General features: G+C 64.5%; 112 protein-coding genes, 3 tRNA genes and 1 pseudogene (1 of these 116 only partly in view). 59 read left to right on the top strand and 57 right to left on the bottom strand.

All coding sequences use genetic code 11. The features are described 5' to 3' along the window. From ASC75_RS04045 to ASC75_RS04030, 4 genes are all read right to left on the bottom strand, one after another. A protein-coding gene (locus ASC75_RS04045; protein WP_055970760.1) for a TolC family outer membrane protein crosses the window boundary here: on the bottom strand, window positions 1-988 show its 5' portion. 395 nt of this gene lie to the left of the window's left edge; only the first 988 of its 1383 coding nucleotides appear in the window; its start codon is at window positions 986-988; the stop codon falls past the left edge of the window. Window positions 989-1155: 167 nt separating this feature from the next. Continuing rightward, window positions 1156-1830, bottom strand: a complete 675-nt coding sequence (locus ASC75_RS04040; RefSeq protein ID WP_055970757.1) for a protein-L-isoaspartate O-methyltransferase — start codon at window positions 1828-1830, stop codon at window positions 1156-1158. Window positions 1831-1909: 79 nt separating this feature from the next. Next, window positions 1910-1983 (bottom strand) — tRNA-Cys (locus ASC75_RS04035). A gap of 147 nt (window positions 1984-2130) precedes the next feature. Beyond that, complete coding sequence (locus ASC75_RS04030) at window positions 2131-2394, bottom strand: hypothetical protein (protein WP_055970755.1); 264 nt, start codon at window positions 2392-2394, stop codon at window positions 2131-2133. A 198-nt stretch (window positions 2395-2592) separates the two neighbouring features. On the opposite strand from ASC75_RS04030, the gene ASC75_RS04025 reads away from it, so the two are divergent. The 6 genes from ASC75_RS04025 (at window position 2593) to ASC75_RS04000 (ending at window position 10077) form a co-directional block, all read left to right on the top strand. After that, window positions 2593-2667: transfer RNA gene (locus tag ASC75_RS04025), tRNA-Asn, on the top strand. A gap of 460 nt (window positions 2668-3127) precedes the next feature. Continuing rightward, window positions 3128-4732, top strand: coding sequence for an amidohydrolase (locus ASC75_RS04020; protein WP_055970754.1), 1605 nt, complete (start codon window positions 3128-3130; stop codon window positions 4730-4732). Window positions 4733-5003: 271 nt separating this feature from the next. After that, on the top strand, window positions 5004-5144 hold the full coding sequence (locus ASC75_RS04015; protein ID WP_244487749.1) for a hypothetical protein: 141 nt from the start codon (window positions 5004-5006) through the stop codon (window positions 5142-5144). A gap of 436 nt (window positions 5145-5580) precedes the next feature. Continuing rightward, the gene (locus ASC75_RS04010) at window positions 5581-7365 is read left to right on the top strand and encodes a hypothetical protein (protein ID WP_055970751.1); all 1785 of its coding nucleotides are present in this window, start codon (window positions 5581-5583) and stop codon (window positions 7363-7365) included. A 214-nt stretch (window positions 7366-7579) separates the two neighbouring features. Then, window positions 7580-8392: a phospholipid phosphatase gene (locus ASC75_RS04005; protein ID WP_244487754.1), complete on the top strand. Its 813-nt coding sequence runs from the start codon at window positions 7580-7582 to the stop codon at window positions 8390-8392. 11 nt (window positions 8393-8403) lie between these two features. Further along, window positions 8404-10077, top strand: a complete 1674-nt coding sequence (locus ASC75_RS04000; protein ID WP_055970960.1) for a S8 family serine peptidase — start codon at window positions 8404-8406, stop codon at window positions 10075-10077. Between the two features lie 223 nt (window positions 10078-10300). On the opposite strand, the gene ASC75_RS03995 is transcribed toward ASC75_RS04000, so the two are convergent. Then, window positions 10301-11449: an aminotransferase class I/II-fold pyridoxal phosphate-dependent enzyme gene (locus tag ASC75_RS03995; RefSeq protein ID WP_055970747.1), complete on the bottom strand. Its 1149-nt coding sequence runs from the start codon at window positions 11447-11449 to the stop codon at window positions 10301-10303. 136 nt (window positions 11450-11585) lie between these two features. Between ASC75_RS03995 and ASC75_RS03990 the strand changes: the two genes are divergently transcribed. The 6 genes from ASC75_RS03990 (at window position 11586) to aat (ending at window position 16909) form a co-directional block, all read left to right on the top strand. Next, window positions 11586-12989 carry a M48 family metalloprotease gene (locus ASC75_RS03990; protein ID WP_055970958.1) on the top strand — a complete coding sequence of 468 codons (1404 nt, stop codon included), beginning with the start codon at window positions 11586-11588 and terminating at the stop codon, window positions 12987-12989. A 53-nt stretch (window positions 12990-13042) separates the two neighbouring features. Continuing rightward, a complete protein-coding gene (locus ASC75_RS03985) occupies window positions 13043-13855 on the top strand; it encodes a DsbA family protein (RefSeq protein ID WP_055970745.1) in 813 nt (270 codons plus the stop codon). A 130-nt stretch (window positions 13856-13985) separates the two neighbouring features. After that, window positions 13986-14420 carry a type II 3-dehydroquinate dehydratase gene (gene aroQ / locus ASC75_RS03980; protein WP_055970743.1) on the top strand — a complete coding sequence of 145 codons (435 nt, stop codon included), beginning with the start codon at window positions 13986-13988 and terminating at the stop codon, window positions 14418-14420. A gap of 27 nt (window positions 14421-14447) precedes the next feature. Then, window positions 14448-14918: an acetyl-CoA carboxylase biotin carboxyl carrier protein gene (gene accB, locus ASC75_RS03975; RefSeq protein WP_055970742.1), complete on the top strand. Its 471-nt coding sequence runs from the start codon at window positions 14448-14450 to the stop codon at window positions 14916-14918. A 17-nt stretch (window positions 14919-14935) separates the two neighbouring features. After that, on the top strand, window positions 14936-16279 hold the full coding sequence (gene accC, locus ASC75_RS03970; RefSeq protein WP_055970741.1) for an acetyl-CoA carboxylase biotin carboxylase subunit: 1344 nt from the start codon (window positions 14936-14938) through the stop codon (window positions 16277-16279). A 12-nt stretch (window positions 16280-16291) separates the two neighbouring features. Next, window positions 16292-16909, top strand: a complete 618-nt coding sequence (gene aat / locus ASC75_RS03965) for a leucyl/phenylalanyl-tRNA--protein transferase (protein WP_055970738.1) — start codon at window positions 16292-16294, stop codon at window positions 16907-16909. Window positions 16910-16915: 6 nt separating this feature from the next. Here aat and ASC75_RS03960 read toward each other — a convergent pair whose 3' ends face one another. The 3 genes from ASC75_RS03960 to ASC75_RS03950 form a co-directional block, all read right to left on the bottom strand. Further along, window positions 16916-17293 (bottom strand): hypothetical protein, encoded by a 378-nt coding sequence (locus tag ASC75_RS03960; RefSeq protein WP_055970736.1) that lies wholly within the window; start codon window positions 17291-17293, stop codon window positions 16916-16918. 68 nt (window positions 17294-17361) lie between these two features. Beyond that, window positions 17362-17772, bottom strand: coding sequence for a DUF2155 domain-containing protein (locus tag ASC75_RS03955; RefSeq protein WP_244487753.1), 411 nt, complete (start codon window positions 17770-17772; stop codon window positions 17362-17364). Between the two features lie 316 nt (window positions 17773-18088). Then, window positions 18089-18487: an NADH:ubiquinone oxidoreductase subunit NDUFA12 gene (locus tag ASC75_RS03950; protein ID WP_055970734.1), complete on the bottom strand. Its 399-nt coding sequence runs from the start codon at window positions 18485-18487 to the stop codon at window positions 18089-18091. A gap of 157 nt (window positions 18488-18644) precedes the next feature. Between ASC75_RS03950 and ASC75_RS03945 the strand changes: the two genes are divergently transcribed. From ASC75_RS03945 to panC, 3 genes are all read left to right on the top strand, one after another. After that, window positions 18645-19127: a hypothetical protein gene (locus ASC75_RS03945; protein ID WP_055970733.1), complete on the top strand. Its 483-nt coding sequence runs from the start codon at window positions 18645-18647 to the stop codon at window positions 19125-19127. 134 nt (window positions 19128-19261) lie between these two features. After that, window positions 19262-20098, top strand: a complete 837-nt coding sequence (gene panB, locus ASC75_RS03940) for a 3-methyl-2-oxobutanoate hydroxymethyltransferase (RefSeq protein ID WP_055970731.1) — start codon at window positions 19262-19264, stop codon at window positions 20096-20098. Beyond that, entirely contained in the window at window positions 20095-20940 is an 846-nt protein-coding gene (gene panC, locus ASC75_RS03935) for a pantoate--beta-alanine ligase (RefSeq protein ID WP_055970729.1), read from the top strand. Before panB ends, panC begins: the two co-directional genes overlap by 4 nt. A 169-nt stretch (window positions 20941-21109) precedes the next feature. Here the strand turns inward: panC and ASC75_RS03930 are convergent, their stop codons facing one another. Together ASC75_RS03930 and gatB are read right to left on the bottom strand one after the other, a co-directional pair. Next, on the bottom strand, window positions 21110-21601 hold the full coding sequence (locus ASC75_RS03930) for a GNAT family N-acetyltransferase (RefSeq protein ID WP_055970727.1): 492 nt from the start codon (window positions 21599-21601) through the stop codon (window positions 21110-21112). 2 nt (window positions 21602-21603) lie between these two features. Then, the gene (gene gatB / locus ASC75_RS03925; RefSeq protein ID WP_055970726.1) at window positions 21604-23106 is read right to left on the bottom strand and encodes an Asp-tRNA(Asn)/Glu-tRNA(Gln) amidotransferase subunit GatB; all 1503 of its coding nucleotides are present in this window, start codon (window positions 23104-23106) and stop codon (window positions 21604-21606) included. 344 nt (window positions 23107-23450) lie between these two features. On the opposite strand from gatB, the gene ASC75_RS03920 reads away from it, so the two are divergent. Continuing rightward, on the top strand, window positions 23451-23708 hold the full coding sequence (locus ASC75_RS03920; protein ID WP_055970724.1) for a YjhX family toxin: 258 nt from the start codon (window positions 23451-23453) through the stop codon (window positions 23706-23708). Between the two features lie 54 nt (window positions 23709-23762). Here ASC75_RS03920 and ASC75_RS03915 read toward each other — a convergent pair whose 3' ends face one another. Together ASC75_RS03915 and ASC75_RS03910 are read right to left on the bottom strand one after the other, a co-directional pair. Further along, the gene (locus ASC75_RS03915; protein WP_055970721.1) at window positions 23763-24194 is read right to left on the bottom strand and encodes a CBS domain-containing protein; all 432 of its coding nucleotides are present in this window, start codon (window positions 24192-24194) and stop codon (window positions 23763-23765) included. Window positions 24195-24295: 101 nt separating this feature from the next. Next, window positions 24296-25030 carry a rhomboid family intramembrane serine protease gene (locus tag ASC75_RS03910; protein WP_055970719.1) on the bottom strand — a complete coding sequence of 245 codons (735 nt, stop codon included), beginning with the start codon at window positions 25028-25030 and terminating at the stop codon, window positions 24296-24298. Window positions 25031-25408: 378 nt separating this feature from the next. On the opposite strand from ASC75_RS03910, the gene ASC75_RS03905 reads away from it, so the two are divergent. The 4 genes from ASC75_RS03905 (at window position 25409) to ASC75_RS25830 (ending at window position 28232) form a co-directional block, all read left to right on the top strand. Then, window positions 25409-26047, top strand: a complete 639-nt coding sequence (locus tag ASC75_RS03905) for a PAS domain-containing protein (protein WP_055970717.1) — start codon at window positions 25409-25411, stop codon at window positions 26045-26047. Window positions 26048-26164: 117 nt separating this feature from the next. Next, the gene (locus ASC75_RS03900; protein WP_055970715.1) at window positions 26165-26782 is read left to right on the top strand and encodes a PilZ domain-containing protein; all 618 of its coding nucleotides are present in this window, start codon (window positions 26165-26167) and stop codon (window positions 26780-26782) included. A 563-nt stretch (window positions 26783-27345) separates the two neighbouring features. Beyond that, on the top strand, window positions 27346-27864 hold the full coding sequence (locus ASC75_RS03895) for a transglutaminase-like cysteine peptidase (protein WP_244487752.1): 519 nt from the start codon (window positions 27346-27348) through the stop codon (window positions 27862-27864). A gap of 203 nt (window positions 27865-28067) precedes the next feature. After that, window positions 28068-28232 carry a hypothetical protein gene (locus tag ASC75_RS25830; protein WP_156381098.1) on the top strand — a complete coding sequence of 55 codons (165 nt, stop codon included), beginning with the start codon at window positions 28068-28070 and terminating at the stop codon, window positions 28230-28232. On the opposite strand, the gene ASC75_RS03890 is transcribed toward ASC75_RS25830, so the two are convergent. Continuing rightward, window positions 28229-28762 (bottom strand): gamma carbonic anhydrase family protein, encoded by a 534-nt coding sequence (locus tag ASC75_RS03890; protein WP_055970712.1) that lies wholly within the window; start codon window positions 28760-28762, stop codon window positions 28229-28231. The two genes, ASC75_RS25830 and ASC75_RS03890, sit on opposite strands and share 4 nt — an antisense overlap. A gap of 204 nt (window positions 28763-28966) precedes the next feature. Here ASC75_RS03890 and ASC75_RS03885 point away from each other — a divergent pair, with 204 nt between their 5' ends. Further along, window positions 28967-29692: a hypothetical protein gene (locus tag ASC75_RS03885; RefSeq protein ID WP_055970711.1), complete on the top strand. Its 726-nt coding sequence runs from the start codon at window positions 28967-28969 to the stop codon at window positions 29690-29692. 40 nt (window positions 29693-29732) lie between these two features. Here the strand turns inward: ASC75_RS03885 and ASC75_RS03880 are convergent, their stop codons facing one another. Both ASC75_RS03880 and cysE read right to left on the bottom strand, forming a co-directional pair. Further along, a complete protein-coding gene (locus tag ASC75_RS03880) occupies window positions 29733-29936 on the bottom strand; it encodes a DUF3126 family protein (RefSeq protein WP_055970710.1) in 204 nt (67 codons plus the stop codon). A 127-nt stretch (window positions 29937-30063) separates the two neighbouring features. Continuing rightward, complete coding sequence (cysE, locus tag ASC75_RS03875) at window positions 30064-30912, bottom strand: serine O-acetyltransferase (protein WP_055970709.1); 849 nt, start codon at window positions 30910-30912, stop codon at window positions 30064-30066. Between the two features lie 129 nt (window positions 30913-31041). On the opposite strand from cysE, the gene ASC75_RS03870 reads away from it, so the two are divergent. Together ASC75_RS03870 and ASC75_RS03865 are read left to right on the top strand one after the other, a co-directional pair. Then, a complete protein-coding gene (locus tag ASC75_RS03870) occupies window positions 31042-31824 on the top strand; it encodes an enoyl-CoA hydratase-related protein (RefSeq protein WP_055970708.1) in 783 nt (260 codons plus the stop codon). 1 nt (window position 31825) lies between these two features. Then, window positions 31826-32416, top strand: coding sequence for a hypothetical protein (locus ASC75_RS03865; RefSeq protein WP_055970707.1), 591 nt, complete (start codon window positions 31826-31828; stop codon window positions 32414-32416). A gap of 4 nt (window positions 32417-32420) precedes the next feature. Here the strand turns inward: ASC75_RS03865 and ASC75_RS03860 are convergent, their stop codons facing one another. From ASC75_RS03860 to ASC75_RS03850, 3 genes are read right to left on the bottom strand one after another with little or no spacing between them, the layout of a single operon-like run. Next, on the bottom strand, window positions 32421-33188 hold the full coding sequence (locus ASC75_RS03860; protein WP_162244890.1) for an alpha/beta hydrolase: 768 nt from the start codon (window positions 33186-33188) through the stop codon (window positions 32421-32423). A gap of 41 nt (window positions 33189-33229) precedes the next feature. Beyond that, a complete protein-coding gene (locus ASC75_RS03855) occupies window positions 33230-33748 on the bottom strand; it encodes a DUF192 domain-containing protein (protein ID WP_055970705.1) in 519 nt (172 codons plus the stop codon). Window positions 33749-33772: 24 nt separating this feature from the next. Beyond that, a complete protein-coding gene (locus ASC75_RS03850) occupies window positions 33773-34369 on the bottom strand; it encodes a cold-shock protein (protein ID WP_055970704.1) in 597 nt (198 codons plus the stop codon). A gap of 225 nt (window positions 34370-34594) precedes the next feature. On the opposite strand from ASC75_RS03850, the gene gloA reads away from it, so the two are divergent. Beyond that, window positions 34595-35035, top strand: a complete 441-nt coding sequence (gloA, locus tag ASC75_RS03845) for a lactoylglutathione lyase (protein WP_055970703.1) — start codon at window positions 34595-34597, stop codon at window positions 35033-35035. 4 nt (window positions 35036-35039) lie between these two features. Here the strand turns inward: gloA and ASC75_RS03840 are convergent, their stop codons facing one another. Both ASC75_RS03840 and ilvA read right to left on the bottom strand, forming a co-directional pair. Further along, a complete protein-coding gene (locus tag ASC75_RS03840) occupies window positions 35040-35579 on the bottom strand; it encodes a DUF1697 domain-containing protein (protein ID WP_055970702.1) in 540 nt (179 codons plus the stop codon). Beyond that, complete coding sequence (gene ilvA / locus ASC75_RS03835; RefSeq protein ID WP_055970701.1) at window positions 35576-36832, bottom strand: threonine ammonia-lyase IlvA; 1257 nt, start codon at window positions 36830-36832, stop codon at window positions 35576-35578. The genes ASC75_RS03840 and ilvA overlap by 4 nt, the downstream gene beginning before the upstream one ends. A 153-nt stretch (window positions 36833-36985) precedes the next feature. On the opposite strand from ilvA, the gene ASC75_RS03830 reads away from it, so the two are divergent. Further along, window positions 36986-38443: a TrkH family potassium uptake protein gene (locus ASC75_RS03830; protein WP_055970700.1), complete on the top strand. Its 1458-nt coding sequence runs from the start codon at window positions 36986-36988 to the stop codon at window positions 38441-38443. Window positions 38444-38624: 181 nt separating this feature from the next. Next, window positions 38625-39707 carry an alpha/beta hydrolase gene (locus ASC75_RS03825; protein WP_055970699.1) on the top strand — a complete coding sequence of 361 codons (1083 nt, stop codon included), beginning with the start codon at window positions 38625-38627 and terminating at the stop codon, window positions 39705-39707. A gap of 144 nt (window positions 39708-39851) precedes the next feature. On the opposite strand, the gene ade is transcribed toward ASC75_RS03825, so the two are convergent. Continuing rightward, a complete protein-coding gene (ade, locus tag ASC75_RS03820; RefSeq protein WP_055970698.1) occupies window positions 39852-41663 on the bottom strand; it encodes an adenine deaminase in 1812 nt (603 codons plus the stop codon). A 122-nt stretch (window positions 41664-41785) separates the two neighbouring features. Between ade and ASC75_RS03815 the strand changes: the two genes are divergently transcribed. The 7 genes from ASC75_RS03815 (at window position 41786) to ASC75_RS25825 (ending at window position 49675) form a co-directional block, all read left to right on the top strand. Continuing rightward, a complete protein-coding gene (locus ASC75_RS03815) occupies window positions 41786-43630 on the top strand; it encodes a sensor histidine kinase (RefSeq protein WP_082496384.1) in 1845 nt (614 codons plus the stop codon). Further along, the gene (locus ASC75_RS03810; RefSeq protein ID WP_055970697.1) at window positions 43627-44988 is read left to right on the top strand and encodes a sigma-54 dependent transcriptional regulator; all 1362 of its coding nucleotides are present in this window, start codon (window positions 43627-43629) and stop codon (window positions 44986-44988) included. The genes ASC75_RS03815 and ASC75_RS03810 overlap by 4 nt, the downstream gene beginning before the upstream one ends. Before the next feature lie 217 nt (window positions 44989-45205). Next, the gene (locus ASC75_RS03805) at window positions 45206-46183 is read left to right on the top strand and encodes a tripartite tricarboxylate transporter substrate-binding protein (protein WP_055970696.1); all 978 of its coding nucleotides are present in this window, start codon (window positions 45206-45208) and stop codon (window positions 46181-46183) included. Between the two features lie 194 nt (window positions 46184-46377). Continuing rightward, complete coding sequence (locus ASC75_RS03800; protein ID WP_055970695.1) at window positions 46378-46839, top strand: tripartite tricarboxylate transporter TctB family protein; 462 nt, start codon at window positions 46378-46380, stop codon at window positions 46837-46839. A 10-nt stretch (window positions 46840-46849) separates the two neighbouring features. Beyond that, window positions 46850-48358, top strand: coding sequence for a tripartite tricarboxylate transporter permease (locus ASC75_RS03795; protein ID WP_055970694.1), 1509 nt, complete (start codon window positions 46850-46852; stop codon window positions 48356-48358). Between the two features lie 106 nt (window positions 48359-48464). Beyond that, window positions 48465-49313: an alpha/beta fold hydrolase gene (locus ASC75_RS03790; RefSeq protein ID WP_055970693.1), complete on the top strand. Its 849-nt coding sequence runs from the start codon at window positions 48465-48467 to the stop codon at window positions 49311-49313. Window positions 49314-49474: 161 nt separating this feature from the next. Further along, window positions 49475-49675, top strand: a complete 201-nt coding sequence (locus ASC75_RS25825) for a hypothetical protein (RefSeq protein WP_156381097.1) — start codon at window positions 49475-49477, stop codon at window positions 49673-49675. Window positions 49676-49727: 52 nt separating this feature from the next. Here ASC75_RS25825 and ASC75_RS03785 read toward each other — a convergent pair whose 3' ends face one another. Then, the gene (locus ASC75_RS03785; RefSeq protein WP_055970692.1) at window positions 49728-50084 is read right to left on the bottom strand and encodes a cupin domain-containing protein; all 357 of its coding nucleotides are present in this window, start codon (window positions 50082-50084) and stop codon (window positions 49728-49730) included. Window positions 50085-50340: 256 nt separating this feature from the next. Between ASC75_RS03785 and ASC75_RS03780 the strand changes: the two genes are divergently transcribed. The 3 genes from ASC75_RS03780 to ASC75_RS03770 all read left to right on the top strand — a co-directional run bounded on the left by ASC75_RS03780 (window position 50341) and on the right by ASC75_RS03770 (window position 51317). Further along, window positions 50341-50425: transfer RNA gene (locus ASC75_RS03780), tRNA-Leu, on the top strand. Between the two features lie 380 nt (window positions 50426-50805). After that, window positions 50806-51078, top strand: a complete 273-nt coding sequence (locus tag ASC75_RS03775; protein ID WP_055970691.1) for a DUF982 domain-containing protein — start codon at window positions 50806-50808, stop codon at window positions 51076-51078. Next, window positions 51078-51317 carry a DUF2188 domain-containing protein gene (locus tag ASC75_RS03770; RefSeq protein WP_055970690.1) on the top strand — a complete coding sequence of 80 codons (240 nt, stop codon included), beginning with the start codon at window positions 51078-51080 and terminating at the stop codon, window positions 51315-51317. Before ASC75_RS03775 ends, ASC75_RS03770 begins: the two co-directional genes overlap by 1 nt. 39 nt (window positions 51318-51356) lie before the next feature. Here ASC75_RS03770 and ASC75_RS03765 read toward each other — a convergent pair whose 3' ends face one another. After that, window positions 51357-52349: an alpha/beta hydrolase gene (locus ASC75_RS03765; protein WP_055970689.1), complete on the bottom strand. Its 993-nt coding sequence runs from the start codon at window positions 52347-52349 to the stop codon at window positions 51357-51359. Between the two features lie 121 nt (window positions 52350-52470). Then, complete coding sequence (gene wrbA, locus ASC75_RS03760; protein ID WP_055970688.1) at window positions 52471-53100, bottom strand: NAD(P)H:quinone oxidoreductase type IV; 630 nt, start codon at window positions 53098-53100, stop codon at window positions 52471-52473. 185 nt (window positions 53101-53285) lie between these two features. Here wrbA and ASC75_RS03755 point away from each other — a divergent pair, with 185 nt between their 5' ends. The 5 genes from ASC75_RS03755 to ASC75_RS03735 all read left to right on the top strand — a co-directional run bounded on the left by ASC75_RS03755 (window position 53286) and on the right by ASC75_RS03735 (window position 60638). After that, a complete protein-coding gene (locus ASC75_RS03755; protein WP_055970687.1) occupies window positions 53286-54026 on the top strand; it encodes a competence/damage-inducible protein A in 741 nt (246 codons plus the stop codon). Window positions 54027-54129: 103 nt separating this feature from the next. Further along, complete coding sequence (locus ASC75_RS03750; protein ID WP_055970686.1) at window positions 54130-54969, top strand: universal stress protein; 840 nt, start codon at window positions 54130-54132, stop codon at window positions 54967-54969. Window positions 54970-55085: 116 nt separating this feature from the next. Beyond that, complete coding sequence (gpt, locus tag ASC75_RS03745; RefSeq protein WP_055970685.1) at window positions 55086-55583, top strand: xanthine phosphoribosyltransferase; 498 nt, start codon at window positions 55086-55088, stop codon at window positions 55581-55583. A 145-nt stretch (window positions 55584-55728) separates the two neighbouring features. Further along, window positions 55729-56223 carry an NUDIX hydrolase gene (locus ASC75_RS03740; protein ID WP_055970952.1) on the top strand — a complete coding sequence of 165 codons (495 nt, stop codon included), beginning with the start codon at window positions 55729-55731 and terminating at the stop codon, window positions 56221-56223. A 638-nt stretch (window positions 56224-56861) separates the two neighbouring features. Continuing rightward, window positions 56862-60638, top strand: a complete 3777-nt coding sequence (locus tag ASC75_RS03735; RefSeq protein WP_055970684.1) for a vitamin B12-dependent ribonucleotide reductase — start codon at window positions 56862-56864, stop codon at window positions 60636-60638. 213 nt (window positions 60639-60851) lie between these two features. Here the strand turns inward: ASC75_RS03735 and ASC75_RS03730 are convergent, their stop codons facing one another. Further along, a complete protein-coding gene (locus tag ASC75_RS03730; RefSeq protein WP_055970683.1) occupies window positions 60852-61859 on the bottom strand; it encodes an NAD(P)-dependent oxidoreductase in 1008 nt (335 codons plus the stop codon). Window positions 61860-61901: 42 nt separating this feature from the next. Then, window positions 61902-62822: an NAD(P)-dependent oxidoreductase gene (locus tag ASC75_RS03725; protein ID WP_082496383.1), complete on the bottom strand. Its 921-nt coding sequence runs from the start codon at window positions 62820-62822 to the stop codon at window positions 61902-61904. A gap of 118 nt (window positions 62823-62940) precedes the next feature. Here ASC75_RS03725 and ASC75_RS03720 point away from each other — a divergent pair, with 118 nt between their 5' ends. Then, on the top strand, window positions 62941-63876 hold the full coding sequence (locus ASC75_RS03720) for a LysR family transcriptional regulator (protein WP_055970681.1): 936 nt from the start codon (window positions 62941-62943) through the stop codon (window positions 63874-63876). Between the two features lie 84 nt (window positions 63877-63960). Here the strand turns inward: ASC75_RS03720 and ASC75_RS03715 are convergent, their stop codons facing one another. The 6 genes from ASC75_RS03715 to ASC75_RS03690 all read right to left on the bottom strand — a co-directional run bounded on the left by ASC75_RS03715 (window position 63961) and on the right by ASC75_RS03690 (window position 70476). Continuing rightward, window positions 63961-64800: a hypothetical protein gene (locus ASC75_RS03715; protein WP_082496382.1), complete on the bottom strand. Its 840-nt coding sequence runs from the start codon at window positions 64798-64800 to the stop codon at window positions 63961-63963. A 90-nt stretch (window positions 64801-64890) separates the two neighbouring features. Further along, window positions 64891-65835, bottom strand: coding sequence for a ribokinase (locus ASC75_RS03710; RefSeq protein WP_055970950.1), 945 nt, complete (start codon window positions 65833-65835; stop codon window positions 64891-64893). Window positions 65836-65911: 76 nt separating this feature from the next. Next, window positions 65912-67483 carry a sugar ABC transporter ATP-binding protein gene (locus ASC75_RS03705; protein WP_055970679.1) on the bottom strand — a complete coding sequence of 524 codons (1572 nt, stop codon included), beginning with the start codon at window positions 67481-67483 and terminating at the stop codon, window positions 65912-65914. A gap of 28 nt (window positions 67484-67511) precedes the next feature. Next, a complete protein-coding gene (locus ASC75_RS03700; protein WP_055970678.1) occupies window positions 67512-68504 on the bottom strand; it encodes a sugar ABC transporter substrate-binding protein in 993 nt (330 codons plus the stop codon). 32 nt (window positions 68505-68536) lie between these two features. Continuing rightward, window positions 68537-69523: an ABC transporter permease gene (locus ASC75_RS03695; protein ID WP_082496379.1), complete on the bottom strand. Its 987-nt coding sequence runs from the start codon at window positions 69521-69523 to the stop codon at window positions 68537-68539. Next, window positions 69520-70476 (bottom strand): ABC transporter permease, encoded by a 957-nt coding sequence (locus ASC75_RS03690; protein ID WP_055970677.1) that lies wholly within the window; start codon window positions 70474-70476, stop codon window positions 69520-69522. The genes ASC75_RS03695 and ASC75_RS03690 overlap by 4 nt, the downstream gene beginning before the upstream one ends. A 134-nt stretch (window positions 70477-70610) precedes the next feature. Here ASC75_RS03690 and ASC75_RS03685 point away from each other — a divergent pair, with 134 nt between their 5' ends. After that, the gene (locus ASC75_RS03685) at window positions 70611-71519 is read left to right on the top strand and encodes a LysR family transcriptional regulator (protein ID WP_055970676.1); all 909 of its coding nucleotides are present in this window, start codon (window positions 70611-70613) and stop codon (window positions 71517-71519) included. Between the two features lie 51 nt (window positions 71520-71570). On the opposite strand, the gene ASC75_RS03680 is transcribed toward ASC75_RS03685, so the two are convergent. The 4 genes from ASC75_RS03680 to ASC75_RS03665 all read right to left on the bottom strand — a co-directional run bounded on the left by ASC75_RS03680 (window position 71571) and on the right by ASC75_RS03665 (window position 74769). Beyond that, window positions 71571-72365, bottom strand: a complete 795-nt coding sequence (locus tag ASC75_RS03680) for a hypothetical protein (protein ID WP_055970675.1) — start codon at window positions 72363-72365, stop codon at window positions 71571-71573. Between the two features lie 2 nt (window positions 72366-72367). Further along, window positions 72368-73114: a hypothetical protein gene (locus ASC75_RS03675; RefSeq protein WP_156381096.1), complete on the bottom strand. Its 747-nt coding sequence runs from the start codon at window positions 73112-73114 to the stop codon at window positions 72368-72370. A 110-nt stretch (window positions 73115-73224) separates the two neighbouring features. Continuing rightward, window positions 73225-73716 (bottom strand): acyl-CoA thioesterase, encoded by a 492-nt coding sequence (locus ASC75_RS03670; RefSeq protein ID WP_055970673.1) that lies wholly within the window; start codon window positions 73714-73716, stop codon window positions 73225-73227. Between the two features lie 159 nt (window positions 73717-73875). Continuing rightward, window positions 73876-74769 carry a DMT family transporter gene (locus ASC75_RS03665; protein WP_055970672.1) on the bottom strand — a complete coding sequence of 298 codons (894 nt, stop codon included), beginning with the start codon at window positions 74767-74769 and terminating at the stop codon, window positions 73876-73878. A 215-nt stretch (window positions 74770-74984) separates the two neighbouring features. Between ASC75_RS03665 and ASC75_RS03660 the strand changes: the two genes are divergently transcribed. Both ASC75_RS03660 and ASC75_RS03655 read left to right on the top strand, forming a co-directional pair. Beyond that, window positions 74985-76040 carry a YeiH family protein gene (locus ASC75_RS03660; protein WP_082496378.1) on the top strand — a complete coding sequence of 352 codons (1056 nt, stop codon included), beginning with the start codon at window positions 74985-74987 and terminating at the stop codon, window positions 76038-76040. Between the two features lie 17 nt (window positions 76041-76057). Further along, a complete protein-coding gene (locus ASC75_RS03655; protein ID WP_055970671.1) occupies window positions 76058-76951 on the top strand; it encodes a LysR family transcriptional regulator in 894 nt (297 codons plus the stop codon). Window positions 76952-76978: 27 nt separating this feature from the next. Here ASC75_RS03655 and ASC75_RS25820 read toward each other — a convergent pair whose 3' ends face one another. Continuing rightward, window positions 76979-77170 carry a hypothetical protein gene (locus tag ASC75_RS25820; protein WP_156381095.1) on the bottom strand — a complete coding sequence of 64 codons (192 nt, stop codon included), beginning with the start codon at window positions 77168-77170 and terminating at the stop codon, window positions 76979-76981. Between the two features lie 174 nt (window positions 77171-77344). Between ASC75_RS25820 and ASC75_RS03650 the strand changes: the two genes are divergently transcribed. Continuing rightward, window positions 77345-78349, top strand: a complete 1005-nt coding sequence (locus ASC75_RS03650) for a murein L,D-transpeptidase family protein (RefSeq protein WP_055970670.1) — start codon at window positions 77345-77347, stop codon at window positions 78347-78349. A gap of 42 nt (window positions 78350-78391) precedes the next feature. On the opposite strand, the gene ASC75_RS03645 is transcribed toward ASC75_RS03650, so the two are convergent. Beyond that, entirely contained in the window at window positions 78392-81685 is a 3294-nt protein-coding gene (locus ASC75_RS03645; RefSeq protein ID WP_055970669.1) for an autotransporter domain-containing protein, read from the bottom strand. A gap of 230 nt (window positions 81686-81915) precedes the next feature. Here ASC75_RS03645 and ASC75_RS03640 point away from each other — a divergent pair, with 230 nt between their 5' ends. Then, window positions 81916-82707: a DeoR/GlpR family DNA-binding transcription regulator gene (locus ASC75_RS03640; RefSeq protein ID WP_244487748.1), complete on the top strand. Its 792-nt coding sequence runs from the start codon at window positions 81916-81918 to the stop codon at window positions 82705-82707. Window positions 82708-82761: 54 nt separating this feature from the next. Here the strand turns inward: ASC75_RS03640 and ASC75_RS03635 are convergent, their stop codons facing one another. The 4 genes from ASC75_RS03635 to ASC75_RS03620 form a co-directional block, all read right to left on the bottom strand. Beyond that, complete coding sequence (locus tag ASC75_RS03635) at window positions 82762-82992, bottom strand: hypothetical protein (protein WP_055970667.1); 231 nt, start codon at window positions 82990-82992, stop codon at window positions 82762-82764. A 149-nt stretch (window positions 82993-83141) separates the two neighbouring features. After that, the gene (locus ASC75_RS03630) at window positions 83142-83606 is read right to left on the bottom strand and encodes a YbaK/EbsC family protein (protein WP_055970666.1); all 465 of its coding nucleotides are present in this window, start codon (window positions 83604-83606) and stop codon (window positions 83142-83144) included. A gap of 275 nt (window positions 83607-83881) precedes the next feature. Then, window positions 83882-84814 (bottom strand): alpha/beta hydrolase, encoded by a 933-nt coding sequence (locus ASC75_RS03625; RefSeq protein ID WP_055970665.1) that lies wholly within the window; start codon window positions 84812-84814, stop codon window positions 83882-83884. Between the two features lie 1150 nt (window positions 84815-85964). Further along, complete coding sequence (locus ASC75_RS03620; protein WP_055970664.1) at window positions 85965-86417, bottom strand: carbon monoxide dehydrogenase subunit G; 453 nt, start codon at window positions 86415-86417, stop codon at window positions 85965-85967. 183 nt (window positions 86418-86600) lie between these two features. Here ASC75_RS03620 and ASC75_RS03615 point away from each other — a divergent pair, with 183 nt between their 5' ends. Further along, a complete protein-coding gene (locus tag ASC75_RS03615; RefSeq protein ID WP_055970663.1) occupies window positions 86601-88403 on the top strand; it encodes an IlvD/Edd family dehydratase in 1803 nt (600 codons plus the stop codon). On the opposite strand, the gene ASC75_RS03610 is transcribed toward ASC75_RS03615, so the two are convergent. The 5 genes from ASC75_RS03610 to ASC75_RS03590 all read right to left on the bottom strand — a co-directional run bounded on the left by ASC75_RS03610 (window position 88400) and on the right by ASC75_RS03590 (window position 90887). Then, on the bottom strand, window positions 88400-88663 hold the full coding sequence (locus ASC75_RS03610; RefSeq protein ID WP_055970662.1) for a hypothetical protein: 264 nt from the start codon (window positions 88661-88663) through the stop codon (window positions 88400-88402). The genes ASC75_RS03615 and ASC75_RS03610 overlap by 4 nt on opposite strands. A gap of 7 nt (window positions 88664-88670) precedes the next feature. Continuing rightward, entirely contained in the window at window positions 88671-89441 is a 771-nt protein-coding gene (locus tag ASC75_RS03605; RefSeq protein WP_244487747.1) for a thioredoxin family protein, read from the bottom strand. A gap of 86 nt (window positions 89442-89527) precedes the next feature. Further along, window positions 89528-89977, bottom strand: coding sequence for a GFA family protein (locus tag ASC75_RS03600; RefSeq protein WP_055970660.1), 450 nt, complete (start codon window positions 89975-89977; stop codon window positions 89528-89530). Between the two features lie 111 nt (window positions 89978-90088). Then, on the bottom strand, window positions 90089-90550 hold the full coding sequence (locus ASC75_RS03595) for an SRPBCC domain-containing protein (RefSeq protein WP_055970659.1): 462 nt from the start codon (window positions 90548-90550) through the stop codon (window positions 90089-90091). Beyond that, window positions 90534-90887 carry a metalloregulator ArsR/SmtB family transcription factor gene (locus tag ASC75_RS03590; protein WP_055970658.1) on the bottom strand — a complete coding sequence of 118 codons (354 nt, stop codon included), beginning with the start codon at window positions 90885-90887 and terminating at the stop codon, window positions 90534-90536. Before ASC75_RS03590 ends, ASC75_RS03595 begins: the two co-directional genes overlap by 17 nt. A gap of 166 nt (window positions 90888-91053) precedes the next feature. Between ASC75_RS03590 and ASC75_RS03585 the strand changes: the two genes are divergently transcribed. Next, window positions 91054-91761 carry a DUF6065 family protein gene (locus ASC75_RS03585; protein WP_055970657.1) on the top strand — a complete coding sequence of 236 codons (708 nt, stop codon included), beginning with the start codon at window positions 91054-91056 and terminating at the stop codon, window positions 91759-91761. 78 nt (window positions 91762-91839) lie between these two features. Here the strand turns inward: ASC75_RS03585 and ASC75_RS03580 are convergent, their stop codons facing one another. After that, window positions 91840-92166 (bottom strand): hypothetical protein, encoded by a 327-nt coding sequence (locus ASC75_RS03580; RefSeq protein ID WP_184117398.1) that lies wholly within the window; start codon window positions 92164-92166, stop codon window positions 91840-91842. A 162-nt stretch (window positions 92167-92328) separates the two neighbouring features. Here ASC75_RS03580 and ASC75_RS03575 point away from each other — a divergent pair, with 162 nt between their 5' ends. After that, on the top strand, window positions 92329-92727 hold the full coding sequence (locus ASC75_RS03575) for a hypothetical protein (protein ID WP_156381094.1): 399 nt from the start codon (window positions 92329-92331) through the stop codon (window positions 92725-92727). 74 nt (window positions 92728-92801) lie between these two features. On the opposite strand, the gene ASC75_RS03570 is transcribed toward ASC75_RS03575, so the two are convergent. After that, window positions 92802-94391 (bottom strand): trimethylamine methyltransferase family protein, encoded by a 1590-nt coding sequence (locus ASC75_RS03570; protein ID WP_055970656.1) that lies wholly within the window; start codon window positions 94389-94391, stop codon window positions 92802-92804. 178 nt (window positions 94392-94569) lie between these two features. Further along, on the bottom strand, window positions 94570-96063 hold the full coding sequence (locus ASC75_RS03565; protein WP_055970655.1) for a PLP-dependent aminotransferase family protein: 1494 nt from the start codon (window positions 96061-96063) through the stop codon (window positions 94570-94572). Between the two features lie 264 nt (window positions 96064-96327). Here ASC75_RS03565 and pgi point away from each other — a divergent pair, with 264 nt between their 5' ends. Next, window positions 96328-97986 (top strand): glucose-6-phosphate isomerase, encoded by a 1659-nt coding sequence (gene pgi / locus ASC75_RS03560; protein ID WP_156381093.1) that lies wholly within the window; start codon window positions 96328-96330, stop codon window positions 97984-97986. An 85-nt stretch (window positions 97987-98071) separates the two neighbouring features. After that, a complete protein-coding gene (locus ASC75_RS03555) occupies window positions 98072-98782 on the top strand; it encodes an HAD family hydrolase (RefSeq protein ID WP_055970653.1) in 711 nt (236 codons plus the stop codon). A 176-nt stretch (window positions 98783-98958) separates the two neighbouring features. Here ASC75_RS03555 and ASC75_RS03550 read toward each other — a convergent pair whose 3' ends face one another. Next, window positions 98959-99672: an outer membrane protein gene (locus tag ASC75_RS03550; RefSeq protein ID WP_162244888.1), complete on the bottom strand. Its 714-nt coding sequence runs from the start codon at window positions 99670-99672 to the stop codon at window positions 98959-98961. A 408-nt stretch (window positions 99673-100080) separates the two neighbouring features. Here ASC75_RS03550 and minC point away from each other — a divergent pair, with 408 nt between their 5' ends. The 4 genes from minC to ASC75_RS03530 all read left to right on the top strand — a co-directional run bounded on the left by minC (window position 100081) and on the right by ASC75_RS03530 (window position 102241). Then, window positions 100081-100824 (top strand): septum site-determining protein MinC, encoded by a 744-nt coding sequence (minC, locus tag ASC75_RS03545; RefSeq protein WP_055970651.1) that lies wholly within the window; start codon window positions 100081-100083, stop codon window positions 100822-100824. A gap of 39 nt (window positions 100825-100863) precedes the next feature. Continuing rightward, the gene (minD, locus tag ASC75_RS03540) at window positions 100864-101679 is read left to right on the top strand and encodes a septum site-determining protein MinD (RefSeq protein ID WP_055970650.1); all 816 of its coding nucleotides are present in this window, start codon (window positions 100864-100866) and stop codon (window positions 101677-101679) included. Next, window positions 101676-101939, top strand: a complete 264-nt coding sequence (gene minE / locus ASC75_RS03535; protein ID WP_055970649.1) for a cell division topological specificity factor MinE — start codon at window positions 101676-101678, stop codon at window positions 101937-101939. The genes minD and minE overlap by 4 nt, the downstream gene beginning before the upstream one ends. A gap of 92 nt (window positions 101940-102031) precedes the next feature. Then, window positions 102032-102241 carry a hypothetical protein gene (locus ASC75_RS03530; protein ID WP_055970648.1) on the top strand — a complete coding sequence of 70 codons (210 nt, stop codon included), beginning with the start codon at window positions 102032-102034 and terminating at the stop codon, window positions 102239-102241. Between the two features lie 46 nt (window positions 102242-102287). On the opposite strand, the gene ASC75_RS03525 is transcribed toward ASC75_RS03530, so the two are convergent. Then, window positions 102288-102578 (bottom strand): hypothetical protein, encoded by a 291-nt coding sequence (locus tag ASC75_RS03525; RefSeq protein WP_055970647.1) that lies wholly within the window; start codon window positions 102576-102578, stop codon window positions 102288-102290. Between the two features lie 280 nt (window positions 102579-102858). Here ASC75_RS03525 and ASC75_RS03520 point away from each other — a divergent pair, with 280 nt between their 5' ends. Together ASC75_RS03520 and ASC75_RS03515 are read left to right on the top strand one after the other, a co-directional pair. Next, window positions 102859-103500: a hydrolase gene (locus ASC75_RS03520; protein ID WP_055970940.1), complete on the top strand. Its 642-nt coding sequence runs from the start codon at window positions 102859-102861 to the stop codon at window positions 103498-103500. Between the two features lie 56 nt (window positions 103501-103556). Next, window positions 103557-103853 (top strand): putative quinol monooxygenase, encoded by a 297-nt coding sequence (locus ASC75_RS03515; protein ID WP_055970646.1) that lies wholly within the window; start codon window positions 103557-103559, stop codon window positions 103851-103853. 54 nt (window positions 103854-103907) lie between these two features. On the opposite strand, the gene ASC75_RS03510 is transcribed toward ASC75_RS03515, so the two are convergent. Together ASC75_RS03510 and ASC75_RS03505 are read right to left on the bottom strand one after the other, a co-directional pair. Then, the gene (locus tag ASC75_RS03510; protein ID WP_082496376.1) at window positions 103908-105551 is read right to left on the bottom strand and encodes an MFS transporter; all 1644 of its coding nucleotides are present in this window, start codon (window positions 105549-105551) and stop codon (window positions 103908-103910) included. Window positions 105552-105663: 112 nt separating this feature from the next. Further along, window positions 105664-107130, bottom strand: a complete 1467-nt coding sequence (locus ASC75_RS03505) for an amidohydrolase (protein ID WP_200943435.1) — start codon at window positions 107128-107130, stop codon at window positions 105664-105666. 2 nt (window positions 107131-107132) lie between these two features. Between ASC75_RS03505 and ASC75_RS26840 the strand changes: the two genes are divergently transcribed. Further along, window positions 107133-107255 (top strand): hypothetical protein, encoded by a 123-nt coding sequence (locus tag ASC75_RS26840; protein ID WP_280137924.1) that lies wholly within the window; start codon window positions 107133-107135, stop codon window positions 107253-107255. A 170-nt stretch (window positions 107256-107425) separates the two neighbouring features. Here the strand turns inward: ASC75_RS26840 and ASC75_RS03500 are convergent, their stop codons facing one another. The 3 genes and pseudogenes from ASC75_RS03500 to ASC75_RS25080 all read right to left on the bottom strand — a co-directional run. Further along, window positions 107426-109081, bottom strand: a complete 1656-nt coding sequence (locus ASC75_RS03500; protein ID WP_055970645.1) for an amidohydrolase — start codon at window positions 109079-109081, stop codon at window positions 107426-107428. Window positions 109082-109127: 46 nt separating this feature from the next. Further along, window positions 109128-110947: pseudogene (locus ASC75_RS03495) on the bottom strand (phosphoenolpyruvate carboxykinase (GTP)). A 58-nt stretch (window positions 110948-111005) separates the two neighbouring features. After that, the coding region (locus ASC75_RS25080; protein ID WP_131819119.1) for a 4Fe-4S dicluster domain-containing protein at window positions 111006-111102 on the bottom strand (97 nt) is incomplete at its 5' end.

The following is a 111102-nucleotide window of genomic DNA, read 5'->3' as shown; positions in this document are numbered from 1 at the left end:
GGCCAAGCGATTCCTTGGACTGACGCACGGTCGCCGAGGCCCGGCCGCCCTGATAGATCGGCACGGTCAGCGTCGCGCCGATATTGGCCGACGTCGACCAGCCATCGGGAGAGCCGCCGATGTCAGGCGCATTGTTGCGATTGATCTGCGAAACACCGGCCGAGGCCGACAGTTGCGGCAGCAATGCGCCTTCCGCCGACTTCACCGAGAAGCCCGCGGCATCGACAAGATGTTCGGTGGCAAGGATCGCCGGGTGCTGATCGGCGGCCATGGAGGCCGCGCCGTCCAGGCTCCTGGGCAGAAGCTTGGCGAGCGGCGATGCCGCCTTCAGGTTCTTCGGCTCGTCGCCGACGATCTGGCGATAGATGGCAGCGCTCGACAGTGCCTGGGCGCGGGCAGCACTAAGCTGGGCGAGTGCCGCGGAGCGCGATGCATCGGCCTGGGCGACGTCGGTGCGGGTGCCCTCGCCGACATCGAAGCGCGAACGCGCGGCCCGCACCTGCTCGCTCAGGAACTGCAGGTTGCGCTCGGTCAGCGCCGCCACCTGGCGGTCGCGGATCACGTCCATGTAGGCGCTTGCGGCATTGAACAGGATGTTCTGCTCGGTGTTGCGCAGGCTCTCGTTGGAGGCGCGCACACGTGCTTCCGCAGCGGCGACGTTGTTCTTGGTCTGGAAGCCGTCGAACAGCGACTGGCGAATCTCGACGCCGAACGAGCCGGTCGTGAGATGGCTGGTCGAGGAATTCCGCCGCGTCGTCGAATAGTCGATGCTGGCGGAACCATTGATGGTCGGCCGCCAGCCTGACTTGGCGATCGCGACGTTTTCATCGGTGACGCGCACGCCGGCGCGGGCCGAATTGAGCTGGGAGTTGTTCTGATAGGCCTTTGCCAAAGCTCCGAGGATCGTTTCGGCGGAGGCAGACAGCGGCGACAGGGCCGTTGCGGACACCAAGGCTACAGCAAACACACTTTTACGGAAAAACGACACGCGCGTCCCTCATTCATTCTGCGGCGAACTGCCCTAAGGCAGCCATAATGCCCCTCGCCGGATCCGGCCTAAAGCGCTGATTCCAGACCAAAACAGTCCAGAATCAAATCACCCTCGTCCGGTTCTTAGAACATCACGACGCGTTGCGCACCGCAAGAAAAAGGCGGTCAGAACTCAAATTCGCGTGTGCGATTGAAGCCAGGTAGTGGCTTAACTGCCGCATTGAAGGCCCGGCGGGCCGTCACATTGCCGCCTGTCTTGAGGAAAACGCTGGCCACGCCGGCGTTTCCGCGCCCTTCGACGGCGACCAGGCGACCGCCCTCCTTGAGCTGGGCAAGCAGCGCATCAGGCACCTGCTCGACGCTGCCGCCGACGAAAATAACGTCGTAGGGGGCCTGCGAGGCATAGCCTGCGGCAAGCGGTCCGGAAACCACCACCACGTTGTCGCAGCCGAGCGAGGAAAGCGTCGAGGTGGCGGTTGCCGCGAGCGTCGGATCGCTTTCGAGCGCGATCACCGAGCTTGCGAGTTGCGACAGCACCGCCGAGGAATAGCCGGTGCCGCTGCCGACATCGAGCACGAAGTCGCGCGGGCCGATCTCGGCCAGTTGCGCGAGCTTGGCGAAAGGCGACGGCTCCATCAGGTAGCGCGGCTGGTCGCTGTCGGCGGTCGCGCCATAGCGCAGATCCTCATCGATATAGGCAAGTTCGCGCTGGGCGCTGTCGACGAATGCCTCGCGCGGCACCGAAAGCATGGCGGACAGGATGGCAGCGTCGGTCACGTCGGTAGTGCGGACCTGGCCGTCCACCATCTTCACGCGACGTTCGGAAAAATCAGCGTTCATATTCAACAGGCCCGCCTTCGGCGCATGACGCGCAAAACTGTGCCCGAATTCGGTCCTCGGCGGCGGTTGCCGAGGAAGCTGGAGGCCTCGCCCGGAATCGAACCGGGGTGCAAGGATTTGCAGTCCTCTGCGTAACCACTCCGCCACGAGGCCTCGCCGCTTCGGGCGTCTACACGGCTCCAATAGGTTGCCAGGATTCCGGCGTCAAGCGGGGAAGCTTGTTTCCCCATCGGTTTTGGAGAAGGCGCCCTCGATCGATGCCGTTGGGCAGCCAGGACGCGCCTGCCGCCTCCATCTGCCTCATTCAGCCGGACGCCGGCGCCGCTCCCACCAGACGATCAGCCGGCGGCGCACGCGCCGCACGACGTGGAACTCGTGAGAGAGAATCAGCAGGCCGAGCGGAATCATCCAGAAACCGAGCACCGGCAGGAATCCGAGCAGGCCCAGGAAGCAAAGGGCGATGCCAAGTCCGATGCGGACACCCCGCGATTGCGGCATGCGGAACTCGCGCCCCAGGATCGAAATCTTGCGCCTCGGCGGCTGATGGGGCTTCTTCTCGGTCATCGTTCCCGCTTGAATGGTCATCGGTCTGCGCCCGAATGCCGCGCCAAGCCGGCAAAAGTGCGGGCGAAGCCGAGATATGAGGCTGCCCGGGGGTGATTACCAGAAAGGCATCTGGGAAAAACTCGCAAAAAGTTCGATTAGCGCTTTGCAAATCGCAAAACCGTTTGCTATACGCCGCCTCGTTCACATGAGCCCTGTTCCCCGGTAGCTCAGTGGTAGAGCAACCGGCTGTTAACCGGTTGGTCGCTGGTTCGAATCCGGCCCGGGGAGCCACTTTTTCCACAAAGTGCAGTTTTTACATCAGGGCGCAAACGTGCCGCTGGATCGTCGCTGTAACTGCAGCGCAGTGGATCACAAATTGGCAATACGGTTGCCGGCGGCGAGCGCCAACGCTGGTTCCCCATGCAATGCACCGTCGATGCCGAAGTTCTTCCGGCTCAAGGCCCTCGCTCCTTAGTAGTCCAGAAGATTTGCCGATTGGGCCAATCGTTGACCTTGAGTTGAGCAGGTACCGCCGCGGCAGTCTGTTTTCGACACATATATTAGGTAATCGACAGGTATTCCGTCCCAATACCAGCGATTCAGGGCACATATTTTCCTAAATTCCGCAGAGTGGAAGAATATTCTTGCCGCCCCTCCCGAGCCGGCGCCATCATTCCAGCTGCCGTAACGTCAAGTCCTGCGGATTGCAGCCCTTGGCTTGAGGCGAGTTGTCGATCAATGGGAGATTTTCATGAAGCGGATGCGGATTTCACGAATAGCCCTGGCTGCCTTCCTGGCGGCGTCCACCTCGACCTATGCATTGGCGAACGAACAGAAGCCGATGACTGCCGAGCAGGTCACGGACCTCAAGACCCGTGCGATAGCGGGCATCGAATCGCGGGCCAAGCTGGCGCAGGAGATGACGGATTCGATCTTCAGCTTCGGCGAACTGGCCTTCCAGGAGGTCGAAACCTCGAAATACATCACCGACATTCTCGAAGAGAGCGGCTTCACCGTCGAGCGTGGCGTCGCCGGCCTGCCTACCGGCTGGGTTGCCAAATGGGGATCGGGCGAACCGGTCATCGCGCTGGGCAGCGACATCGACGGCCTGCCCAAGACCTCGCAAAAGCCGGGCGTCGCCTATCACGACCCGATGATCGCCGGTGCGCCCGGGCATGGCGAAGGCCATAATTCCGGCCAGGCGGTGAACGTGGTTGCGGCGCTCGCCCTCAAGGACATCATGGAGAAGGACAAGATCCCAGGCACGATCATGCTGTGGCCGGGGGTCGCCGAGGAGTTGCTGGCCGGCAAGGCCTACATGGTGCGCGACGGGGTATTCAAGGATGTCGACGCCGTGCTGTTCACCCATGTCGGCAACAATCTGCAGACCACATGGGGCCAGCCCAACGGCACCGGCATGGTTTCGGTCGAATACACCTTCAGCGGCGAATCGGCCCATTCGGCCGGTGCACCGTGGCGTGGCCGCAGCGCGCTCGACGGCGTCGAACTGATGAACATCGCCTGGAACATGAAGCGCGAGCACCTGCGCCCCGAGCAGCGGTCGCACTACGTCATTCCCGACGGCGGCGACCAGCCCAACGTCGTGCCTTCGGCGGCAACGGTCTGGTACTTCATCCGCGAACAGGACTTCGACAACATTTCCAAGAACTTCGACACCGCCAACACGATCGCGGAAGCGGCGGCGAAGATGTCCAGCACCACCGTGTCGCGCCAGATCGTCGGCACGGCGGCACCGCGTCACTTCAACAGGCCGATGGCCGAGGCCGCCTACGCCAACATCCAGAAGGTCGGCCTGCCGACCTGGAACGAGGACGAGCAGGCTTTCGCCAAGGCCGTGCAGAAGACCGTGAAAGCCAAGGAGGAAGGCCTGGCGGTCAAGCTCAAGGAACTGCAACCACCGCTGGAGAAGCCGGAGAGCGGCGGCTCGGACGACATCGGCGACATCTCGTGGGTCGTGCCGACGATCACCGTGAACTACCCGTCGAACATCCCCGGCCTGCCCGGCCATCACTGGTCGAACGCCATGGCGATGGCGACGCCGATCGCCCACAAGGGCGTGGTCGCCGGGTCGAAGGTCGTCGCCATGACGTCGATCGACCTCCTGACCAACCCCGAACTGCTGGCCAAGGCGACCGACTACTTCCAGAACGAGCAGCAGAAGGGCCAGAAATACGTGCCCATGCTGAGCGCGGACGACAAGCCGCAGATCCAGAAGAACGTGGAGATCATGGCGACCTACCGGCCGGAAATGCAGAAATTCTACTACGACCCGTCGAAGTACCCGACCTATCTCGATCAGCTGGGAATCAAGTTCCCGGTCCTCGAAAAGAAGTAGGCTCGGCACGGCGCCACCGGCCTTGGCGGTGGGGCGCACGGCTGCAGCGGCGCTTGACCGCTGCGGCCGTTATTTGTCTGGAACCCCTGCCCGCATGGCAAATTCACGCTCGGCGGCGAAACTTTTCACGCCCCGTTTCACGTATCCATCACGTTGCGTGCAACACAGGGCTGTTACAAGCGGTCGCTAATATTCACCAACCACCGGCCAAGGAGAGGCGACCATGCGTTTTTCGGATGTACGTGAGACCCTTCGCTCCATCGGAGTGGTCATGAGCAAGCGCGGCGAGACCATCCGCCTCAACCATTTCGGCGGGCTCGAAGACACGGCGAAATACACCACCGACCTCCAGGACGCGCTGGCGCTGGGCAGGGAGATTGCCGGGCCGCGGCGGGCCGGCGCCAGCAGGTAACGGAAACGGCCGATTTCCTGGCGGCGTTCGGGCATCACCGTTCGCCGCGCGGTGGGGTTTCCGGATTGCCGGCATCAGCCCCACTTGCCCCCCTAAAGAACGTCACTCAACCGACGGGTCACTCGTCCGCGCCTGCGTGCGTCACCGCGATTCAGCCAAGAACGGCCCGTGTTTTTCGGCTGCTTTGACGTTTCGCTCACGCCGCAATCACCCCACCCCTCTATCGTTTCCCAAAACAGGCTGGAATCGCCTCCGGCAAACATTGGTGAGGGACGCTGGAATGCTACAGGTCTTGTCCGGTTGCGAAAGCACACAAATAGGCGCGCTGGCTGGGTTGTCGTTGTATGATTCCAACCTAAGGTATCCACGCCCAAGGCGAGTCGAGTTGTGCTACCCTCGCCGCGGGAAGGAACGGCCTGCCGCAAAGGTCCGCACGATGGCTGGTGACGACGCCAGTACGCTGGGGCATATCTATCTGTTCGGGACGCTGGCCGTCACCGACGCAGACGGCATCTCGTGCACGCCGAAAGCCCAGAAATCCCGTGCTTTGGTCGCCATGCTGGCGCTCGCCCCCCGCGGCGCCCGTTCGCGCATCTGGCTTCGCGACAAGCTGTGGAGCGACCGCGGCGAAGAACAGGCGGCGGCGAGCCTGAGGCAGGCCCTCGTCGACGTGCGCAAGTCGCTCGGCCCGATGGCCGAACGAATCATCATTTCCGACAACCACACGATCTCGCTCGACCTCAACCGCGTGTCGGTCGACGCTTTGCAGCTTCTCGACCCGGCACGCCAGTCCTCGCCTGACGACGTGCAACTCGAAACCTGGCCGGAACTGCTCGAAGGGCTCGACATCGGCGACCCCGAATTCGAGGAATGGCTGATGCTCGAGCGACAGGTCTGGCATGGCCGACTCGAAACCGCGCTCGGCCAACGCGACCTCAGCCCGAAGGACCGCCGTGCCAGCGGCTTCATCCCGGCCGAGAAAAGTCGATCCGGCCCGGATTCGCCCGACGGCGGGGAGCGCAGAACGTCGCCGCATCGCGGCAGCCTCACCGGCTGGTCCGTCGCGTTGCTGCCGCCGTCCATCACTGGCGATGCGTTCAATGCGGCATCGCTGCCGGACATGTTCACGGAATCGCTGGTCCGTTCGCTGCTGGAAGACGGCGAACTGGCCGTCTGCGACCTCTCTAGACCGGATCTATCGGCTGCATCGCCGGTCGGAGCCGAATTCGACGCTGTGGCCCTCGCCATCCAGGTCGGCTACCGGTTTTCGGCCCACCAGGCGCATATCAGCGTCAGCGTCCATCGCACCGCCGACCGCAGCCTGCTGTGGATGGGCGGTGCCACACTCGAACGCCGCGCCATCGAGACGGGCGACACATCGGCCTCGCACCAGCTCATCAACGAGGCCATGGACGAGCTGCGGCGCTATTTCATCGCGCGCTCCGAACAGTCCGACGACGCCGCGGAAGGCGAAAGCCTGTTTGCCGCCGTCAACGCCATGTTCCGCCTGTCGCGCAACGACCTCGTGATGTCGGAGGCCTCGCTCCGGCGCATCATCGCCCAGCGGCCCTCATCGCAGGCCTATGCCTGGCTCGCCTTCCTGATGACCTTCCAGGTCGGCCAGCGTTTTTCCGATTCGGCCAATGTGACCGAGCAGGCACAGCAATACGCGCGCAAGGCGCTGGAACTCGACCCGGGCAACTCGGTCACCCTGGCGCTGGTCGGCCACGTCCATTCGTTCCTGTTCGGCGAATACGACTATGCATCGGGACTGTTCGAGCGGGCGATCCGGGCCAACCCGACCCAGGTCCTGGGCTGGGACCTGTATTCGATGCTCCATGCCTATGCCGGGCAGCCGGACAAGGGCTTGAGCCTTGCCAACTGGGCGCGCCACCTCGGCGCCTACAGTCCGTACCGCTATTATTTCGACACCTCGCGGCTGATCAACGCCACCCTCGCCGGCAATCACCGCGTGGCCATCGAAGCCGGCGAACAGGCACTGCGCGAACGACCGGACTTCAATTCCCTGCTGCGCTATCTCGTGGCGAGCCACGCCCAGCTGGGCGACATCCGCGCCGCACGCTCGCTTCTCGACCGGCTCAATACGGTCGAACCCAATTTCTCGATCAGTTCGCTGATCGATGCGCGCTACCCGATCATGCGTACCGAAGGCGGCGCCAACCTGATTTCGGGCCTCATCAAGGCCGGCGTCAAGAAATAAGCCTGACCGGCGCACCGAGCGCCGCAACGTTCGATCAAAATCAATGGGGAATAAAGTGGCTGGCAACGACAGTTTTGCGCCGCATGAAGGCGGCTTATCGCACTTCCTGGATCAATACCGCTTCAAGATCGCCGGCGACGACGTGGTGCCTTGCGCGGCTTCCGACCGGCCGCAGGTTGCCTTGGAGACGAAGTCCCTGGCGGCAGGCCCGCAAATGGTGATGGCCGCAAGCGTGGCCGGCGCCGTGTTGAGCGCCGGCGTGCAGAACAAGGCATCGCTCAACAAAAACAAGAACAAAAACAAGAATAAAAACAAGAACAAGAACAAGGGCAGCGCGCTGCAATCCGGCTCCGGAGGCGGTTCACAGAGCAGCCTCATCCCGGCCTTCGAGCTTCGGCGGCTCCACACTTCGCCCTCGCCGCACGCATTTACCGCGGCGCGCAAGTTCACCTGGGAACAACTCGACATCCCGCTACCACCCGGGCCCGACGTCACCCGGCTGGAAACGTCGGTGATGCTGTCACTTCAGGCGCGTGACCGCGAACGCTCCCGACGCAAGGAGGACATCGAGCGCGAGGCCAGCCTCGACGTCTCGGATTTCACCAAGCCACTGGGCATCGACGGCATCAGCGGCTTCGATCAGACCGAGGGCCTGTTCCAGGCCATCCTGACGGCCTGCGAATATGTCGGGCTGATCTACAAGGCCAAGTTCAACCGCACCCGGCCCAACCAGATCGAGCCCAGGCTGCGGCTGATGCTGCCCAATCCGGCGCACCAGGCCTATCCCAGCAACCACTCTTTCCAGTGCCACACGATCGCATTCGCCTTCAACTCGATCCTGCCCGAGCACCCGGCGACGGAGGAGTTGTCGCGCATCGCCCGCAAGGTCGCCGAGAACCGCGAATGGGCGGGCCTCCACTATCCCAGCGACACCAATGGCGGGCGCGCCCTGGCGCAGCGTTTCCAGCCCTATCTCCGGGACGCCTTCATGGCGAACTATCTCGCCGCACAGCGCGAATGGCTTTGAAGGAGACGAAAATGGCAAACGGCAACCAATTCTCCTTCCAGGCACCTCAGTCCTACTACTATCTGTGGCACCTCGCCGCCCTCGGCGTGATCGATGCGACTTTCGGGCCGCTCAGCCCGGGCGGGGACATCGATTTTTCATCGCCCGACATCAACGGCTCGGTCTGGGATACGATCGCGCAGGCCTTTCCGGCGGCCAACACGCCGGCGACGATCGCACTGATCGACGTCGGCGTCAGCCGCAGCCACCCGAACCTCAAGAGCCGGCTCGACACGGTCAAGTCGATCGACCTCGTCAGCCACCCACATGGCGCCAAATATGTGGCCGCGCCTGCCGCCAGTCCCTATGACCCCGAGGTCAAGGCGGCATTCTTTGCCGGTCTCTCGACCGCCGGCCTGGGCGCGCTGAACCTGACCGGGCCCGAGACGGGCTATTTCAACAGCCTGATCGCCGAACTGGCGGCATCGGAAGGCGTCGTCCACACCCTCATCGAGGGCGACGAGACCTTTGGCAGCCACGGCACGGCTGTCGCCGGCCTGGCCGTCGGCGAACCGGCCGCCACCGTCGCTCCCGATCCGGCGATCGTCCTTCCCGACGTGCTGAACGGTGACGACGGCAGCGTCGTGCCCAATCCGAACCGCAATACATTGCCCTATTTCGGCGTCGATCCGTTCTCGCGGCTGATCTCGATCCGCACCGGCTTCGAACAGCAGCCCGACCAGTTCATTACGGCTTTCCTCTATGCCTTCGCCAGCGGTGCCGACGTGATCCTGCTGCCGCGCGGCCTCCCCGACCCGAACCGTGGCGCGCTGAACCCCAAGCCCGAACTCTCGCAAGACCTCGATGAGCGCCAGAATTGGGAGCGGGCCGATCTGTTTGCCCGGCTCGAGGAGGCAACCCCGCCGGCCAGCGAGATCCGCCCCCATGCGGTCGGCAAGACGGCAAATCGCGACCTGGCCTGGAACATCCTCGCCAAGCTGATCGTCGCGATCAGCCGCAAGGTGCCGGTCGTCTGCGCGGCGGGAAACGACGGTGAAAGCCAGCTCATCTACCCGGCCAGCCTCGCCGCCGCCAACAATGGCATCGTCGCCGTCGGCGCGGTGACGCCCAACGGCTATCGCTCCGGCTACAGCAACTACGGGACGAAGCTGACGCTGGTCGCACCTTCCGACGATTTCGAGATCTACACACGCCACCAGTTGCGGGTGGACCGCACCGACCCGATGGTCGAGCAGCACTTCTACCATCCGGGCACCGGCAAGGTCATTCCGCACAGCCATTTCTCGCTGCTGACGACCGACCTGCCCGGCACGTTCGGTTATGCCGGCGGCTCGGATCCCTACTCATCGATCCTGCCGCCGCACGACAACCCCGGCATTGGCGGCGGCTACTACACGGCGTTCGGCGGGACGTCGGGTGCCGCCGCGCTTGTCGCCGGGGTGGCCGCCCTGCTGGCGCGCGCCAACAAGGCCAAGCAGGGCCCGGCGGCAAAACTCGATGGCCTGTCATCGAAGTCGATCCTGGTCGCCGCCTGCGACCAGAATGCCATCGTCAAGCCGGGCACGACACCGCTGACGCCCGATCCGATGAACGCCGACAACGAGCCAACAAAGGGCAAGGGCTACTTCTTCGGCGCCGGATTGCTCGATGCGGGCAAGGCGGTCGCCGCAGTGCTTGGCCCCTAGGAGGCTACAGGAGAAGACATAGAGACACCGAATACCTGAGGCGGATGCGCGAGAGCAGCCTGTCCGCCAGCGGCAGACGTGTGCGCAGATTCACAGTTTGTCAGGATGCTGTCCGCGGGGGTTGTAGCATCCTGGCGATCAGGGGCCGAGATCATCCTCCCCTTGCCCCCTGCCCCGCCCCGTCGGCTCGACGACGGGGCGGTTGGATTTGAAAGAAAGGCGCTCAGCGCAGCCAGCGTTCGATGCGATCCATCGCCTCGATCATGTCGTCATGGCTGCCGGCGTAGGAAAAGCGCATGGTGCGATGGCCGGCGAGCGTATCGAAGTCCCTGCCGGGTGTGGCCGCGACGTGCGCTTCGGCCAGCATCCGACGGGCAAATTCCATGCTGTCGTTGGTCAGGCGCGAGACGTCGCAGAAGGCGTAGAATGCCCCGTCCATCGGTGCGGCGAAGCTGAAACCCAGTTCCGGCAGCCGCTTGGCCAGCAACTCGCGGTTCCAGGCGTAGCGCGCCTTGATGACCTCGAGTTCGTCAGTGACGTTGAAGGCCTCGATGGCGGCGACCTGCGACAGCTCGGGGGCCGAGATGTAGAGCGATTGCGCGATGCGCTCGACCGGCCGCACCAGCCGCTCCGGCAGCACCATCCAGCCGATGCGCCAGCCGGTCATGCAGTAGAATTTCGAGAACGAGTTGATGACGGTGACGTCATCGTCATAGGCGAGCGCGGTGACGTCGGGCGCGCCATAGGCGAGCCGGTGATAGATCTCGTCCGAGATCACCGCGATGCCGAGCTCGCGGGCCGTGTCGACCAGCGCCTTGAGATCGCCCGGCGGCACGACGGCGCCGGTCGGGTTGGCAGGGCTCGCAAACAGCACGCCTTTCAGCGGCCGCTGGCGATGCGCCTCGCGCAGATGCTCGGCATGGAGATAGGCGGCCCCGTCCAACTCGATCTCGACGACGTCGAGGCCTAGCGCGCCCATGATGTTGCGGTAGGCGGGATAGCCGGGTGCGGCGATCGCCACGCGGTCGCCCGGATCGAACATGGCGAGGAAGGCGAGATTAAAGGCTGCCGACGATCCGGTGGCGACGGCGATTCGCGAAACCGGCACCTCGATGCGGTAATGTTCGGTGTAATGGGCCGAAATCGCCTGGCGCAGCTCGGCCAGGCCGAGCGCGTCGGTATAACCTATGCGCCCGATCTTGAGCGCCGCTGCCGCCGCATCGCGCACCCGCTGGGGGGCGGGATCGGAAGGCTGGCCGACCGCCATAGAAATGACGGGCGTTCCCAAGGCCTTGAGCCTGTTGGCCTCGGCCAGGATGTCCATCGCGTGGAAGGGCTCCACCTCGCCGCGCCGTGAAATCGCTACCGCCATGTTCGTCCACTTTCCCTTGCCGTCGTCGGGGCAATGCGCCGCACAAATGCCTGATTGATATGGGGATCACAAGTTGATGAGTTTCTTGGACCAGCCTTTTCACAGCCCGACGGCTCGTTTACGAGTGTTTCCCGCCATGCAGAGCAACAATAGTCTTTCGCGCTTCCTCGCAAGATCAACGCGCGCCTTTGCCGCGTTTGCATTGTCGGCTGGCGTCGCGCTGGGTTCGACGGGCGCAGCGCATGCACAGCGGGTGCCCATCGTCCGCGACGCCGAGATCGAAGCGCTGGTCCGCGACTACGCCCGGCCGATCCTCAAGGCCGCGGGCCTGGCCAATTCGAACATCGGCATCGTGCTCGTCAACGATCCGGCTTTCAACGCCTTCGTTGCCGGCCGGCGCATGTTCATCAACACCGGCGCGCTGATGACGGCCGAGACGCCGAACGAGATCATCGGCGTCATCGCCCATGAGGCCGGCCACATCGCCGGCGGCCACCAGGAACGCCTGCGCGACCAGTTGGCGCGCGCCCAGACCATGGCGATCGTGGCGGCCCTGCTCGGCGCTGGCGCTATGGTCGCTGGGGCTGCGTCCGACACCAACGGCCTCGGTGCCGCGGGCGCCGGCATCATGACCGGCGGCTCGGAAATGGCCCGCCGCAGCCTGCTCGGCTACCAGCGCTCGGAAGAAGCCACCGCCGACCGCTCGGCCATCACCTATCTCAATGCCACCGGCCAGTCGGCGCAGGGCATGCTGAAGACCTTCCAGCGCTTCCAGAGCGCGTTGTCGCTGTCGGGCGCCCGGGTCGACCCCTACCAGGTCAGCCATCCGATGCCGCGCGAGCGTATCGCCAATCTCGAAACGCTGGCCCAGCAGAGCCCCAATTTCGGCAAGACCGATTCCGAGGCGCTGCAACTTCGCCACGACATGATGCGGGTGAAGATCGCCGTCTACACGCAGGGCCAGGCTGCCGCCTCTCGGCTGCTGCGCAACAATGCCGGCGGCCTCGCCGCCCGCTATGGCGACGCACAGGCGACTTATCTGTTCGGCGACCTGCGCTCGGCACTCAGCAAGACCGACGCGCTGATCAAGTCGCAGCCCAAGAACGCCTATTTCCACGAGTTGCGCGGCGACATCCTGATGAAGTCGAACAAGGCAGCGGCGGCAGCCGAATCCTATGCCACCGCGGTTCGGCTCGATCCGGCCAAATCGGGCATCCTGCCGATCCAGCTCGGCCAGGCCTATCTCGCCGTTGGCACGCCCGAGGCCTTGAAAAAGGCGGTCGCCGAGGTGCGCAAGGGCCTCGACCGCGACCGCGAGAACGCCGCCGGCTATCGCTACCTCGCCCAGGCCTACGGCATGCTCGGCGATGTCGCCGACGCCGACCTTGCCACCGCCGACGGACACTACTACAGCGGTGCCTACCAGGATGCCAAAATCTTTGCGATGCGCGCGCAGATGAAGATGCCGCGCGGCTCGCCAGGCTGGGTTCGCGCCCAGGACATCATCAACTACAAGGCGCCGAGCAAGAAAAAGAAGTGAACCTTCTTTCGTCAGGTGGCGACAGAGCCGAAACGGCTGGAGACTCAGGGACCATGAAAAAATCACTTCTTCTCGGCACGGCCGGCATCGCCGTCGCCTTTGCCATGCTGGCTTTCGGCCTGGCCGGCAATCCCGGCACCGCGCATGCCCAGGACGCAGCGCAGCCGGCGGCAACCGGAGCCGGCAACCTCGACAAGAAGCAGGTCGAGACGATCGTTCGCGAATACCTGCTCGACAATCCCGAACTGCTGCTCGAGATGCAGGGCGCGCTCGAAGCCAAGCAGAAGGAAGAGCAGCGCGTCGCCAGCCTCGAGGTCATCAAGCAGAGTAAGGACGAGCTCTTCAACTCGCCATTCGACGGCATCGTCGGCAACCCCGACGGCAAGACCACCATCGTCGAGTTCTACGACTACAATTGCGGCTACTGCAAACGCGCCCAGGCCGACATGCACGCGCTGACCAAGGCCAATCCGGACCTGCGCTTCGTGCTCAAGGAGTTCCCGATCCTCGGACCGGACTCCCAGAAGGCCCACGTCGTTTCGATGGCCTTCCGCAAGCTGATGCCCGAAAAATACGGCGAATTCCACGACAAGCTGCTCGGCGGCGAAGGCCGCGCCGGCGAGGAACATGCCATCAAGGTCGCGCTGGAGCTCGGCGCCGACGAGGCCAAGCTGCGCGAAGCGATGAAGGATCCGGCCATCAGCGAGGCCTTAAACCGCACCTACGAACTCGCCAACAAGCTGCAGATCAGCGGCACGCCGTCCTATGTCGTCGGCAACGAGGTCGTCTTCGGCGCGCTCGGCCAGGAAGTTCTGGCCGAGAAGATCGCCGCCGCCGCGGCTTGCCAGGCCGATTCAACCTGCTGAGCCCGTCATTTGGGCATGAGCCGTTGTGGACAGCGCAAGAAGTTGCTTGCGCTCTTTCCGCGACGGCTTATGCCGATTATAGAGGGTCCGCCGCGCCAGAGAGGATCTGGCGGGTGGAAAGGTCTGTAATTTGAAAACGGTTTACGTCCTCAACGGTCCGAACCTTAACATGCTGGGCAAGCGCGAGCCCGGCATCTATGGCGGCAAGACCCTGGCCGACATCGAAGCCGACTGCCGGGCGGCAGCAGCTTCGCTCCGCCTTGCGGTCGAATTCCGCCAGACGAACCATGAAGGCGTTCTGGTCGACTGGATTCACGAGGCGGGCGAAAAAGCCGTCGGCATCGTGCTCAATGCAGGCGCCTACACCCACACCTCGATCGCATTGCAGGACGCAATCCGTGCCGTCTCGCCGCTGCCGGTCGCCGAGGTACATCTTTCCAACATCCACGCCCGCGAAGCCTTCCGCCACAAATCAATGGTGGCGCCGGTGGCCGTGGGCATGATCTGCGGCTTCGGGCCGCTCGGATACACGCTGGCGCTGCAGGCGCTGGCAGCCCGGCTCTGACCGGCAACAGACAGAAAAGGTTTGAACATGGCGACGAAGAAGACCGATGGTGTTGACCAGCAGCTCGTCCGCGACCTCGCAGGAATCCTGAACGACACCAACCTGACCGAGATCGAAGTCGAGCTCGGCGACCTCAAGGTGCGCGTCTCGCGCCAGGCAGCGCAGGCCGTGCATGCGGTCGCGGCCCCGATGATGGCGGCACCCGTGGCGGTCAATTCGACGCCGGTGGCCGCGGTCGCCGCACCTGCGGTCGTCGATGTCGCCAAGAACGCCGTCCCCTCGCCGATGGTCGGCACTGCCTATCTCGCGCCGTCGCCGGATGCCAAGCCGTTCGTCGAAATCGGCACCGTGGTCAAGGAAGGCCAGACGCTGCTGATCATCGAAGCGATGAAGACGATGAACCAGATTCCGTCGCCGCGCTCCGGTACGGTCAAGGCGATCCTCATCGAAGACGCGCAGCCTGTCGAATACGGCATGCCGCTCGTCGTCGTCGAGTAAGCCGGAAGGCTGCGCGCATGTTCCAGAAAATCCTGATCGCCAATCGCGGCGAAATCGCCCTTAGAGTGCTGCGCGCGGCCAAGGAGCTCGGCATCCAGACGGTTGCCGTCCACTCCACCGCCGACGCCGACGCCATGCATGTGCGCCTCGCCGACGAGAGCGTCTGCATCGGCCCGCCGCCGTCGCGCGACAGCTATCTCAACATCCACCAGATCGTGGCTGCCTGCGAGATCACCGGCGCTGACGCCGTCCATCCCGGCTACGGCTTCCTGTCGGAAAACGCCAAGTTCGCCGACATCCTGGCGGCCCACAACATCACCTTCATCGGTCCCTCGGGCGACCACATCCGCATCATGGGCGACAAGATCGAAGCCAAGCGCACCGCCAAGCGCCTCGGCATCCCGGTCGTGCCGGGTTCGGAAGGTGCGGTCAGCGACGAGAAGGAAGCCAAGCGCGTAGCCGCCGAGATCGGCTATCCGGTCATCATCAAGGCCTCGGCCGGCGGCGGTGGCCGCGGCATGAAGGTCGCGCTCACCGAGGCCGATCTTGAGATCGCGCTGGCGACGGCGCGCTCCGAAGCCGGTGCCGCCTTCGGCGACGACGCCGTCTACATCGAAAAGTACCTGCAGAAGCCGCGCCACATCGAAGTCCAGATCTTTGGCGACGGCGCCGGCAAGGGCGTGCATCTCGGCGAACGCGACTGCTCGCTGCAGCGCCGCCACCAGAAGGTCTGGGAAGAAGCCAATTCGCCCGCCCTCAATAGCGAAGAGCGTTCGCGCATCGGCGACATCTGCGCCAATGCGGTGGCCAATCTCGGCTATTCCGGCGCCGGCACGATCGAGTTTCTCTACGAGAACGGCGAGTTCTATTTCATCGAGATGAACACCCGCCTGCAGGTGGAACACACGATCACCGAGGCGATCACCGGCATCGACCTCGTGCACGAGCAGATCCGTGTCGCCTCGGGCGGCGGCCTGTCGGTCACGCAGAACGACATCCGTTTCCACGGCCATGCCATCGAATGCCGCATCAACGCCGAGGATCCGCGCACCTTCGTGCCGTCGCCCGGCACGATCACGCATTTCCACACCCCCGGCGGCCTCGGCATCCGCGTCGATTCGGGCGTCTATTCCGGCTACCGGATCCCGCCCTACTACGACAGCCTGATCGGCAAGCTGATCGTGCACGGCCGCAACCGCGTCGAATGCATGATGCGTCTCAGGCGCGCGCTCGACGAATTCGTGGTAGATGGTATCAAGACGACGTTGCCTCTGTTCCGTGAACTCGTTGGCAACCCTGATATTGCAAATGGCGACTACGACATCCACTGGTTGGAAAAGCACCTCGCGAAAGGCGAGTAGACAGGGGGGCGAATGACGCGCCCCTATGCGCCCGGCTACAGCATACCCACGGACCTTCTGCTGAAGGCCTATGCGTCGGGCGTCTTTCCCATGGCCGAAAGCGCGTCGGATCCGGAGGTCTTCTGGGTCCGGCCCGAGACGCGCGGCATCATTCCCTTCGATGGCTTCCACGTGCCGCACAGCCTCGCCAAGACGATCCGGCAAGGCCATTTCGAGGTGCGTTTCGACAGCGACTTCGAGGCGACGATCGATGCCTGCGCCGAACGGCGCGCTGGGCGCCTGTCGACCTGGATCAACGCGCCGATCCGCGAGGCCTACACCCATCTCCACCGCATCGGCCACGCGCACTCGGTGGAAGCCTGGCGCGATGGCGAGCTTGTCGGCGGCCTCTATGGCGTGTCGCTGGGCCGTGCCTTCTTCGGCGAAAGCATGTTCTCGCGCGAGAAGGATGCGTCGAAGGTCTGTCTCGTGCGCCTGGTCGAGCGGCTCCAGGCACGCGGTTTCCTGCTGCTCGACACGCAGTTCACGACCGACCATCTCAAGCGTTTCGGCGCGGTCGACGTGCCGCGCGACAAATATGAAAAGATGCTGGCCAAGGCGCTGGTCGGCGAGGCCTCTTTCGCCCCCTGAAAGCCGTTATTTTGCAGCCTTTCCGTCCTGCGGTTCGGTCGGCGTATGGGCGTGGAACATCATCTTCCAGCCCTGGAGGCGGTGGACGTAGCCGGTGCTGACAAGCGCCGAATAAGGCTCGCCATTCTCGCGTATCGCCTTGGCGTGATAGGTCAGCATGACGATGTCGCTGCCCGGCTCGACGATGCCTTCAACCTGCATTTCCAGATTTCGCCAGCGACTGGGCTTCGTCGCGGTGGCCGCCAGTTCGGCATTGCTCATAACGCATGCCATCTCGGGGAATGCCACAAGACACTCCCTGTCGGCGTTCTCGGCAAAGAACTCCTGATCGCCGGTCCAGAATTCGCGCTCGAGTTCGAGGAGTTCGTCACGGTTGACGGTCACGGCATCATCCTCCGCTGTCGTTGCTCGTCACGACAAACGTCAGGCAGCGGATGCGGTTCCGACAAAGATCAGTTGGTCTTGGCAGCTTCCGGCGCCGGCACGTCCGACTTCTGCTTGCAGGCCTTCAGCCAGACGTCATAGACAGCGTGCTCGACGGCGTTGAGGCCCGGGCTCTCGGCGAACATCCAGCCGGTGAAGATGCGCCTGATCTTGCGGTCGAGCGTGATCTCGTCGACCTCGACGAAGGAGTCCGTCTTCGGCTCCTCGTTCTCCGGCCTGGAGTAGCAGACGCGCGGCGTCACCTGCAGCGCACCGAACTGCACGGTCTCGTCGACATAGACGTCGAAGGTGATGATGCGGCCGGTGATCTTGTCGATGCCGGCGAACTCGGCGATCGGGTTCTTGATGCGTTGCGGCTGCGCTGCGGCCTGCGGCGCCGGCTGAGCCTGGCTCGGGGCCGGCTGGCCTTCTCCGGGCAAGGGCTCGATGTCGATTGCCGGCAAGTCATCGCCCTGCTCGACCTGCTGGTCGAGTGGCAGGCGCTCGATGCTGTCCTGGGCCGTTGCCTGACCAAGGCCGGCGCACAGGGCCACAGCAGCAAGCAGGGCTTTCGCCTTCGATCGTCCGCTCGACGGAACCCGGCCAGGAAGTGTCATACAGTCGTTACCGCCGTTGCGCCCGGAGTGTTGTGCACTCGGTGATTCCCAATGCGCCAAGGCTAAACGCCTGACACCCATGGGCAAGCAGTTAGCCGCCAATTGTGGCGACAAATGTCCGCGCCGAAGAGCTGTCGCCTTACGAGCCGGGGGTCCAGGCGTCGTAGTCGCCGGTAACCTGCGGGCGATGCGTGTTGCCGAGCACCGAGCCCTTGGGACGGTAGGCGCCGGAGGTGCCGGTGAGATTGGGCTGGTGCCCCTTCTGCCACTCGCGTGGAATGTACTTGTCCTGCGACGGCGCCACGTCGACGCGGTGATGCATCCAGCCGTGCCAGCCGGGCGGAATCATCGACGCTTCCGAAACGCCGTTGTAGATCACCCAGCGGCGCGTGCGGCCCTCGGAATCCTTGCCGCCTTCGTAGTAGACGTTGCCGAATTCGTCCTGGCCCACCTTGGTGCCTTTGCGCCAGGTATGCAGGCGCGTGCCAAGGGTCTGGCCGTTCCACCAGGTGAAAAACTGGACAAGGAATTTCTTCATCGGATCCTCGCGGCAGGCGCGTCGAAAGTCTCCTGCTTATGGCGTCAGGCTCGCGCGAAGGCAAGTGTATAGAACGTGCAACTTGCCTCCTGCGACGATTGGCAGGCGATCAATCACAACCTACTGTCGTCTCAGGCGTCAGATGGGACGGCGACACATGCCCTTCATGCAAATCGTTGAATTGCTGAGCATGCTGGTGACGATCTTCGGCCTGCCGCTCGCCATCTTCATATTCGTCTACGAACAGCGCAAGGAGCGGGTCAACGAGGAGGAAGAGATCTACCAGATGCTCTCCGACGGCTACACCAGCTTCCTCACCCTGTCGCTCCAGCATTCCGACCTCAGGCTGCAGTCCGAAAAGGCCACGCTCGACCTTGACGACGAGCAGCGCGACCGCTTGCTGGCGATGTTCGCCATCCTCATCGCATTGTTCGAGCGCGCCTATCTGGTTGCCTACGAACCCGATATGCCGGAGCGCCGGAGGCGCCGCTGGAGCTCGTGGGAGGACTTCATGCGCGAATGGTGCCGGCGCGAGGATTTCCGCCACGCCCTGCCCCAGCTGCTGCCCGGCGAAGACCCGGAATTCGCCGTCTACATCCGCAGGTTGGCCCAGGAAGAAGCGGCTCGCAACCTGGCGTGACGGCGGCTTCATCTCGCACGTGCTCACACCTTGATCTCGCACTTGCAAAAATATTAGCCGGTCCGTAATGGACTCTGGCCCAATGCGGGCTCACGGACTGGCTTAGGCCGGTGCCGGCCGAGGGAGGAAAAGACATGGCTTCTGACGCGCCTGTGGCTGGCCGCCGCATCACGCCCGCCGAGTTGTCGGCCCGCAAGGGTGGCGACCCCATCGTCTGCCTCACCGCCTATACCTATCCCATCGCCCGCCTGCTCGACCCGCATGTCGACCTGCTGCTCATCGGCGACAGCGTCGCCATGGTCCTGCACGGCCATCCGAACACGCTTGGGGCGACGATGGACATGATGGTCGCCCACGGCCAGGCGGTGATGCGCGGTTCGAGCCGCGCCTGCGTCGTCGTCGACATGCCGGCCGGCAGCTACGAGGATACAGTCGAAAACGCCGTCGCCTGCGCCAGGCGCCTGGTCGACGAGACCGGCTGCGATGCGGTCAAGCTGGAAGGCGGCGTGGCCATTGCCGCGCAGATCGCGGCCATCGTCGCCGCCGGCATCCCGGTGATGGGCCATATCGGGCTGCTGCCGCAGTCGGTCGAAAAAGAAGGCGGCTACAAGATCAAGGGCCGCTCGGAGGCCAATGCCGAACTGCTCTATGCCGATGCCAGGGCTGTCGAAGCCGCCGGCGCGTTTTCGGTGGTCATCGAGGGCACGGTGGAGCCGGTGGCCACGGAGATCACCCGGCGCATCTCGATCCCGACCATCGGCATCGGCGCCAGCGACAAGTGCGACGGCCAGGTCCTGGTCATCGACGACGCCATCGGCCTCACCGTCGACCGGGTGCCCAAGTTCGTCAAGGAATATGCCCTTTTGCGCGACACGGTATCCAAGGCCGCGGCAGACTATGCGAGGGATGTCCGCAGCCGCGCCTTTCCCGGGCCGGAACACCTGTTTTCACTGAGCAAGGACAAGGCATGACTTCCGTCGTCGAAACCATCGCCGCCCTCCGCGCCCAGGTGCAGGCCTGGCGTGCCGAGGGTCTCAAGGTCGCGCTGGTGCCGACCATGGGTGCCCTGCATGACGGCCACGTCTCGCTGATGCGCGCGGCGCTTGAGCGCGCCGACCGCTGCATCGTCTCGATCTTCGTCAATCCGCGCCAGTTCGCACCGACCGAAGACCTCGACAAATATCCGCGCCAGCTGGCGCTCGACCTCGAAAAGCTCGACCACGCGGGAGTCCACCTCGCCTTCACGCCGGGCGTCGACGAGGTCTATCCGCAAGGCTTCGCCACGGCGATCTCGGTGGGCGGCCCCTCTGCCGGGCTCGAAACCGACTTCCGCCCGGCCTTCTTCGACGGCGTCGCCACAGTCGTCGGCAAGCTGTTCATCCAGGCGGCCCCAGACCTCGCCGTCTTCGGCGAGAAGGACTACCAGCAGCTTTGCGTGGTCAAGAAGCTGTGCCGCGATCTCGACCTGCCGGTCGAGGTGCTCGGTTCACCGACGATCCGCGATGCCGAAGGCCTCGCGATGTCGTCGCGCAACGCCTATCTCAGCGCAGCCGAACTCGACATGGCGCGCCAGCTCAACAAGGTGCTGCGCAAGGCTGCGACCGCCCTCGAAGACGGTGCAGACGAGGCGTCGACGATGGCCAGCGCCCGTCAGGCGATCCTTGCTGCCGGGTTCGACGTCGTCGACTATGTCGAGGCACGGGAAAGCGTGACGCTGGCACCATGGCGCAAGGACCGCGACGGCCGCGTGCTGATCGCGGCGCGGCTCGGCAAGACACGGCTGATCGACAATGTCGAGGTCGCAGCGCGGTAGGCGCTTCCACCCTCCCCCTTGAGGGGAGGGTCGCGGAACGGGAGCTGCGCAGCAGCTCGCGTGACGCGGGGTGGGGGTACCAACACGCGATAGCTGGCCGGAATATTCGATCCCACCCCGCTCCGCTTCGCGGATCGACCCTCCCCACAAAGGGAAGGGTAGAGCTGTCTCAGCCAAGCACCTTCTCGAAGATCAGCGCCGGAATGCCGGACTGTCCGGTTCCGCAGTTATCGGTGTCGCCGACGCGCTCGAAGCCATTCGCCTTGTAGAAGGCGACAGCGCCGGCATTCGCCTGTTCCACTTCAAGGCGCAAGGTCCGGGCCTCGGGAAAGCATTGCTCGACCTCGTCGAGCAGCATCCTGCCGATACCGGCGCGCTGATTGGCAGGGCGCACGTAAAGCTGGTGCAGCATCACCACCTTGGCGTCGCTTGTTGCCGCAGCATATGCCATGCCGGCGATCTTCTTGCCGTCGTCGGCAACCAGGAACTCGGAATTCGGCTTGGTCAGCCGCGCCTTGAGCGAGGCCAGCGAGTGCCATTCCGTAGTGATCTCGTCGACACGCTGGGCGCCGTAGATCGCGTCATAGGTCGCATGCCACGTCTCGGCGAGCAGCGCCTTGATCGTCTCAAGGTCGCGCTCGCTCGCCGTGCGTACGAACATCTCTATTCCTCGATGCCGAGCTTGGCCTTGACGAGGTCGTTGACGGCCTGCGGATTGGCCTTGCCGCCTGTCGCCTTCATCACCTGGCCGACGAACCAGCCGGCCATGGTCGGCTTGGCGCGAGCCTGATCGGCCTTGTCGGGGTTGGCGGCAATGACGTCGTCGACAGCCTTCTCGATGGCGCCGGTGTCGGTGACCTGCTTCATGCCGCGGCTTTCGACCAGCTCGCGCGGATCGCCGCCCTCGTTCCAGACGATCTCGAACAGGTCCTTGGCGATCTTGCCGGAAATCGTGCCTTCCTTGATCAGGTCGATGACGGCGCCGAGCTGGTCCGGCGTAACAGGGGCGTTCTCGATGTCCTTGCCGGCCTTGTTCAAGGCACCCAGCAGGTCGTTGATGACCCAGTTGGCGGCAAGCTTGCCGTCGCGGCCGGCTGCCACCTTCTCGAAATAGTCGGCAATCGACTTTTCCGAGACCAGGATCGAGGCGTCATAGACCGACAGGCCGAGCGCCTTGACCAGGCGGTCCTTCTTATCGTCGGGCAGTTCGACGAGGTCCTTGGCGAGTTCGTCGACATAGGCCTGGTCGAATTCGAGCGGCAGAAGGTCCGGATCGGGGAAGTAGCGGTAGTCGTGCGCCTCTTCCTTGGAGCGCATCGAGCGCGTCTCGCCCTTGTTGGGGTCGAACAGGCGGGTCTCCTGGTCGATCTTGCCGCCGTCCTCGATAATGGCGATCTGGCGACGCGCCTCGTATTCGATGGCCTGGCCGACGAAGCGGATCGAGTTGACGTTCTTGATCTCGCAGCGAGTGCCAAACTCGCTGCCGGGACGGCGCACCGAGACGTTGACGTCGGCGCGCATCGAGCCTTCGTCCATGTTGCCGTCGCAGGTGCCGAGATAGCGCACGATGGTGCGCAGCTTGGTGACATAGGCCTTGGCCTCGTCGGCCGAGCGCATGTCGGGCTTGGAAACGATCTCCATCAGCGCCACGCCAGAGCGGTTGAGGTCGACGTAGGACATCGTCGGGTGCTGGTCGTGGATCGACTTGCCGGCATCCTGCTCCAGATGCAGGCGCTCGATGCCGATCTCGATGTCCTCGAACTCGCCCTTGCGGTCGGGACCGACCGAAATGGTCATCGTGCCCTCGCCGACGATCGGCTGCTTGAACTGCGAGATCTGGTAGCCCTGCGGCAGGTCGGGATAGAAATAGTTCTTGCGGTCAAAGACCGACTTGAGGTTGATCTGCGCCTTCAGGCCAAGGCCGGTGCGGATCGCCTGGCGCACGCATTCCTCGTTGATGACGGGCAGCATGCCGGGCATCGCCGCATCGACAAGACTGACATTGGCGTTGGGTTCGGCGCCGAAAGCCGTCGAAGCGCCTGAGAACAGCTTTGCCTCCGACGTCACCTGGGCATGGACCTCCAGGCCGATGATGACTTCCCAGTCACCGGTGGCACCGGGAATGAGACGCTTGGCGTCGGGCGTGCGGGTGTCGATGATGCTCATGGTAATCCGAATACGTCCGTGTCTGTTTTGTCGCCTGTCGGCGAACGACAAATCGTCCCGTTTCGCTAGATCAATCGTTGCCCCGTTGCAACTGTCGCCTGCCCATAAGACGACAAAGCCGCGCCCCGGCTGGCATCCTGGGCGCAATCTGGCTATATCAGTGCCATCCCGATGGAGTTTGGATGTTCACCTCGTCTGAGTCCCGCTAAGGCCCCGACCTTCTCCTGAAGGCGGGGCGTGAAAACCAGAAACCCCGTGCCGTGAGCGATCGCGGCTGCGGCTTTTTGTTTTGGCCGTTCAGCTCAGTTGGCTGTCTGGCCAGGTTTTCCAGGACTCATCCAGACATGAACATATCGCGCATAGAGCAGCGCATCCTGCACCTGCTCGCCCAGGGCGGGCGGATCGAAATCGAAAAAGACGACAACAACAAGATCGAAGCGGTGATGTGCCTCACCCGCGATGGCTGGCAATATCCGGACTTCGATCTCGATCTCTTCAGGAAGCTGAAGCGAAGGAAGGCTGTCGCCTCGTCGCAAGGCGGGCCGTACCGCATCACCAGGGTCGGCCTGAAACTGGTGCGCCCCGAGCTCGACAACAGGTAGCGCAAAGTCGCCGGATCCGCGTCAAAAGCGGGTCCGGCGCTATTTTCGCCGCCTTCAGGCGGTGGCGATGTAGGCCTTGATCTCCTCCGCCTCGCGCTCGACATCCTCGATGCGGCGCTTGACGACGTCGCCGATGGAGACGATGCCGTAGAGATAGCCGTCGCGCTCGACGGGCAGATGGCGGAAGCGGCCAACGGTCATGATCTCCATCACCTGGTTGACCGTGTGGTTTTCGTTGCAGATCTTGACCTTGGGGGTCATCACTTCGCGCACCGTCTTTTCAAGGGCGGCACCGCCTTCCTTGCCGATGATGCGGACGACGTCGCGCTCCGAAAGGATGCCGACGATCTTGCGGTCGCCATTGGTGACGACAAGAGCGCCGATACGATGTTCGGCAAGGATACTGACCGCCTCCGACAACTGCACGTTGGGCCCAATGGTAAAAACGTCATGGCCCTTCCGCTCAAGAATAGCCTTCACTGTCATCGGGTCCTCCTGCTGCTGTCGGTCTGCGTAAACACTCCATGCGGCCCATGGAGCCAAGTGCATGGTGCTCTGCATTAGTCAGCATTTCAAGTACAACGCACTCAGGCGTATTTTGGTCCGCGGTCAAAAAACCGGATGCCCAGGAACCCCGCCAGGAACCCGCCGATATGCGCCTCCCAGGCGATCTGGCTATCGTCGCCGGGGGCAAGACCGACCAGGCCGGTGACGAGGTTGACCACCATCCAGACCGCCAGGAACGTCACCGTCGCGCGCGACCGGAACACATCGCGGATCGGCAGCGGCGCACCGGCGAAGGCCGGCTTGCCGTGCGATCGGTCGATCTGGAAGCTGAAGCGCGCGGCGGCACCCATCATGCCCGAAATGGCACCCGACGCACCGACCAGCGGCGCCTGGTCGAGGGGGTGGAGCACGTAGTGCAGCGCCACCGCAGCGAGCGTGGTCACCGCAAAGAAGATGCAGAACCGCAGGACGCCGAGCCGGTTCGCCAAAGGCGAGCCAAAGGCCGCGAGCCAGACCATGTTGATGATCAGATGAGCAAAGCCGCCATGCAAGAAGGCGTATGTCAGCGGCGTGGTGAAGGCATAGACATCGATATCGAACTGGCCGGAATAGCGGATCGGGATGAAGGCCGCGCGGATCAGCAGCCAGAGATCCTGGTCGAGGCTGAGCAGGTAGACACGCACCAGGTGGATGGCGACGCAGATGCCGATGACGGCCACGACAACCGGCGGCAGGTTGAACACCGGTTCGCGCCGCGAAGGCAGTTGCTCGTCCATGTCGCGGGTATTGTCGATGGGACTTGGCTGTTCGCTCATGCGCCTCTGATCCGGGTCTCTTCGGGCGGGTGGGCCCGGACCCCATCTAGAACAGCCGAGCTGAAAGCGCAAAAAAGAAAGCCGCCCAGGGTTTCCCCTGGACGGCTGGTCGAGCCCCCCTGCCCGTCCCCAATAAACCTTTGACTGAAGTGCTGCCGGCCGCGGCTAAGCGGCCACTTCATGGAGTGACTTGAACATCTCACGGATGGTCCCGGCCGGCAACGTAAACCCTTTGTTAACCTTACCGACCCCCAAGCGTTAACAACTGTTACTGTGACTGGCACGCGTCCTGCTCCGCGCCTCATGTAGTCCTCAAGATTGAAGCGATTCTGTCCTCGGATGGCACATCAGGCACGGAAGCGCTCGGAGCGGAGCAATATGAAACAGAAAGGATCGCTGGCACTGTTCCAATACTGGAACCGCCTTCGCGACGGCAGACCCGCACCCAAACGCACGGAGGTCGAACCGGCCGACATCAAGGGCCTGCTTGCCGACACTTTCATCCTCGAGCGCGACGCCCGCGGCGAAGCGGTCTTCCGCCTCGCCGGTACAAGGCTCTGCGCCACCTTCGGCCGCGAGCTCAAGGGCTTTTCGTTCCCCTCGCTGTGGCGCCAAAAGGACCAGCGGCTGATGGCCCGCCTCGCCTATGGCGTGTTCCAGCAGAAATCGGTGGTCGTCATCACGTTCGAGGGCTTCACCTCGAACCGGCGCGCCACGACCTTCGAGATGCTGCTTTTGCCGCTCGACGGAGGCATAGAGAACCCGCGCAGCCTGGGCGTGCTGTCCAGCGTCGAGCGGCCGTTCTGGCTCGGTTCCGACCCGCTCACCGACGCCTCGATCGAAAGCGTGCGCGTCGTCGATCCGGACCTCGAGCCGATGTTCCTCAAGAACCGCCCGGCCGTCACCGTGCCGTCGCTCGCGCCGAGCGATTCTGCCCTGGAAGGCGAGCAGAACCCGCTCGACGGTGCCCGCCGCATCCGCCATCTGTTCGTTCTCGAAGGCGGACGCGAGGAATAGCGTCAGCAACCTCACGCAACGGTAGAAAACTACGCGTTTTGTTAACCTCTCCGGCGGTATTTTTCCAGAATAGCTCCCCGAAGCTGTTCGATAGGAGCCTGCGGATATGAGGTTAGCATGAGGCCAGCGGCGATGGACTACGCGCCGTCACGGGCGGAGCGGCGGAATTTCCAGCGCGTCCGCGTGAAGATCTATGGCCGCTTCATGCTCGAGGATCGCACCGAGCATGCCGGCCAGGTGGTCGACATGTCGCCCGGCAACGTCGCCTTCCGCTCCGACCGCTCGGGCATGCCGGGCGAAAAGGTGATCGCCTATATCGACCACATCGGCCGCGTCGAAGGCGTCGTCACCCGCACCTTGTCGGACGGTTTTGCCATGACCGTTATCGCGTCGGACCGCAAGAAGGACAAGCTGGCGGCACAGCTCACCTGGCTCGCCAACAAGCATGAGCTCGACCTGCCCGAGGACCGCCGCCACGAACGCGTGGCGCCGCGCAACCCGGTCAGCGTGCTGCAGCTCATCGACGGCCGGCAATATCCCTGCCGCATCATCGACCTTTCGCTTTCAGGCGCAGCCGTCGAGATCGAGGTCAAGCCGGCGATCGGCGTCCAGGTGACGCTCGGCACCATGCGCGGCCAGATCGTCCGCCATTTCGAGGACGGCGTCGCCATCGAGTTCGCCGTCGTCCAGCGCCCGGAATCGCTGGATTCGGAATTTAACCGGCCGCGCACCTGACGGCCGGCCGCCGACCAAGGCTTTCCACACAACAGGATATCGCCCGGACTGCCCCGGCAGGCCGAGCTATTGCGCTTGGCCCGAACCGAAACCGGGCAACATGCATCCCGATGCCTTGCTCCGGCGCTTGCATGGCAGTTCCGCGAACAAGGCAGTTCCACGAGACTGAATGCAAAGGCGCGACTGCGTGGCTGTTCCACGCCAGGACAACTGAACGTTGGACCGCGGTGCCTATAGCTCGACTGCGGCATGAATCCTCGGAGCTCCGCCACGTCATCCACACGCAAACATCCCGCTCCAAACTCGACAGCCGCGCCAACTCGATAAAATTGTAATCAAATTTTCTGCAAGTTTTATTATTATTCTATTCTTTGTTTATGAGAGTTCTCTCCGGTTTTTACTCAACATCTACTTCGCTGTTTTGCGTGAAATAAATCCGCGCCTGTCATTGTCTCCTCAAACGGGGAGACTACAAAATGTTCAAGCGTCGGGGATGGCTTCTTCTTCTGGCCGCGACACTTCAGGCCGGCGCCATTGGCGGCGCGCTTGCCGCGCCGGTGGCCATGCAGACCAACGGCCGCACCACGCAGCCCGTCGGCCATTATGAGCTGTGCAAGCGCTCGCCGATCGAATGCAGCGAAAAGACCGCCAGTAGCGCCCCCGTCGAACTGACCCGCAGCCTGTGGAAAGAGATCGTCGCGATCAACGACGAGGTCAACACCGCGGTCGCTCCACGCACCGACATGGAGATGTGGGGCCAGGAGGAAGTCTGGTCCTACCCGACCACGGGCGCCGGCGACTGCGAAGACTATGTCCTGGAGAAGCGCCGCCGCCTGATGTCCCTGGGCGTTCCGGCCGGCAACCTGCTCATCACCGTCGCGCGCCAGCCGAACGGCGAGGGCCACGCCGTGCTGACAGTGCGCACCAACCTCGGCGAGTTCGTGCTCGACAATCTCGACACCCAGGTCATGGCCTGGAACGAGACGCCCTACACCTATCTCAAGCGCCAGTCCGAACGGAATTCGGGCGTCTGGATTGCCATCAACGATGGCCGCGCCGACGCGGTCGCGTCGGTTCGCTAGGTTCTGCAGCGCCGCGCGTCCCTGGGGCACATGGGACGTCGCGACACTTTGAAACGGCGCATGATCGGTTCCGATGTTTCGGGATCATGCGCAGCGAGAAACCCGGTCGCGTCCCCACCCTCCCCGTCCCCAACGACCGGGTCTAGGAGCCGGCCCAAGTCCCCGGGCCGGCTCCGCCTTTTCCGACTGAAACGGATAGTCACATGGCTCAGGCGACCGCGGTAGAACTCAGGAAACGACTTCGATCCCTCGATGAATTCCGAGCCGAGGACCGGCTTGGCAAGATCCACCGCCGCAAACCGTGGAAGATCGTGATCTTGGTAGGCCTGCTGCTCGCAATGTCCTTCGCCGCCGGCTACCTAGCCTAATCCGCGATCTTCGTGAGCCCGGCATCGAAGCGGCGCTGGTTGGCAACGTAGTCGGTGGCGGATTTCCCGAGGCGCTCCGCAGCGGCATCGTCGAGTGTACGAATGACCTTGGCGGGGGAGCCGACGATCAGCGAATTGTCCGGAAATTCCTTGCCTTCGGTCACCAGCGCACCTGCCCCCACCAGGCAGTTCCTGCCGATCTTCGCGCCATTGAGCACGATCGCGCCCATGCCGATCAGCGAATTGTCGCCGATGGTGCAGCCGTGCAGGATGGCGCGGTGGCCGATGGTGCATCCCTCGCCGATGGTCAGCGGGAAGCCCGGGTCGGTGTGCATCACCGTGTGCTCCTGAACATTGGAGCGCGCACCGATGGTGATCGTCTCGCGGTCGCCGCGAATGGCCGCGCCGAACCAGATGCCGACATCGCGCCCGATCCTGACATCGCCGACAACCGCAGCATCCGGCGCAATCCAGTTGCTGGGCCGATCCTCGAACTCCGGTTCGACCCCGTCGAGTGCGTAAAGCGGCATCGTCAAAATCCTCATCCGTTGGTGGCGCGCAACCTATTTAGGGACCGCCCGCAAGGCAAGCGCGCGACATGCGCTTAACGCGCCGTTAACCATGCTCGCGCAATGTCGGATGAATATCAGGCCCATGGATGGCAAGACTTGCGACCTGGTCGCAGCGACATCCAACCGCGCAGATCCGGATGGCCGGCACCCTGGAGACGACGAATGAAACAAGAGGCAGCTGAAAGCTCCGGTTTCGAAATCGTCGATTCGGCGCTGATGATGAAGGTCTTCTGCGGCTTGGCCGTCCTGGCTGCGCTGTCGCTGGCGATCAGCTTCGGCGGCCGCTGGTTCGGCCACACCATCGCCATGGCCGGTTACACCGACGACATGACGACGCGCGAGATCGTCATCGGCAACGACGTCATTGCGGCTCCCGCCAATACGATCCGCTTCGAAAAAGCCCGTCGCGACGGCGTGGCCAGCCGCCTCGACCTCTACCTGCGCTGGCCCGAACTGGACGGCTACAGCGAAGCTGCGCGTCCGGCCTTCAACAATCTCGACGGCAACAAGCGCATCATCTTCGTGAGCCTCGAGCCCCGCGTGATGACGCGCGACATGAGCGGGCGGCTTGCGCCGATCTACAACGCGCTCACCGTCAAGCCAGGCGTTCCCGGCCCCGAGGGCATGACGTTGTTCGGCTTCAGCGAGACGTCCGGCTATCTCAACGAGGTGCTGGCGGTTGCAGCGCGCAGCGGCGAACCGGCCTTTGTCGCCCGTTGCCTCAATGGCACCGAAGCTGACGAATCCCTGGCACCTTGCGAACGCGACGTCTTCGTCGGCAACGGCCTGAGCATGACCTACCGGTTTCCGCGGGAGCTTTTGGGAGACTGGCGTGCGCTGGATGCGACGATCGTCGCCAAGGCCAATGCCATGCTGCACGTCGAATGACGCCACGCGTCAAGCGCGCGGCGTCAGGCTTGATCAACGATCAGGCTAGGTCGATGTCGAGGATCGCCATCGAGAAATTGTAGTCGCCATCGTCTTCGTCCTTGAAGACGATGCCGAGGAATTCGTCACCAATATAGACTTCGGCCGAGTCGTCCTTGCGCGGACGCGCCTTGACCTGAAGCGTGGGGTTCTGGAACTGGCGCTTGAAATAGGCGTCGAGTTTTCGGATTTCTTCCGGCTTCAACTGGCTTCTCCGGCTTGTCGTTAAGAGACGCGCTTCTGACACGCCAAGCATGGCCCTGTAAAGGCAAGGCTTGGCTTACTCCCGCGCAAATCGCGTCCAGCGCCGTCATCAGCGCCGGCGTCCGACCTCAGATGTCGAAGCTGACGACATGGTCCATGGTCTGCGACGGCAACAGCTGGTCCATCTGGCTCGACGGCCGGTCGCAGCCGGTTTCGCCGACGACGCGCGCGGGCACGCCTGCCACCGTCTTGTTGTGCGGAACCGGCGACAGCACCACCGAGCCGGCCGCGATCTTCGAGCAATGGCCGACCTCGATATTGCCGAGGATCTTGGCGCCGGCGCCGATCAGCACGCCATAGCGGATCTTGGGATGGCGATCGCCGCCGGCCTTGCCGGTGCCGCCCAGCGTCACGCCGTGCAGGATCGAGACATCGTCCTCGATGACGGCGGTCTCGCCGACGACCAGCCCGGTGGCATGGTCGATGAAGATGCCCTTGCCCATGCGCGCCGCCGGGTTGATGTCGGTCTGGAACACCGAAGACGAGCGGCTCTGGAGGTAGAGCGCAAAATCCTTGCGGCCGCGGTTCCACAGCCAGTGCGCCAGGCGATGCGTCTGGATGGCGTGGAAACCCTTGAAATACAGCACCGGCATCAGATAGCGGTCGCAGGCCGGGTCGCGGTCGTAATAGGCCTGGATGTCGGTGCGAACGGTGTCGCTCCAGTCCGGGCTGTCCTCGAGCATGGCATCGAATGTCTGGCGAATGAGATCGGCGCCGAGATCCTGATGCGCCAGCCGCTCGGCCAGGCGATGGATCACCGCCTCCTCCAGCGTGTCCTGGTTGAGGATCGTGGCATAGAGGAACGCCGCCAGCAGCGGATCGCCCGCCACCGCGTCCGTCGCCTCGTCGCGCACCGACTTCCAGATCGGGTCAACCGGCTTCACCGAGCTCGGGCGCGCTGCGGATATGGTGTTCATCGACGTCTCCGTTCACTGCCGGCTTGTGCAATGCCGCGTCGGACATATAAGCCACATGCTAGCACGATTGAACTCAATTTTCCTTAGTGCTCGTTCAGATGGATTTGGTTCACGGATATTCAAGGCGCCATGGAAACTGAACCCTTACTGGTCACAACGAACGATGGCGTAGCGACCATCGTCATCAACCGCTCCGCGCGCAAGAATGCCGTAACCCAGGCGATGTGGGTCGATCTGGCCGCTCGCGTGAACGCATTTTCGGCCGATCCCGACGCCAGGGTCATCGTTCTGCGCGGTGCCGGCGACGATTTTTCCGCCGGCGCCGACATCGGCGAATTCGACACGCTGCGCGGCACCGCCGAAAGCGCGCGCGCCTACGAGGCGACCAATTCTGCAGCCTTCGCCGCCCTGCGCAACTGCGCCATTCCAGTCATCGCCGCGATCCGCGGCATCTGCTTCGGCGGCGGTTTCGGCCTTGCGGCCGCCTGCGACCTGCGCATCGCCACGGCTGACGCGCGGTTCGCGGTGCCGGCGGCGCGCCTGGGCCTCGCTTATCCGCAGGATGCCATGGGCGACATCGTCTGGGCCGCGGGCCCGCAAATGGCCCGCTACCTCACCTACACCGCCGGGCGCATCGACGCGCGGGCGGCACTTGGCGCGGGTTTCCTGCTTGAAATCGTCGAGGCCGACCGGTTCGACACGCGCATCAGCGAGATCGCCCGCACCATTTCCGAGAACGCGCCGCTGTCGGTACGGGCCTCCAAGGCTGCCATCCGCGCCGCACTCAGCCACGATGCCGACGAAGCCGCCCTTGCCCAGGCCGTCGGCGACACCACCTTCGTCAGTACTGACTATGCCGAGGGCCGCGCGGCCTTCCACGCCCGTCGCACGCCTGTGTTCAGAGGGCGATGACATGTCACTGATCGACGAGGGCACGAAGGCCGAACTGATCAGGCTCTACGAGGCCAAGGATCGCCACTATCACGGCATCCGCCACATCGAGGCGCTGCTCGCGCTGCTTGAGGCGCATCGTGCCGCGTTCGCCGACCCCGACGCAGTCGAGGCAGCCATCTGGTTCCACGATGCGATCTACGACAGCCGCCGCAAGGACAACGAGGCATTGAGCGCCGCCCTCGCCGCCGGCAAGCTGAAAGAGCAGGTCGACGCGCCTCGCCTCGCCCGCATCGTCACGATGATCGAAGCCACCGCCACGCATGAGGTGCCGACCTTCGAGGATACGTCCGCAAGGAACGATGCCGCCCTGCTGCTCGACATGGACCTGTCGATCCTAGGTGCACCGCCGGCAACGTTCGACGCCTACGAGGCGAACGTCAGGCGCGAGTACGCCTGGGTCAGCGAGGCCGACTGGCGCGCCGGCCGCGCTGCCGTGCTGCGCAATTTCCTGGCCCGGCCACGCATCTTCCACACCGACATTTTCGTGGCGCGCTTCGAGGCGCAGGCACGGGAAAACATGGAACGGTCGCTGGAAGCGCTAAGCGCTTAGTATCTCAGACCGGGTTTTCGGCCAGGAACTCCAGCACGCGCTTCTTGAACGCCTTGTCGCCGACGGCCAGCATGTGGTCGCGGCCCTCTATGTCGAACGCGACCGCCTTGGGCATCAGCGCGGCGAGTTCGGCTGCCGAGCCGCCGATGTCGTCGGTGGTGCCCACCGCCACCAGCGTCGGCTGGGTGATGCGGGACATGTCGGCTTCCGTCAGCAACTCGCGTGAGGTAGCGATGCAGGCGGCAAGCGCCCGCTTGTCGCTGCGCGTCTGGTCGGCGAAGGCACGAAACGACTTGCCGCGACGATGGGTGATCGTCTCCGGATCCTGTGCCAGCAGCGCCGAAGCGATCGGGTCCCAGTCGCCGACGCCGTCAACCATGCCAATGCCAAGCCCGCCGAACACCAGTGTCGCCACCCGCTCCGGTGCCTCGAGCGCCAGGAAGGCGGAGATGCGGGCGCCCATCGAATACCCCATGACATGGGCGCGCTCGATGCCGAGATGGTCGAGCAGCGCCAGCGCATCACCAGCCATCTTGCCCGGTGTGTAGTCGGCCTCGTCATAGCTCTTCGACGAGCCGCCATGGCCGCGATTGTCGAAGGCGATGGCGCGGTAGCCGGCCTCGGTCAGCGTCTTGAACCAGCCGGGCGACACCCAGTTGACGTAATGACTGGAAGCAAATCCGTGGATCATCAGCACCGGGTCGCCGCGACCGTTCGCCGGCGCCTGGTCGAGAAACGCCAGGTCGAAACCTTCGTGGGAAAAGTGATCGATTGCCATCGTTGCTCCGAATGGTCTTTGGCTGGGATCTCGCCTCAGCCGGGATTGCCAGCCGCGGCGGTGATCGCCCGATGCTTCAGCACGATGCCGTCGGCGATGCCGGTCCGTGCCGCCGTGCCGGCCTTGAGTTCAAGCACGAAACGCGCCGGTTCGTCAGGCGCGATGACGGCTTCCGAAAACGGCGTGCCCTGCTGGATGTCGAGCACCTTGCCGTCCGGGCCGACGAAAACGAGGTCGAGCGGCAGCGGCGTGTTCTTCATCCAGAAGCCGACCGGCTGGGTCTGCTCGAAGACGAACAGCATGCCCTGGTCGTCGGCAAGGTCCTTGCGGTGCATCAGCCCCATGGCGCGTTCGCCCGGTTCGTCGGCAACTTCGATGCGGAAGGAAACCTCGCCCTTGGCGGTGACCGCGACCAGCGGCTCGGGATCGGCCGGCAATGCCATCGCCTGCTGGGCAAGGACCGGCGGGGTCGAGGAGAGCGAAACGACAAAAACGGCTGCCGCAAGCCATGCGGCGCCGGTCATGCCAGCCAAAAGCGATTTACGTCTGGTCATACATTCCCCTGCGGCGGTCTCAGCCTAGTGCGAGACCGGCAAGGTTCCTAGATCGGGGTGAATTTCGGCAGCCATAAGGCCTTTGTCGCCCTTGCCGAAACGGACCAGGACAACCTGCCCCGGACGGAGCTCGGTCACGCCAAAGCGGCGCAGCGTCTCCATGTGGACGAAGATGTCCTCGGTGCCCTCGCCGCGCGTCAGGAAGCCGAACCCCTTGGTGCGGTTGAACCACTTGACCAGCGCGCGCTCCAGCCCGCTCTCGGCGGTCACGGCGACGTGGGTGCGCTGCTCCTGCATCTCGGCAGGGTGCACGGCGGTCGAATTGTCGATGGAAAGCACGCGGAAGGCCTGCAGGCCGCGGTCGCCCTGCTTGACCAGGCAAACCACGCGGGCGCCTTCGAGGGCGGTCTGGAACCCGTCGCGGCGCAGGCAGGTGACGTGCAGCAGCACATCGGTGGCACCGCCGCCATCGGGAAGAATGAAGCCGTAGCCCTTGGCCACGTCAAACCATTTTATGGCGCCGGAAACCTCGACGAGGCCGGCGCCATCAGCGATGTCATCATGCTCGAAAGCTTCGCGGCCTTCGCCGCTCCGCACCAAGAGAGAGGCCTTTTCCCCCATCAGAACGCCCCCTTTCCTTGCAAACGCCACTACTGATTCTTGAAATAAGATTAACACTTCCGCTTTGGACTTACGCAAGGGCCGTTCTGCCCTTTTTCGACTTGCCCACCAGATAGACACAAGCTTCGCGCCAGTTCCGCGGAAAAGTTGCCGCGGCGGTTGCCGAGTGCGCAGCACCCGCCCTATGTATCGGCCCGACATCCCCTGAACTTCTGAGGAACCGAGATGCGCTATCTGCACACCATGGTCCGCGTCAAAGACATCGACGCCTCGCTGGACTTCTACTGCAACAAGTTCGGCATGAAGGAGATCCGACGTTCCACCAACGAGAAGGGCCGCTACACGTTGATCTTCCTCGCCGGATCCGATGACGAAAGCGCCGGCGCCTCCCGCCAGGCCCCGCTGCTGGAGCTCACCTACAACTGGGACCCGGAAGACTATCAGGGCGGCCGCAACTTCGGCCATCTCGCCTACGAAGTCGACGACATCTACGCCACCTGCCAGGACCTGATGAACAAGGGCGTCACCATCAACCGCCCGCCGCGCGACGGCAACATGGCCTTCATCAAGTCGCCCGACGGCATCTCCATCGAACTGCTGCAGAAGGGCGAGCGGCAGACTCCGGCAGAGCCGTGGCTGTCGATGCCGAACACCGGTTCCTGGTAAAGGTTCAGGCCTTTCCGACCATGTCGAGCAAGGTCAGCACGGTGCGCCAGTTGCGCGCCGTGCCCGGCACCTTGAGCACCCGCGGCAGGACTTCGGCAAATTTCGACTTTCCGAGCCCGTCAGGGGCGTGCAGGTAAAGCACGTCGCCCTTGACCAGGAAGCGCTCCGGCCCGGTGCAGCGCTCGGCCAGCGGCGCAATTTCCTCAGGCGTCGGCGCGCGCTCCAGCGCATAGGCGTGCAGTTTGGTGTGGTCTTGCGCCGCCTCCGGATACGGGTTTTCCGCCACCAACCGCTCATACCAGGCGGCATCGCGCACCATGAGGCGGGAACGAAAGCCCCAGCGCTCCTCGAAGGCCTTTTCCAGTTGCGCGGTCAATCCGGCCGCAGCGCGATCGCCGGCCTTGAAGACGACGTTGCCGCTCTGAATATAGGTCGCGACACCGGTGAAGCCGAGCTCCTCGAAGAACGCCTTCAGCTCGGCCATCCTGACGATGCGGTTGCCGCCGACATTGATGCCGGAAAACAGCGCAACGAACACGCTCATATGATGAAGCCGCCGAGGGTCTCGTTGTCGGTGATGTCCTGATACTGCACGCCCTCGACGTCGAAGCGCGCTCGCAGCAGGTCGAAATTGCGCCGGTCCTTGGTCTCGATGCCGATCAGCACCGAGCCGAAGTTGCGCGCGGACTTCTTGAGATATTCGAAGCGGGTGATGTCGTCTTGGGGCCCCATGATCTCGAGAAAGTCGCGCAGGGCGCCGGGGCGCTGGGGAAAGCGGATGATGAAGTATTTCTTCAGCCCCTCGAAGCGCAGTGCGCGCTCCTTGACGTCGGGCAGGCGCTCGAAATCGAAATTGCCGCCCGAGACCACCGCCACAACGGTCTTTCCCTTCAGTTCCTTCTTCGAAAAATCCTTGAGCACGTCGATCGCCAGGGCGCCCGCCGGCTCGAGAACCACACCCTCGACATTGAGCATCTCGATCATCGTCGCGCAGAGCCGGTTCTCCGGCACCAGCTTGACCGCCTCGGCGGGGAATTCCTTGAGCAGGCGCAGAGGTTCGCGCCCGATTTCGGCGACGGCTGCGCCATCGACGAAATTGTCGACCTTGGCCAGCTTCACCCGCTTGCCGGTGGCGAGGCTGTCGCGCAGGCTTGGCGCACCCGCCGGCTCGCAGAAGACGAAGCGCGGCGCAGCGCCGGTCTCGGCGAAATAGCGCGTCACCCCCGCCGACAATCCGCCGCCGCCGACCGGCAGCAGCACGATGTCGGGAAGCTTGCCGCCAGGCATCTGGGCAGCAATCTCGAGCGCCACCGTCGCCTGCCCCTCGATGATGTCCTTGTGGTCGAAGGGCGGCACCATGTGGCCGCCCGAACCCTCGGCAAACTCGATCGCGGCGCGATAGCACTCGTCGAAGAAATCGCCGACCAGCCTGATCTCGACGAATTCGCCGCCGAACAGCTTGGTCTTGTCGATCTTCTGCTGCGGCGTCGTCACCGGCATGAACACCACGCCCTTCTTGCCGAAGTGGCGGCAGACGAAGGCAAAACCCTGGGCGTGATTGCCGGCCGAGGCGCAGACAAACAGCTCGGCCTGGTTGCCGGCGGCAAGCGCCTTGCGGAAGAAGTTGAGCGCGCCGCGAATCTTGTAGGAGCGGACCGGCGTCAGGTCTTCGCGCTTGAGCAGCACGCGCGCGCCAGTCTTGCGCGATAGATAGTCGTTCTCCTGCAGCGGCGTTTCTGGAAAGAGCTGCCTCACCCCCTCCGCCGCCAGCGAAACCTTTTCGGCAAAACTGGTCATGGCAACGGCACTCCTGAAACACGCGGGGCAAATGCTGTGGCCCGTCTCGATGCGCTATTGCATATTCGGCACGGCGAAGCCACAGTTCGGCTCCTGCCGTCAGGTTCGAACCGGCTCATTGGCTCGCCGCGATACATTTGGGGACACGTCTCGGTGAACAGAATAGCCGTCCGCGCCGCGATCCACATTGCGGCGGTCTTTGCCATCTACCTGTCCGTCGCAATGCTGATCCCGGCAGCCGTCGACCTCTATTACGACAATGACGACTGGCAGTCCTTCGCCTTCACTGCCATGTTCATGGGAGGCTTGGCGCTGGCGGTCGCACTCGCCACGCAGGGACGCACCCCGCCTGCCAACACCCGCTTCGGCTTCCTGCTGGTCAATTTCCTCTGGATCACGCTGGCGATCGCCGGCGCGGTGCCGTTCATGACCTCGTCGCTGGATCTCAGCGTCACCGATGCGTTCTTCGAGTCTGTCTCGGGGGTCACCACCACCGGCTCGACCGTGATCAACGGCCTGGACAGCGCTCCGCCCGGCGTCCTCATCTGGCGCTCGCTGCTGAGCTTCATGGGTGGCCTCGGCGTCATCGCGCTCGGCCTATTCCTGCTGCCGTTCCTCAACATCGGCGGCGTGTCCTACTTCAAGATCGAATCCTCCGACATCGAGGACCGGCCGTTCGAACGCTTCCAGACCTTCACTGTCAGCCTGATCGGCATCTACACGGTGCTGGTTGTCGCCTGCACCATCTCCTACGTGGCCGCCGGCATGGACGGCTTCCACGCCATCAACCATGCCATGTCGACGGTGGCGACCGGCGGCTTCTCGACCCACGACACCTCGTTCGTGCGTTATGCCGACAATCCCGCGATCCTGTGGACCGGCATCGTCTTCATGTTCATCGGCGGCCTGCCCTTCTCGATCATGATCCTGTTTGCGGTGCGCGGCCGTCTCGATGCGCTGCGCGATCCGCAGATCCGGGTCTATGCCGGCTATTGCATCGTCTTCGCCGTGGCGGTCGCAATCTACCTGCGCATCAACATGGGCATGCCGTTCTTCACGGCGCTGACCCATTCGACTTTCAACCTGATGTCGATCATCACCACGGCGGGATTTGCCAGCGACGACTACAGCCTGTGGGGGCCATTCGCCATCGGCTGCATCTTCGTCGCCACCTTCCTCGGCGGCTGCTCCGGCTCGACCACCGGCGGCATCAAGGCCTATCGCTTCCTTGTCCTGTTCGAACTCCTGTCCAACGGCTTGCGCCGCCTGATCTACCCCAACACGGTAATCCCCGTGCGCTACGGCGACCGAACCGTGCCCCCCGAGATGCAAAGTGCGGTGGTGCTGTTCATCGCCTCGTTCATGGTGCTGTGGGCCATCACCATCGTGCTGCTCAGCGCCACAGGGCTCGATTTCATCACCGCGGTCACCGGCTCGCTGACCTCGCTCACCAATGTCGGACCGGGCCTCGGCCCGATCATCGGCCCGGTCGGCAATTTCTCGTCGCTGCCCGACACTGCCAAGTGGATCTGCTCGGCGGCGATGCTGCTCGGGCGTCTCGAAATCCTCGCCGTGCTGGTCATCTTCACGCCGACTTTCTGGGGTCGCTAGATCCGTGAACTGGAATGCGGAAGCCCTTGTTTCCGCCACAATTTCGGCAATCGGGCAACAGTCGGCGAGCGACTTCCCCCCGGGCGGTCCTTTTCGACTGGACCCGACTTACTTCCGCCACTATCAGGCGGTCCCGAGGAAGGCACGCTGCACGCCTTGCCCGTCAGAGAGATCATCAAAAGTGTCACCGTCGAAGTTCTGCATAGCCCTTGCCGCCCTGTTTCTGTCCGGTTGCATCAACCAGCCGTCCGGCGAGCTTTTGACGGGCGCTGTCGTCAACGTCCCGGTTTCGGAGATCGCCGGCAACCATGCGATCTTCGTCGCATCGACGCGCGAACGCGCGAGCGACGACAAGCAGGTGTTCGATCGCGGCCGCTCGGCGACGCTCAACTTCGCACGCGTCAACGTCACCGTGCCGAAGATCCACCAGGTCGGCCAGATCGAGCGCCGCAAGAGCGGCAAGGATGCCGACCCGACCAAATACTTCACCGCCACCGACGCCGTCGGCTACGAGACGCAGCCGGAATTCTCCAAGGCGCTGAGCGCCGACATCGCCGCCCGCGGCGGCCGCGCCATGCTGTTCGTGCATGGCTACAACACCTCGTTCGACGCCGGCGTCTACCGCGCCACGCAGATCGCGCACGACTCTGGCTATACCGGCACGCCGGTGCTGTTCTCCTGGGCTTCGGGCGGCAGCACGACCGACTATGTCTACGACAAGGAAAGTGCCGCGGCGGCCCGCGACCAGCTGGAAGTGACGCTGCGAATGCTTGCTCAGTCGGGCGCGCGCCGCATCGACATCGTCGCGCATTCGATGGGCACCTGGGTCACCATGGAAGCGCTGCGCCAGCTGGCTTTGACCGGCGACCGCGACCTCGGCGGCAAGCTCGGCGACGTGGTGCTGGCCTCGCCCGACATCGACGTCGACGTGTTCAAGGCCCAGATGCGCCGCTACGGCAAGCCGACCAAGCCGTTTTTCCTGATGACCTCTGGCGACGACCGCGCACTCAAGCTGTCGGGGCTGATCGCTGGCTCCAAGCCGCGCCTCGGCGACTACAAGAATGCCGCCGACCTCGCCGAATATGGCGTCATCGTCGTCGACCTGTCCGACGCCAAGGGCGGCGACAGCTTCAACCACACCAAGTTCGCCGACAACCCGCAAATGGTGAAGCTGCTCGGCCAGCGCCTGCGCGCCGACGACGGCTTTGCCAGCGACCGCGAGGTCACCGACCGCATCAACATGCTGGGCGGCGGGCTGCAGTAGCACGCTTCGCCGACGTCTCCTTTCCCCTGTGGGGAGGGTAAGGGCGGGGGTGCCTCGCGAGCTCAGAACATCACATCGGGTGCAGGCAACTCGCCCCCACCCTTTGCCACTCCCCACAAGGGGAAGGAAATTCTGAAGCCCCGCTCAGATGAACAGATCGACCTTCTCGAAGGTCGTGACGTCGACCAGCCCGACATCCGAGATACGCAACTCGGGGATCACCACCAGCGCCAGCAGCGAGTGCTGCATGTAGGCGTTGTTGAGGCTGCAGCCCATGTCGCGCATCGCCTGGACCAGCCTGTCGGCCTTGGCGGCGACGATCTCGGCGCGTTCGTCCGACATCAGGCCGGCGATAGGCATTTCGACCAGCGCCAGTTCCTTGCCCTCCGAGAACAGCACCACGCCGCCGCCGACCTGCCCGAGCCGGTTGGCGGCCAAAGCCATGTCGGCCTTGTTGGTGCCGACAACGATCATGTGGTGGCTGTCATGGGCAACCGTCGAAGCCAGCGCGCAGTCCTTCATGTAGCCGAAGCCGGAAACGAAGGCGTTGGTCACCTGCCCGGTGGCGCGGTGGCGCTCGACGAGCGCGATCTGGCAGACGTCGTTGCGGCGGTCCATGGCTACCAGCCCGTCCTCGACGGCGAGGTCGGCCTCCAGCGCACGCGTCGGCGCCTGGTTCTCGATCACGCCGATGACACGCACGCGCACCTCGTTGGCGCCTTCCGGTGCCTTGATGTCGAAATCGGCGGCCCCGAGCTTCTTGCCCAGCTTGACCGTCTTCTTGGCCTCGGCCGGGTAGGCGTAGGCGGGAATGTCGATCTCCAGCTTGCCGGCCCTGGCGACACGCACGCCGCGGGCATAGACCTCGTCGATCTTGACTTCGGCGAGGTCGGAGACGATCAGCAGGTCGGCGAGCCGGCCCGGCGTGATCGAGCCCATCTCGCGCTCGAGGCGGAAATGCTGGGCGGTGTTGATCGTCGCCATCTGGATTGCCGTCACCGGCTTCAGCCCCTGCTGGATGGCGTGGCGCACGACGCGGTCCATGTGCCCCTCATGCACCAGCGTGCCGGAATGGCTGTCGTCGGTGCACAGGATGAAGCTGCGCGGGTCGATGCCCATCTCGGTCACGGCCTTGATCTGGCTGGCGACATCATACCAGGCCGAGCCCAGCCGCAGCATCGCCTTCATGCCCTGGCGGACGCGGGCAATCGCGTCCTCGGCGCGCGTGCCTTCGTGGTCGTCCTCGGGGCCGCCGGCGACGTAGCCGTGGAACGCCAGACCGAGGTCACGCGAGGCATAGTGGCCGCCGACCGTCTTGCCAGCCTTGACCGTCTCGGCGATCTCGCCCGACATGACCGGGTTGTTGGCGGCAACGCCAGGGAAGTTCATCACCTCGCCCAGGCCGATGATGTTCTCCCAGGTCATCGCCTCGGCAACGTCCGCGACAGTCAGCGCAGCACCCGCATTCTCCAGCCCCGGTGCGGACGGCACGCAGGACGGCATCTGCACATGCACGTTGATTGGCATGGCGAGTGCCTCGTCATGCATCAGCCTGACGCCCGGCAGGCCGAGCACGTTGGCGATCTCGTGCGGGTCGATGAACATTGAGGTCGTGCCGTGCGGGATCACCGCGCGGCAGAACTCGGTCACCGTCACCATGCCGCTTTCGACATGCATGTGCGCGTCGCACAGGCCGGGCACCAGATAGCGGCCGCCGGCATCGACCACCTTGGTGCCCTGGCCGATGGCGTGGCTGGCGTTGGGTCCGCAATAGGCGAAGCGGCCGGCGACGATGGCAATGTCGGTGCCGGCAATGATCTCGCCCGAATGCACATTCACCCAGCGGCCGTTGCGGATGACGAGATCGGCCGGCAGACGGCCCATGGCGACGTCGACCAGCACCGGAGCGGTCTCGGTCCAGGGGCGCGGCTTGGCGAAGGCGGATTTGTTGGGCATTGCTGGGATTCCTGACTGCTTTGCCCGACTGTAACGAAAGCCACGGCGGAAAACAGGGCCTTGGTTGTTTGGCCACGCCCGCCCGCTATACTCGTCACGCCAAACAGGTCCGGTCAGCTTCGATGCCGCCATTTCTCAAATCACGCCGCTGGTTGTGGCCGGGACTCGCCGCGGCGGTGCTGGCGGCGGCGATCGTGTTTTTCGGCGGCGCCTTCGCCAACCGGATCTACCTCGACGAAGCGGCGTCGCGCGGCGAGACCACGCTGCGCCTGGCGGTGGCGGCGCTGTCCGGCCAGATGAACCGCTTCGAGCCATTGCCCGAACTGATCGCCGACCACGACGACATCAAGGAGCTGGTCAGCGACCCCGACAACCCCGTCCTGCGCGCGCGCGCCAACGATTACCTCAAGGAAATCAACGCGCTACTCAAGTCCTCTGACATCTATGTGTTGATCCCCGGAGGCGAGACGATCGCGGCGAGCAACTACGACCTGCCGCTCAGCTTCGTCGGTGAGAACTTCTCCTACCGGCCCTACTACCAGGATGCCATTCGCGGCAATCTCGGGCGTTTCTTCGCGCTCGGCACCACCTCCCTCAAGCGCGGCTACTATTTCTCCTCGCCTGTCCGCATCGGCATGGAGATCCGCGGCGTCGTGGTCTTCAAGGTCGACATCGACGCCATCGAGGCGTCGTGGAAGGGCGGCGACCACGAGATCATCGTCACCGACCCCGAAGGCATCATCTTCATGAGCGGGCGGCCCAACTGGCTCTATGCCAGCCTCAATCCGCTGACCGACGAGCGGCGCGCCCGAACCGAGGCGTCGCGCCGCTATGCCGATGCCATGCTGCGCGACCTGCCGGTGGCACGAAATACGGCCGAAGACGGCCGTGCCCTCCTTCGCATCACCGAGGACGGCAAGTCGCGTGAATTCCTCGAACTGGCCGAGGAAATGCCCGAGGCGCGCTGGACAGTGCGCGTGCTGGCCGACACCGCCTCCGCCCATGCGCAGGCGCTGACGGCCGTGGTCTCGGCGCTGCTCGCGCTCAGCCTCGCGGGCCTGGGTGGCGCCATCATCCTGCAGCGCCGCGCCCGCCTCGCCGAGCGCATGCAGCTCCAGCAAAGCGCCCAAGTCGAGCTCGAACGACGGGTCGAGGAACGCACCGCCGACCTCGCCCAGGTCAACAGCCGGCTGGAGACGGAAGTCGCCGAGCGCCGCACCGCCGAACAGCAGCTCAGGCAGACGCAAGCCGACCTGATCCAGGCCGGTAAGCTCGCCGCGCTCGGCCAGATGTCGGCGGCCCTTTCGCACGAGTTCAACCAGCCGCTGGCGGCGGTGAAAACCTACGCCGACAATGCCGCCACGCTGATCGACCGCGCGCGCATCGACGAGGCCCGCGACAATGTCTCGCGCATTTCGAGCCTCGCCGACCGGATGGCCTCGATCAGCCGGCACCTCAGGAATTTCGCCCGCAAGCCCAACCAGAAGCTCGGCCCGGTCGCGCTCGACGAGGTGGTGCGCGACACCGGCGAGATCGTGGCCTGGCGCCTCAAGGCCGCCGATGCGGCGCTGACGGTGGATCTCGGACCGGCGCCGCTCGCCGTCAAGGCCGGCTCCGTCCGGCTGCAGCAGGTGCTGGTCAACATCATCACCAACGCCGCCGATGCCATCGAAGGCCTTGCCGACCGGCGCATCGAGCTTGCCGCGCGGCGCAAGGGCTCAAGGGTCGCCATCACCATCCGCGACCACGGGCCCGGCGTGCCGGCAGCGATTGCCGAACGCATCTTCGACCCGTTCTTCTCGACCAAGGGCGTGGGCAAGGGCCTCGGACTGGGACTTTCCATTTCCTACAATATAGTCAAAGACTTCGGCGGAACCCTTGCGGTTTTGAATCATCCTGAGGGGGGCGCCTTGTTCACCATCGAGCTCGACGCGGCACGCGCTGCGGTGCGTGAGGCAGCCGAATGAAACCGCCCATCGTCCTGCTGGTCGACGACGAGGACGAGTTGCGCCGCTCGACGGCCCAGTCGCTCGACCTCGCCGGCTTCACCGTCCAGGACGTCTCGTCGGCCGAACGCGCGCTCGACTTCATCACGCAAGGGTTCAACGGCGTCGTCATCACCGACGTGCGCATGCCGGCCATGGACGGCATGACGCTGATGGGCCGCATCCGCGAGATCGACGCCGACATCCCGGTCATACTGGTCACCGGCCACGGCGACGTGCAGCTCGCCGTGCGCGCCATGCGCGAAGGCGCTTATGATTTTCTGGAAAAGCCCTTCGTCACCCAGCACCTCACAGAGATGGCGGCGCGCGCCATCGACAGGCGCAGCCTCGTGCTGGAAAACCGCGAGTTGCGCGCAGTGGCGGGAAAGCGCGACGACATCGAGGCGCGCCTGCCGGGGCGCAGCCAGGCCATGGTCGACCTGCGCTACAGGCTCCGCGCCATTGCCGCCACCGACGCCGACGTGCTGATCATCGGCGACACCGGCACCGGCAAGGAGGTGACCGCACGCGCCCTGCACGACATCAGTGCCCGGGCGACGAAGCCGTTCGTCGCCATCAATTGCGCCGCGCTGCCCGAAACGCTGATCGAGAGCGAACTGTTCGGCCACGAGGCCGGCGCCTTTCCCGGCGCGCTGCGCCCGCGCTTCGGCAAATTCGAGCACGCCCGCGGCGGGACGGTGCTTCTCGACGAGATCGGCTCGATGCCCGCCGACCTCCAGGTCAAGCTGCTGCGCGTCATCCAGGAGCGCGTCATCACCCGCCTCGGCTCAAACGAGCCGATCGCGCTCGACGTCCGCTTCATCGCCACCAGCAAGGTCGACCTCGACGCCGAGGTCGCTGCCGGCCGCTTCCGCGCCGACCTGCTCTACCGGCTCAACGTGGTGACGCTGCGCATGCCGGCATTGTCGTCGCGGCGCGAGGACGTGCCGCTGTTGTTCCTGCAATTGGCGCGCGAGGCAGCGGCGCGCTACCGCCGCGACGACGTCGACGTGCCGCCCCGGGCCATCGCCGAAGTCGCCCGGCGCGACTGGCCGGGCAATGTGCGCGAACTGCGCAACGCCGCCGACCGCTTCGTGCTCGGCCTCGGGCTGCAGCTGCCCGACGGCCCGGCCGAGGCCAATGGCAACGGCGACCGCCTTGCCGACCGTGTTGCCGACTTCGAGAAGAACGCGATCTCGGCCGCGCTGACCGCCCATGGCGGCAGCCTCAAGCCGGTCTACGAGCAGCTCGGAATCTCGCGCAAGACGCTCTACGAAAAGATGCAACGCTACGGCCTCGACAAGAATCGCCTGGGCGCTGCGGATGGTCTGGACGAGTGAACGCGCTTCCGATGTGTGGAAACGCACACACGTAAGCGCAGCGATGTTACCTTTTTCACCCATTCGCACGATGTTTGATGATTATTGCCGGCTCGAATTCACTGCATGCATTGCAGTGCGTCCGCGCCAGCGGTCCTAATTGCCCATCCACCGCCGGCGCAGGGAGGCACCAGGCGCGGGTGGAACCACAGACCAGAAAATATCCCGGGAGGATTTCATGAAGAGACTGCTCGCCTCGCTCACGGCCGCCGCAACCCTTGCCGTGTTCCCGCTCGCCGCCAACGCGCAGACCTATCCCGAACGCACCATCACCGTCGTTGTGCCGTTCTCGGCCGGCGGCCCGACCGATACGGTGACGCGCCTTGTCGCCGAATCGATGTCCAAGGATCTCGGCCAGCAGGTCATCGTCGAAAACGTCGGCGGTGCCGGTGGCACGCTTGGTGCCGGCCGCGTCGCTTCGGCCGATCCGGATGGCTACACGCTGCTGCTCCACCACATCGGCATGGCCACATCAGCCACGCTCTACCGCAAGCTCGCCTATGACACGCTGAACGCCTTCGAATATGTCGGCCTGGTCACCGAGGTGCCGATGACCATCGTCGCCAAGAAGGATCTGGCGCCGACCGACCTCAAGGGCCTGGTCGAGTATGCCAAGGCCAACAAGGACACCGTCACCGTCGCCAATGCCGGCATCGGTGCTGCCTCGCACCTGTGCGGCATGTTGTTCATGAGCGCCATCGGCACGCCGCTGGTCACCGTTCCCTACAAGGGCACCGGCCCGGCCATGACCGACCTGCTCGGCGGCCAGGTCGACATCATGTGCGACCAGACCACCAACACCACCAAGCAGATCCAGGCCGGCACGATCAAGGCCTATGCCGTGACCTCGCCTGCCCGCCTCGACGTCCTGAAGGATGTTCCCACCACCAAGGAAGGCGGTCTCGACGGCATGGAAGTCGGCATCTGGCACGGCGTCTACGCCCCCAAGGGCACCCCTGCCGAAGTGACCGAGCGCCTGTCGCAGTCGCTGCAGAAGGCGCTCAAGGATCCGAACGTCGTTGCCCGCTTCGCCGAGCTCGGCACTGCGCCGTCGTCGGATGCCGACGCCACCCCGGCAGCGCTGAAGGCAAAGCTCGAAGGCGAGATCGCGCGCTGGAAGCCGATCATCGAGGCCGCCGGCCAGTTCGCCGACTAAGCTGAAGGGTCCAACGGGGCTGGGTTGAGAGACCCGGCCCCTCACCCGGCCTCCGCTACGCTCGGCCGCCTCTCCCCGTTGGGAGAGGAGACTGTCGGCGCAGGCGCCTTCCTCTTCTCCTCAAGTGGGAGAAAGTGGCCGCAAAGCGGCCAACCGTGGGGGCGCTTCCTGATGGATCCCCAGAGAGGGCAACCATGAACAAGCTTTCCATCGATCCCACCAACGGCGCCTGCGGTGCGATTTTCGTCGCCACCGGTGCCTTCTTCGCCATCCAGGCGCTGGGCCTCGAGCTCGGCACCACCTTCCGCATGGGACCGGGCTACTTCCCGCTCGTGCTCGCGCTGGTGCTGATCCTGCTCGGGCTCATCGTCGTCGTCCAGGCCACCCGCGTCGCCGGCGAGCCGATCGGCCCGATCGCCTGGCGCGGCATGGCCTTCATCCTGCCGGCGCCGGTCTTCTTCGGCCTCACCGTACGCGGCCTCGGCTTCGTGCCGTCGATCTTCCTCACCTGCCTGATCGCCGCCTTCGCCTCGACCCGGATGAAGCCGCTCGCCGCCGTGCTGCTTGCCGCCGGCGTGACGCTGTTTTCGGTCGTCGTATTCAGCTACGCGCTCGGCCTGCCGTTCCAGCGCTTCGGCCCCTGGCTGCCGTTCTGAGGGGGATGAGATGGAACTCTTCGACAATCTCGCGCTCGGCTTCTCGACCGCCTCGACGCTTTACAATCTCGGCTTCTGCCTGATCGGCGTGCTGCTCGGGACGCTCATCGGCGTGCTGCCCGGCATCGGCGCCACGGCAACGATCGCCATGCTGTTGCCGATCACCTTCCAGATCGGCGATCCGGTCTCGTCGCTGATCATGCTCGCCGGCATCTACTACGGCGCGCAATATGGCGGTTCGACCACCGCCATCCTGATCAACATGCCGGGCGAATCCTCGTCCGCAGTGACCGCCATCGACGGCTACCAGATGGCCCGAAAGGGCCGCGCCGGGGCAGCACTTGCCATCGCGGCCATCGGCTCCTTCTTCGCCGGCACGGTCTCGACCTTCCTCGTCGCGATCTTCGCCCCGCCGCTGACGGCCATCGCCCTGCAGTTCGGAGCGGCCGAATATTTCTCGCTGATGGTCGTCGGCCTCGTATCGTCGATCGCACTCGCCCATGGCTCGGTCATCAAGGCCCTGGCCATGGTGGTTCTGGGCCTGCTGCTCGGCCTCGTCGGCACCGACATCTACACCGGCACGCCGCGCTTCACGCTCGGCATCCGCGAATATGCCGACGGGCTCAACTTCGTCGCGGTCGCGGTCGGCGTCTTCGGCGTCGCCGAAATCCTGCGCAACCTCGAAAGCGAAAAGACCCGCGAAGTGCTGATGGCCAAGGTCTCGGGCCTGATGCCGACGCGCCAGGATTTCCGCGAAATGGCAGCGCCCATCCTGCGCGGCACGGCCATCGGCTCGGCGCTGGGCATCCTGCCGGGCGGCGGCGCGATCCTCGCGGCCTTCGCCTCCTACACCGTGGAAAAGCGCGTTTCCAAGCACCCCGAAGAGTTCGGCAAGGGTGCAGTCGCCGGTGTTGCCGGTCCGGAATCGGCCAACAATGCCGGTGCGCAAACGTCGTTCATCCCGATGCTGACGCTCGGCATCCCGGCCAACCCGGTCATGGCGCTGATGATCGGCGCGATGATCATCCAGGGCATCGTGCCCGGCCCCAACGTCGCGACCGAACAGCCGGCGCTGTTCTGGGGCATCATCGCCTCGATGTGGATCGGCAATTTGATGCTGATCGTGCTCAACCTGCCGCTGATCGGGCTGTGGGTGAAGCTTCTGACCGTGCCCTACTACGTGCTGTTCCCGATCATCATGGCGTTCTGTGCCATCGGCGTCTACAGCGTCAACTCCAACGTCTTCGACCTCTATGCCGTCGCCTTCTTCGGCCTGATCGGCTACGCGCTGGTCAAGCTGCGCTGCGAGCCCGCGCCACTGCTGCTCGGCTTCGTGCTCGGCCCGCTGCTTGAGGAGAACCTGCGCCGCGCCATGATCCTGTCGCGTGGCGATCCGACCACCTTCGTCACCCGCCCGATCAGCGCCATCCTGCTGGCGCTCGCAGCCGCCGTGCTGATCGTCGTGCTGTTGCCGGCGGTGCGCAAGAAGCGCGACGAAGTCTTCGTCGAAGAGGAATAGGCGCTCCACGCATACTTTCGCGAAAGAACAACGGGCGGACTTTCCGCCCGTTGACTTTTTCGGAGCAAAGGCAGTGACTTGGCGCGCTCGTCCAACGGAGGCGGTGATGCGTACTTTGTGGTCTGCATTGATTGTTGCCTTTTTCGCCCTGTCAGCCTGGCCTGCCGGCGCAGAAGAACGATGGCTGGCCTTGCCGGACCCGGCTCCGATGCCAAAGGCCGACGAAAGCGGCTATGCCAAGGTCAACGGCATCGAGATGTACTACGCCGTGTATGGCGCCGGCGATCCAGTCCTGCTCATCCATGGCGGCCTCGGCCATGCCGACATCTGGTCGAGCCAGGTCGCGGAACTTGCCAAGAGCCACAAGGTGATCGTCGCCGACAGCCGCGGCCATGGCCGCTCGACACGCGACGCCCAACCCTTCGGCTACGAACTGATGGCCTCCGACTATCTGGCCCTGCTCGACCACCTCAAGATCGACAAGACGGCACTCGTTGGCTGGAGCGACGGCGGCATCATCGGCCTCGACATCGCCATGAAGCACCCGGAACGACTGACCAGGCTCTATGCCCACGCGGCAAACGTCACCACCGACGGTGTCGACCCAGGCGTCGAAACCAACAAGACCTTCGGCGCCTATATCGAGCGCTCCGGCAATGACTATCGCCGCTTGTCGAAGACGCCGGACCAGTACGACGCATTCGTCGCGCAGATCAGCGAGATGTGGAAAACGCAGCCCAACTGGACCAAGGAACAACTCGGCAAGATCACCGTGCCAACGGCCATTGTCACCGGCGATCATGACGAGGCGATCAAGCGCCAGCACACCGACGACATGGCATCCGCCATACCCGGCGCCAAGCTGATCATCCTGCCGGATGCCAGCCATTTCGCCATGCTGCAGGCGCCTGACGAGTACAACAAGTCGGTGCTGGCCTTCATCGACCAGAAATAGGATTTCCGCACGGCTCGCCGGCAAGTCTCACGCACCAGCAGCGTGCGGCTTGCTGCCGTGCGTCGGCATCACCAGCGCGCTTCCCGCCCCCAGGCCGTCAAATGGTGTATGGAGAGCCGAAGCCGCCGACTCGCGCGGCCAGGCAACGGCGGATATCCAGCATGGCAATCAAGTTCACGGCAAAGGCGGCCCCGGTCGCGGCGAAACCTGCGCCTGCCAAGGCAGCACCGTCAGCCCCTTTGGCAGCGCAGGAAGCAGGGGAAGCCGCCGCGCCAAAAGCCACCAGGAAACCGGCCCGCAAGGCGCCGAAAACAAAAGCGGCGACGCAATCGCCGCCGCTCGATTTCAACGATACAAAATAACCGCAAGCGCTTGCCGGGCTTGCAAGATCGCCCGGCTCGCGACTGCGCGTCGTTACGATCCGACGGTGACCACGAAGTGCTTCGTCACCGGCTCGATGATCTTCCAGGTGCCCTTGAAATCCGCTTCGACGACGAATGCGTCGCCCGGACCGACCTCGACCGGCTCGCCGCCGTCCGGCGTGATAATGATGCGGCCCGAGATCATGTGGACGAACTCATAGTCCGTGTAGCTGGCATGGTAGGTGCCTGGGGTCGCCTGCCATGTTCCCGACAGGACCTTGCCGTCCTGGGTCTTGTGCTGGACGGCGGTCTTCATCGTCGGCTTTCCTTCGACCACCACCCAACCCGGCAGATCATTGGCATCGGCATTTTCCACTTTGCCGAACTTCAGGACAGTCTTGCGTGTCATGGTAAAGGTCTCCCGTTCTAATCAGACAGTTCTGAATAGCCGACAGATCAACAAGAGGCAACTTAGTTTCCTGATACTAAATTTTTGCCGGATTTTTTTCCCGCTCGACCACTGAAACGGCCAAGCTGATCTTCAGTTGAGTGAGTGTTCCCTCCGGCTGCTGCGAATGACAACGGACCGCGATTTGCACAACCGATTTTCGGGCCCGCACAACGCCAGTTGACGAAATCGCCTAAGTAGTTGAAACGACTAGCAAGCGGACGTGGCGGAACTGGTAGACGCAAGGGACTTAAAATCCCTCAGCCTAGGCTATGCGGGTTCGATCCCCGCCGTCCGCACCAGCAAAATGCCCCGCAATTTCACCTTTCCAGGCGTGCATCCGGCGCCGGCGCGACTGGCAGCCGAGGTTCCGTGACATAATTGCCACGGCCACGTGCTTTCGTAACGTCAACACCACACCGAAAAATTGCAGAATATTTCACACTGAAATACAACTTCACCGGGTGGGAGTGAGTGGGGAGTTGCGTAATGCACTACAATTGGGAACGCGCACCATACTTTTGGGAAAAGCATCGTAACGCCTGTTTCGGCCTTGCAGCCGCCATCTGCGGCGCCTGGGTGATACTGGCGATCGTGCCGCTCTGACAGCCTAAATCGCCGGCAGAGCCACAAGCCGCAACGCGGCATGCAACCAAATGCGATGGCCAACGTTTGAGCCGGCATGGCCGCCTCGACATCCTTTGCGCGCCCGGTCGTCGTTGAACTCGGCCGCGCCGGAAACTACCGCCACATCACGGGTGCGCGCGACGCGGCCGAATGCCTGGTGACTGCCTGGCCGCTGAGCCGGGGCCCGCGTCACCGCAACGCCGTCCTGACATGCCTGAAGGTGCTCGAGGGGCAACGCCCGTCCGAGGATGCGCGGCGGGCCTTCGTCGAGGCGGCGATGGAAGCAGAGGTGCCGATAGCGGCATCGTCATGCAGCGAGGAACAATAATGGCAAAGCTCGTCTATGAAGTCGTCCAGCACGACGGTGGCTGGGCCTACAAGGTCGGCGACACCTTTTCGGAAACCTTCCCGACGCACGAACACGCCCTCCGCGCCGCAGAGACGGCGGCGGCAGAGCAGCGTGTCGCCGGCTCCACGGACGGCATCCAGTACGAGGATCGGGACGGCCGCTGGCATGACGAGCTCGCCAAGGGCGACGACAGGCCGGACACCGAGGTTTCCGACTAGCTGCCAGCACCATCGCTGGCGTGCCCCCAATGAGCAGCACTATCCCGTAGCTTTGTCGACCGGAGCGGCAAACGCCTTGGCCGCGATGCGCCGGATCAGCCCCGCGACCCGCTTCGGCTCGACGAATTGCGGCATGTGCCCCATGCCCTCGACCAGGTCGAGTTCGAGGTTGTCGATGCGCTCGGCCAGCGGCGCGCCATGAAGCCGGTGGTCGAGCACGCGGTCGGCGGTGCCGAACATCACGCCGACGGGCAGCTTCAGTTCGGCATATCTGGCCTCGACCGCGCCGAGATCGCTCTCGATCGCCACCATGTCGGCCGACGTGGCGTAGAAATGGCTCGGCCTGAGCCCGGCAAAACCACCGCCTGCCGTGCCGTAGTCCTTTGGCGCCGCCTGCGGCGAAAACAGGAAGGCCAGCGTCTGCGACGCATATTTCAGGCTCGCCGGTATCGCCACGGTCTCGGCAATGATCCGGCGCCGCAGAGCCGACTTGATGTAGAGCGACCTGAATTCAGGCCGCAGCTCATCTTCGAGATGCGTCAGCGGTGACAGCAGCACCAGTCCGGAAACTGACTCGGGGTGGTTCTCCGCCAGTGCCAGTGCCACGGCACCGCCGAGCGAATGGCCGACGACCAGTGGCTGCTCCAGCCCGAGTTCGGCGATGAAGCGCGCGATCAGCGCGGCCTGCTCGGTCAGGCTGCCCGAAAATCCGCCAGGACGCGAGGAGTAACCCGAACCCGGCCGGTCGAGCGCGATCAGCCGGAAACCGGCCAATTCCGGAAACAGCGGCTGGCGGAAGTGGTGCAGTTGGGCGCCGAGCCCGTGGACGAACAGGATCGGCCTGCCCTCGCCCTGTTCGACATAGTGGATGCGGTGGGCCCCAAGCGGCAGAAACTTGCCGATGGCCGGCACTGCGCGCGCGGCCTGGGTGGAGATCTTGCGCGTCGCCAGCACGAAATAGCCACCGACAAGAGCCACCGCCAGGAAGGCGAGGCTGGCGATCCAGCCGAAAATCGTCGTCGCGGTCGCCATCGAACCTCCTGCAGGCAATGCCCGCAACTTAGCGGCGCGCGAGGCAGGCTCAAGCCCGTGACATGCAAAACGGGCGGCCTTGCAACCGCCCGTTCACAAAAATCAGTGCAATTCGAAGCTGTTAGGCAACTTCCTTAACAGCGTTCGAGCCCTTGCCGTGCAGGCGGATGGCGATCTCGGCCACGCGCTTGCCCTGGAAGTGGGCACCTTCGAGCTCCTGCGCCGAAGGCTGGCGCGAGCCGTCGCCGTCGGAGGTGGTGGTCATGCCGTAAGGCGCGCCGCCACGGACCACGTCGTTGCCCATCTGACCCTGGTAGGCATAGGACAGCGGCACGATGACCATGCCGTGGTGCTGCAGGTGGATCTGGGCGTTGATCAGCGCGAGTTCCGCGCCGCCATGCTGGGTCGCGGTCGAAACCATCACCGAGCCGACCTTGTCGAGCAGCGCGCCCTTGGCCCAGAGCGGGCCGGTCTGGTCGAGGAAGTTCTTCATCTGCGAGGCCATGGTGCCGTAGCGGGTAGCGGTGCCGATGATGATGCCGTCATAGTCGGCCAGTTCGAGCGGATCGGCGATCGCGGCTTCCTGGTCGAGCTTGTAGTAGGCAGCCTTGGCCACGGCCTCGGGAACCAGTTCGGGAACGCGCTTGATGGTCACGTCGGCGCCGGCAGCACGCGCGCCTTCGGCAGCGGCCTTGGCCATCTGCTCCATGTGGCCCCAGCTCGAATAATAGAGAACAAGAATCTTAGCCATTTCATCGCTCCAAAATCTCGGGAAAATCTCGCGGCGCCACTTGGGTTGGCGTCTGGGGAGAGATGTAATGCAAAGCCCGTTCAATGAAAGCAGGCCAATGCGTGACGCATCGTTCACAAAATGGCGACTATTGCCCGCTTGCGCGAGCGGCTGTATCTGACATCGGTCCAAAAGGAGCCCCTGAAATGGCCGACATCGTCACCGCAGCAATGGTCGTCATCGGCGACGAGATCTTGTCCGGCCGCACCAAGGACAAGAACATCGGCCATCTCGCCGACATGATGACGGCAGTCGGCATCGACCTGCGGGAAGTCCGCATCGTAGCTGACGACGAGGACGAGATCGTCGCGGCCGTCAATGCCGTGCGTGCGCGCTACGATTATGTCTTCACGACAGGCGGCATCGGCCCGACGCATGACGACATCACCGCCGACTCGATCTCCAGGGCCTTTGGCCTGCCGTGCGAATACGAGCCCCGCGCCTATGCCCTGCTGGAGGCCAACTATGCCTCGCGCGGCCTGGAATTCTCCGAAGCGCGCAAGCGCATGGCGCGCATGCCGCGCGGCTCCGCGCTGATCGAGAACCCGGTCTCGGTGGCGCCCGGCTTTCGCATCGGCAACGTCCATGTCATGGCCGGCGTGCCCTCGATCTTCCAGGCCATGCTCGACAACGTCATGCCGACGCTCAAGACCGGGGCAAAGCTCCTGTCGACCACGGTTCAGTGCCCCTATGGCGAAGGCACGATCGGCGGCCCGCTCGGCGAGATCCAGAAGGCGCACCCCGACACCATCATCGGCTCTTACCCGAAATATCTCGACGGCAAATTCTGGACCGAGCTCGTCGTCCGCTCGCGCTCCGAGGAAGCGATGCTTCGCGCCCGCCATGCCATCGAGGCCATGCTTGAGGGCATAGCAAAAGCGGCCTGAACGACTTGATGCCGAACACTTGATCCAAGTCACATTGGAACAAGTACCGGCATGATAGTGTTTCTTTGCTGAGCAGATTTCTGCCCGTGCAAAGGAGGGTGCCATGCCGTTCAAGACAATCGTTGCCATCATCCAGAGCGAGCGCGACGTCGCCCGCGTCCTCGACGTGGCCATTCCGTTTGCCGACCGGCATGAAAGCCATCTCATCGGGGTTCATGCCGAAGCGCTGGCCATGCCCTACACCACGGCCGTCGGCTTTCCCGATACCGAGTTCATCCAGGCCAATTCCGATCTCTGCAAGGAACGCGCCGAAAAGGTGCAGAAGGCGTTCCTCGGCCGGATCGAAACGGCCGGCGTCTCGTTCGAGTGGCGCAGCTTCGAGAGTTTTTCGGGCGACAGCGCCCTTTCGGGGGTCGAAAGCGCGCGCTGCGCCGATCTGGTCATCGTCGCGCAGAGCACGCCCGAGGCCAAGGACTCGGTTGCCGCTGACATCGATTCCCTGATCTACGAGGCGGGCCGGCCGGTGCTGGTGGTGCCGCATTCGGCGCCATTGATCTCGACCTTCCGGCGCGTCCTGGTGGCCTGGAACGGCAGCCGCGAAGCGGCGCGTGCCGCCTTCGACGCCCTGCCCTTCATCCTCGAGGCGGACCAGACCGAAATCCTGGTCGTCGACCCCATCGAGACGGCAGCCCAGAGCATCGACGCCGCCGGCGCGGAAATCGCCTCCGCCTTCGCCCGCCACGGCGCCAAGGTTTCGGTCAGCATCGAGGCGTCACGCGGCCACACCATCGACGCCGTCATCCACAACAAGGTCGTCCAGACCGGCGCCGACCTGCTGGTGATGGGCGCCTACAGCCATTCGTGGCTGCGCGAATTCCTGTTTGGCGGGGTCACGCGCAGCGTCCTGCAATCCGGCGACACGGCGATCTTGCTGTCGCGGTAAGATTACCGCACGACTGTGCAGCCCCGCCCTTGCCAAGAGCGGGGCTTTCCGGCTAATTCCGCCTGCATTCCCCTATTTTCGCGCCAGCTGGCGCGCCGAGCCGGAGTGCGCGTCGAATGTCCCTTCCCGAAAAAGCCTTTCCCGTATCCTGGGATCAGTTTCACCGCGATGCGCGCGCGCTCGCCTGGCGCCTCGCCGGCGTCAATCCGCAGTGGAAGGCGATCGTCTGCATCACCCGCGGCGGCCTGGTTCCTGCCGCCATCATTTCGCGCGAACTCGGCATCCGCCTGATCGAGACGATCTGCATCGCCTCCTACCACGACTACACCTCGCAGGGTCAGTTGCAGGTGCTGAAGGAGATCACGCCGTCGCTGCTCGAAGGCGAAGGCGAAAACGTGCTGATCGTCGACGACCTCACCGACACCGGCAAGACCGCAGCCATCGTGCGCGCCATGATGCCGAAGGCGCATTTCGCCACGGTCTACGCCAAGCCCAAGGGCCGGCCGCTGGTCGACACCTTCGTCACCGAAGTGTCGCAGGACACCTGGATCTATTTCCCCTGGGACCTCGGCTTCACCTACCAGAAGCCGATCGCCGAAGATCACATGGGCTGATCGCAGCCTCCAACCGACTCGACCTATTGAACGCCCGGCCCCCGCGCCGGGCGTTTTCATTATCAATCTATTTACTTTTGTTACGGAGGATTAACCGTACAATTCGTAACACGGCGACTGAGTCTGCTTCTGGGTGGGACTGCCGATGCTGATGAAGCCTGTCTATCACAGCCACCTCGTCGAGCGCATACGGCGGCTGTTCGGCGCTCCCGCATGCCGGCTTCAGGTCGCCGCCCTGCCCTGGCATCGCACCGCCTCCCGCGCCATCGAGATCATGCTGATCACCAGTCGCGACACCGGGCGCTGGGTCCTGCCCAAGGGCTGGCCGGAAGATTCCGAGCGGCTGTGCGAGACCGCCGCGCGCGAAGCGAGCGAGGAGGCCGGCCTCAGCGGCTCGGTCGATACCCACGAAGCCGGCCGCTATTTCTACACCAAGGAGCTCGGGAGCGGCGAACGGGTCGCCTGCGAAGTGCTGGTCTACCCGCTCGAGGTGCGCAAGGTCGCCGAGAAGTGGAAGGAACGGCGCCAGCGCACGCGCAAATGGGTCTCGCCCGCCGAAGCCGCACGCATGGTCAACGAGCCCGACCTGTGCCGGCTGATCTCGTCCTTCGGCGCGGCGCACGGAAAAGTCGCCGCCTGAGGCGCAAGATTCTGCCGTTGCGAGGCGTCGGCCGCGGCCTTCGCGGGGTCTTCGCGAGCAATGATGCCGGCTTCGCTGATGGACGGTTCTCCCCGTTATCCACACAAGTGACACACAAGATGTTGGGGTCACAAAAACTGCATAAACGAATTCTTGACGTTGCCCCCCGAGTCGCTTTTTATGACTCAAGCGCGCTTGTTGAGTGCGTGACCGGAAAGTTCAGAGCCCGGTCCTTTCTCCAGATTTAGTGAGTTCCCGCTCGCATTTGCACCCGCACAGGCGGGGTGCTGTCGCGCGCGGTTTCGGTATGTCCGAGGGGTCAACGGGTAAAAATTGGGGACTGGCAGAAATCTTCTGTTAACACTATATTTAGTGTTTGCAGGCAGCCTGGACGCTAGATAGTGTGAGTTCTCCCTCAACGAGGGAATCGCAACAAAGTTTCAGTTTCAAGGACCCGAGGCGGTCCGCAGGCTGGCGGGAAGGCGCTCCGCAAGGAGGATTTCCGGTCTGGCGGCGGCCCGTTCGGGAAATGGTGACCGGTCGTTCGGGCGGCCGGCAAGATCGGCTTTGCGTCTTTCGTATCGCAAGGGGAAATTTCCCGCGAAGGACGCTATATATAGACAAAAGGAAATCGACCGATGCGCATCGAGCGGCGTTTCACCAAGGATGGACAATCGGCCTATGCGGAGATCGAATTCCGCAAGGCGCTCTCCGAGATCAAGAATCCGGACGGTTCGGTGGTGTTCCGCCTCGATGACATCGATGTGCCGGCGCAATTCTCCCAGGTGGCTGCCGACATCCTGGCGCAGAAGTATTTCCGCAAGGCAGGCGTGCCCGCCCGCCTGAAGAAGGTCGAGGAGAACGACGTCCCCTCCTTCCTGTGGCGCTCGGTTCCCGACGAGACCGAACTGGCCACGCTGCCCGAAAACGAACGCTACGGCTCCGAGACCGATGCTCGACAGGTCTTCGACCGCCTCGCCGGCACCTGGACCTACTGGGGCTGGAAGGGCGGCTACTTCAAGAGCGAAGACGACGCCCGCGCCTTCAAGGACGAGCTGTCCTACATGCTCGCCACCCAGCGCGTGGCGCCGAACTCGCCGCAGTGGTTCAACACCGGCCTGCATTGGGCCTATGGCATCGACGGCCCCGGCCAGGGCCACTTCTATGTCGACCCCTTCACCGGCAAGCTGACCAAGTCGAAGTCGGCCTATGAGCACCCGCAGCCGCACGCCTGCTTCATCCAGTCGGTCGCCGACGACCTCGTCAACGAGGGCGGCATCATGGACCTGTGGGTGCGCGAGGCGCGCCTGTTCAAATATGGCTCGGGCACCGGCTCGAACTTCTCGCATTTGCGCGGCGAAGGCGAAAAGCTGTCGGGCGGCGGCCGTTCGTCCGGCCTGATGAGCTTCCTCAAGATCGGCGACCGTGCCGCCGGTGCCATCAAGTCGGGCGGCACCACGCGCCGCGCCGCCAAGATGGTCGTCGTCGACGCCGACCACCCCGACATCGAGGCCTATATCGACTGGAAGGTGAAGGAAGAGCAGAAGGTGGCGGCGCTCGTCACCGGCTCCAAGATCGTGCGCCAGCACCTCAGCAAGATCATGGCGGCCTGCGTCAACTGCGAAGGCCAGGATGACGACTGCTTCGACCCGGCCGTCAACACCGCGCTCAAGCGCGAGATCAAGGCCGCCAAGAAGAACGCGGTGCCGGAGAACTACATCTACCGCGTCATCCAGTTCGCCAAGCAGGGCTACAGCTCGATCGAATTCAAGACCTACGACACCGACTGGGATTCGGAAGCCTACCTCACCGTTTCCGGCCAGAACTCCAACAATTCGGTCTCGCTCAAGGACGACTTCCTGCGCGCCGTCGAAGGTGACGGCGAGTGGCACCTGACCGCCCGCAAGGACGGCAAGGTGCTGAAGACGCTCAAGGCCCGCGACCTGTGGGAAAAGATCGGCTACGCAGCCTGGGCCTCGGCCGATCCGGGCCTGCACTTCAACACCACGATGAACGACTGGCACACCTGCGCTTCCGCGGGCGCCATCCGTGCGTCGAACCCGTGCTCGGAATACATGTTCCTCGACGACACGGCCTGCAACCTCGCCTCGATCAACCTCCTGCCCTACCGCATGGAGAACGGCGAGATCGACATCGCGGCCTACGAACACACCGTGCGCCTGTGGACCGTCGTGCTCGAAATCTCGGTCATGATGGCGCAGTTCCCGTCCAAGGAAATCGCCAAGCTGTCCTACGAGTACCGCACGCTCGGCCTCGGCTACGCCAATATCGGCGGCCTGCTGATGACGTCCGGCATTCCCTATGACTCCGACGAAGGCCGCGCCATCGGCGGCGCGCTGACGGCGATCATGACCGGCATCGCCTACGCCACCTCGGCCGAAATGGCCTCCGAGCTCGGCGCCTTCCCCGACTACGACCGCAACGCCCAAAACATGCTGCGCGTCATGCGCAACCACCGCCGCGCCGCCTATGGCGACAAGGACGGCTACGAGAAGCTGTCGGTGCATCCGGTGCCGCTGGTCGCGTCCGACCTCAAGCAGCCCGAACTGGTGAGCCACGCCCGCGCCGCCTGGGACCGCGCCATCGAGCTCGGCGAGGAGCATGGCTACCGCAACGCCCAGGCAACCGTGATCGCTCCCACCGGCACGATCGGCCTGGTGATGGATTGCGACACCACCGGCATCGAGCCCGACTTCGCGCTGGTCAAGTTCAAGAAGCTCGCCGGCGGCGGCTACTTCAAGATCATCAACCGCGCCGTGCCCGAAGCCCTGCGCACGCTCGGTTACTCGGAAAGCCAGATCGCCGAGATCGAGGCCTATGCCGTCGGCCACGGCAATCTCAACCAGGCGCCGGGCATCAACCCCGGTTCGCTCCGGGCGAAGGGTTTCAGCGACGAGAAGATCGAGGCGCTGAACGCAGCCCTCAAGAGCGCCTTCGACATCAAGTTCGTGTTCAACAAGTGGACGCTGGGCGAAGACTTCTGCAAGAACGTGCTCGGCCTCACCGACGCGCAGCTCAACGACTTCTCGTTCGAGATGCTGCCCGCACTTGGCTTCTCCAAGCGCGACATCGAAGCCGCCAACATCCATGTCTGCGGTGCGATGACCCTCGAGGGTGCACCATTCCTGAAAGAAGAGCACCTGCCCGTCTTCGACTGCGCCAACCCCTGCGGCAAGATCGGCAAGCGCTATCTCTCGGTCGAGAGCCACATCCGCATGATGGCCGCCGCCCAGCCCTTCATCTCGGGCGCCATCTCCAAGACCATCAACATGCCCAACGAGGCGACGGTCGAGGACTGCAAGAGCGCCTACATGCTGTCGTGGAAGCTGGCGCTCAAGGCCAATGCGCTCTACCGCGACGGCTCCAAGCTGTCGCAGCCGCTGAACGCCTCGCTCATCGCCGACGAGGACGAGGACGAGGACGACGCCGTCGAGGCGCTGATCGCAGCACCCGCCGCCGCCAAGGCGGTGCAGGTCACCGAAAAGATCGTCGAGCGCGTCATCGAGCGGCTCTACCGCGAGCGCGAAAAGCTGCCGAACCGCCGCAAGGGCTACACCCAGAAGGCCGTCGTCGGCGGCCACAAGGTCTATCTGCGCACCGGCGAGTTCGACGACGGCCGCCTCGGCGAAATCTTCATCGACATGCACAAGGAAGGCGCTGCCTTCCGCGCGATGATGAACAACTTCGCCATCTCGATCTCGCTCGGCCTGCAATACGGCGTGCCGCTCGACGAATATGTCGAGGCCTTCACCTTCACCAAGTTCGAGCCGGCCGGCATGGTCGTCGGCAACGACGCCATCAAGAACGCCACCTCGATCCTCGACTACGTCTTCCGCGAGCTCGCCGTCAGCTATCTTGGCCGCCACGACCTCGCCCATGTCGACCAGTCGGATTTCGACAAGACCGCGCTCGGCAAGGGCATCACCGAAGGCAAAGCCCTGCCCTTCTCCAAGGGCCTGACCCGCGGCGCCCCGCTCAAGGTCGTCTCCGGCGTCGCCGGTTCCGACCCCAAGGGTTCGGCGGCCGCAAGCCCGGCGCGTACCACGCCCGTGACCGCCTTCTCCGGCTCCAACGTGCTGGCGCTCGCCCCCAAGGCCGCGATCTCGGCGGAGGAATCCACCGCCTACAAGCGTGACTACGAGGAGCGCGCCAAGGAACTGGCCGACGACGCCGCCTTCGAGGAAGAGGAAGCTTCGGCCGCGAACGCGCTGTTCACCGACGCCGCGGCCCAGGAAGCGGCGGACGCCAAGAAGCTCGCCGCCGACCGCCGCGCCAAGTCGATGCTGCAGGGCTACACCGGCAATTCCTGCTCGGAGTGCCAGAACTTCACCATGGTCCGCAACGGCACCTGCGAGAAGTGCGACACCTGCGGGGCGACGAGCGGCTGTAGCTGAGGTAAAGGGGGGGCGTAAGAAGCGCTGCCAGCCTCCCAGCCCAATGAAACAACAGATAGGCCGCCTCAGTGCGGCCTATTGTTTTGAGCGGCGCACCTCAGCGCTTCGTCATCTCAGGGAAGCAGGAGCGTAGCGACATCGCGGCTGTGTTCCAACGGCACAGAGCGGCCGCCGCTTCTCCATTCGAACGGATGCTTCAGCCTCTCTGCTTCGTCATCCTCGGATCAAGCTCGAGGATGACGAAGCGGAGAGGCCGCTCGCAGCAATCGGGCTCACTGCGCCGACAGCACGCTCAGGAAGCGCCGGATGCTTGATCTCCCAGGGGGCGATCCAATCTCCGGCGACCCTCAACTCCACCTTGGCGTCGTCCTCGATCACCTTGCACACGGTCATCTCGCCCGCATCCTTGCCATAGCGCGAGGCGGCTTCCCTGAAGCGGTCGTGCGTTGCGCGGGTGAGTTCGCTGCGCGTACCGGTCTCGTTCATCAGCTCCGCGATCAGGCCCAGATCCTTGAGACAGAGCGCCAGGGGAAAGGAGGGATCGTAGTGTCCGGCGAAGATGGAGGGAACGTCATGCTGCATGACGAAGCTGTCAGCCGCGCCGCCCTTCATGGCAGCCCACCAGACGTCAGGCTCGAGACCTGCAACCTTGGCCGTCACCATCGCCTCGCCAATGGCCGCGGCATGGATCTTCCAGAGCTGGTTGTTGACGAGCTTGGCGACATAGCCGTTGCCATGCCTGCCGACCTTGCGGATCTCGCCCATCGCCTCGATCACCGGACGAACCCGCTCGATGTCGGCATCCTCGCCGCCGACGAACATGATCATGTCGCCGCGAATGGCCGAGTCCACGGAACCGGTGACGGGCGCGTCGACGGCTGCGCCGCCTCTTTTCCGGAATTCGGCGCCGAGGTCGCGCATCAGCTGAGGGCTGCTGGTGGTGAGGTCAATCCAGTATTTGCCGTCACAGTCGGTCGTCAAGAAACCATCCTTGCCGCGAACGACGGCCTCGATTTCCTTTGGGCCGAACACCATGGTCACCACGACTTCAACCTGGTCGAGCAAGTCTGCCGGACTGCTGGCAGCCCTTGCGCCCTTTTCGACCAGGGGCCCCAAGGCTTCAGGCCGGACGTCGAAGACGACCATTTCGTAGCCTTTCCTGAGCACGTTCAGCGCGGCGTTCCTGCCCATCGTGCCGAGTCCAATGAAACCGACCTTCATCTCAACACTCCCTTGGATTTCCTGACCCTGGCTGCTGCCGCCTCACTGTTCCCACGGCGGCACCCAATCACCTTCAAGCCGCATGGAAATGCCAGCGTCGTCCTCGATGCGCCTGGCGACATGCAGTTCCGCCGCCTGCGCACCGTAGCGGCTGGCGGCAAGGGCGAACGCGCCTTCGGCCGCTGTCGTCATCGGCAGTGCGGCACGTACGTTGCGGTTCAGCTCCTGGATGAGACGCAGGTCCTTGAGACAGAGGTCGAGCGAGAAGGAAGGGTCGTAATGCCCGGCGAAGATCGAGGGAGCGTCATGCTGCGCGACGAAGCTGTCGCCGACGCTGCTGCGGATCGCGTGCCACAATGTGCCCAACTCCACACCGTTCGCCATGCCCGTGGCGAAGCCTTCGCCGATGGCTGCAGCACCAATGAACCACAGCTGATTGGTCACCAGCTTGACGACGTTACCAGTGCCGAGGGCACCGCAATGAATGACCAGCCCGAGATGGCCGAGGACCTCGGCGGCGCGGTCAAACGACACCTGGTCGCCGCCGGCGAACAGGGTAAGCTTGCCGTTCCTCGCTCCATCCACTGCCCCCGTTACGGGAGAGTCGACCACCGCCACACCTTGCGGCGCTTGCGACGCGAGGCGGAACACGAGTTCGTTGCGGTTCGTGGTGAGATCGACCCAAAGGCTTCCCGACTTCAGATGCGCCAAGGCTCCATTGTCCCCGGCCATGACGGCTTCCACATGATCCGGCCTCGGAAGGGATGTGAGGAAGATATCGGCTTGGGCCGCGCAGGCTGCTGCGGAAGTGGCCGCCACAGCACCGACAGCCACGACCCTTTCGAGGGCATCCGGATTGAGATCGAAGGCGCTCACCGGATATCCGGCTCCCACAAGCCGCTGGCACATGGGGCCGCCCATGTTGCCCAGTCCGACAAAACCAATCCGCGGCAAAGAGGTCATCTTGCAGTCTCCGGTGGCAATGGAGCGCCTCCGACAGGGGCGCCTAGACGGGACAATGCACCCGCCTCCCCGGCTGACAAACGTTGAAAAAACTCCGCAATCCTAATAACCAGTGGTTATGAGGAAATATCGGACTGCGCTGCCGCCGCTGGACCTCCTGATCTTCTTCGAGGCCGCCCATCGCGTGGGAAGCTTCACCGGCTGCGCCAGCGAACTCCATGTCTCGCAGGCCGCGGTCAGCAAGCGCATCCATCAACTCGAGGAATGGATCGGCGAACCGCTCTTCATGCGCAACGGCAAGCGACTGGCACCTACCGAGAGCGGCGAACGCCTCTATCACACCGTCGGGATGGCGCTCGAATTCCTCCGACAGGGGCTGGGCACATTGCGCGAGCATGCCATGCGGCCGCTCTCCATCGGCGCCCACACCGTCGTGGGCATGTTCTGGCTGACAGCCCAGCTGCAGGCCTTCGGGCTGTCCGGCGATGCCTGCCCGACTCGGCTGGTCACCTCCGACAACACGGGCGACCTTCTCTCCGGCAAGAGCGACCTGCTGGTGGTCTACAGCAACGGCCTGGTTCCGGGGTGCCGCACGACACGGCTGCTCGACGAGGAAATGGTGCCGATGGCGTCGCCTGCGCTGGCCGCCGCCTTGGGCGCCGACGGCAGCGGCCCGTTCCAGCATTGCCGTCGAACCGACGGTCCGCCGCTGCTCAATTATCTGCGTTCGGCACCCGACTGGGTCGACTGGCGCGTGTGGTTCGACGGCCTGTCGCTTGAGGGGCCCGAGGGCTGGCACGTCAAGACCATGAGCACCTATTCCCAGACCATCGGCGAGGCGATCCGCGGCAATGGCATTGCACTGGGCAGCGTAGCCTTGCTGCAGTCGGAACTGGCGGCCGGGCGACTGGTGCCTCTTACCCAGGACGTCCTGCGCACCGACAGGGGCTACTATCTCTGCCACAGCGAAAGCGCGCCACTGGCTGGCGAGGCTCAAAGGCTGGCGGACTTCTTGGTGGCGGCTGCCCACAGCCAGAACGCCTTTGCACGATGACAAGACCGCAGGCGTTCCTGTGGCCGAAGCCCGAGCTGACGGCTCGGGCCCGGCCCCTTTCGACTGCCGCCGCGGCGCCGCAGATCAGCCGCCATGCACCACGCGGTGGAGGCTCTTCAGCAGTTCGGCCGGTTGCGCCGCCTGGAAGATGCTGCGGCCGATGACGAGGCCGGTGGCGCCACGGGCGACGTAGGCCTCGACATCGCGGAGCGTGTCGGTGACCTTGTCCCTGGGGGTGCCGCCGCGGATGAAGACCGGCCGGCCGACCGCATCGACGATGTCGCCGAGATCGGCGACATCGTGAGGGGCGTCGATCTTCAGCAGGTCGGCGCCCAGTTCGGCCGCCAGCCGCGCCGCATGCAGGATCTGCGATGTCTCGCGCACCGTGTTGCCGTCATCGTCCACCGCTAGCGCCTCCACCATCACCGGATGGCCGATGCGGCGACACATGGCGGCGATTCCGGCCAGGTGGCCGCGGTGGTCGGCGACCCGCCGGTGGCCCTGGGCGTTGACGAGGAAGAAACAGGCCACGACATCGGCACCGGAGCGGGCGATGTCGTCGGCCGAAGCGACCAACGTCGCCTCGATGTCCGAGCCGCCGTGCTGGCGAAAGGCGCCGGTGGTGTCGAGGCGCATGGCGTGGCATGTCGCCAGCCGCTTCATCGAGGACATCGCCTGCATCGTCGCCGGGCTGACCAGCAGCCCGTCCAGGGCGTTCTCCGGCAGGGTCGACAGCAGCCGGGGAATGTTCTCCAGGCCCGACACATGGCCCTCGAACAAGGGATGGTCGACGCCGAGAATGAGGCTCCGGCCGTCGGCATGCGAAAACAGGCGCTCCATCCTGAGCTCAAATCCAGGCCCTCGGTTGCCGCCCGCCACCGATGGTCGCTGCCGCCCGGAATCCTCTCGCGATAGAGCGTTCATGTCTCGTCCTTTGCTTTACAGTTTGGTTGCAGCGCCAGTCGCTGGGCTGCTCGTTCGAATTCATCATCCAGGGCAGACCGGGGCCGCTGGCTAGAGCGCGTGCCGGATCGCCTCCAGCGCCTGGCCCCGGGCATAAGAAACCGAGGTGCCGCGCCGGGTGACGCTGTCGGCTGAAACGGCGATGGCCAGCCGGACGCTGGCCGCGGTTCCCATCTTGGCGGCGAGGCCATAGGCGAAGGCACCGGCAAACGCATCGCCCGCGCCGGTGGTGTCGGCGACGCTCACCTTCGGGGCGGCAAACAAGACGGCGTCATCGGCGGCGGCGGGGTCGACATAGGCCGCCCCGCGGTCGCCAAGGGTGACGACCAGCCTGATGCCGCTCTTGCGGGCGAACGCCTTGGCCAGGGCCACGTCGTCGTCATGCTCCAGGCCAAACATCTCGCGGGCAAGCAGGCGCAGCTCGGTCTCGTTCGGCAGCAGCCAATCGGTCAGCCCCAAAAGGTCCTGGCCAAGCGCCGACGCCGGCCCCGGATTGAGAACGGTTGCCGCGCCGCGAGCACGCGCATGGACAAAGCCCCGCACGATCGCCGGCTGCGGGATCTCCAGCTGCGACAGCACGACGTTGGTTGCGTCGATGTCGTCGAACGCCTTGTCCACAAGGCCCGGCGAGACATGATCGTTGGCGCCGCCACTCAGCACGATCCTGTTGTCTCCCGCCGGCTCGACCCAGATCGCGGCAACGCCGCTGTAGATGCCGGCGATGGTCGAGATGTGGCCGGTGCCGACGCCGCAGGCCTTGAAATGGTCGAACCATTTCGGCCCGAACAGGTCGTCGCCGACACATGTCACGATGTCTACCTGACCGCCGAGAAGGGCCGCCATCACCGCCTGGTTGGCGCCCTTGCCGCCGAAGCCCTGGTCGAACGACCGTCCAAAGACCGTCTCGCCGCGTTCGGGGACCCGGTCCAGATAGCTCACGAGGTCGATCATGTTCGAGCCGACGACGGTAATCCTGCAGTTCCCACTCATTGCCATGTCCATCATCCTGGATTCGTTGAATTCTTCGTGGACCGGTCCGCGCCGGTCGTCATGTTTCGGTTCGCGGCGGAGTTCAGGCCGCCGCGGGCGGCTTTGCCGGCCGGTTGTGGTCCGTGCTCATCACCGCGCGGATGAGATCTTCTTCCCCAACCTCGCCGCCCTTGAACTCGCCGGTCAGCCGGCCGTGGTGCATGGTGACGATGCGGTCGCTGAGCCCCAGCACCTCGGGCATTTCGGACGAGATCAACAGTACCGCCATTCCATTTGCCGCCAGTTCCCGGATGATCTTGTAGACCTCGTCCTTGGCGCCGACGTCGATGCCACGTGTCGGCTCGTCGAGGATAAGCAACCTCGGGTCGGTGGCCAGCCATTTCGCCAGCACGACCTTCTGCTGGTTGCCGCCGCTCAGCGTGACCACCGCAGTCGTCGGCGACGGGCTGCGCAGGCGGAGCCGCTCGGTAAATTCCGAATAGAGCGCCGCCGCCCTGGTCCTGCGCAGCAGGCCCCAGGCCGAAAGCCTGGCCAAATTGGCAAGGATGACGTTTTCGCGCCCCCCGGCCCCGAGCACGAGCCCCTGCTTCTTGCGGTCCTCCGGCACCAGGCCGATGCCCAGCGCCACGGCGTCTCGCGGATGCCTGACGGTGACCGGACGGCCCCGCCAAAGCAAGGTCCCACTGGCCGGGCGCAGGCCGAAGATGGCTTCGGCGAGTTCCGAACGGCCGGCGCCGACGAGGCCGTAGAGGCCGAGGATTTCGCCTTCGGAGATGCTGAAGCCGACATCCTCGAATGCCCCCGGCGACGACAGTCCCGACACCGTCAGCACCTCGTTTCCGGCAAATTTCCACGTCGACGCCTGCCGGCGATCCAGCGTCCGGCCGATCATCAGGCTCATGACCTGAGCCTCGTCCGCATCCGCCGTGCGCAGCGTCGCCTGCGTCTCGCCGTCGCGAAGCACCGAAATCCGGTCCGACAGGCGGAAGATCTCCTTCATCTTGTGCGAGATGTAGATGATGGCGACGTTGTTCTTGCGCAGCCGTTCGATGGTGCGGAAAAGTGATTCCGCCTCGGCTTCGGTCAAGGTCGCCGTCGGTTCGTCGAAGATCACGACCGAGCACGGAAATGCCGCCGCGCGCGCGATCTCGACCATCTGCTGGCGGGCGATCGGCAGGTCGCCGACCCGTGCCGCCGGATCGATGTCATAGCCGCACGCCTTGAGCGCGCGCTCGGCATCGTCGTTCAGCTTCCGCCGGTCGATCATGCCGTTCCATTTGCACGGAAGGCTGCCGAGGAAGATGTTTTCGGCCACCGACAGATCCGGGGCCAGCGACATCTCCTGGTGGATCAGCACGACACCGCCGTTGCGCGCGTCGCGGGGATTCTTCGGCTCGTAGGCTGCGCCCGAGTGCAGGATCTCGCCCGCATCCGGCCGGATGCCGCCAGCCAGGATCTTCATCAGGGTCGACTTGCCGGCGCCATTTTCGCCGCACAGCGCATGGACTTCGCCGGCGAAGACGTCGAGATTCACTCCGGCCAGCGCGCGAACGCCCGGGAAAGCCTTGGCGATACCCCTGATGCGCATCAGGGGTTCACCTGCAGCCGCGAAACCCTCGCGGCTGCGATCTTCATCAACCTTGCGGTCAAGCATTGCTCACTCCCTGAAGAGGCCTACCGGTTCAGAAGTTGGGCCGCGAGATGGTGTCCACATTCGCCTTGGTGACGCCAGGCGTCTCGAGGTACTCGAACTGCTTGAGCTTCTCGCCGGCCGCCAGCTTGAGGGCGCTGCGCAAGGCAAGGCGGGCATCTTCCTCCGGCGACTGGTAGACCGACCCGTAATATTCACCGGTCTTGATCAGGTCCCAGACGAAACCATACATGGTGGCATCGACGAACTTGATCTTGCCGGCCTCGAGCGTGCCTTCCTGGATGGCGGCGCGCGCCGCCGTCAGGGCGCCGAAGCCGACGCCGGAATCGACCGAATAGACGCCGTCGATCTGCTTGCCGAAGCGGGTGATGAAGTTCTCCATCAAGGTCTGGCCCTTGGCCTGCGACATGTCTGCGGGCTGCGAATCCAGCACCTTGATGTCGGGATACTTCGAGATGACCTCCATGAAGCCGTCGTAGCGCAGTTGCGCCATGCGATAGCCGGGCGTGCCGTTGAGCAGGACGATGTTGCCCTTGCCGTTCAACGCAGCCGCCATGATCTTGCCCGCCTCCTGGGCCTCGGCATAGTCGTCGGGACCGGTGTAGCTGGTCATCGCCTCCATGCCCGACTCGTCGATCATCGAATTGGAGATGATCAGCGGGATGCCTGCCTGCGCCACCTGCCGCGCCGCCGGCACGATGGCCTTGCCGTTGACCGGCCAGACGATCATGACGTCGACCTGCTGGGCGATCAGGTCGCGGACCTGGTCGGCCTGGCGGGCCGGATCAAGGGCGGCGTCGGTCATGATCGGCTTGACGCCCAGTTCCGCCGCATATTCGTTGAATGCCTTGAAGTAGGCTGCCGCATAGCCGTTGAGGCTGGGCCCGAGATTGGCGAAGCCGACGACGATCTCCTCGAACGGCTTCTTGCTCTCCTTGGGAAACCAGTCCGGCGGCGCCGCCACGGCGTTGCCGATGAGCGCAAGGCCAATCGCAGCACTCGCTATCAATGTTTTGAACGACATGTATTCCTCCCTTTGTTGAACTTTTGTGCGCTTCATTCGCCGTGGCGCATCGCCTGGCCGTTGACCTGGCGGTCGAGGACGAGAGCTATGATCAGCACCACGCCGACGATGACGGGGATGTAGAAGGGCGAGACCCGAAGCAGGTTGAGGCCGTTGCGCAGGATGGCCAGCGCGAGAACGGCGCCCAGCGTGCCGGTCACGCCGCCCTTGCCGCCTTGCAGCCGCGTGCCGCCGAGCACGACCGCGGTGATGGCGAGCAGTTCGTAGTCGCGGCCGAACGACGGGGCTGCGGCGCCGAGATTGGCGGCCATGGCGATGCCGCAGATGGCGGCCATCAGCCCGCACAGGGCAAAATTCGCGATGACATGGCGCGAGACCGCGATGCCGGCGTCGACCGCCGCACTCCTGTTGCCGCCGATGGCAAAGGTGTTGCGACCATGCGGCGTGAAGCGAAGCACGAAGCCGACGACTGCAGCCAGGCCGGCGAACAGGACGACGACGATCGAGATCGGGCCAATGGCCAGCATGGCGAAGGCGTTCAGCCGATCGTCGGTCGACGACAGCGAAATGTCGCCGATGGCCAGGAAGGTGAGCCCCCTGATCCCGCTCATCATCGCCAGTGTGACGATGAAGGAGCTGATCCCCATCTTCTCGACGATCAGGCCGTTGACCAGCCCGACGAGCACGCCGGCGGCAAGGGCTGCGAGCACCGCCACGCCTAGCCCGTAAGGCTGAAGCGCGACGACGATGCAAGCGGTCAGGCCGACGACGGCGCCCACCGAGAGATCGATGTTGCCGCTGATCACCACGGGCGTCATGCCGATGGCCAGCAGGCCGACGAAGACGCATTGCGTCAGCACGTTCGAGATGTTGAACGGCGTCAAAAAGAACGCGCTCTGCAGGCTGAAGAAGACTGCGAGTGCAAGCGCAAGCAGCCAGACCGAATTGCTGCGGATGAAGGTCTTCAGGCCGTCGAACGACGTGGCGGACGGCTGGAGGCGATCGGTGGCAAGGCTCATGCGACCTCCCTCCCCGTGCGAGAAATGACGTTCATCCAGGCAGCGGCGATCAGCACCACGGCGACCGCGATCCACTGCATGTAGAAGGGGAAGCCGAGAAGCAGCAGCGCGCTCTGCATCGCGCCGATGACGACGATGCCGAGGATCGAGCGCAGCACGCTGCCCGATCCGCCGATGAGGCTCGTGCCGCCCAGGATCACCGCCGACAGCACCAGGAGTTCCAGGCCGACGCCGGAGTCGTGGCGGGCGGTCATGACCCTGGATGCGTAGACAACCCCGGCGATGGCGGCAAAACCGTCGGCGATGACATAGGTGGCAAACAGCGTCCGGCGGACATCGATCGACGAATAGGCGCTGGCGATGGAGTTTCCGCCGACGGCGAAGACCTTGCGCCCAAAGGTGCTGGCATGCAGCAGCACGCCGCACAACACCGCAAGAACCAGCGTCAGGACGACGGGCGACGGAATGCCGAGAACGTAGCCCCGGCTGATCGAAGTGAACCAGGTCGACGCTTCGAGGTCGCTCATCACGACATTGGCGCCCCCGGTGTAGATCAGCGCCATGCCTTGGACGATGGAGAGCGTTCCGAGCGTTGCGATCAGCGAATTGAGGCGGAGGTAAGCGACCAGGAAACCGTTGAGACAGCCGACGAGCACGCCGATCGCCAGGGCGACAGCTATGGCCGCAACAGGCCCGACCTCGTTGAGCAGCGTGATCGTGGCGATCGCGGAGCACGACAACACCGAGCCGACCGACAGATCGAGGCGGCCGGCGATGACGACGAAGGTCACCCCCAGCGCCATGATCGCGGGCACAGCCATCTGGCGCAGGACCTGGTTGACGTTCTGCAGGTCGAGAAGTTGCGGGATGAAAAGCCATGCCGCCAACAATGTCAGCGCTGCGGCGATAACCGGCGCATGCCGCGCGCCGCTGGTCATGATCATAGCTGGCATGTCACTCCTCCCTTAGTGCAGAAGGAGTATGCCGAGCGCCTTCAGGCTTGCGAAGGCTTGCACGCTTGTCGCCGCAATAACTTCAAGTTATCACTGGTACTGATAGCTTGCGTCGTTTCCGGCAAGGAGCTGAGATGAAAAAGACCACGCAGCATGTGACCGACCACTACCTGCGCTCCTTCATCCGGATCGCGCGCGCCGGCAGCCTTCACAAGGCCGCAGCCATCGTCGGCATTTCGCAGCCGGCACTCAGCAAGCAGATGAATTCACTCGAGGAAACGCTTGGCGTCAGCCTGTTCCGACGGACGACGCGCGGCGTGACGCTCACCGCCCACGGCGAATTCCTGCTCAACCGCGTCCAGTCGCATTTTGACGACATCGATGCCTCGATCATGGAGCTGGACAGCCGCTCGCCAAAGCTGAAGGGCCAGATCGTCTTCGGCGCGATCGAGACCTGCAGTTTCATCGACACGCTGTGGGATCTCGTCGGCACGTTCTCGCTGGAGAACCCGGAGCTGTCGGTCAACATCCGCACATACAACAGCGCCGAGATCGTCAGGCAGGTCTCGACGGGCGAATTCGACTTCGGGATCGTGCATGACAATTCGCTGTTTCCAGGCGACATGATCAAGACCCAGCTCGTTCGCGAACGGCTTTCGATCGTCTACTCGCGCAAGCATTTCGACGACGAGGCCATCGCAAGGTACCCCGACCTCGACAAGGACGTTTCGCTCATTTCGTTCGATGTCACGTCCGCCTTGGGCCGGCTGGTCCAGAACCACAACCGCCGCTACGGGATCCCGATACGCATCGAAACCAACTCGGTGCGCTACCTGCTCGATGCCACAGCCCGCGGCCTCGGCATCACCATCCTTCCGGAACGCTTTCCCCTGTCGTCGCTGCAGGACGCCGGGCTCGTGCGGCTCAACTCGCCGGCGCTGGACACGGTACGCGGCAACGTCATCATCCAAAGGCGCCGGCCGAGCCTGTCCAACCAGGCGGAAAGGTTCGTCAGCGAACTGCTGCGCCGGATCGCCAGTTAAGGCGCCGATGGAGCGCAGCCATCGCGGCATCTCAAGGGATCGCTCGAGGCGTCACGGGGACGCGGGCTTGCTCTCCAGCTTGCAGGCATAGAATTTTCGCGGGTCCCCGGCTCGCTTGCCCGGACCTTCAACGCGTCCGAGCCGCAGTGTCACGACCTGTCTGGGTTCGCCGCCCTGGTCGGCCCGCACCTCGCTCCATGTCATGTCCAGGCAGTGCGGATACGCCTGCTCGAACTGTTCGAGCACGTTTCCCCTCAGCTTTTGCACCGACAGGGCCTTCGGATAGAGAATGGCGGTGCTGTCCTTGACAATCGGCGGGTCCCAGTTGACCTCCATGCCCAGGGCATTCCGCGCATAGTCGACCATCGGCATGAAATGATAGGGACCGTTGGGGTTCTTGGCTGCATTCTCGTCATATGCCGGCGGATATTCCGGCTCCACGCCGAAGTATCCCGCGATGAACGACCAGCCGAAATAGGTGACCACAGCGAGCAACAGACCTGCGGCACCCACTGCGATGAGCCCTTCAATTGTCGAATTGAACGCCCCGGCCACCCTTTCCTTCACCCATTCGATGAAACCCGCAACGATACCCTTGCGCGCAGGTTTCAGGCCCTGCCCTGGCTGTACATTGCCTGCAGGGGTGGCGACCGTGGTCTTCTCGTCGGCCACCCTGTCGCCGGCAGCCGGCTTGCCCTGATCCTGGTCCGGGGCCATTTCCGCCGTCGGCTTGCCGTCGACGGCCGGTTTGCCCTGCTTCGGAATCGCCGGCTGAGGCGCTTTCGTGCCGCCCAGCTTTTTGGCGGCGCGCGGCTTCCTGCTGTCCTGCTTGCCGTCCCTGGCCACGGTCAGACCCCTGGCAGCGCCATGAACAGATACTCCCGCCCGCCTTCGCGATCGTTGCGGATGATGAGGTAGGGCGAGGTGAGCTCGACGAAGGTGATGCCGCTTTCGACCTCCCGCGAAAACAGATCCTTGAGCTCCGAAAGCATCCCTGTCCGGCCTTCGGCGCCGGTCGCCAGACGTGGATCCGCGACTGCGCACCAAAAGCCGTCGAGGGTCGCATTGGCATCGCTGTAGGCCCGCACCGGACGCCTGTCGGCGTCGGGATAGTTGGCCAGGCAGGCGCCGATGGCATCGGAGTAAGGCGGCTGCTGAAGGCGCGGATCGCCGCTGTCGAAGGGAGAGGCCGCCGCCAACAGGAAGCCGATCGCCGGGGCAAGGCCATTGTCCTTGGCACCGCGCGTGTTGATGAAGTCGGCCAGATTGGAAGCGATATGTCGTTGTGCCGCCTGCAAGGCGTCGCGTGGCGGGCTGCCTGCGCTCCAGCCGTCGACCGAGAAGCGGCACGTATGCGCTCCGGGGTCCTCATACATCACCACAGTGGCACCCGGCGGAAAACCAATGATGGCTGAATTGGTCACGGGGTCGTCGCAAATCAGCTCTTCTGCGCCGACGTGAGCCCCTGAAGACAACAGGAAAGCGCAAGCCATGAACCAGTATCGCATGGTGGAACCCCCTCCCACATCCGAACAGACTTCAATGCCAGTACTAGCTGCCTGGGAGACTTGGCTGCATGTCGTCTCTTCGGTCACGGCATCATATCAGAATAGCCTGAAAAGATCAGAACAACCTGAAAAGATCGCCATTTCCGTGGTTGTCTGGGCGTTCGCGCCGACAGCACTTGGGAGGAATGCCCGCTCCCCTATCCCTCTTCCGCATTCGCCGCGGCGCGGAAGCGCGCTTCGAACTCCCGCCGCAGTTCGCGGCGCAGTTCGGCGGCGCGGTGGCGGCGGCGGTCGATGTCGGTCGACGGCACGAAAGGCGGGATTTCGGTGGGGCGGCCGTCATCATCGACCGCCACCATGGTGAAATAGCACGAGTTGGTGTGGCGCCGCTGGCCGGAGCGGATGTTCTCGGCCTCGACGTGGATGCCGATTTCCATCGAGGTGCGGCCGGCGAAATTGACCGACGCCCGGAAGGTGACCAGCTCGCCGACATTGATCGGCTCCCGGAACACCACCTGGTCGACCGACAGCGTGACGGCGTATTTGTTGGAATAGCGCGAGGCGCATGAAAAGGCGACGCGGTCGAGCAGGTTGAGCAAGGCACCGCCATGCACCTTGCCGCTGAAATTCGCCATTTCGGGCGTCATCAGCACGACCATTTCCAGCCGGCGCGTATCCCTGTCTTCCACGTATGACCCTTTCCCTGCACGTCGCACCCTAACGATTCGACGCTATCCAAGATGCGGCTGAAATACCAGTTTCAGCCCGGTCCGGGTGCGGAAAACAAACCGGCTCGGTGCCCTTGTGGCGCGAGAGAATTCAAGCCCGCCACGCAGCCGCGGCCCTCGTCAGCGCATGAAGATCAGCGCCATGCCCGCGACCACCAGCGCTGCCCCGACCCAGGCGCCGCCGGCCGGGCGTTCGCCGGTCCGCGCCCACAGCATCGGCAGGATGATCACCGGCGAGGTTGCCGAAAGCGTCGAGACGATGCCCACCTTGCCGCCCGAAAGCGCAAACAGCAGCAGCGTCATGCCGATGGCGAGCGCGATGATGCCGGTCAGTGCCGTCAACGCGGCGATCTTCCATGTCAGCGGCGCCCTCGGCTTGACCGCCGGTATCGGCAACTGGATCAGCACGCTCAGGCACAGGGCTGCGACGCCGACGCGCAGCATCGAGGCGACGAACGGGTCGATGCCCGTCGCCATCACCGGGCGCGCGATGATGGAGCCGATGGCCTGGCCGGCAGCCGCCCCCAGTCCAAGCGCCACACCGATCCACAACGGCCCCTTCACCGTTTCCCACGCATGCAATTGCGCCCGGCGCTTGCCAAACAGGATTGCCAGCAACACGCCGGCAACCGTCAGGCCGATGCCCGCGGCAGCCATTGGCGCAAGATCCTCGCCCAGCAACAGCCAGCCGAGCACGGCGGCAATCGGTGCGTTCAACGCAAACAGGATGCCGGAGCGCCGGGGTCCGAGCCGGTTCAACGCCGCAAACAGCAGCGTGTCGCCGGCGAATATGCCGATCAGGCCGGACAGCAGCAGCGGTCCCGCACTGCCGGCGTCGAGTTCGCGCCATGTGCCGGTGAACACGACATAGATTGCCAGCAGCCCCGTCACGAAGATCTGCCGCAGGCGGTTGAATGCCGGCGCGCCGAGATAGCCGGCGGGGCCGGCCGAGATCAATCCCGTTACGGCCCAGCATGTCGCGGCCCCGATTGCTGCGATCTCGTGAACAGGCATCGATGTTCCAACTGGCAAGAGTACGTACGAAGAGGCGGTACATTCGCATCTTCTGATTCACCGCTATAGATGCGCCCGATGTTTCGTCGAGTGGCACGGCACCGCGGCGACAGGGCCACCGCGAAACCAATCGACTGTCTCGAACGATTCAAGCGTTATTACGCGTTGGATTGATCAAAAGCGCGACCATAGCTTGTGCCCGAAAGGACCAAGCCATGAATGCCCACAGTCGATTCGACCCGAACACCGTCACCGTCAGCCCACAACAGGCGCGCCACCAAAGCCGTTCCGGCCTCCTGGCCGGCGTTGCGCTGACGGTAGCCATCGCCGGCATCGCGTTTGCGCTGCGGCTGGTTCCTGGCATATCGAGCTTCAGCCCGATGATCATCGCCATCGTCATCGGCATGGCGGTGCACAATCTGTGGGGCACTCCGGTTGCAGCCAAGGCGGGCGTGGCCTTTTCCATGCGCAAGCTGCTGCGCTTCGCCATCATCCTGCTCGGCCTGCAACTGACAGCGAGCCAGGTCGCCGAGGTGGGTGCCACCGGCATCGCCATCATTGCTGCGACGCTCGTCGGCACCTTCAGCTTCACGCTGTGGCTGGGAAAGGCGATCGGCGTCGACCGCAAGCTGGCCGAACTGATCGCCGCCGGCACCTCGATCTGCGGCGCCTCGGCGGTCATCGCCACCAATACGGTGACCCGCGCGCCGGACGAGGACGTTGCCTATGCGGTCGCCTGCGTCACCGTCTTCGGCTCGGTGGCGATGTTCGCCTATCCGCTGCTGCCCGGTCTGCTCCACCTCGACGCCCATGCCTATGGCCTGTGGGCCGGCGCCTCCATCCACGAGATCGCCCAGGTGGTCGCGGCAAGCTTCCAGGCTGGCCAGCAGGCCGGCGAGTTCGGCACGGTGGCAAAGCTCACCCGCGTCATGATGCTGGCGCCTGTGGTGATCGCGCTCGGTGTCCTTGCCAGGAGCCACGCCAGGTCGGCAGGCTCGGCCCGGGACGGCGCCCCTGCCCCGATGCCGTGGTTCGTGCTCGGCTTCATCGCCATGGTCGGCTTCAACAGCCTGGTCGAGATCCCTGCCGAGGCAAAGACGTGGATCGTCACGCTGACCACGTTCCTTCTGGCCACCGCGCTTGCCGCCATGGGCCTCGAAACCGACGTCGCCAAGCTCCGCGCCCGTGGCGCCCGTCCACTGCTGCTTGGTCTTGGCGCATTCCTTTTCATTGCGCTTTTCAGTCTAATGCTGGTCAAGCTTGCCGGCTGACGACTGAAAGGAATGCCGTGACCCTCGAACAGCTCAGGATCTTCGTGGCGGTGGCCGAGCGCGAGCACGTCACCCGTGCCGCCGAAGCGCTCAACCTGACGCAGTCGGCGACCAGTGCCGCGGTGTCGGTGCTCGAAGCGCGCTACCAGACCCAGCTCTTCGACCGCGTCGGCCGCCGCATCGTTCTGACCGATGCGGGCCGCATCTTCCTGTCGGAGGCGCGTGCGGTGCTCGCCCGCGCCCAGTCGGCGGAGATCGTACTTGCCGACCTCGCCGGCCTCAAGCGCGGCGCGCTCAAGCTCGCCGGTAGCCAGACGGTCGCCAACTACTGGCTGCCACGCATCGCCCATCGTTTCCGGTCCAGCTATCCCGGCATCGACCTCGACGTCACCATCGGCAACACAGAAACGGTCGCAGCACTGGTCCGCGACGGCGTTGCCGATCTCGGCTTCGTCGAGGGCGAAGTCGACGATCCGGCCCTGGCCATCGAGCCGGTCGATGAAGACGAACTGGTTCTCGTCGCAGCTCCCGGCCATCCCTGGACCGGCAATGCCCCCGGCAGCCAGCGCGACCTCCAGGCCGCGCGCTGGGTCCTGCGCGAACCGGGTTCGGGCACGCGGGCGCATTTCGAGGCCGTCCGCACCGCCCGCGGCCTCGAACAGGGCAGCCTCGACATCGCTCTGGAACTGCCGTCGAACGAGGCCGTCCGGGCCGCGGTCGAGGCCGGCGCCGGCGTCGCGGTCATGTCGCGGCTCGTCGCCGAAGCCTCGCTCAAGGCCGGCACGCTCGTTGCCATCGATTTCGAACTGCCCAGGCGCCGCTTCTTCTCGCTCCGCCACAAGGAGCGTTATGCGACGCGGGCGGCACGCGAATTCCTCGGACTTGTCGGCGCCGGTCCGCGACGCGCCTGACGGAACGACAAATCTCGCCGGTGGCGATCAGTTGGGCGACACTGTTTCCTGAGGCGGGCGCGCCTCGGCAGCAAGGTGGAAGAAGCTGAGCGCGAACACACCGCCGGCGAATAGCGCAAGGATCGTCAGAATGATCCAGTTCGAACGTGCTCTTCGGCGCTGGATCATCTGGCTTTCTTCGGCGCTCAGGTGTCTCATCGTGCCAGGTGCAGCTTGCATGGGGATGCCTCGGTGTCGCTTCGCCTTTTCTAACCCAAGGAGTGGCGACTGGATGCTGCCGGTGGCTGCGCCACATTGCCGCTCACGCCGGCGGAAACATTGCCTTAACCATGATGGGTCGAAACTGTGTCGACCACGCCGGGCAATTCGGCCGGCACAACATGGTATCTACGAATGCGAAATGCGCTGAGAACGGCTGCGGTTGCAGCCCTTGCAGTCTTGCTGAGCAGTTACGTCTCGAGCGTGCTCGAGGTGGATGGCAAGGCGACCCGGCCAGTGCCGGCCGCCCTCAAGGCGGAAATGTCGCGCAAGGCGATGTCGCCGGCGGCGCCCATTCTCATCCGGATCTTCAAGCAGGAAAGCGAACTCGAGGTCTGGAAGCGTGACCGGAGCGGCAAGTTCGCGCTGCTCAAGACCTATCCGATGTGCCGATGGTCAGGCAAGCTCGGGCCCAAGACACGCACCGGCGACAGGCAGGCGCCCGAAGGTTTCTACCATGTCTCCGCCGGGATGCTGAACCCCAACTCGCAATACTACCTGTCGTTCAACCTGGGCTACCCAAACAGGCTCGAGTCGGCTCTCGGCTATACCGGCGAAGCCCTCATGGTGCATGGCGCATGCTCGTCGTCCGGCTGTTTCGCCCTCACGGATCAAGGCGTCGCCGAAATCTATGCGGTGGCGCGCGAGGCGCTTGCCGGCGGCCAGGGCTCGTTCCAGGTCCAGGCATTTCCGTTTCGCATGACACCCGGAAACATGGCGAAAAACGGTTCCGATCCCAATTTCGCGTTCTGGTCCGACCTGAAGCGAGGCTACGATATTTTCGAGGTAACCCGCCGGCAGCCCAAGGTGTCCGCCTGCGGCGGGCGTTATGTCTTCGACAGGGAGTTCGAGGGCGGTGAACCGCGCGACGTGCTTGCAGCCTGCCCGCCAGCCCTGAATGGCGACGATCCGAAGATTGCCGCCAAGACGCAGGCAGATACAGTTACGGCAGGCAACCTCATCTCGACCGGGACCGCGCTCTCGGCCCATGCCTATGCCGATGGTGGCATGCACCCCAGCTTCCGCAAGCTGCTCAAGCGCGACGGCCAGGCCGACCTGGCCAAGAGGACGTCAATGACTTCGGTTCCGATCAGCCGGCCTGATGCCGCCCTGGCCGACCCGCACTCCCCGGACGAATGAGCCGGTGCATCGGCGACCATGGCCGCCGATGCTGTCCGATGCCTAGAAGCTGACCGCCAGCTTGGCATCGATGCCATGGTCGGAAGCCTTGCTGCTGACCTGGCCGGTGTAGCTGATGCCGAGCCTGGTCTTCGGCGCGATCGCGAAGTCGATGCCGGCGCCGAGCACGGCCGCATCCCTGGCGATGGCCGCACCGCTGACGTCGAAGCCGCCGCTGCCGTCGAAGGCGAAGGACGAGGTCGGCGCGACGTCGCCGAAGGCATGGCGCCAGCCCAGCGTGCCGTGGAGCGTGGCCTCGCTCGCGCCCAGCGAAACGTCTGTCGAGCCGCGCACGCCAAGCGTGGTGAAGGTCACGTCGCTGCTCGATGCCGCGCTCGACAGTGCCGCCGCCCCGCCCTTCTCGGTGAAGGCGTCCGTCCGCAGGTTGACATAGGTCAGGTTGGAGAAGCCCTCGACCGTGAAGCGCCCAGCATCGACCTTGTAGCTCGCCTCGCCGAACACCTGTGCCGTGCCGCCGCTGTAGCTCGCCGACAGCGCGTCGGCAAAGCCGGCGAAGGCAACCTGGCGTGCGGTATCGAAGCGGTGCCAGGTGTAGCCGGCGCCGACGGTCAGGCCGAACGGCCCCGCCCGCGTGCCGGCGTTGACGCCGAGATGGTAGTTGTCGCTGCTGCCGCTCGAGCCGCCATTGGCGGTGTCGAACGACGAGCGGCTGTAGCCGGCAATGACGCCGGCGCGCCAGGCATCGCCCACCAGCGCGTCGCCGCCGGCCAGCAGGCCGCCGGTGCTGCGGTCGAAGCCGACATTGGCGGTATCCGCCTTGCTGTCGCCCCACGAACCGAACGCGCGCGTCCACAACGCGAAACGGTCGGTGTCGGCCGCCACCAGTTCGAGGCCGTCGTCGCCATAGGCCATGACCGGCATGCTCGCGGCAGGCACCTCGCCGAAGGCCTGGTCGATGCGGCTGGTGGCGGCGTCGAGCATGACGCCGCCGTCCTGCATCATCATGCCCCTGGCAGAGGAATGCACCTCGCCCGACATCTGCTCGAACGCATCCTGCGCGCCGGCCTCGTCGAGATTGGCGACGGCAGCATAGGCGGCATTGCCGAAGCCGAGGCTTTCAAGGGCGGCGGCTGTCGCCTTCTGGTTTCCGTTGGCGCCGACGTCGGCAAAGCTGATGTCGTTGCGGTTCAGCGTCAGCGTCACATCGTTGGCGCCATAGGCCAGCGTCGGGTCGAGGAAGACGAGGTTCGAGCTCACATCGGCGAAGGCGCCGGTCACGCCACCGGCGGCGGTGACGATCGTGTAGCGGGTCTGCGGCGCGTAGTTGTTGCCCGAGGCTAGCGTCAGCACCGAGCCGCCCTGAAGCACCGCCTTGCCCGACGCCGCGACCTTGTCGCTCTCGCCCCTGTCGTTGGCTTCGACCTCGAAGACCGAACCCGCCTCGAAGGTGATGTCGCCAGCGACATTGATCGTGCCGATCGAATTGCCCGGCGCGAGCACGCCGCCCGCGGCAACCACGGTGTTGCCGAGCGTGCCGATGCCGCCCAGCGCGCCGCCGGCGCCGACCGTCGTCAGCGCCGAGGCAGCAATCGAGCCCTGGAGCGAGAGCGCACCGGCCTTGACGATGGTCTCGCCGGTGTAACTGTGCGTGCCCTCGAGCACGAGCCCGCCGAGACCGAGCTTGGTCAGGCTGCCTTCGCCCGAGATCTCCTTGGCGATGCCGAGCACATTGCCGGCGTCGGCGATGTCGAGCGCCCCACCGCCTGCCTCCATCACGAGGTTGCGGGCAAGCACGTTCATGCCGGTGCCGACAACCTTGAGGCTGCCGCCATCGAGCCGGAGCCTGGCCTGGTCCGTGCCGAGCGCCGCATCCTCCTCGACGACGACGGTGCCGCCATCGGCCACCTTGAGCTCGCCGATGAAGCTGTGATCGTCGATGCAATAGTCGGCGATCGCCTGCTGGAAGCGCGCATCGGTGCTCTTGCAGTCAAGCAAAGTCTTCTTCTCGGCCTCCGTCAGGCCGGCCAGGATCGGCAGGCCGTTTTCGTCCGAGATCTGGCCGAGATAGACGTCGTCGCGCATATTGTTGCGGGTGAGGAAAAACTCCTTGCCGCGCTCGGAGAAAGTCGAGGCATCCTTGCCCCAGACGACGCGGGTCTTCTGCGTGCCATTGTCATCATAGGTTTCGAGCTGCGGCCCGACCCAGCGCACATTGTGCGCCACGGGCTCATGGTCGGAGAGCGGCGTCTTCGTACCGTTGGCGTTGGTCACATAGCTGACGTCGGTGATGACGCCGAGATAGGGATCGTCCTTGTCATCGTCGATCTGCCACCACTTGCCGAAGGGCCGCGAGGCCAGGAAGTGGTCGATCTTGACGCGGTGCCAGCTGCCCCAGGTGTTGGTCGCGTCCTCGCCATGCGAGGGCCAGGTCACCGAACCGTCGTTCAGCGCATGCGGCGAGAACTGCTCGCGCTCCTCCGGCAGTTGCAGCACCTGATACTGCTTCTTCAGGATGTTCATGGTCTGCGGCAGATTGCCGGCGACCGGATACATCTCGTCGGCGAACAGATCCGGAGGGATCGGAGCCGCATCGATCGCCGCATTGCCCTTGCCCTTCCACTGGGCGATGAAGGCGTCGAGCTGCGCCTGGTCCTTGGCATATTGCTTGAGCAGGCTGAGATAGAAGGCGTTGGTCGGCGCCTTGGTGTAGATCCTGAGCAGCCGTTCCTGCTGGCTAATCGAGTGCAGGCCGCGCTCCGACACGTCGCCGGCATTGAAGTCGCCCGTCATGATGATCGGGGCCGTTGCCGAGGCCGCCCACTGGTTCAGCCCCTTGGCTTCGCCGATGCGGTTGGTCGAGGGATCGTAATAATTCAGGTGGGTGGTTGCCACGTAGCTCTGCGGCCGGCTCGAAGTGGCATCGAGCAATGTGTAGGTGGCGGTATCGCCCAGCTTGTTGGCGCCGAAGCTCCCAGGCAGGCGCGAGATCACGCCGACGTCGCCGTCCTGCCGCTTGCCGAACGTGCCAAGCCCGGCCCCGCTCAGGATTCCGGGAATGTCGCGTGTGTAGGTGCTGTTGGTCTGCAGTTCCTGGAAGGTCAGGACATCGTAATTGCCCTTGGTGAGGAATTCGGACATCACGCTCGGATTGGCCTTGAACCGGTCGAGCCAGGTGTTGAGCGTCAGGATCCGGATCGAATCTTCGGCCGCCTGGGCCGAAACCGCCTGGAGCGCCAGAGCGGTGCCGCACAGCAGCGCGGCCGCAGCGGTGCGCATGCGCCTGTTGTGGCGGGCCTGGCCAGGCGCGTCGTCGGCGCCATGTTGGAAAGTCGTCATCGCGTAACTCCTGTGTGCGAGGCGACCGCGCATTGTCACAAAACCGCCAGGGCTGGCGTGCGAATGACATGTTGCGGTCACTGAAAAGTACGGATTCGGACATTAGTTTTGTTAGATGTCACTTTTACAACATTATTGGGTACGATCCCGAAACTCCGCACATCGCCGGAGGAGCCGGGTGAACCCGGCACGGGAATTTGCTAGCTAGGATTGTGGAGACCGGATCGCAGATGCCCAGAACACACGGACCCGGCATGGACCAGGACGACAAGAAGTCGAGGCGCCAGGCGCAGCTCCTGAGCTATCTGGAGAAAAACCACTACGTCTCGATCGAGGAGATCACTACGCTTTACGGGGTGACGACACAGACGGCGCGTCGCGACATCATGGCGCTCGAACAGGACGGCAAGGTGCGCCGTCTGCATGGCGGAGCCACCATATCGACGCCGGTCGAGCCGGCGGTGCTGCGCCAGCGCCGCGTCGACAATGCCGCCCAGAAAGAGAAGATCGGCCGCCTCGCCGCCGAACTCATCCCCGACGGCGCCGCCGTGTTCATCGACACCGGCACCACCTGCGAGGCGGTGGCGCGGGCGCTGGTCCGGCACCGCGATCTGCGCGTCGTCACCTACTCGCTGCGGGTCGCCACGACGCTCAGTGAAAGCACCAACTTCGCCGTTGCCGTCCCCGGCGGCTTCGTCCGCCAGGTCGACGGCGGCGTGTTCCGGGAGGAGACGGCAGACTACATCAGGCGCTTCAAGTTCGACATTGCCGTCATCTCGGTCAGCGGCGTCGACCATGACGGCGACATCGGCGACGACGACCATGCTGAGGTCGCCGCCGTCTCCGCTGCGATGGGCCAGGCCGCGCGCACCATCATGGCCGTCGACAGCTCGAAGTTCGGCCGCCGCGCGCTCGTCCGCCTCGGATCGTTGTGCGACATCCACACGCTCGTCACCGATGCGCCGCCGGAAGAGCGTCTGCTCGCCAGGCTGCGCGACAGTGGCGTCGAGATCCGCGTCTAGAAGTTCAGGCGGACCTTTCTGCCGTCAGAAATGTCGGGAGAGTGTTGCTGTGCCCTAAGGGCACAGCGTCGGGGTGGCGCAGGTCGAAGGCACGGGGTGAAACAGCCTGCTTCGCCGGCGGGCGCTGACCCTGGACGACACGCTTTCCCACCCTTGGGTACCTGCCATGGCATGGCGCGCGAGCATGCGGATGTCGTCGGCGCTGTATCCGTCGCGCTCCATGAGCTTCAGGATGATCGGGTCGTGCAACAGTTCCTCAAGCGTCAGTTCCGGCTGATCGCCCATAGTCGCCTCCGTTCGTGACCATTAGACTAGACACAACATAATCCCGAACCATGACCGGCAAATGGCGGTTGCGTGACACGAAACGGGCTTTTCGTCGACTGGCGGCCGTTGGCGCTCGGCCGCCTTGCCAAAATTGCGTATCGCCGCTGCTACCAGCTGATACGGGCCTGCGGCATGCCATACATCAGGCGCGAAAACTCGTCGCCGGAGACATGGACCAGCGTGCGGTGGTCGCCGCCCTCGAAATAGACGTCGCTGCCGCGGCGCAGCTGCTCGTCGACCACGCAAGCCACCCTGTAGGGCACGCCGAGGATAGGCACGGCGCCTTCGTCGCAGTCGGGAAACAGCGAGCTTGCCTCCTCTTCGGTTGCCAGCCGCACCTTGTCGCCGATGATCTCGCGCATCCTGGCGAGGTCGACATGACGCGAGGCCGGCAGCACGGCAAGCACATAGCCGTCCTCCCATCTCAGCACCACGCCCTTGGCAAGGGCATTGCCGGGCACGTGGCTCGCCTCGGCAGTCATCATCGAGCAGCCGGTCCGCGCATGTTTTGCGGCGTCGTAGCGGATGTGATTGTCCTCTAGATATTCTTGCATCGTCAATGAGATAGCCATGACCGTTCCTCCGGTGGGCGTACATCGGACGCTGTTGACCGGAACAGGCGGAGCAGGCGGCTGGCACCCAAGCGATGGTATCGGACTGTCCGATCCCGCCATGGCCAACTCATTGCCAGTTTGCCGGTATGCCGAAGTTTCGAGGCCCCAACTGGGGTATTTCGAACGCGCGGGAAAGATACACTGAGCGACCGCGGACGGCAACAAAAAGACCGCCGCGCGCCCGATTTCGGAGCGCGCGACGGCTGTCCCGGCCAAGCCTGCGGCGCCCGCGCCTATTGCGCTGCCTTGACCTGCTCGTCCCAGGTTTTCACCTTGGTCTCGCCGTTGAGGAAGGGCAGCGCCATCGCGGCCAGTTCGGGCGCGAAGAAGACGTCGTAATGGGTCCTGTTGGGGATGATCGCCAAGCGGTTCTGCGACATCGTCTCGCGCATCCAGCCGGCGTCCCTCAGGCCGCCGCCGAGCAGCTGGTAGAACTTCACGATGTGCTCGGGCCGGTACATGTCGCTGTCGCCATAGGCCAGCATGACCGGCATCTTCAGCGTCTTGACGTCATCGGCCCAGTCATAGGGGGTGCGCATCATCTCGCCCATCCTGTCGAGCAGCTTGGGGAAGTCCTCGACCTTCGGCGCCACTGCCGCATAGGCCTGGTACATCGGCGTCGGCTTCATCATCTCGGCCATGCCGGCGCCGACCTGGGCCTGCATCGGCAGCATCTCGGGATAGAAGCCGTCCTGGGCATAGCCAGCCGACACCAGCACCAGGCGCCGCACCATTCCGGGATGCTGCACGGCCAGCCGGAAGGCGACGCCGCCGCCCATCGAATAGCCCATGACGTCGACCTTGTCGTAGCCGAGCGTCTTCAGCAGCCCGGCCATGTCGTCGCCCATGTCGACGAGGCTCATCTTGCGCTCGGTCAGCGCGGTGCGGCCATGGCCGTAGAGATCGACCGCAATCACCTGCCGTCCCTTCGACAGGGCTGGCAGCACTGGTCCGAACATGTCGATCGAACCCAATCCGCCATGCAGCAGCAGCAGCGGCTCGCCCTCGCCGCGGATCTCGTAATAATAACTCACGCCGTTGACCTCGGCATGGCCGGTCCTGACGTCGGCCGGCTTCGATTTCGTCGTCTCGGCCATGGCCATCCCTCCCGTTGCAACTGCAAATGCCGCCGCCGCCAGCATGGCGATGAAACTGCGCTTGTTCATGTCCTCGTCCCTTTTCTCGATCCCGGCCTCGCGACCCTCTTGCCTCTAGGACGAACCAAACGACGGGACGCCGACACCGGTGGAGAGTTTTTCCACGCCTCGCGTTTTTTTCTGAGGCCATACGGAGACTTGCGAGATCTCCTCAATCGCGCTTCATCCCCTCTGGCCTGCCAGCAGGCCAGAGGGGATGAAGGATCACAGCCTTGCCGGAACAGTTGGTTTGCGGAGCCGTCACGGCATGGATCCCCGGGTCTGCGCAGTTCGCTTCGCTCCTGCTCCGCCCGAGGATGACGACGGCAAAGAGGTTTGCCGCTAATCTCCTTCGTCTGTATCTTGGCATGATGACTGTCGAAAACAGCGACTTCCGCCACTGCCGTTGACGGTTGGCAGCGAGTCTCCTGCCTCCGTCATCCTCGGGCGGAGCAGGAGCGAAGCGAACTGCGGAGACCCGGGGATCCATGCCGTGACGGCTGGAGCTTACACCACGGTCCCATGCCATTCGTACATGCACGCGGATTGTCACCATCTGTCAGCATCCCGCGTGGATAGCCGCCCACCTTTTTCCACGCCCTCCCAACCTCCCGTATCATTCACCTCGCGATCTTCCACGGGACTCCGGTGCGCACCGGGCWACGGGGGGAAGCGCCGGTGCCGGGCTGGCAGGAGGTCGGATCTTCTGCTGGGTGATGAGCCCCCAAGCCTGGGCCTTGCTGGCGGCCTGCGGAAACCCCGCCGCCGCGAAGAGCGGGGCAAGAACACCGGGCGGGGCGCGRACGTCGCGCCAAACATAAAACTATCGGAAGGCACGGCCTCGCGCCCCGCTTCCCGAACCTTTTCTCAAGCAATGGCCAGGCGCGAAGGCGAGCGTGGCAAGGCAGGCACTTGCCTTCTCCCCTTGCGGGAGAAGGTGGCCGAGCAAAGCGAGGTCGGATGAGGGGTGTTGGAAGGAATGAGAGTCTGCAGGAAGAATCTCGGAGGCGGAACCTGAAATGCCCTGCTCCGTCCAGCACTATTCATCCGTCTTGGCGCTGCGCGCCAATCCGCCCGGCCCTCCGCTATGGCTCCGGGCGTTCGTCGTTGGAAAAGCCAAATCGTTGGCTTTTCCTGGCCTTCGGCCACCACCTCACCGCACAATGCGAAAAGGGAAAAACTACGCTCCGCCGACCTTCTCGCCGAAGGTGGAGAAAAACTGGCCGGCGAGTTTCTTCGACGTCGAGGTGATCAGGCGGCTGCCGAGCTGGGCGATCTTGCCGCCGACGTCGGCCTTGGCGGCGTATTTGAGGATCGTCGCATCGGGGCCGTCCTCGGTCAGCGTCACGTCCGCGCCGCCCTTGGCGAAGCCGGCGATGCCGCCCTTGCCCTCGCCCTCGATGGTGTAGGAACGCGGCGGCTTGAGGTTTTTCAGCGTGACCTCGCCGGCGAAGGTCGCCTTGATCGGGCCGATCTTGAGCACCACCTTGGCCGCCATCTCGGTCGGCGACGACATCTCCAGGCTCTCGCAGCCGGGGATACTCTCCTTCAGGATCGCCGGGTCGTTCAGCGCCTTCCAGACCACGTCGATGGGGGCTGCGATCTTCTCCTCGCCTTCAATCACCAGAGCCACGGCAAATCCCTCCCTAGAGAACTCACCCGACGAGGGGTAACGCAGCAAATCGGGCTTGTCCATCGTGCCGGCGGCGCGCCAAGCGGCGCATTCGGACGCCAGTCACCGCCGTCGCGCCGGCATCGCGCTTGTGGCGTTTTCGCGCTTGGAATAACGATGCAGGTCGGACTACGGAGAAATTTCATGACCGGCCAGAAGACGACGAAGAAGCTCCGTTCGCAGGAGTGGTTCGACAACCCCGACAATCCCGGCATGACCGCGCTCTATCTCGAGCGCTACCTGAATTTCGGCCTGACGCGCGAGGAGCTGCAGTCGGGCAAGCCGCTGATCGGCATCGCCCAGACCGGCTCGGACCTGTCGCCCTGCAACCGCCACCACATCGAACTCGCCAAGCGGGTGCGCGACGGCATCGTGGCTGCCGGCGGCGTGCCGTTCGAGTTCCCGTGCCACCCGATCCAGGAAACGGGAAAACGCCCGACAGCCGCGCTCGACCGCAACCTCGCCTATCTCAGCCTTGTCGAGGTGCTCTACGGCTACCCGCTCGACGGCGTGGTGCTGACCATCGGCTGCGACAAGACCACGCCGGCGCTGTTGATGGCGGCAGCCACCGTCAACATTCCGGCGATCGCGCTGTCGGTCGGGCCGATGCTCAATGGCTGGCACAAGGGCAAGCGCACCGGCTCGGGCACGGTGGTGTGGGAATCGCGCGAGCGGCTGTCGGCCGGCGAGATCGACTACGACCAGTTCATGGACATCGTCGCCTCTTCGGCGCCCTCGGTCGGCTATTGCAACACCATGGGCACGGCAACGACCATGAACAGCCTGGCCGAAGCACTAGGCATGCAGCTGCCGGGGTCGGCGGCGATCCCCGCGCCCTATCGCGAGCGTGGGCAGATTTCGTACGACACCGGCAGACGCATCGTCGACATGGTGCGCGAGGACCTGAAGCCCTCGGACATCATGACCCGCGAAGCCTTCGAGAACGCAATCGTCGTCAACTCGGCCATCGGCGGCTCGACCAATGCGCCGATCCACCTCAACGCCATTGCCCGCCATCTCGGCGTGCCGCTCGACAATGACGACTGGCAGCATGTCGGTCACCATGTGCCGCTGCTGGTCAATCTGCAGCCGGCCGGCGAATATCTCGGCGAGGACTACCACCATGCCGGCGGCGTGCCGGCCGTCGTCGCCGAATTGATGAAGGCCGGCCTGCTGCCGCATCCCGACGCGATCACCGCAAATGGCCGGACCATGGGCGAGAACTGTGCCGCGACCGAGACCATGGACACCAAGGTCATCCGCCCGGTCGCCGAGCCGCTGAAGGAGGATGCCGGCTTCATCAATCTCAGGGGCAATTTGTTCGACAGCGCCATCATGAAGACCAGCGTGATCTCGAAGGAGTTCCGCGACCGCTACCTGTCGAACCCCGCCGATCCCGAAGCCTTCGAAGGCACCGCAAAAGTGTTCGACGGGCCGGAGGACTACCACGCCCGCATCGACGACCCGGCGGAGAGCATCGACGAGAACACGGTTTTGTTCATGCGCGGTGCGGGGCCGGTCGGCTATCCCGGCGGCGCGGAAGTGGTGAACATGCAGCCGCCGGCCTACCTCATCAAGCGCGGCATTCACTCGCTGCCCTGCATCGGCGACGGGCGCCAGTCGGGCACGTCGGGCTCGCCGTCGATCCTCAACGCCTCGCCGGAAGCCGCCGTTGGCGGCGGGCTGGCGCTGCTGAAGTCGGGCGACCGGGTGCGCATCGACCTGAGGAAGGGCACCGCCGACATTCTCGTCGGCGACGACGAGATCGCGCGCCGCCGCGCCGAATTGCAGGCCGATGGCGGCTACCATTTCCCTGGTCACCAGACGCCGTGGCAGGAAATCCAGCGCGGCATGGTCGACCAGCTGGCGCAGGGCATGGTGCTGAAGCCGGCGGTGAAATACCAGCGCGTCGCCCAGACCAAGGGCATCCCGCGCGACAATCACTAGCCGGGCTGAGTTGCCGGGATCTCTCCCGAGCAGATCGGCTGCGCCAGGATCTCGGCAAGGATGCTGCGCCGGTTAGTATCGGCGCGTTCGAGATAGTGCCTGGCATGCTGGCCGGCAGCGACGGTGCCGATGCCAAGCGCAACAGCCAGGACGGCCATCGCGCCCCATCGCAGTGCCCGGTGCCAGCCTGACGCCAGGCCGGCCAGCCGCCGCCAGGCGGCGACGATCGCAAGCATCAGGCCGGCCAGCGCGCAGCACATCTTTGGCTCAGCCGTGCTTGCCGCAGCCACAATCGGCCGGGTGATAGCGCCCCGTCATCTCGACGGTGCCGCCCTTGCCGTACATGTCGTGCGGCCGCACCCAGTCGGCGAGGAGGTAGAACGGTCCGTTTTCGTCGCGGCCCTTCGGCATCACGTCGAGAAAGCCATAGGCGCCGAGGAACTGCTCGCCGCCGCGGCCGAAGGTCGAGTAGGTGTGGTAGATCTGGCCGTCGTCGTCCTTGTAGAAGACGCTGTCGCCGGAAAGGTCCTCGATCGGGAAATCGAGCGGCGCGAAATTGTAGACCGCCTTCTTCGCCGCGAGCTGCTCGGGCGTGTAGGAGACGTTGAAATCGTAGTTGAAGTCGCTGGCAAACGACGAGACGAAACGCGCGCGCCAACCCATGCGCGCCTTCAGCACCTCGATCTCGGCAAGCGGCGCACGCGCCACGGCGACATAAGTGACGTCGTGGTTTTCGAGATGGACCAGCACGCTGTCGGCATTGTCGAGCTCGAACGAGCAGCCGACGCAATGATGGACCTGGCCGGGGCCCATCATGAAATGCTTGATGAACAACTGGCTGCGGCCATCGAACAGGTCGGACAGCGACAGCCGGCCTTCGGGAGCGTCGAAGAAATACGGCTTGTCGATGCGAACCCAAGGCAGTTCGCGGCGCTCGGCACTGAGCTGGTCGCGCGCTTTGGTCATCGCCTTTTCCTTGGCAAGCAGCGCACGCCGCGCCACCGCCCATTCTTCCCTGGACACGATTTCATGCTGCATTTCACTCTCCATCGTTTGGACACAGGTTTCCCTTCGGCCGCCGGATAGCGGCCGTCATGCACGGCTCGAACTTTCGATGCTTGCGACTAGAGGTAGGCCGTCACCGGCGGTGGGCGGTCCCAGGCGTCATGCCTGCCATCCTCGTAGATGATCGGCACGGCGGCCAACTCCTCCGGCGTGACGTCGTCGAGGCAGGCGAGGTTCACGGCATAAAAATCGCCGCCCATCATCTCGAAGCTCGCCGAGGCGAATGGATGGACGCCGCAGCGGCTGCAGAAGGTGTGGCGGATGGCGGACTCGCCGAAGCGATACTCGGTCAGCGTGTCGGCGCCCGAAGTGACGCGGAAGCCGGCGGGGCGGGCGAAGTTCTTCCAGAAACGGGTCTTGGCGCACCAGGAACAATTGCAGCGGAAGCTCGACGTCCACCAGACGCCGTCGAGCTCCGGCTTCGAGCGCTCACCCATGGGTGCGAGATCGAGCTGGCATTCGAAATGCACGGCCCCGCAATGGCAACTGCCGCGATAGGATTTCAGCATGGTCGTTCTCCTCGCATGGCGCGTCGTTCCGATGATCGACAACGATCATCGGCGACAGCGGTTTCAATCGGGCGGTCGGCGCGCCGGCAGCGTCAGCCGGTGCGCGAGAACTCAGACGACGGGTCGGCCGGCGAGCGCATCGGCGAGGCGATCGAGGCATTCGCCCCAGCCACCCAGATGCGAGTCGCGGGTTTCGACGTCGAGGAACGGCTCCTGGCGGAAGGTCAGGCGCGTGCCGTCGCCTTCAGCCTTCAGCGTGACCGTCACCAGCGTCTGCCAGTCGGGATCGTGATCCCAGGCGAAAGTGAAGACGATCTTCTCGTTGTCCACGATCTCGCGGAAGGTGCCGGTCATGCCGTTGTCGTCGTCGCCGTGGATGAGTAAATGATAGCGCCCACCCTTGCGGAACTCGTGCGTCCGGCATGTCGAGGTAAAGCCCTTCGGCCCCCACCAGCGGGTCAGGTGCTCGGGGCTCGACCACATGCGGAAGACGAGCGCCGGAGGTGCATCGAAGACGCGTGAGAATTCGAGCGAAAGCGACCTTGCAGCGACGGTGTCAGTTCTTGCGGTCATCGGGATCTCCCTTGGGCGTCTGCAGTTCCTTGAGATAATCGGCCATGCGGTCGAAGCTGGCGTCCCAGAAGCGGCGGTAGTGTTCGACCCAGCCGGCGATGTCCTTGAGCGGCCCGGCCTCGAGCCGGCACGGGCGCCACTGTGCCTCGCGGCCACGGCTGATCAGCCCGGCGCGCTCCAGAACCTTGAGGTGGCGCGAGATCGCCGGCAGGCTCATCGCGAAGGGCTCGGCCAGTTCGTTGACAGTCGCCTCGCCCTGCGCGAGTCGAGCAAGGATCGCCCGCCTTGTGGGGTCGGCGAGGCTGGCGAACGTGGCGTCGAGGCGATCTTCGGTCATTTATTTAGCACGATTGTTAATTAACATATCCGTTAAATACAACCGAAACCGAGTTGAGTCAAGCCACGCGGAAGCGGCGCCGCGACATGGCGACGGAGATAGCCCGCACGATGGAATAGAGGCCCGCTTCGCCCGTTTTCCCTGACAACCAATCAGGAGATGCCAGATGTTCCTCTCGCCCAAGCCGCGCTCGATACGCTTCCTCTGCCGCCCCGAGGACGAAGGGGTGATCCCGCCCCCGGTGCCGGCCAAGACCTTTCTACCCGACTGGTTCCGCAAGCTGCCGGCGGTCGATCCCGAGAAGCTGTCGACCGACGACAGCGGGCTGACGGTCAAGCGCTGCATGCCGTTTCTCGACGCGATGACGGCAGGCTGGATCATCCGGCTGCCGGCGACCGTGCGCATGGAGATATCGGATGGCGGCAAGACGGTGAACAGCGCCTGGGACTTCGACCGCACGCTGGTCAGCAACCACGGTGCCCACCAGGTCGCCGGCAATCCGCGCGCCCCGCTTCCGCCGTGCAAGTTCCACAACTACTGGACAGTCAGGACGCCGCCGGGCTGGAGCTGCCTGTTCGTGCAGCCGTTGAACCGGCCGAACGGCATCTTCGAGATCGTCTCGGGCGTGGTCGACACCGACAGCTACACTGCCGAGATCCATTTCCCATTCTTTGCCACCGGCGCCGACGGGCTGCACATCATCGAAAAGGGTGCGCCGATCGCGCAGGTCATCCCCTTCGAGCGCAAGGCGCTCGATCTTGTCGCCGACATCCGCGCCGAGCGCGAGAACGAAGAACAGGACCGCACCCGCGTGTTCCGCAACACCATCGCCGCCGACGGCTGGTACAGGAAAGTCGCACGGGCGGCGCGCTGAACGCTACCGTCCGGGCATAACGAAAAGGGCCGGTGGATTTCTCCACCGGCCCTTTCGCCTGGCGCCTTGCTACAGCGATCAATCGTCGTCGGACGAAGAGTTCGAGCTCGAATTCGAGCTGGAGTTAGACGACGAGTTCGAGCTGGAATTGCTCGACGAATTGGAAGAGCTGTTGGAGCTCGAATTGTTCGACGAATTCGACGAGCGGTTGGAGTTCGAGTTGCTCGACGAATTGGACGAACGGTTGCTGCTCGAATTCGACCAGCTCTTGCCGCCGCTCGCATTCTTGCCACCCGAGATGATGGACTTGAAGAACTTCGAGACATCGTCGTCGGCCTGTGCGGGCGTGGAAACCACCGGTGCGGCGAGGGTCAATGCGCCAAGGATGGCGAGGATCTTTTTCATCTCTAATCTCCTGTTCGACAATCTTGGTGATTGCCCGGGAGGAACGGGAGACGTCGCGGTCTATTCCGTGAGCGACCCAAAATTCATGGGCGGTCGGCTGCGATCAGCCCTCGCATTCCGCCTCTCGACCACCTACGTGGTCGACAAACGGATACGGACATCATGGCCAGGCGGCGCTCTTCCCTCGGTTTTCTCGGCATCTTCGGCCGCTCGGGCGACCTGCGCCAGCTTGACGCCGCATTGCGCAGTGTCGACCTGCATCCCGCGCTGGTGCCCGAGGGCGTCAAGCTCACCATCGTCAACCTGATGAAGGACCACTGGCCCGACGAGCCGCCGGCGCAGGCTTATCCACCGGTGGCGCAATTGTTCGGCTACTGCATCGCCGGGCCGCAGGTGTTCGAGCAGGCCAACGGGCGCGACCAGATGCTGGAAGCGGAGCGGCGCATCGAGGCCGCACTCGAAGCCGGCAGCGGCTTCGACGCCGAAATCGTGCTGCTGGCGCTGCATGCCAAGCTGATCAGCCCGACTGTCGTCGATCGCTTCGAGCTGACGGCCGATTGAGCCGCCCAAGAGGGCCGCGCGTCCGCGGGCGCATCGTGCCTTCCCAAAGCTGATTCCGGTTTTCGAGCGAGGTGCTAGCCGCCCATGCCGCTGCGCGGCAGCTTGATCATCTCGCCGAAGCGCGTACGCAGCTTGTCGTCGGTCGCCTTGGGAATATGACGCGGGAAGCGCTCGGCGAGGATGCGCTTCTTCTCGGCGATGGCGCGGCCCAATATGTCGGGCTTGCCCTTTTCATTCCACTCCTTGGGCGAGAAGCGGTCGGCGATGGCAGGATAGAAGTACTCGGTCTGCATCAGCCTCAGCGTCTGCTCGTTGCCGAGATAGTGGCCGGGGCCGTTGAGGCAGACCTCTGAGATGGTGGCGATGGACAGGGCCTCGTCGGTGACCTCGATGCCGCGCACGCAGCGCAGGCATTGGCCCAGCATGTCATTGTCGATGATCAGGCTTTCCAGACAGAAGCCGAGGAGAGAGGCGTGCATGCCGGCGGACTCATAGACCAGATTGAGCCCCGACAGCCCGGCCATGACATTGGTGATGCCCTTTTCGTAGCCGGACTGGATGTCGGGCAGCTTGGAGTCGGCCATGCCGGCGGCCGAGCCGCCCGGAAGATCGTAAAACTGCGCCATCTGGGCGCAGGCGGCGGTGAGCAGCGCCTGCTCGGCCGAACCGCCCGACATCGCGCCGGTGCGCAGGTCGGAGACGAAGGGCCAGGTGCCGAAGATCGCGGGATGGCCGGGCTTGAGCGCGTTGACGTAGACGAGGCCAGCGAGCACCTCGGCCACCGCCTGGACCACGGCCCCGGCAATCGCAGCCGGCGCGGTGGCGCCCGCCTGCCCTGCCGACAACAACAGGATCGGGATGCCGCCTTCGACGCAGGCCTCGAGCACGCCGCAGGCGTCCTCGGCGAATTTCATCGGCGGCACGACGAAGCAGTTGGAATTCGACACGAACGGCCGGGCGCGGAAATTCTCCTCACCGCCGGCGATCTCGTAGAGCATCTCGAGCGCCGGAGCGACGTTCTCGCGCACGGTGAAGCTGGTGCCGACATGCTTGGTCGTTCCGCTGACACAGGCGTAGAGCGTGTTGAAGTCCATCTCCAGCGGGTCGGGAATGTCGCGCGGCACCATGGGGCGCTGGAAGAAATGGATGTTGTCGAGCCCGTCGACGATGCGGGCGGCGTCGTAGATGTCCTGCAACAGGCTCTCGCGATACTCGCGCTTCTCGACGTCGACGAGGTGCACCGCCGCCCCCGCCGTGCCGTAGTGCACACGCTTGCCCTGGATCACCATGTCGTGGCGGGGATCCTGGCCACAGAGGGTGAAATTGCGGGCGGCGTTCCTGATTGTCGACAGTACCAGCTCACGGGGGAAGCGGATGCGGCCGTCGTCGCCATAGCTGGCGCCGACGCGCTTCAGCGCCTCGATGCAGCTCGGGATGGCGTTGGCAAAGCCAACCGTTTCGAGCAGCGCCAGCACCGCCTCGTGGATGCGTTCCAGGTCGTCCTGTCCGAGCGGGCCGAAGCGGCCGCCTTCGAGGCCGGCGCGGATGGGACGAATATCGTCGGCCAAAGGTGCTGCGCGCATCGCCCGCCTCGCCTCCCGGCCGCCGGACCGGCGCGAGCGCTGCTCCGCCGACAGGTCATGGCTTTCGATGGCAACCGACATGCAGGTCCTCCGAATTCTATGAGGCTGGCCCGCAGTGATTATGCCACCGTCGTGTCGCCTCGTTCCCTTTGTGCGACTATGCAGCGTCCATTGGCCCAGACCATGGGCCAGCATATGCCGCCGGATATGCCAGATCGCTGATATGAGCCGGCGGCACGGAGACGCCGCCGGACAGGGATCATGCAGCCGCGGGACGACGTCCGGCGGCAGTCGCCAGTTCGCGGATTCCGGGCTCGATGTGCTGCAGCGCGATCGAGGAAATCCCCAAGCGCATGAAGCGCGTAGGCTTGTCGCCATGCTCGAAGAAGCGCTCGCCCGGCTCGATGATGACGCTGCGCGCGGCAGCGGCCGCGGCAAGCCCGCGCGAGTCGGTTCCACGCGGGCCCTCGAGCCACAGCGACGTGCCGCCGGCCGAGTCGGTGGACTGCCAGTCCGGCAGGAATGCCGATATTGCCTGGACCAATCGCTTGCGCCTCTCGCCGAAGGCCGTCGACAGGCGTCGCACCAGCGCCTCGTGATGGCCGAGCGACAGGAACAGCGCGACGGCGCGCTGGTTGTTGGCCGGCGGGTGGCGCAGCATGAAGCGGCGCAAAGCGCGCAATTCGGCGATCAACCCGGCGGAAGCGACGATGTAGCCAAGCCGCAGGCCCGGAGCCAAGGTCTTCGACATCGAACCGACATAGACGACGCGGCCGGAGCGATCGAGGCTCTTCAGCGCCTGCTGCGGCGCCTCGTCGAGCAACTGGCTGTCGTAGCCGTCCTCGATGATGATCTGGTTGTTGCGGGTCGCACGCGCGAGCAGATCCTGGCGGCGCTCGGCGCTGAGCGGCACCATGGTCGGGCACTGGTGGCTCGGCGTGACGAAGACGAAGCCGGCATCCGACGGGATGGCCGAGGTGACGATGCCCTGCTGGTCGACCGGCACGGGCTCGATGTCGGCACCGGCGAGGCGGAAGATCGAACGCGCGTCCGGGTAGCCCGGATCTTCCATCGCCACCTTGGAGCCCTTGGACATCAGCAGCGACGCCAGCATGTAGAGCGCGTTCTGGGCGCCCAGCGTGACGATGATCTCGTCGGGATTGGCGAAGATGCCGCGGCGCGGCAGCAGGCGCGCCTGGATCTGCTCGATCAGCAGCGGATCGTCGCGGTCGACCATGTCTGCCGCCCAGTTGCGGATCTCCAGCACGGCCAGCGCCATGCGGTTGCATTCGCGCCATTCGGCGGTCGGGAACAGCGTCGGATCGAACTGGCCGTAGACGAAGGGATAGGACGACTTGATCCAGTTCTCGAGCTTGGCCGGCGGCGGCATGTCCGAGGCCGCGATCTGGCGGCGCGCCTTCCAATCGATTTCATTGGCCTGGTCGGGGGCCTTCTGCTGCGGCTTGGCCGGGGTCGCCAGCACTTCGGGATTGACGAAGTGGCCGCGGCGCTCACGCGCCACGAGGAAGCCCTGGTCGACCAGCTGCTGGAAGGCCAGAACCACGGTGCCGCGGGCAACGCCGAGCTTTTCGGCGAGGATTCGGCAGGACGGCAGCGGCATCGAGGCCGCAATCTGCCGGTCGAGAATGGCGGCGACGATCGCCTGCCGGATCTGCGCCTGGAGGGTCTGGCCTGATTCCGCCGAAATCCGGAACAGGCCGGACCAGATCGCCGTGTCGTTTCGCTGTGGCATAGTGACGTTTCCTGCATGTCCAGTCTTTTTGACTTTGCTGGACCATAGAAAGCTATCCTTGGTACAAGCGGTTGCACCAATCAATTTTTCTAATCCTATGGATTTATGCCAGTGAACCTTTCCATCGACGGTTGCCGACACGCCCAGTTGAATCGATTGAAATTTGCCGCGATAGTCCGCCGCGACACTCTCTCAATGAGCCAAGAGGTCTGCTAGGATGACACGGCAGGCGAACGGGGCAGCCCAAACTTCCGGAGTTCCATGGTGACCGAACAACCCTTCCAGGCGGCTCTTGCCGCGCTTCGCAACCATCATCAGGAAGCGCCGAAGAACATGCGGGCGGCGTTCGCGTCCGATCCGAAGCGCTTCAAGAATTTTTCGGTCACCGACGACGACCTGCTGTTCGACTGGTCGAAATGCGCCGTCGACGCCACGACCATGGGCTTGCTCGAAAAGCTGGCGCGGGTGGTCGACCTCGAGGGCAAGCGCGCGGCGATGTTTGCCGGCCAGCGCATCAACATCACCGAAGACCGGGCAGTGCTGCACACGGCGCTGCGCAGCCCGCGCGGCGAAGCAATCATGCTCGACGGCCACGACGTGTCGGCGGACGTGCACGGCGTGCTCGACGCCATGGCGGCCTTCGCCGAGGACATCCGCTCGGGCAAGGCAGCCGGCGCCACCGGCAAGAAGATCACCGACGTCGTCAACATCGGCATCGGCGGCTCCGATCTCGGCCCGGCCATGGCGACGCTGGCGCTGGCGCCCTATCACGACGGGCCGCGCGCCCATTTCGTCTCCAACATCGACGGCGCCCACATCCACGACACGCTGAAGGGGCTCGACGCGGGGACGACGCTGTTCATCATCGCGTCCAAGACCTTCACCACCGTCGAGACGATGACCAATGCCGCGACGGCCCGGCGCTGGGTCGAGAACGCGCTCGGCGCCAAGGCGGTGAGCAGCCATTTCGCCGCGGTGTCGACCGCGCTCGACAAGGTCGCGGCCTTCGGCATCGACCCGTCCCGCGTGTTCGGCTTCTGGGACTGGGTCGGGGGACGCTATTCGCTTTGGTCGGCGATCGGCCTGCCGATCATGATGGCGATCGGGCCACGGAATTTCCGCGACTTCCTCGCCGGCGCCCACGCCATGGACCGGCATTTCGCGACGACGCCGCTGCTCAAGAACATCCCGGTGCTGATGGGGCTGGTCGGCTTCTGGCACCGCGCGGTGTGCAATTATCCGGCGCGCGCGGTGATCCCCTATGACCAGCGGCTTTCGCGCCTGCCGGCCTACCTGCAGCAGCTCGACATGGAATCGAATGGCAAGAGCGTGACGATCGCCGGCGGCGCCGCGGTGACCCCGACGGGTCCGCTGGTCTGGGGCGAGCCCGGCACCAACGGACAGCACGCCTTCTTCCAGCTCCTGCACCAGGGCACCGATTTCATTCCGGTGGAGTTCCTGGCGGCGGCGGAAGGGCACGAGCCCGACCTCAAGGAGCATCACGACCTGCTGCTCGCCAACTGCCTGGCGCAGTCGGAAGCGCTGATGAAGGGCCGCACGCTGGAAGAGGCGCGGCGGCAGATGCTGACCAAGGGCATGAAGCCGGAAGAGGTCGACAAGATCGCGCCGCACCGCGTCTTCTCGGGCAACCGCCCTTCCGTGACGCTGCTCTACCGCAAGCTCGACCCGCACATGCTCGGCCGGCTGATCGCGCTCTACGAGCACCGCGTCTTCGTCGAGGCGCAGCTGTTCGGCATCAATGCCTTCGACCAGTGGGGCGTGGAACTGGGCAAGGAACTGGCGACCGGACTGCTGCCTGTCGTGGAAGGGCGGGAAAATGCCGCGCGAAGCGACGCCTCGACAGCCGGGCTGGTGGAGCATATTCACCGGCTAAGGACACCGGGCGGCCAGCCGGCCGCCTGAAGGACGCATCAGGTTTGAGGTCCGCATCGTGCATTCTGAAAATCCCGAATGGATTTTCGGGGCCGATGCGCAGGGAGTAGGTGAATTGCGGGGCATCAAGGGCATACTTTTCGACAAGGACGGCACCCTCGTCGATTTTCAGGCAACGTGGTTCGCCATCGGCGAGATGATGGCGCTGAAGGCGGCGGACGGCGACCGGGAGCAGGCGACCGTCCTGATGGAAGCCGCCGGCTACGATTTCGGCGCCCATTGCTTCAAGGCCGATTCGGTGTTTGCCGCCGGCACCAACGCCGACATCGTGGCGCTGTGGTATCCCGATGCCAGCGATGCCGAGCAGGCGAAGCTGGTCAAGATGTTCGACGAGGTTTCGGCCGAGCAGGGCTCGGCGCAGGCCGTGCCGCTGCCCGGCAGCAAGGACGCGCTGGCCAGCCTGCACAGCGCCGGCTTCAGGCTTGGCGTCGCCACCAACGATTCGACCAGCGGGGCGGAAAAGACGCTGCTTTCGCTCGGCGTCGCCCAGATGTTCGATGCCGCCTACGGCTATGACGCGGTGGCCAACCCAAAGCCCGCACCCGATTCGATCCACGCCTTCTCCGACCTCACCGGACTGAAGCCGTCGGAGATCGCCATGGTCGGCGACAACCGGCACGACCTCGAAATGGCCAAGGCCGGCGGCGCCGGCCTTGCGATCGCTGTGCTTTCGGGCACCGGCACGCGCGAGTCGCTGACGCCGATGGCCGACGTCGTGCTCGATTCGATCGCCGACCTGCCAGCGTTCCTCGCCCGCGAGGCATGAGCGGGGCCCTACCCGCCCGCATTCGACGAGGAAGGTCCATGGCCGCCGAGTTCACCATCCGTCGGGCACGGCGCGCCCTGCCCGAACTGGTGCAACTCTATCGCCATCTTACGAGGGAAAGCCACTGCAAACGAAGCCCCGGCCGGGAAGCCGGGGCTCTTTTGTGAAGGCCGAAATCAGAACTTGTAAGCAATGCCGAGGCGGAGGTCGTGGGTCTTCAAATCGACATTCAAACCGTCGCCCCAGTTCTCGTCGTCCCACGTCTCGTTGCCATAGTCGGTGTAGCGATACTCCGCCCTCACCATCAGGTTGTCGGTCGCCGCGTATTCGATACCGCCGCCCAGGGTCCAGCCAGGGACGGCGGTGCTGCGTTCAAAGTGAGAGAAATCATCGTGCATCAAAGCGATGTCGTACTTCGCGAAGGCAACACCTGCCGCAACATAGGGCAAGAAGCGATCAACGGCATAACCAAGCCGCGCCCGGATGGTGCCGTTCCATTTCATCTCGGCGGTACCGTAGTGAACGTCGCTTGAACCGCCGCCTTCGTACTCTTCAGGCGCACGGCCTCTTTCAATGCCAGAGAAGTTCAAGTCGGCTTCGGCACCGATGACCAAGTTGCCGAACTGGTGATTGTAGCCCGCATATGCGCCGCCAATCACTCCTTTGGGGTCGTAGTTGATGAACGAGCCGAAGCCATCGTCGTAGTACGAATCACCCCAAGCGTGTCCGACCTGAAGACCGACATATCCTCCGGTCCAGACAAAGCCGGCAGTCGCCGCCGATGCCACATCTGAAGCCGCGGAGGGCATGCTCGCCGCCACTGATATCGAAGCCACTAGCAGCGTTGCCAAAGACGCGCTGCGGACAGAACTGGTTGTGCTGAATTTCATCGGATGCCCCGTAGTTTGCTCTCGTTGAGCGAACAGGGCAGCGTTCGCGATAGCTGCAGCTACAGCAACCTGCGCAAGAAAGCAAGCCGATCGCTCTCGATGATTGCAACCCATGGCTGCGGCTGTCTGCCTGCCCCGGCTGCCGCGCCGAGTCGCATGGTCCTTCGCCCGAATGGCCGAAGACGTCGGCGCGGTTGCCCGTGTCAGGATTACGGCGGACCGAATTGGCGAAACAGAACGGCATCAGTTTTAGTCACTTTGTGGCTAAAATCCCAACCATCTGATCCGAAAGACGTTTTGCCTTCCATATCGGTTTTCGAGAAGGTGGACTCCGGTGCGTGCGCTTCAGAAATTAACCTTTCGTTAACCATTTGCTCGCTACACCGAAGCAACCGAAAATTTACCAAGATGACCGAAGTGTTAACTCAACCCCGGCCTATCCGCCTCAAGGGGCGATCCTTCCTTGCGCTCGCGCTGACCCCGGAACTCCCTTTCGAGGACTGGCTGGCGCGGCTCGACGACCTGGCCGCGCGCTCGGCCGGCTTCTTCCTGCGCCGCCCGATCGTGCTCGACGTCGGCGGGCTGCCGATCGACCGCGTGCAGCTTCGCGAACTCGTCCATCAGCTCGGCACACGCAACGTGCGGATCATGGGCATCGAAGGCGCACAGCCCTCAATGCTCGGTTCCGACCTGCCGCCGGCGATGGCCGACGGGCGCCCGGCCTCGGACTTCGAGGCGCCGACGGCGGATGAGGACGACGACGCAGGCGCCGCCGAATATACCGCGCCCTCCGACCCGACTCAGACCGCCAACGCCAAGGCCACGCCGTCGCTCGTCATCACCCAGCCGGTGCGCTCCGGGCAGTCGCTCTTCTTCCCCGAAGGCGACGTGACCATCGTCGGATCGGTTGCTTCCGGTGCCGAGGTCGTGGCCGGCGGATCGATCCACGTCTACGGCACCCTGCGCGGTCGGGCGATGGCCGGCACGACCGGCAACGCGTCGGCGCGCATCTTTTGCAGCAAGCTGGAAGCGGAACTGATCGCCATCGACGGTTTCTACAAGACGGCCGAAGACCTGGAGCCCGGTCTGCGCGGCAAGGCCATCCAGATCTGGCTCGAAGGCGACGCACTCAAGGCGGTACCCCTCGGCTGAGCCGAAGGCGTGCCTAAACGAACAACAGGAGAGAGCTCTATGGGCAAGGTGGTCGTGGTCACATCGGGTAAGGGCGGCGTCGGCAAGACGACGTCTTCCGCCGCACTGGGCGCGGCCCTTGCGCAGAGCGGCGACAAGGTCGTCGTCGTGGACTTCGACGTCGGCCTGCGCAATCTCGACCTCGTCATGGGCGCTGAACGGCGTGTGGTCTACGACCTCGTCAACGTGATCCAGGGCGAAGCCAAGCTGGCACAGGCGCTGATCCGCGACAAACGCCTGGAGACGCTCTACCTGCTGGCGGCATCGCAGACGCGCGACAAGGACAACCTGACGGCGGAAGGCGTCGAGAAGGTCATTGCCGCGCTGAAGAAGACCTTCGACTGGGTCATCTGCGACAGCCCGGCCGGCATCGAACGCGGCGCGACGCTTGCCATGCGCCATGCGGACGTCGCCATCGTCGTGACCAATCCGGAAGTTTCCTCGGTGCGCGATTCCGACCGCATCATCGGCCTGCTCGATTCCAAGACGCTCAAAGCCGAGAGCGGCGAGCGCATGGAGAAACACCTGCTTCTCACCCGCTACGACCCGGCGCGGGCCGAGCGCGGCGACATGCTGAAGGTGGACGACGTGCTCGAGATCCTGTCGATCCCGCTGCTCGGCATCATTCCGGAGAGCATGGACGTGCTGCGCGCCTCCAATGTCGGCTCGCCGGTCACCCTGGCGGACGGCCGCAGCGCTCCGGCGATCGCCTATTTCAATGCGGCGCGCCGGCTCAAGGGCGAAGAGCTGCCGGTCACCATCCCGGGCGAAAAGCGGGGCTTCTTCGGCAAGATCTTCGGAAGGAAAGCGGCATGAAATTCTTCCAGCTCTTTTCCCGCCCCCAATCGGCCCCAGCCGCGCGCGAGCGCCTGCAGGTGCTGCTGGCCCACGAGCGTGCTTCGGCAGGCGATTCGGACCTCATCGCCAAACTGCGCGACGAAATCCTGCGTGCCATCTCCAAGCACATGCAGATCGACGACGACAAGGTCAGCGTCAAGATGGAGCGCGGCGCCAAGGTCTCGACGCTCGCCGTCGACATCGAGATCCCGTTCGACGCGGGCAGGAAGGCGGCCTGACGGCCGCCAACCCGCCAGTTCGCCGGACGTCCCGCAGCATCCGCGCGGGATACTCCGAACGACCACTCCCCTATCGGCAAAGGAGGGAAACCATGACCCGACTCGCACTTCTGGAAAGGCTGAAGGAAGTCCAGCAGATGCCCAAGCACCAGGGCCGCGATATCACCACCATCAGCGCAGTGCTGTCCAACCAGGCTCTGGCCAGGCATGTGGAACTCTGCGAGGAAGCCGCCGGCGCCACGCCGCGCTTCGCAGGACAGGCCGGCAATGCGGCCGGACAGACGCAGGCCAACAGGGCCTGACGTACCGACCGGCGCAGCCAGCGGCTGCGCCACGCCCTGGCGACGGTCACGACAGGACGCGTTTCGGCTTCTCCAGCGAATTCGGCGCGTCCTGGACACATTCGCTGCGAACGACGCTCTTCCGCGAGACTTCCCACAGGCCTGATTGGCAGGCCGAATGCGCCGCCGCGTTCAGCCGAGCTCGTGACACCGCCCCTGGCGTGAGCCGCTGCGCCAAATCACCTGCCCGCAACCATGGATCTTCCAGCGCATCAAACCGGTCGCGCCCGGCGACGCCGTCGACAAAAACCGTGTGGAAGATACCCACGGCACGCGCTATGGTGAACTGGATTTCCATTCGCCTGTCACCCAACGGCTGAACAATCGAATTGGAGTGATGCCTATGCTGAACGGCACGCCTGTCGATGCGCCGACGGCTTTGCGCGGCCCTTCCTAGCCACTGACAAACATATCACGGATCTGCTGGCCGGCCCCCTGGCCATCGGCACACCGTGCGTCGAGATTTTTCAGGCATCCAGCACCATCCTCGGGAACGGAACCGCTCGCCCGCTCCCGGCGGCAAGGCGGCACGCCTTTGCCGAATGCCGGCGGGCTCCGAAGAGACGAAAGGACATGCCATGACAAGCGAAACAATCCGCGATCCTGTCAAGGATCGTCTGCTGACACCCAAGAACGCGGCTTTCGTGATCATCGACTATCAGCCGGTCCAGGTGAACTCGATCGCATCGATGGACCGGCAATTGCTGCTCAACAACATCGTGGGAACCGCCAAGGCCGCCGTCGCCTATGGCCTGCCGATCGTCCACTCCACCGTGAACGTGAAGACGGGATTGAACAAGCCGCCGGTGCCGCAACTAAGGAGGGTGCTCAGCGACTTTCCGACCTATGACCGGACGACGATCAATTCGTGGGAAGACGTCGAGTTTCGCCGGGCGGTCGAGGAGACCGGTCGCAAGAAACTGATCATGGCGGCACTGTGGACCGAGGCTTGCCTGACCTTCCCGGCCATCGACGCGCTTGCCGAAGGCTACGAGGTCTATGTCGTGGCCGATGCCGTGGGCGGCACATCGGTCGCTGCACACGAAGCCGGACTGCGGCGCATCGAGCAGGCCGGCGGCAAGATGATCAGCGTGCCGCAGCTGTTCTGCGAACTGCAACGCGACTGGTCGCGCAAGGAAACCGTGCCTGCCTTCATGAACCTGTTCATCGAGACCGGCGGCACGGCCGGAATCCAGTTCTCTTACGACCGCACCGATTAGTCGTCCTGGAGATGGCGGCTTCTCATGCCGCCATCTCCACAGGCCGGAGAAGACTGATGGCTGAAGTTCATGTCCTTGCGATCCTGTATGCAAAGGAAGGCAAGGAGGAGGAATTGCGCAGCGACCTGACCGTTGTCACCGAGAGCTCGCGCAACGAAGACGGCAGCATCCGCTATGAGCTGTTTGCAGACCAGAACGACCGCCGCCGCTTCGTGATCGTCGAGCATTGGCGCGACGCGGCAGCGCAGGAAAGGCATCACAACCTGTCGGACCATATCCGTGCGTTCCACGAGAATGGCGACAGGAATGTCGAGCGGCGCGAACTGGTGTGCTTCATGAGCCGGGTGACATGACCCGGGCGGCATGACCCGGGCCAAGGCGACGCCGTATCGTATCTGCGCCGATGATCAGCCCGGCTTGCGTCCGTCGACCTGCGGCGCCAGCAGGTGGCGGACCTTGGGTGGACCGTCGCCATTGTGGAAGCTGGCAACAGCCGACTGCAGTTCCTTGTCGGCAACCGTGACCCGGTCGTGCTGGCGCAGATGGTCGAGCCAGCTGCCGACCAGGAAATACTCGGTGAAGTGCCCCGGCACCTCGACATCCTCAAAGACATTCCAGTCATAGGCGCCGTCCCGGTAGCGCTCCTCGCGAAAGGCATAGATCGCCTTCAGGAAGCCGGGGCGATCGGCGGTATCGACGTGATAGGTGATCTCGACCATCACCGGACCGCGATCCCGGTCGAACTCGAGCTGCGGCAAGACCTGCGGCCAGTGGGCAGATGCGGCAAGATCGGGAGCCTTGTCGTCGGGAAGACCGAAGCGGGTGGCCCACAGGCCGACCAGGACGAGCACGGCTGCCGAGGCGAGCAGGGCGTTGGCGACGCCGATGTGGGCAGCCACCTGGCCCCAGGCCAGCGATCCGGCTGCCATCGCGCCGTAATAGACGGTGATGAAGACCGCGAGCCCGCGCGCGCGAACCCAATCCGGCAGCGACGACTGGACCGATACGTTGAGCGTGGACAGTACGGCGAGCCACGACGCACCGGCGATCAGCGCGCCGATGACGCCCAGGCTCACATGCTGGCCAAGGCCAAACAGGGTCATGGCGACCGCCGTGCCGACCGAGCCCGCGAGAACGAGACCACTCGGCTTCAATTTCCGCCGCATCGCGGGCAGCGCAAAGGCTCCAATGACGGCGCCGAGGCCGATCATCGCCATCAGCAGGCCATATGTCGCCGGACCGCCACGCAACTGTTCGCGGGCGATCAACGGCAACATCGCCCAGTACAGGCTGGCGAACAGGAAGAAGCAGAGCGCACGCGCCAACGTGGCCTTAAGCGGCGTGCTGCGGGCAGCGTAGCGCAAGCCGGTGAACACAGCCTGGCCGATCGGCTCCGGCGGCAGAGCGTTCGCCGACCCCTTGGCCGGCGACCACCAGCACAGTGCGGCCAGGATGCCGATACGGCTGACGGCGTTCAACGCAAACAGCGTGGCAATGCCCAACGGAACGATGATCATGCCGGCAAGCGCGGGGCCGATGGCACGCGCGACGTTGATGCCCATCGAGTTCAACGCGACGGCGGCCGGCAGGTCGGCGCGCGGCACAAGCCGTGGAACGATCGCCTGCCAGGCCGGCGCCATGAAGGCGGCGCCGGTGCCGAGCAGGAACGTGAAGACCAGCAGCACTTCGATGGTCACCTTGTCGGCCAGCACCAGCGCGGTGAACGCCGCCGCGCACAGCAAGGTGAGCGCGTTGATCACCAGCAGCATCCGGCGGCGATCCACCAAATCGGCGATCGCCCCGGCCAGCAGCGCGAAAAGGAAAACCGGCAGGGTCGTCGCGGCCTGAACCAGCGCGACCATCTGCGGCGACGGGTTGAGCTCGGTCATCAGCCAGCCGGCGCCGACGTCGTTCATCCACATGCCCATGTTGGAAACGACGGTGGCGCCCCACAGCGTCGCGAAGGGCGCATGCCGGAACGGCGCCCATGACGAAGCTGCGGCTGGCGCGGGCGGGGTGGGCTGTCCTGGCTCGTCCGGCGATGATGTCATGCGAATGTCCCCTCGAATCCCGCGAAGATAACCGACAGAAACCGCCCTCGCCCGCCAGCCACCAAGCCCCGGGTGCCGCTCGTCAAAGCGGCACCCGGGCTGGTTTCAGGCGCTAGCGCAGCGCCTTGGCGTCGTAGACGACCTTGCCGCCGAGCAGCGTCAGCACCGAGCGGATGGTATGGACCTGCTCGACCGGCACGGTCATGTAAGGCTTGTCGAGCACGGCGAGGTCGGCAAGCTTGCCTGCGGCAAGCGCGCCCCTTTCATCCTCGTCGAAGGCGATCCAGGCGGCGTTCGAGGTGTAGAGCCTGAGGGCCTCCTCGCGGTTCAGCAGCAGGTCCGGGCGCCTCTGCACGGTGCCGCCGAGCGACGTTCCGGTCAGCTGGTACTCGATCGCGCGCCAGACGCCGAACACGCCGATGCGAGTCGAGTCGGTGCCGCCGGCAACCATCAGGCCCTTGTCGAGCGCCAGCCGGGTGGGCGGCGATGCCTCGGCGACCTCGGCGCCGCTGGCCTCCTTGATGGCCGGCGCCTCGAAGAACGGCCCCATCTGCACGGTGTAGGCGAGGCCGAGCTTCTTCATCCGGTCGAGCGTCTCGGCCGAACCGGTGTTGAGATGGGCGATCGACCAGCGCAGATCATCCAGCGGGAACGACTTCGACACTGTCTCGAACGCGTCGAGAATGGCCTTGGCGGCATCGTCGGTGTAGGCGTGGATTTCCACCGGTATGCGCTTCTGCGCGGCGAAGGTCGCCACCTTGACGAGTTCGTCGCGCGCCGCCTGCGGGGGGTTGAAGCCCGGCCCCATCTGCACGCCGTCGTTCATGCCGAACACCAGCGCCTCGCCGAGGCCGAGGAAGCTGACCATGCCGTCGCTGTAATGCGGCTGGCGGAACGCCATCATGCCTGCGAACCATTCGGCCTCGTTGCCGGGGCGCTGCGCGGGAATGCGGTAGCCGGCCCGGACCGTCAGCTTGCCGGCGTCGCGCAAGGCGAACAAGGGCTCGTAGCTTGCCGGCGGTCCGGCGGACGGATCGACGAAGCCGGTCACGCCGGCCTCGTTGAGCTTGGTGAAGAACGTCTCGAGGCTGGCCTTCTTCTGCTCGTCGCCGCTGGCGCTGATGCGCGCGAACAGGACGTTGAAGGGTCCGATGCCGCCGGACAGCTTGCCGGTGGCGCGCCCCTCGGCGTCCTTCTCGACGACGATGCCCGGGGGCAGTTCGGCACCCGGCTCGTCGAGGCGCAGGGCGGCGATGCCCTTGGCGTTCACCAGGGCATAGTCATAGAGATACTGGACATAGGCCGGATGGTCCGGCACGGCCTTGGTCAACTCGGCAACCGTCGGCGCCCGCTTTTCGCTGAACTGGTCCGGGTGCCAGGAGCCTACCACCGCCACCCATTGGCCGGCGTCGCGTTTCGCTGCCGCCGACGAGAGCTTTGCCAGGGCCTGCTCCAGCGTGCCCTCGTCGTACCAGTAGGTCTCGAACTGGAAGGTCTGGCCGCCGCGGATCGCATGGACATGGGTATCGATCAGCCCGGGGATGACCGTCTTGCCGGGTGTCCTTGGCGGCGAGGGCATCGATGTCCTGGTTGGAGCCGACGGCGACGATCCGTTCGCCCGAAATCGCCAGCGCCTGCGCCTGGGGGTTTGCCGGGTCCATCGTGATCACCTCGCCGTTGCGCAGGATCAGGTCGGGCGCCTGAGCCAGGGCAGCACTCAAGGCGAGCGGACTGCACATCAGGGTCATTGTCAGCACGGTGTTCCGCAGCAGCCGTCTCATGGCATGGTCTCCAGTTCGGTTTGGTTGCTTGGATACGTGGCGCTTGCCCGGTTCAGGAGGCGGCGCGCCGGGTTCGGCACCTGTTCAAAAGCGTCATCGCGTCGCCGCGGCGTCATGGACGACCTTGCCGCCAAGCAGCGTCAGCACCGACCGGATGCCGTGGATGTCTTCGACGGGCATCGTCATGTAGGGTTTGTCGAGCACGGCAAGGTCGGCAATCCTGCCTGTAGCAAGCGTGCCCAGCTCGTTCTCACGCCGCATCACCCAGGCGGCGTTGCGCGTGTACAGAGCGAGGGCTTCCTCGCGGGTAAGCCGATCCGAGGCGATGCGCCGGGGCGAGCCCCCGACCGAGCGCCCGTCGACCAGCCACTGCAAGCCGATCATCGGATTGTAGGACGACACGCGCGTCGCGTCCGAGCCTCCGGCGACGACGAGGCCAAGGTCCATCGCCTTGCGGATCGGCGGCAGGATCTCGGCCGCCTCGTCGCCGAGCTTGCCGGCTACGTCTTGTCCCCTCAGGAACATGTTGTCCTGCACCGTATAGCTCATGCCCATGGCCTTCATGCGCGAGAACGTCTGCTCGGTGCCGTCGGTCAGGTGGGTCACCGTCCAGCGCAGGCTCTCGATGGGCGTTTGCGCGTTGACCTTCTCGACGATGTCCAGGATCTGGCCGCCGGCATCGTTGGAGAACGCATGAATCTCCACCTGATAGCCGCGCGCTGCCGCCAGTTGCAGGACTTCCAACAGTTCGCCTCTTGCCGCGTCCGACGATTTGAAGCCCGGGCCGATCTGCTCGCCGTCGTGCATCTTCCATACCAGGACCTCGCCCAGCCCGGCGAAGCGCAGCATGGTGTCGCCAAAGCTCGGCGGCATGTAGCCCAGCACGTCCTTGAAGCTGGCAGCCTCGTTGTCGGGGGTCGGCGCGCTGATACGATAGGCCACGCGCACGCTCATGCCGCCCTGCTGCCAAAGCTGAAAGATCGTGTCGTATTGCGGAGGCGTCATGCCGCCGCCGCCGGCGTCGATCACGCTGGTGATGCCCAGACCGTTGAGTTCGCTGAAGAAGCGGCGCGAACTTTCAAGGCGCTGCGCGGGCTCGGCGGCGAGAATGCGATTGGACAGACCCGAAAACGCTGGGATGTTGCCGCGTAGGACACCGGTGGGCTTGCCCTGCGCGTCGAGTTCGGGGTAGCCGCCAGGCTGGAACTTGGTTTCCGACGTTATGCCCAGCGCCTGGACGGCCTTGGCATTCAGGAACGCCTCGTCATAGAGGTACTGGACATAGACCGGGTTGTTCGGCGCCGCATCATTCAGCTCCTTTATCGTCGGCATGCGGTTCTCGACGAACTGGCGCGGATGCCAGCCGCCGACAACGGCGATCCACGCACCCGGGCCACGCCGTGCCGCCTCGCGGCGAATGACGTCGAGCCCGTCCTGCAAGCTGGACACACCCAGCCACAGCGTCTCGCCATCAAATGTCTGTGCCGCGCGAATGGCGTGCATGTGGGTATCGATCAACCCGGGGATGTCCTTGGCGGCGAGGGCATCGATGTCCTGGTTGGAGCCGACGGCGACGATCCGTTCGCCCGAAATCGCCAGCGCCTGCGCCTGGGGGTTTGCCGGATCCATGGTGATGACCTCGCCATTGCGCAGGATCAGGTCCGGCGACTCGGCAAAGGCAGCGCTCAAGGCAAGCGGGCTGCACAGCAGGGTCATTGTCAGCACGGTGGTCCGCAGCAGCCGGGTCATGAGGTGTTCTCCAGAATGTTTCATTGCTTGGACGGCGCTTGCCGGTTCAGGATGCGGCTTTGCGCGCTACCGCCGGGTCGGCAGCGAGCAAGGCCCCGGTGAGTTCGGCATGCACGGCATCGATGTCCTGCGGCAGCCGCTCGCCGAAGGACGCAAACAAGGTCCGGTGGTCGCGCAGTTCTTCGCCAAGCTCGTCCATGTCGGTGGCCATCAGCGCCGCGAACCGCGACGGACCGAAATCGAGCCCGCGCCACTCGATGTCTTCGTAGCGGGGAACATGGCCGATGACAGGGGAAGCGGTTGCGGCGGCCGTGCCGCGCACCCTTTCGACGATCCACTTGAGCACGCGCATGTTCTGGCCAAAGCCCGGCCACATGAAATCGCCATTGCCGTCGCGGCGGAACCAGTTGACGCGGAAGATCGCCGGCGCCGTTTCCAGCCCCTCGCCCAGCCTCAGCCAATGGCCCCAGTAGTCGGCCATGTTGTAGCCGCAGAAGGGCAGCATCGCGAACGGATCGCGGCGGATCGGCGGCTGGTCGGCGGCCGCGGCCGTCGCTTCCGAGCCGAGCGTGGCCGCCCAGTAGACGCCGCTGCGCCAGTCCGTTGCCTCGAACACCAGCGGATAGGTGTGCGACAGCCGGCCCCCGAAGATGAAGGCGGATATCGGCACGCCGCGCGGATCGTCGCGGGCCGGGTCCATGCTCGGGCAGCGGCTTTGCGAGACGGTGAAGCGGGCATTGGGATGCGCGGCCGGGCGACCGCAGCCGGGGGTCCACTCCTGCCCCTGCCAGTCGACGAGACGGCTCGGCGCCTCGGGCGTCAGGCCCTCCCACCAGACATCGCCATCCGGGGTCAGGGCGCAGTTGGTGAAGATGACGTCCTGCTGCAGCGCTTCCATGATGTTGGGGTTGGTCCTGGCATTGGTACCGGGCGCCACGCCGAAGAAGCCGGCTTCCGGATTGACCGCCCACAGCCCGCCGTCGGCGCCGCGCCGGATCCAGGCGATGTCGTCGCCGACGGTCTTGACCTTCCAGCCTTCGAACTCTTCCGGTGGCACCAGCATGGCGAAATTGGTCTTGCCGCAAGCGGACGGGAAGGCGCCGGCGACATAGGTCGTCTCGCCGTCAGGGCTTTCGACCCCGAGGATGAGCATGTGCTCGGCCAGCCAGCCCTCGCGGAAGCCGTTGTACGAGGCCGTCCGCAAAGCGAGGCACTTCTTGCCGAGGAGCGCATTGCCGCCATAGCCGGAACCGAACGAGACGATCGAGCCGTCGTCCTGGAAGCTGACGATGTATTTCTTGTCCTTGTTGCAGGGCCAGGGCACGTCCGCCTCGCCGGCCCGGAGCGGCGCGCCGACCGAATGCAGGCAGCGCACGAAATCGCCATCGCCCAGGTGCCGAAGCACGTCGGCGCCGACATAGGCCATCAGCTTCATGCTGATCACGACATAGGGGGAATCGGTGATCTGGACGCCGATCTGCGCATGCTCGGCCCCGACCCGTCCCATCGAGAACGGGATGACATACATCGTCCGCCCCTGCATGCAGCCGTCGAACAGCGGCCTGAGTTCGGCGCGCATGGTTTAGGGTCGGCCCAGTTGTTGGTCGGGCCGGCATCCTCCTCGTTCGCGCAACAGACGAAGGTCCGATGTTCGAGGCGCGCGACGTCGCCCGGATCGGAACGGCACAGGTAGGAGTTGGGGCGCTTTTGCGGGTCGAGCCGGATGAGCGCACCGCTCGCCACCATCGCAGCGCAGATGCGGTCATATTCCTCGGTGCTGCCGTCACAGACATGCACGGCATCCGGCCGGCACAGCGCGCGGACCTCGTCGATCCAGTTTGAGAGGCCAATATTGTCGATCGTCATTTCACGTCTCTTCAGCAGGAATTCTGGCCGCAGCGGTTGAGCGCCGCAGCGATGCTCGTCACATGTTCGGATAGACGGGCCCCTCGCCGCCCTGGGGCGGGACCCAGTTGATGTTCTGGTTGGGGTCCTTGATGTCGCAGGTCTTGCAGTGGACG

Source organism: Aminobacter sp. DSM 101952, from assembly GCF_001424795.1.
Lineage (GTDB): Bacteria > Pseudomonadota > Alphaproteobacteria > Rhizobiales > Rhizobiaceae > Aminobacter > Aminobacter aganoensis.
Note: the sequence above shows the minus strand (reverse complement) of the source record. Positions and strands in the feature narration are given on the sequence as shown.

Coding starts and splice junctions, on each gene's coding strand:
- ASC75_RS04040 (WP_055970757.1), bottom strand. CDS start 1,830: ATGAACGCTGATTTTTCCGAACGTCGCGTGAAGATGGTGGACGGCCAG.
- ASC75_RS04030 (WP_055970755.1), bottom strand. CDS start 2,394: ATGACCGAGAAGAAGCCCCATCAGCCGCCGAGGCGCAAGATTTCGATC.
- ASC75_RS04020 (WP_055970754.1), top strand. CDS start 3,128: ATGAAGCGGATGCGGATTTCACGAATAGCCCTGGCTGCCTTCCTGGCG.
- ASC75_RS04015 (WP_244487749.1), top strand. CDS start 5,004: ATGAGCAAGCGCGGCGAGACCATCCGCCTCAACCATTTCGGCGGGCTC.
- ASC75_RS04010 (WP_055970751.1), top strand. CDS start 5,581: ATGGCTGGTGACGACGCCAGTACGCTGGGGCATATCTATCTGTTCGGG.
- ASC75_RS04005 (WP_244487754.1), top strand. CDS start 7,580: ATGGTGATGGCCGCAAGCGTGGCCGGCGCCGTGTTGAGCGCCGGCGTG.
- ASC75_RS04000 (WP_055970960.1), top strand. CDS start 8,404: ATGGCAAACGGCAACCAATTCTCCTTCCAGGCACCTCAGTCCTACTAC.
- ASC75_RS03995 (WP_055970747.1), bottom strand. CDS start 11,449: ATGGCGGTAGCGATTTCACGGCGCGGCGAGGTGGAGCCCTTCCACGCG.
- ASC75_RS03990 (WP_055970958.1), top strand. CDS start 11,586: ATGCAGAGCAACAATAGTCTTTCGCGCTTCCTCGCAAGATCAACGCGC.
- ASC75_RS03985 (WP_055970745.1), top strand. CDS start 13,043: ATGAAAAAATCACTTCTTCTCGGCACGGCCGGCATCGCCGTCGCCTTT.
- accB (WP_055970742.1), top strand. CDS start 14,448: ATGGCGACGAAGAAGACCGATGGTGTTGACCAGCAGCTCGTCCGCGAC.
- accC (WP_055970741.1), top strand. CDS start 14,936: ATGTTCCAGAAAATCCTGATCGCCAATCGCGGCGAAATCGCCCTTAGA.
- aat (WP_055970738.1), top strand. CDS start 16,292: ATGACGCGCCCCTATGCGCCCGGCTACAGCATACCCACGGACCTTCTG.
- ASC75_RS03950 (WP_055970734.1), bottom strand. CDS start 18,487: ATGAAGAAATTCCTTGTCCAGTTTTTCACCTGGTGGAACGGCCAGACC.
- ASC75_RS03945 (WP_055970733.1), top strand. CDS start 18,645: ATGCCCTTCATGCAAATCGTTGAATTGCTGAGCATGCTGGTGACGATC.
- panB (WP_055970731.1), top strand. CDS start 19,262: ATGGCTTCTGACGCGCCTGTGGCTGGCCGCCGCATCACGCCCGCCGAG.
- panC (WP_055970729.1), top strand. CDS start 20,095: ATGACTTCCGTCGTCGAAACCATCGCCGCCCTCCGCGCCCAGGTGCAG.
- ASC75_RS03930 (WP_055970727.1), bottom strand. CDS start 21,601: ATGTTCGTACGCACGGCGAGCGAGCGCGACCTTGAGACGATCAAGGCG.
- gatB (WP_055970726.1), bottom strand. CDS start 23,106: ATGAGCATCATCGACACCCGCACGCCCGACGCCAAGCGTCTCATTCCC.
- ASC75_RS03920 (WP_055970724.1), top strand. CDS start 23,451: ATGAACATATCGCGCATAGAGCAGCGCATCCTGCACCTGCTCGCCCAG.
- ASC75_RS03915 (WP_055970721.1), bottom strand. CDS start 24,194: ATGACAGTGAAGGCTATTCTTGAGCGGAAGGGCCATGACGTTTTTACC.
- ASC75_RS03910 (WP_055970719.1), bottom strand. CDS start 25,030: ATGAGCGAACAGCCAAGTCCCATCGACAATACCCGCGACATGGACGAG.
- ASC75_RS03905 (WP_055970717.1), top strand. CDS start 25,409: ATGAAACAGAAAGGATCGCTGGCACTGTTCCAATACTGGAACCGCCTT.
- ASC75_RS03900 (WP_055970715.1), top strand. CDS start 26,165: ATGAGGCCAGCGGCGATGGACTACGCGCCGTCACGGGCGGAGCGGCGG.
- ASC75_RS03895 (WP_244487752.1), top strand. CDS start 27,346: ATGCAGACCAACGGCCGCACCACGCAGCCCGTCGGCCATTATGAGCTG.
- ASC75_RS25830 (WP_156381098.1), top strand. CDS start 28,068: ATGGCTCAGGCGACCGCGGTAGAACTCAGGAAACGACTTCGATCCCTC.
- ASC75_RS03890 (WP_055970712.1), bottom strand. CDS start 28,762: ATGCCGCTTTACGCACTCGACGGGGTCGAACCGGAGTTCGAGGATCGG.
- ASC75_RS03885 (WP_055970711.1), top strand. CDS start 28,967: ATGAAACAAGAGGCAGCTGAAAGCTCCGGTTTCGAAATCGTCGATTCG.
- cysE (WP_055970709.1), bottom strand. CDS start 30,912: ATGAACACCATATCCGCAGCGCGCCCGAGCTCGGTGAAGCCGGTTGAC.
- ASC75_RS03870 (WP_055970708.1), top strand. CDS start 31,042: ATGGAAACTGAACCCTTACTGGTCACAACGAACGATGGCGTAGCGACC.
- ASC75_RS03865 (WP_055970707.1), top strand. CDS start 31,826: ATGTCACTGATCGACGAGGGCACGAAGGCCGAACTGATCAGGCTCTAC.
- ASC75_RS03855 (WP_055970705.1), bottom strand. CDS start 33,748: ATGACCAGACGTAAATCGCTTTTGGCTGGCATGACCGGCGCCGCATGG.
- ASC75_RS03850 (WP_055970704.1), bottom strand. CDS start 34,369: ATGGGGGAAAAGGCCTCTCTCTTGGTGCGGAGCGGCGAAGGCCGCGAA.
- gloA (WP_055970703.1), top strand. CDS start 34,595: ATGCGCTATCTGCACACCATGGTCCGCGTCAAAGACATCGACGCCTCG.
- ASC75_RS03840 (WP_055970702.1), bottom strand. CDS start 35,579: ATGAGCGTGTTCGTTGCGCTGTTTTCCGGCATCAATGTCGGCGGCAAC.
- ilvA (WP_055970701.1), bottom strand. CDS start 36,832: ATGACCAGTTTTGCCGAAAAGGTTTCGCTGGCGGCGGAGGGGGTGAGG.
- ade (WP_055970698.1), bottom strand. CDS start 41,663: ATGCCCAACAAATCCGCCTTCGCCAAGCCGCGCCCCTGGACCGAGACC.
- ASC75_RS03815 (WP_082496384.1), top strand. CDS start 41,786: ATGCCGCCATTTCTCAAATCACGCCGCTGGTTGTGGCCGGGACTCGCC.
- ASC75_RS03810 (WP_055970697.1), top strand. CDS start 43,627: ATGAAACCGCCCATCGTCCTGCTGGTCGACGACGAGGACGAGTTGCGC.
- ASC75_RS03805 (WP_055970696.1), top strand. CDS start 45,206: ATGAAGAGACTGCTCGCCTCGCTCACGGCCGCCGCAACCCTTGCCGTG.
- ASC75_RS03800 (WP_055970695.1), top strand. CDS start 46,378: ATGAACAAGCTTTCCATCGATCCCACCAACGGCGCCTGCGGTGCGATT.
- ASC75_RS03795 (WP_055970694.1), top strand. CDS start 46,850: ATGGAACTCTTCGACAATCTCGCGCTCGGCTTCTCGACCGCCTCGACG.
- ASC75_RS03790 (WP_055970693.1), top strand. CDS start 48,465: ATGCGTACTTTGTGGTCTGCATTGATTGTTGCCTTTTTCGCCCTGTCA.
- ASC75_RS25825 (WP_156381097.1), top strand. CDS start 49,475: ATGGCAATCAAGTTCACGGCAAAGGCGGCCCCGGTCGCGGCGAAACCT.
- ASC75_RS03785 (WP_055970692.1), bottom strand. CDS start 50,084: ATGACACGCAAGACTGTCCTGAAGTTCGGCAAAGTGGAAAATGCCGAT.
- ASC75_RS03775 (WP_055970691.1), top strand. CDS start 50,806: ATGGCCGCCTCGACATCCTTTGCGCGCCCGGTCGTCGTTGAACTCGGC.
- ASC75_RS03770 (WP_055970690.1), top strand. CDS start 51,078: ATGGCAAAGCTCGTCTATGAAGTCGTCCAGCACGACGGTGGCTGGGCC.
- ASC75_RS03765 (WP_055970689.1), bottom strand. CDS start 52,349: ATGGCGACCGCGACGACGATTTTCGGCTGGATCGCCAGCCTCGCCTTC.
- wrbA (WP_055970688.1), bottom strand. CDS start 53,100: ATGGCTAAGATTCTTGTTCTCTATTATTCGAGCTGGGGCCACATGGAG.
- ASC75_RS03755 (WP_055970687.1), top strand. CDS start 53,286: ATGGCCGACATCGTCACCGCAGCAATGGTCGTCATCGGCGACGAGATC.
- ASC75_RS03750 (WP_055970686.1), top strand. CDS start 54,130: ATGCCGTTCAAGACAATCGTTGCCATCATCCAGAGCGAGCGCGACGTC.
- gpt (WP_055970685.1), top strand. CDS start 55,086: ATGTCCCTTCCCGAAAAAGCCTTTCCCGTATCCTGGGATCAGTTTCAC.
- ASC75_RS03740 (WP_055970952.1), top strand. CDS start 55,729: ATGCTGATGAAGCCTGTCTATCACAGCCACCTCGTCGAGCGCATACGG.
- ASC75_RS03735 (WP_055970684.1), top strand. CDS start 56,862: ATGCGCATCGAGCGGCGTTTCACCAAGGATGGACAATCGGCCTATGCG.
- ASC75_RS03730 (WP_055970683.1), bottom strand. CDS start 61,859: ATGAAGGTCGGTTTCATTGGACTCGGCACGATGGGCAGGAACGCCGCG.
- ASC75_RS03725 (WP_082496383.1), bottom strand. CDS start 62,822: ATGACCTCTTTGCCGCGGATTGGTTTTGTCGGACTGGGCAACATGGGC.
- ASC75_RS03720 (WP_055970681.1), top strand. CDS start 62,941: ATGAGGAAATATCGGACTGCGCTGCCGCCGCTGGACCTCCTGATCTTC.
- ASC75_RS03715 (WP_082496382.1), bottom strand. CDS start 64,800: ATGAACGCTCTATCGCGAGAGGATTCCGGGCGGCAGCGACCATCGGTG.
- ASC75_RS03710 (WP_055970950.1), bottom strand. CDS start 65,835: ATGGCAATGAGTGGGAACTGCAGGATTACCGTCGTCGGCTCGAACATG.
- ASC75_RS03705 (WP_055970679.1), bottom strand. CDS start 67,483: ATGCTTGACCGCAAGGTTGATGAAGATCGCAGCCGCGAGGGTTTCGCG.
- ASC75_RS03700 (WP_055970678.1), bottom strand. CDS start 68,504: ATGTCGTTCAAAACATTGATAGCGAGTGCTGCGATTGGCCTTGCGCTC.
- ASC75_RS03695 (WP_082496379.1), bottom strand. CDS start 69,523: ATGAGCCTTGCCACCGATCGCCTCCAGCCGTCCGCCACGTCGTTCGAC.
- ASC75_RS03690 (WP_055970677.1), bottom strand. CDS start 70,476: ATGCCAGCTATGATCATGACCAGCGGCGCGCGGCATGCGCCGGTTATC.
- ASC75_RS03685 (WP_055970676.1), top strand. CDS start 70,611: ATGAAAAAGACCACGCAGCATGTGACCGACCACTACCTGCGCTCCTTC.
- ASC75_RS03665 (WP_055970672.1), bottom strand. CDS start 74,769: ATGCCTGTTCACGAGATCGCAGCAATCGGGGCCGCGACATGCTGGGCC.
- ASC75_RS03660 (WP_082496378.1), top strand. CDS start 74,985: ATGAATGCCCACAGTCGATTCGACCCGAACACCGTCACCGTCAGCCCA.
- ASC75_RS25820 (WP_156381095.1), bottom strand. CDS start 77,170: ATGCAAGCTGCACCTGGCACGATGAGACACCTGAGCGCCGAAGAAAGC.
- ASC75_RS03650 (WP_055970670.1), top strand. CDS start 77,345: ATGCGAAATGCGCTGAGAACGGCTGCGGTTGCAGCCCTTGCAGTCTTG.
- ASC75_RS03645 (WP_055970669.1), bottom strand. CDS start 81,685: ATGACGACTTTCCAACATGGCGCCGACGACGCGCCTGGCCAGGCCCGC.
- ASC75_RS03640 (WP_244487748.1), top strand. CDS start 81,916: ATGCCCAGAACACACGGACCCGGCATGGACCAGGACGACAAGAAGTCG.
- ASC75_RS03635 (WP_055970667.1), bottom strand. CDS start 82,992: ATGGGCGATCAGCCGGAACTGACGCTTGAGGAACTGTTGCACGACCCG.
- ASC75_RS03630 (WP_055970666.1), bottom strand. CDS start 83,606: ATGGCTATCTCATTGACGATGCAAGAATATCTAGAGGACAATCACATC.
- ASC75_RS03625 (WP_055970665.1), bottom strand. CDS start 84,814: ATGAACAAGCGCAGTTTCATCGCCATGCTGGCGGCGGCGGCATTTGCA.
- ASC75_RS03615 (WP_055970663.1), top strand. CDS start 86,601: ATGACCGGCCAGAAGACGACGAAGAAGCTCCGTTCGCAGGAGTGGTTC.
- ASC75_RS03610 (WP_055970662.1), bottom strand. CDS start 88,663: ATGTGCTGCGCGCTGGCCGGCCTGATGCTTGCGATCGTCGCCGCCTGG.
- ASC75_RS03605 (WP_244487747.1), bottom strand. CDS start 89,441: ATGCAGCATGAAATCGTGTCCAGGGAAGAATGGGCGGTGGCGCGGCGT.
- ASC75_RS03600 (WP_055970660.1), bottom strand. CDS start 89,977: ATGCTGAAATCCTATCGCGGCAGTTGCCATTGCGGGGCCGTGCATTTC.
- ASC75_RS03595 (WP_055970659.1), bottom strand. CDS start 90,550: ATGACCGCAAGAACTGACACCGTCGCTGCAAGGTCGCTTTCGCTCGAA.
- ASC75_RS03590 (WP_055970658.1), bottom strand. CDS start 90,887: ATGACCGAAGATCGCCTCGACGCCACGTTCGCCAGCCTCGCCGACCCC.
- ASC75_RS03585 (WP_055970657.1), top strand. CDS start 91,054: ATGTTCCTCTCGCCCAAGCCGCGCTCGATACGCTTCCTCTGCCGCCCC.
- ASC75_RS03580 (WP_184117398.1), bottom strand. CDS start 92,166: ATGAAAAAGATCCTCGCCATCCTTGGCGCATTGACCCTCGCCGCACCG.
- ASC75_RS03575 (WP_156381094.1), top strand. CDS start 92,329: ATGGCCAGGCGGCGCTCTTCCCTCGGTTTTCTCGGCATCTTCGGCCGC.
- ASC75_RS03570 (WP_055970656.1), bottom strand. CDS start 94,391: ATGTCGGTTGCCATCGAAAGCCATGACCTGTCGGCGGAGCAGCGCTCG.
- ASC75_RS03565 (WP_055970655.1), bottom strand. CDS start 96,063: ATGCCACAGCGAAACGACACGGCGATCTGGTCCGGCCTGTTCCGGATT.
- ASC75_RS03550 (WP_162244888.1), bottom strand. CDS start 99,672: ATGAAATTCAGCACAACCAGTTCTGTCCGCAGCGCGTCTTTGGCAACG.
- minC (WP_055970651.1), top strand. CDS start 100,081: ATGACCGAAGTGTTAACTCAACCCCGGCCTATCCGCCTCAAGGGGCGA.
- minD (WP_055970650.1), top strand. CDS start 100,864: ATGGGCAAGGTGGTCGTGGTCACATCGGGTAAGGGCGGCGTCGGCAAG.
- minE (WP_055970649.1), top strand. CDS start 101,676: ATGAAATTCTTCCAGCTCTTTTCCCGCCCCCAATCGGCCCCAGCCGCG.
- ASC75_RS03530 (WP_055970648.1), top strand. CDS start 102,032: ATGACCCGACTCGCACTTCTGGAAAGGCTGAAGGAAGTCCAGCAGATG.
- ASC75_RS03525 (WP_055970647.1), bottom strand. CDS start 102,578: ATGGAAATCCAGTTCACCATAGCGCGTGCCGTGGGTATCTTCCACACG.
- ASC75_RS03520 (WP_055970940.1), top strand. CDS start 102,859: ATGACAAGCGAAACAATCCGCGATCCTGTCAAGGATCGTCTGCTGACA.
- ASC75_RS03515 (WP_055970646.1), top strand. CDS start 103,557: ATGGCTGAAGTTCATGTCCTTGCGATCCTGTATGCAAAGGAAGGCAAG.
- ASC75_RS03510 (WP_082496376.1), bottom strand. CDS start 105,551: ATGACATCATCGCCGGACGAGCCAGGACAGCCCACCCCGCCCGCGCCA.
- ASC75_RS03505 (WP_200943435.1), bottom strand. CDS start 107,130: ATGCCCTCGCCGCCAAGGACACCCGGCAAGACGGTCATCCCCGGGCTG.
- ASC75_RS26840 (WP_280137924.1), top strand. CDS start 107,133: ATGTCCTGGTTGGAGCCGACGGCGACGATCCGTTCGCCCGAAATCGCC.
- ASC75_RS03500 (WP_055970645.1), bottom strand. CDS start 109,081: ATGACCCGGCTGCTGCGGACCACCGTGCTGACAATGACCCTGCTGTGC.